Genomic DNA, 92,427 nt, shown 5'->3' on the forward strand with positions numbered 1-92,427 from the left:
CTGTGGGGCTGGTGACTTCAAAAGTTTCTGTATTGGCCCCAGAGTGTAAATCCATGGAACAAACAATCGTTGTCTGTTCGGTTTCTAATTGTAAAATTGCTCGTTTTAAATGACCGTTTTCTTCCACTAATTTTGACTGCACCACGTGGAGCGGTCCTTCCGCTAAATAAACTGCGGTATCAACGACATGTAAAAATAAATCATACATCATAAAACTTGTTTCTCTCGTTGTATTGATGCGGTTCTTTTTAATAAAAATTGTTTGTTTTTCAGGAATATTTTTCAATACTTCCGTATAAGGGGCAAAACGACGATTGAAGCCAACCATCAGGCGCAGATTTTTTGCTGCTGCTAATGCTTGTAATTCTTTGACTTCAGCAAGCTCTTCACTTAAAGGTTTGTCCACAAAGACGTGAATACCAGCCTGTAATAATTGGCGAACAACTGCGCCATGCACTTTTGTGGCTACATGGACAAAACAAGCATCAATCTTTGCTTCAATCAATTCTTCTATGGTCCCAACGGTTTCTGTAAAGCCATACTGATCAGCGATTTTTTGTCGTGTTTCTGGGTTTCTAGTTGCTAATACAAACTCTGCCAAGTGGCGGCATTCACTATAAGTTGGCAAATACGCTTTTTGTGCAATGTTTCCTAAACCAATGACTCCAATTTTCATTCGTTTGTCCTCATTTCTGCTCTTTTTACTATTTTATCATAGACTACTTCTTTCCAAAAATCAGTCATTTTCTCTTTTTCTTTTCAAGTATTTAAAACTTCTTTAAAAAGTATTAGAATAGAAGAAAGCACCAAGCGACCTTTTCTTTGGTTCTGGTTTGCACTGAAACGAGCAAAAGCGTTTCTTATTTGAAAGGAGTTTCAACAATGAAATGTATTTCTTGGAATGTCAACGGCTTACGAGCGGTTGTTAAAAAGAATTTTATGGATGTTTTTAATGAATTAGATGCAGATTTTTTCTGTTTACAAGAAACAAAATTACAAGCTGGGCAAATTGATTTAGAACTTCCTGGCTATCATCAGTATTGGAATTACGCCGAAAAAAAAGGCTATTCTGGCACAGCAATTTTCGCTAAAGAAGAAGCGTTAAGTGTTCGCTATGGCTTAGGTATCGAGGCTCACGATCAAGAAGGCCGCGTGATCACTTTAGAATATCCAGAATTTTTCATGGTCACTTGCTACACACCAAACTCACAAGCTGAACTAAAGCGTTTAGCTTATCGAATGACATGGGAAGATGCGTTTCGTGCCTATTTAAACGAATTAAATCAAGAAAAACCCGTAATTCTTTGCGGTGATTTAAACGTAGCTCATCAAAAGATTGATTTAAAAAATTGGAAAACCAATCAAAAAAATGCGGGATTCACGTCTGAAGAACGGCAAAAATTTACTGAGTTGTTAGACAGTGGCTTCACTGATACATTCCGTTATTTTTATCCAGAAGCTGAAGGCATTTACTCATGGTGGAGTTATCGCTTTAACGCACGAAAAAATAACGCAGGTTGGCGGATTGACTATTTCGTTGTGTCAGAATCCTTGAATGAACGTTTAGTCAGTGCTAAAATCCATACAGATATTCTTGGTAGTGATCATTGTCCAGTGGAAGTTGTACTTGATTTTTAAGTGTTACTCAACGCGTTGAAAGGAGTTTTTTTTAATGAACTTTTACGCTTTTGACTTTGAAACAGCTAGTTATGATAAACATAGTGCCTGTTCCATTGCAATTGTTAAAGTAGAAAATAGTCGGATTGTGGATGAATTTTACACGTTAATCAAACCAGAAACACCTTTTTTCTGGCGAAATACGCAAATTCACGGCATTCATGAATCAGATGTTGTCAATGCGCCCAAATTCCCTGAAGTATGGCAACAAATTCAGCATTGTTTTCAACCAAATCGGTTAGTGGTCGCTCACAATGCAAGTTTCGATTGTAGTGTTTTGGCTGGCTGTTTAGATTACTATGGCTTAGAACAACCTAATTACCTTTCTTTATGTACAGTCAAAACGAGTCGCAAACTGTTTCCTGAATTTCCTAATCATAAATTAAATACCGTTTGTGAAAACCTCAATATCACTTTAAATAATCATCATGATGCTTTAGAAGATAGCCGAGCTTGTGCCGAAATTCTTTTACAGCAAGAACAACGATTTGGGGTTGAACCTTTAAAAAAATTAGTATTGGTGAAATAATCCAGTTCTTGTTTCCAGCGAAGGCGTTATCTCTTTCAGTGGCTAGTTGGCAGGAGATAACGTCTTTTCTTTTACATAACTTTTCCGCTAAAACAAAAATTTTTCAGAAAGGACGCGATGATGTATTCGATTCTTTACTTATTCACAGACTCTCTCAAAAATGCGTGGCGCTCAAAAAACCAATTTAGTACGTTGATTCTTATCTTTATTATTAGTTTTCTGACTTTTTCTGCTCTATTATTGACTTTGTTGTTTTCTCGATGGCTTTCACAAATGATTCTTCTTGATAATTATGCAGTGATTCCTCCCTTGAAAATTTTCAGAGGTTTGGCTGGAATCAGCGCTGGAACACTCTTTTTCTTCCTGATTAGTTATATTTGCCGAACTTTCTTCCTAACTTTTTTAGAGCAAAAAAACGACTTACTGATCTTAGCTCTTTTAGGTACGACAAAATTACAAATTTTAATTAGCTATGCCTTACAACCCCTCTATTATTTGATTTTTGTTTTGCCTTTAGCTGCTTTTCTAGCTAATAAGCTCATTCAACAGTTTATCCATGATTTTTTCAGCGAGGTACCTGGTTTAATGCATATCGATAGCTACATGCAAGATGTCTTTTTACCACTAACAGGAAGCCTGTTGTTCATTTGCTGTTGTGTCTTTTTAATTCTTTTTAGGAAACTCAATCGCCTAATCAAAAGAGGTACTTGACTAACTATGCGAAAAAAGTGAGAAATACATCATCTCGACGTATTTCTCACTTTTTTGAATGACTTAGGTCTTTATTTTTCCGCCTCTTTTAAGCCAAGGCTTCAATAATTTCGGTCATTGTTTTTGAACCAAAAATCATTTGTTCTCCATCAATTAGCATTGCTGGAACGCTCATAATTTTCTTTTCTTTTTTCAACTCTGGAAATAGACTAATGTCCAACATTTCTGCTTCCACATGAGGATTAATTGATGCAATATGTTGGCAAGCCGCCACGACATCGGGACAGAAATGACATGTTAGTGAAACAAAGATTTCTATTTTTCTTTTTGGCAATGCAAGTATGTTCTTTTGCAGACTTGCTTCTAACGGCTGCCCCTCGCTGCCGACATTATAAACCGCCAAAACCAACGAGTTTACTTCATGGCCACTAGGAATACCACTAAATTTAATTCCTGTATAGTTTCCTGCCGTATCTAAGAGCACAACGCTAGGCATTTTTTCAATCCCATACAGCAATTCTTTGGCTGGCTCAGTATCTTTCAAAATCGTTTCTAAAGTAATCTTCTGATCCAGACTTGCAAATTCTGTTAAGAATGACTGAAGTTCCAATGATTTTTCATCACTTGCATCCAAAAACTGAAGCAATGTCACTTTTTTGGTTAGTTTAGCGAAAATACCGCTTAATTGTTGGCGCATACTTTCTGGGAACCACTGATGCTTACCAGTAACTTTCGCTGGCTGTTTTTCTTTTGGTTGCTGACTGTTTGTTTCAGGGGCAGATTGATTAGCTAATCGTTCAGTCATTCGCTTCGTTACAATCGGTTGGCCCGCCTGTGTTTTTTGTTCTGTCACGTAACGTTGCGCATGAGTGGCGGCAATTGCACCGTCTGCAACCGCCGTCACAATTTGACGTAATTCTTTTATTCGTAAATCTCCTGCTGCATAAACTCCTGGAATATTGGTTTCCATATTTTCAGTTGTTGGCACATACCCACGGTCTAAGGCAATTTTCCCTTCAAAAATTTCTGTACTTGGTTTATTTCCAGCAAAAACAAACAGACCAAATGTACTGTCTTTTGGCGCTTCATAAACCGTTTCTTCTCCCGTCTGGTTATTGACAAACACAGCTTTCCGGACAAAATCATCTCCCGTAATTTCTTTCACTTCTGTGTTATAAACAATCTTAATTTTCGGGTGATTTTTGGCCGCCTCCGCAGTTAATTTTGCACATGTAAAATCAGGTTCTCGGATAATCATCGTTACTGATTTACCGTAACGTGTCAAATAAACGGCCTCTTCCGCTGCTGCATAACCGCCACCAATCACAAAAATATCTAGGCCTTGGAAAAACTCCCCATCACAAGTAGAACAATAGGCCACGCCGCGTCCTGTAAATTCACTTTCACCAGGGAAACCAATTTTACGAGCAGAGGCCCCTGTCGCAATCAATACTGCATATGCTTGGTAGGTTTGACTCGCCGATTGAACAGTTTTTATCGTTTGACTAAAATCAACATCAATAATCTCGTCTTTTGTAAAAGCTACACCGAAGTCTTGTGCTTGAATGCGCATTTCTTCCATTAGTTCTGGACCTGTTGTGTGACGAATCGCTGGATAGTTCACAATTTCAGAAGTCGTCGTTACCTGTCCGCCAATTTTGTCTTTTTCAATAATTAAGGTATCCATCATTGCGCGACCTGCATAGATACCTGCAGATAAAGCAGCTGAGCCGCCACCAATAATAATCAAATCGTAGATTTCTTCTGTCACTTGCTTCTCCTCTTTCTTCTGTGTTTCAGAAAAAGAGCTGAACAAAACATTTTCTCTGTTTTATCCAACTCTTTGACCTCTATTTACAAAGCGAATTTAAATTTTACCAACTAAATCTAAGCTTGGTGCAATTGTTTCTTCTCCTGGTTGCCAATTGGCTGGACAAACTTTATCACCATGTTCTGCTACAAATTGAGAAGCTTCTAATTTACGAACAAGTTCTTCAGCATTACGACCAATACCCATGTCGTTGATTTCATAAGATTTGATGTCCCCTTCTGGACTCACAATAAATGAAGCACGGTAAGCCATTCCAGAAGCTTCATCTAAAACGCCAAAGAAACGAGCAAGTTGACCGTTGGGATCGGCTAACATTGGATATTTAATTTTTCCAATCGTTTCTGTAGCGTCAGCCCATGCTTTATGCACATAATGACTATCTTCTGAAACAGAGTAAACCTCACAATTTAATTCCTGTAAATGCGCATAATGCTCTTGCATATCCCCTAATTCCGTAGGACACACGAAAGAAAAATCAGCTGGATAAAAGAAGAAAATACTCCATTTTCCTAAAATATCTTCTTTTGATACTCGTGTAAATTCACCATCGTGATAGGCATCACATTCAAAGTCAAAAAGTTTTTGATTAATTAAATTCATTGTCGTTCCTCCTCTGTTTTTTTACTCTTTAAGGATAACAGTTTATAATTATTCCGTCAATAGAATAATTATAAACAAATGAGGTTTTATTAACGCATAATACTGTCCTATTGAGAATTTTCTGATTATCATTCTCAATTAGAAATAGCGAGATAACTTTTTAAATAACATAAAAAAGAAAGCGAATCATTAAAAGAACTTGCTTTTTAATGATTCGCTTTCTTTTTGTGAAGACATTCTTTAACTATCTAAAATAATCGTTTCTTTCTCTTTGGTAATTAAAATAACTCCATCACCAAGAGGAACTAAAGTAGAAGTTAAATCAGGATGCGCCATGACTACATCTAAAAATTGGTTTAATTTACGATGAATCGCTCGATTTTTTTTCGGTACTTCCTCAGCAGGGTCTAAAATTGTCCCAGCTTGAAATACATCATCCACCATCAAAACGCCGCCAACTGGTAGCAACCGTAAACATTCAGGTAAAAATTCAATGTATTTTGATTTGGCACTATCCATAAAAATAAAGTCATAAGGTCCTTCCAACGTTGGTAGAATCTCAGCTGCTTGTCCTTCTAAAAGAGTGACCTTTTCTTCTAAGTCTAGGCGTTGGTAGGTTTTCTTCGCTTTTTTTATCATTACGTCAAAACGATCAATCGTGGTCACGTGACCATCTTCACCGACAAATTGGGCCATCAAGCTTGAAGAAAAACCAATTGCTGCCCCGATTTCTAAAATATTTTTGGGCTTTAGTTGTCCTAGCAAAAATTGTAGAAAAACTACTGTTTCGTGCGGAATAATCGGCACCCCTGCTTCATTGGCTTCCGCCTCCACTGCACCTAATTCTCCGGGAAGTTTCTTTTGTTTTGTACGCATATACTCAACCAATTCTGGTTTAACGACTGGTCGATGCATCATTTCGTTTCTCATCACTTTCGCTCCTTTTCGTCCCTTTATTATACGAAGTCCTTGTTCCTCTGTAAAGGATTGAAATAGGATTCTTAGTATTTGTTTGAAAATAACATGCACATTCTTAACTTCCTAGCTAAGTGCGGATTACTTCTTGTAAGCACATTTTTTCTTTGTTTCTGCTATTTTTTATTAAGTTTTATTCAGAAAACGTCAAAAAGTAGCCCTCAAGAACATACCTATTGATTTTTTCTCGTTATTTCTTATAAAAATATTTCTACATATGTTAATATTTTCCCTTAAATCACTATTAATTCTTGCTATTTCAAGCCCCAAAACAAGCCTATAACCTTGCCAAAATAAGAAACGTCAAATTTTACTACTTTGTCTGTAAAAATTTGATATCACAAAAGAAAGGAAATCTTGTATACTCTTTACAGATAGTGATTTATAGTGAAGCACATAACCAAATTCCCGGACTTGACTTGGTTCAAGTACATATGCAGGCGAGCTATTTGATAGTTCCCTGATAAAAATCGTTTCGACGATTTTGCACATAGCACTACCTTTCTAAAAGCTAAAAATTATTTTTAGCTAGAAAAAAGACAACCGTTTGAAACGGCTGTCTTTTTTTTTAATAAATTAACCCAAGCAAATCTTCTTTTTCGATATTGCCAAAGTATTTTTTAACGTCAATTTGATCAATGGCTTCTTCTAAAGAAGCTTTATCATATTTCACGCCGGTTAAAATATCTTCAACATCTTTAATTTCACCAAGCCCAAAGAAGTCCCCAAAGATTTTAATTTCTTGAATGGCACCATCCGCCACGTTCATTTTCATTTCAATTGAACCAATTGGAAAACGATGGCGACGTTCTAAGTTAAATGCAGGTGATTTACCATAATTCCAATCCCAATTGCGATAGTATTGCTCTGAAATTTTGTTAATAGCCGCCCAGTCTTGATCAGTTAATTCATACGTTTTAACTTGGTCGATCGAATCTACGCCGAAAATTTTCAAAAGAATTTCTTGGCGGAATTCTTCCGTTGTCATCTCTTGTTTATCTTCAGATAAAAATGGTTTAATGTTTGTTACCCGTGAACGAACAGACTTGATACCTTTAGATTCGATTTTATCTTTCCGTACTTTCAATGTATTTACAACTTCATCAATATCACTATCAAACATTAAGGTTCCATGTGCAAACATGCGGCCGTTGGTAGCGTACATCGCATTTCCTGAAAACTTCATATCATTAATCACTAGGTCATTGCGCCCTTTTAATTCGGCACCTTCAACGCCTAAGTCGTGCAATGCTTGAATAATTGGTTGGGTAACTTTCGCAAAATCACGGAAAGAGTTGCCGTCATCTGGCATAATAAAACTAAAATTCAAATTACCATGATCATGATAAACGGCGCCGCCGCCACTTAAGCGACGAACAACATGAATGCCGTGCTCATCTACATATTCTTTGTTAATTTCTTCAATTGTATTTTGGTTACGGCCAATAATGATTGACGGCTCGTTAATGTAAAATAAAAGAATGGGCTCATCTAAAGGCATTTCTGTTAACAAATATGTTTCAATTGCTAAGTTCACTCGTGGGTCATTATTTTCATTCGGTACAAAAATCACAATCGGTTCTCTCCCTTGGTATAGTTACTTTTTTAAATCTCAACTGTTAAATCTGGTTGGGCTAATGTCACTGGAATTTCCGTTCCAGCATAGTTTTGCGCTTCTTCACGTAGTTGTTCCAATGACCCATGTTGTGGTAAATGGGTCAACATCAATTGTTTGACTTGTGCTGCTTTGGCAATTTCACCCGCTTCTCTTGACGTAAAATGTGCATGATGTCGTTCATTACCTTCAAATAAGTACGTATCCGCTAAGAATAAATCAGCGTCTTTTGCAAAGTCTTCAAAACTTGCTAAGTAACCAGAGTCTCCTGTAAAGACAAAGACTTTGCCAGTCGCTTTTTCAACAATCCGCATCGCGTAACAAGTGACAGGATGAATCGTTTCCATGAAAGTAATTAAAAATGGTCCTACTGCCAACTCTTCTGCTTCAAAATACTCTTTCCCTTCGGAAACGTTAGGAAGCGTTAGTTCTTTGAAATGCATTTGATCTTGTGTATGGCCATATATTGGCAAAATAGGCGTCGGTTCCAGCGTTGGATAAAGCTGACGATAATATTGCAAAACACCTAAATCTGCGATATGGTCATGATGGTAATGCGACAGAATGACAGCATCTAATTTCAATGGATCTAGATAGTTTTCTAAACGCACTAATGTCGTACTGCCTGCATCAATAAGCAAATGAAAGCCTTCAGATTCTAACAAATAGGAACTCGTTCCTTCTCCTTTGTATGGATAAGCACCTAAACAGCCTAAGACAGTCAATTTCATGTGTGGACAACCTCCTTCAATACGATACTTCCATGTTACCATAAAATAACGGAAAAACGAGGTTAAAACGCTTAAATTTTCACAAAAAGACCAAAGAAAAAACCTGAATCCTTTGTCGAGATAACAAAGGATTCAAGCTTCTATTTTATTCTTCGGCTAAACCTTTTTCTTCTAAGGCAGTTTGATAAAAACTAGCTAATGCTACATAGTTATAAGGAATCACCCATAGTAGACCGATACCAATAGCTAAAAAGCCCACAATATACCAACCAATAAAAGAAAATTGTAAACATAAATATTGCCAAAAACGATTTTTCATTAAATATAACGCCTGTTTCAATGCCATCATAATTGGCAGTTCTGGATTATCAAAACGTAGCCACACAGCAAATTGAAAAACGCCACTCACAAATAAACCAATTAAAAAGATCAAGATAGTGGCAACGCCAAATGCTAGGAAAAAGGAAAAATCATTTAAGAAAAAGGCTTGGATTTCCTCTGGTGTAACTGTATTAAACATCAATTTGAAATACAAGGTTGTCCCTGCCCCAAATAAAATTGGTAACAAAAATAACAAACCAATTACACGTTCAAGTACTTTTTGAAGTAGGTTGACCACAAATAGCGGACCATAATATTTTCCTTGAAAAACACTCATTAAAATATTGACCCGCACCTTTTCACCACGCAACACCTTCAAGGCTGCGTAATATAGCGCATAACTTAACGCGAATAAAACAAAAATTTGCAGTAATACTGCGGCAAAACTACTTTGAAAAACTTGATTTTCACCAGAAAATAAATTTTGCACAATCGATGTTAAGAAGCTCTGTAAAACCACTCCTAAGAAAGTTAACCAAGCCATGATCCCCCATTGCCCATCAAGGGCTCTGCGAGCATTGGCACGATGTTGCGAATTTGTTACTAAACTTTTCATTCATTCCATCCTTTCTGAAACTAATAACTAGTCAATTTAGCGACTGTTTCTTTATCTAGACGTTTCACCACTTCTGTGACTAATTTGACTGTGTTGAAATAATCATCTTCATGAATAACTGAGGTATGTGAATGCAGATATCTAACAGGCACCGTGATGGCTAATGATGGAATCCCGTTGCGCGTTAAATGCATGCGACCAGCATCCGTACCTCCCCCTGTAATTACTGTATATTGGAAGGGAATGTTATTTTCTTCCGCCACTTGAATAACAAAATCACGTAATTTTTTATGCGGAATCATTGATGCATCATAAATCAAAATTTGTGGCCCTTCACCTAAAACAGAGTCGGCTTCTTTAGGTGTCATTCCTGGTGTGTCACCAGCTGTTCCTGTGTCTAAAGCAAACGCTATGTCTGGATTCACAAGATGCGTACTTGTTTGCGCACCGCGTAGCCCGACTTCTTCTTGCACATCACTGCCTGCAAATAAAATATTGGGGTGCCCTTCTGTCGCTAAATTTTCTAAAACTTTTAATGAAACGGCCGTACCAATTCGGTTATCCCACGCTTTTGCCAATAAAAATTTTGTATCATTCATGCGACGATAGTCAATATATGGTGTCACCATATCCCCTGGATGAATCCCCCATTCTGCAACTTGTTGATCGCTACTTGCACCAATATCAATAAACATATCTGCAATCTCATAGGGTTTGTTACGAACTTCCGCTGTTAACACATGCGGTGGTTTAGACCCAATGACACCATGGTAAACCTTACCAGTCGTGGTTTTAATCTGAACTTGTTGGGCCAACATCACTTGCCCCCACCAACCGCCAACGGTTTGAAATTTTAAAAAGCCTTTTTCTGTGATTTGGGTAACCATGAAACCGACTTCATCCATATGCCCAGAAATATAGACTTTTGGTCCTTCTTTATCACCAACATTTTTTGCAATAATACTGCCAAGGCCATCATATAAAAATTTATCCGCATACGGTGCTGCATACTTTTTAAATAACGAACGTACTTCGTCTTCATTCCCAGCAATCCCTTTAGCACTTGTTAAATCAATTAACATTTTTTCTTCTTTTGCATCCATAAAAATAACTCCCCTCAAAAACCAATTTTATCCATTATACCACGAACTAAAAAAATACTTACAAAAAATAAATTGAGCAACGTTCTCCACTAAAAGTAAACGAAAAAACAGCCTGCACGCTCGTTATTCAACGGCAGGTACAGGCTATTTTCATTGTTACGAAGCGTTTCTAGTCCGCTTCAGATAATTGGTACTTGATCCATCTTGCCTTCTTAAAATTGAGGTAAGACCAATGGATTTTGTTGTTGCCAATCTGTCTGATAAAAACGATCATCAATTTGATACGCTAACTTTTTAGACGCAGGTTGTTTCATAAATTCATCTACTTGACGATCAACAGCGAGCCAACCACGCCAACCTAAATGAATCGTGTCCGCCATAAAGTAGCGTTCATTACTACATGTTGAGAAGTCAGCAATGTTAGTAAACCCTTGCTCTTGAAGTTGATATTTCAGCTTGCGTGCTACTTGTTGCAACATATCTTGTGACAAGCCCGTATAGTCCGACCAACGTTTGTTAACAGGTGGGATTACAAATAAAACATCGACATTTTTTTCTGCTAACTGTTCTAACGCAGCTTGGAAATCACCATATTCTGGAGAAAAACGGTAATCCCATTTCTTTTGTGAATGAGCTAATTTCGGTAAAACTGGTTTAATCCGTTGGCGATAAAAACCGTTACTAATTTCAAATTTATTATTATTAATGGCTTTTGCCGCAATTTTTCCAGCTAGCTGATCTAATTCATTAAAATTATACGTAGAAGGTAATTGTTTCATATCTTTTTCAACAATTGGTTCTCTGCTAACCATGCCAATTTGGCTAAACAATTCATCTTCACGATTCAAGAAACGGAGATTCATTATAAAATAATCTCGTTGAGAGCGTTGGGGAAGTTGCCCAGCCTGCAGATTTGCCAAAGTTTCCATTAAGACTTTGTCTTTTTGAACAACTGGAAATTTGGTCAAACGTTGTGCTAGATATTGGTCACCGCTGGTTAATTCGGTTAAATTAGCTAACCATTGATAGGTTTGTAATTGTGAATAGTGTGCACCAAAACTATCATTAGGTACACCCTTTTTGACAAACCATTGCGGAGATAAAATAAAGACCGCTTTCTTATTGGCAATCGCATCGCCCATCGAATGAATGACCATTGCTTGGGTTAATGACTGTGTGCCCGCTTCTCCTAGTAAAAACGGTCGGTAGTTCCGTTGATACTTTTCAGAGAGCACACTAGGGTGGAAAGCACTAAATCGACTTAATTCAGAAGAGCCAAAAAAAGGAACATATTTACCAGAAGCCACTGCTTTGTTTTTAATCACATTGCCTTTTAAAACGTTCGGTGCCATTGACGTTGATGCTTCCTTCAACGTTTTTTCGGAAGTTAAATTGATTCTGAACGGTGCAAAAAAGAACACTGCAACCAAGACCGCTGAACAAAGCACTGGACCTAAGATTCTGATTAGTCGTTTTTTTCTAGACATTATTGTAAAGCTTCCACTTGTTGAATGATTTGTTTTGGTGTTCCCCATACTTCACGGTCAAAGTCTGATACAGGAACTTGGATTCCTAATTGTCCTTCAATTTCTACTAATAATTGAACCGTTGCTAAAGAGTCCAATAATCCTTCTTCAAATAATTGAATGTCTTGATTGTTCACAACTTCGTCTGTTCCTGTAATATCTTCTAAAATGTTTAATACTGTTTCTTGAATGTTCATTGTAAATTGCCCCTTTATATTTTTATTTTTGTTTATTTAAACCATAGTTTGTCTAAAAATCCTGAGAAAATCAGGAAGCTGACACAAACCGCTTGGAAAGTTAAAAAGACTGCAAATGCATGTGTAAATTTGTTTGATGGTATCTTGTCTTTATGTTTTTTCTTAAAACGTAGCCAAGCATCTGTTACACAAATTAGTGTTGCATGGTAGAGCCCATAAGCGATGTAGAACCACGTTAATCCATGCCAAATGCCCATGATTAAGAACAACGCAAAGTAACCAATATTAGAAGTCACAATCCGACTCTTAAAGACTTTCTTTTTCATTAAGAAAAACATTAAGCGCATGTAAATGTAATCACGGAACCAAAAAGATAAGGTCATGTGCCAACGATTCCAGAATTCTTTAATATTCCAACTTAGGAACGGTTTGTTAAAGTTCATTGGTGTATCATAGCCCATTAAATAACTTGTGCCAACGGCCAGTAAACTATAGCCTGCGAAATCAAAGAATAGATACAAACTGTAATTATACATATAGCCGACTGTCCACCAAGATAAACCACCTTGTGCCAAGGCCATTTTTTCCACATGTGGTAAAAAGACACCACCAAGATAATGACTGATAATAAACTTATATAAAAATCCTAGAAATAAATAAAAAATTCCTTTTTCTAAAAAGTCTAAATATTTCTCCGCACTCGGCGGGTTTTTCAAATCTTTTTCAAAGCGCCGATAACGATCGATGGGTCCTGAAGAAATAGTCGGGAAAAACAAGAGAAACTGAATGTACCGAAACGGATGATATTCTTTCATTACGCCATCCCGTAAATCCATGACCACTTGGACCGCTTTAAAGGTTAAATAAGAAATCCCTAAAAAGCCAAGTAAGGTTGTTTTGCCTGTCATGAAGGGAGAAACTTTCACCCAAACAAGCGGTAATATAGCTAAAAAGACAGCCAGATAAAAGACCCAACCTGCATTTTTATTTTTTCGATAAGCCGCATAGCCCCACGTTAGTAACGTTTGATAAATAACATATACAATCAGAGCGACTCCTTGTTGCCAAAATTCGCCACCAAAACTGATATATAGAAAGACCAGTGTCACGAGCGTTTGATACCAAGGCCAACGTGTCCCTTTAATGGCTAAAGTTAAAATCATCGGCAACAAGGCCGCAATTAGCAGAACAAAGTAATACGGTGCATTATAGGGAATCATATGAGGAAAATTCATCATGTGGCATTCACCTCATTCATCAACCCTTTCCGATCAATTTTGCCATTACTTGTCAAAGGTAATTGTTCAACATATACAAATTTTTGTGGAATCATATAGTCCATTGTCAACGTGGCTAATTCTTGTTTAATTGCCTTAGTTAATTGAAAATCACTTGAAAATTCATGTGCTTGCGGAACGACATAGGCAATTAATTGTTGGACTTTATTTCCTTGATATTTCGGCACAACGACTGCTTGTTTCACGTAGGAAACATTCGTTAAGTGATGATCCACTTCTTCTAACTCAATGCGGTAGCCATGCAATTTAATTTGAAAATCTAAGCGTCCCTCATACTGCAATAGGTTATCGACTAACTTTCCAGCATCGCCTGTGCGATAAGCTGGTACGCCATCTAATTGGAAAAAAGCTTCAGCTGTTTTCGCAGGATTATTTAGATAGCCTTTGGAAACACTTGGTCCAGCAATGACGATTTCACCAATTTCACCTGCAGGTAATTTTGACATGCCTTCCATAATATAAATTTGCGTATCCTCTTTCACATACCCGATTGGTAAACGTTGGACACTTTTTAAAACTTCTTGAGTGATTTCAATGGCACTAATCGCTACAGTCGCTTCTGTCGGCCCATACGTATTATAAATATGCGCAGTTGGGAAACGAGCGGCTAATTTCTCAGCCGTTGGTTTTGGTAATTCTTCTCCACAGAATAAAAACGTGCACAGTGCTGGTAGATGTTCACCATCGAAGCTTGGTTCCATTAGACACAATTCAATAAAGGACGGTGTTGAAACCCAGACGTCGATTGTTAATTGTGGCAAACGCGTAAATAATTGTTTAAAATCGTTAATGATTTCATTGGGTAACGGAGTTAATGAGCCGCCTAACGCCAATGCGGGATAAATAGACATCACCGATAAATCAAACGAATAAGGTGCCTGTGCTAAAAAGCGGGCCCCTTCTTCTAAACCAAAATCTTGCAACAACCAATTCGTAAAGCTAACTAAATTATCATGGCTGATTTGCACACCCTTTGGTACGCCAGTTGTCCCTGAAGTGAAAATGATATAGTAATTACTTGCTCCTGTGACAGGCGTCAACGCAGGCGCATATCGGGGTGCATGCATCATCATTTCTGTTAATTCTTCCGCCGTAATTACTGGCACTTCGGTGGCTAATTCAGGCCATTCATGCACAGCAATCACTGCGGTTGGTTTGGCTACGTTTAGAATTAGTTCAATGCGTTCTTTTGGTGTATGTGCATCAATGGGGATATAGCTAAAACCAGCTTTCGATGCGCCTAGAAAACTCACAATCATTTCAAAATCTAATTCTCCGTATACGACAATCGCTGACTTGTCCGTTTTCAGCTCAGCTAAATAAGCGGCTAGATTGTCTGACTTTTCTTTTAACTCTCCATACGTAGAGACTTTTTCTTCGGTTAAATAAACAGGACGTTGGGGTTCTTTACGTGCCCATTCATCAATCGTTTGAATCATATTAATTACTTTTTCCATATATAGCCGCCTCCTTAAAACTCGTTATAAATGAAGGTTCCTCCATTGATATTCTTGTAATGATAAAGATAAATTAATGCAATGACAATGAAAGAATAAAATAACGTTTTACCGATGAATTTAAGACTTTCGTTATTGAGAATTTTCTGAAAAGTTGTTTTCATTATCATTCACCTCCTAAGGTTAATCGCTATCCATTATTTTATGCTATATTTCAGCAAAGTCCATTGAAATTTCTTACAATTTAATAAAAAAACTAACAATTTCGTCACTTCTTAAATTTTCATGATTTTCATAAAGGGAACTCTCATAATTTTTTCGCATAAAGAAACTGTAAAAACCGCTTCACAACGGCTTTTACAGTTTTTTAAAAATGGATGTGTCGAATCATCCGCGCATAAATGGCAGACGTTAAAATATAAAAAATTAGATAAACAATTATTAAGATTCCACAAGAAAGATATACTAACAAATATCCTGGACTCTTAATAAATTGGCTTAGCAAATAAATGGCAAAGGTGGTATGCAAAATCCCAATGACCATCGGCGGAAAGAAAATCAAACTATTCTGTCGATAAATTTGCTTAGTTATCGCTTTACTAGAAACACCCATCCGTTTTAAAGTCACGTAATCTTGACGCTCACTTACAGCTGAAAACAGTTGTCGTAACATCAAAATACTGCCCGTAATAAACAACGCTAAAATTGCCACAAACATGGAGACATATAAAGTCAAGCCGTTAATTTTTCGTTCATAGCGTAAAGAGGCGTAGCGATCATTCATATTTAGCCGCCAAGTTTCTGTGACATCATCTTGCGTATTCTTTGCCTCTTCGTTAGGCATTTGTTTGGCAAAACCACTCAACTGCTGGTTATTTTTTTCATACTTATACAAAATTGGCGCTTGCCATTCTGTGGCAATCTGTTTATTTACGGCTTCATAAAGTTTTTCACGGCTTTTCGTGTCAACATTTACGGCGTTAATCTGATACTGAATGGAATTTTTTGTCACTTTCTGATAAAGGGCATCGGAAACGACAATCGTTGGTAAGGAATATTGCAATAAAAAATTGCCTAGATAGTTAGGCAGCACTTGTTGCAGTTGTGCCTTCTCTCCTTCAACAAATTGCAGTTTCGATTCATAACGAGACATACCACTTAAAATATTGGTAAAGCTATCCATATAGATAACACTTTGGTCATTTTTTAAATGTAAATCGTTTAAATAAGGATTAATTTTTTGATAGTTGCGGTAATTTGAGAAGGATAAAACATTAACTGCTTCAATCGTTTCTTGTTCCTCTTGCGCTTGACCAATTCGCAAACTTCGTTCAATTCCAGTAATTTTATAAGAAAGTGTCACTTCATTTTTTATTTTGGTGTCCTTCGCTTCATCGAGAACTTTCTTCAATTTAGGATAGCTTTCCTGTGAAACTAAAAAGTCCACGGGGCCATCACTGTTGACCGTGTGCATACTAATCGTATACACAAAAACCATCACGCCAATCCCACTCAAGGCTGTCGCAATTAACAAGGTCAAACCAGTGAGTGTTTTGCTACTTTTAAATAAGTAGCGTTTGGCATTGCCTAAAGTAATCATGCGTAAATCTTGGTAATACCATTTTTTTCTATGATTAAATAAGCGAATGATAAAATACATGGTATAACGGAAAAATAAATAAGTTCCCACCACACAGAGACCCAAAATGATAAAAGGCGTCAATGTAATAATCATTGGAATCGAGATATCCAATGAATCATTTAATTGTTTATACACAATACCTGTCGCTAAATTCCGAAAATCAAACGCAATAAAATAACCAGCCAGTAAACAAATAGGTCCTAAAATACCTAGAAACTGCCGCCGTTTCGTTAAACGACTATAATTAATTTGACCAATTTTTTCTTGGTGCATAAGCTGCGACAATGGATAACGATAAATCATCCAAATACTTCTTAAGCAGACAATCAAAATCATAAATGCAAAAGCTACACCGGTTTCAATAACGGAACGCCAAGAAATATAGAAGAAACTGGGGACTTCTAAAAACATAACTTTGGCTAAAATCATTGAAAACAACTTGGTGAAAATCACTCCTAAAATAATTCCATTAATTAGTGAAACAAAGCCTAAAACTAAATTTTCTACTAAAAAAATTAGTGAAACTTGGCTCTTTCTCAAGCCAATTAATCGATACAAGCCAATTTCTTGGCTACGTTTTCCTATAAAAAAACGATTTGCTGCCAACATAAAGCCCAAAATAATAATGGTGACTAAGGTACTACCGAGTCCTAAAGATCGCTTAATTTCGATATCACGGCCTGCACCTGCGACAAGAGGCTGGTTGTAAGCAATCGCACGGAAACAATAATAAACGACCGCTGCAAAAGTCATACTAATGTAATAAACCAGATAATTAGGTACATGAGCTTTTAAATTTTTTAATGATAGTTTAAAAATCATTTGCGCGCCCGCCTCCACCAATCGTTGCTTGCATATCTATCACACGATTAAAAAATTCCTTACGTGATCCTTGACGAACAACTTCTGAGAAAATCGCACCGTCTTTAATGAACAAGATGCGATTGCAAAAACTGGCCGTGTACGGGTCATGTGTCACCATCAAAATTGTGGCATCATCATGTAGATTAATTTCAGCTAAATATTTCAACAATTCTGTTGCTGATTTTGAATCCAGCGAGCCAGTTGGTTCATCTGCAAAAATAATTTTAGGGTTCGTAATCAAAGCACGAGCAGCTGCTACTCGTTGTTTTTGTCCCACAGAAATCTCTGGTGGATAAGCAGATAAAAGCTCCTGAATCCCCAAAATCGAAGTCACATGTAACAAACGTTTATCCATTTCTTCTAATGAAACTTTTTCTACAGCTAAAGGCAACAGAATATTGTCCTTCACATTTAACGTATCAATTAGGTTAAACGATTGAAAAATAAACCCCATTTCGTTTCTTCGAAAATCACTTAATTGATTATCTCGCATTTTTAAAATATCTTGTCCGGCGATGCGCACGATTCCTGCGGTTGGCAAAATAATCGAGGATAAGACATTCAACAGTGTCGATTTCCCAGCACCACTGGGACCCATAATCCCCACAAATTCGCCTTCATCAACGGTAAACGAAATATTATCTAATACTTCTGTTTTATTATTTAAACGACCATATGTCTTGCTGACATGGTTTACTTCTACAATTTTTTTCATTTTTCTCGCTCCAACGTTTTGTTATTACTCTTATTTTACCAAGAAAAAATCTGAATGAACATCGTTTTATCTTACAATATCGTTCGGTAGTCAAAGAATAATTGGCATTTCGTGAATAAATCCGCAAACAATTATTATTTAATAATTGTTATTTTTTAGTGTTGCTTTTAGCAATTTGGCAAAAAACTCTTTGCTGTTTTTTAATTTTGACAAAGAATTTTTTTCACGCAAAAAAATTTGCTCAATCCTTTTCTTCATTTGTTTTCATATTTTTTCAAAACAGCACAAGCACAATATATAGTGTTTGTCTAGTGATATTTTACTAAAAGTACGCAATATATCGATTGAATTTAGCCGACCTTTGTATTAGGATAGTTACTAACGAGATATAAGGAGCTGGATAAAATGATGAAGATTACTGATGAAAAAGCCGAGGATGTTAATCTCTCAACAATTAAAGTCGTCAAACGGGATGGTCGTTTAGTGACTTTCGATGATCAAAAAATATACGATGCTTTGATCAAAGCTGAACAAAAAATACATGACCAAGTCACTCCTTTGACACATCAAAAAGTCCAATCGATTGTTGCCGATGTCAATCGAGAAATTGCCGAACGTTTTACCAATAACGTAAAAATTTATGAAATTCAAAATATTGTGGAACATACTCTGCTATCCAACAACGAATATGCCTTAGCCGAAGAATACATTCATTACAGAACCCAACGTGATTTTGAGCGTAGTAAAGCGACTGATATTAATGTATCTATCGGCAAATTAATTAATAAAGATCAGACTGTCGTGAACGAAAATGCCAACAAAGACAGTGACGTTTTTAATACGCAACGTGATCTAACCGCTGGGATTGTTGGAAAATCAATTGGTTTAAAGATGTTGCCTTCACACGTGGCTAATGCCCATCAAAAAGGCGACATTCATTACCACGATTTAGATTATCATCCATATACGCCCATGACAAACTGCTGTTTAATTGATTTTAAAGGCATGCTAAACAATGGCTTTAAAATTGGGAACGCTGATGTCGAATCACCAAAATCAATTCAAACGGCCACTGCACAAATTTCTCAAATTATTGCCAATGTAGCTTCCAGTCAATATGGTGGATGCTCTGCCGATCGGATTGATGAATTATTAGCGCCTTTTGCAGAACGTAATTATGAAAAACATTTAGCAGATGCGCAAGAATGGATTGAAGGAGAAGAACGCCAAAAAGCATTCGCTCGGAAGAAAACGAAAAAAGATATTTTTGATGCCATGCAAAGTCTTGAGTATGAAATTAATACTTTATTTACTTCCAATGGACAAACCCCTTTTACTTCTCTGGGATTTGGTTTAGGTACCAACTGGTTTGAGCGAGAAATTCAACGGGCGATTTTACAAATCCGAATTAATGGTTTAGGGATTGAAAAACGAACAGCTATTTTCCCAAAACTGATTTTCACAATTAAACGCGGCGTCAATGCGCAACCTACTGATCCAAACTACGATATTAAACAACTGGCACTGGAATGCGCAACGAAACGCATGTATCCTGATGTTTTAAACTATGATAAAATCGTTGAACTAACAGGTAGTTTTAAGGTACCAATGGGCTGTCGTTCCTTTTTACAAGGCTGGAAAGACGAACAAGGTGAAGAAGTAAATGTTGGCCGAATGAATTTAGGCGTTGTGACCTTGAACTTACCAAGAATCGCTTTAGAAGCGCAAGGAAGCCAAGAAAAGTTCTGGCAAATTTTAAATGAACGTTTAGCAATCGTTAAAGATGCTTTGGTTTATCGGGTTGAACGTGTTAAAGAAGCTAAACCAGCGAATGCACCGATTTTATACATGTATGGTGCATTTGGAAAACGTTTAGCTACACAGGATGCCGTAGATGAACTGTTTAAAAACAAACGTGCCACGGTTTCACTTGGCTATATTGGCTTGTATGAAGTGGCTTCTGCCTTTTACGGCGGTGCTTGGGAGGACAATCAAGAGGCCAAAAACTTTACACTCAATATTTTAAAAGAACTGAAAAAAAATGCCGACAACTGGGGCAACAAATACGGCTATCATTTTAGTGTCTACTCTACACCGAGCGAAAGCTTGACTGACCGTTTTTGCCGTTTAGATACTGAAAAATTTGGCATCGTCGAAAATATTACAGATAAAGAATATTACACAAATAGTTTCCATTATGATGTACGCAAAAATCCAACGCCTTTTGAAAAACTTGATTTTGAAAAGGATTATCCAAAATACTGTTCTGGTGGTTTTATCCACTACTGTGAATACCCCATGTTACAGCAAAATCCCAAAGCACTTGAAGCTGTCTGGGATTACGCTTATGACAAAGTTGGCTATTTAGGAACCAATACGCCAATTGATCATTGTTATGCCTGTGGTTTTGAAGGGGACTTCCATCCAACTGAACGTGGCTTTGAATGTCCAGAATGTGGCAATCATGATCCTAAGACTTGTGATGTCGTTAAACGGACTTGTGGTTATTTAGGTAACCCGCAAGCTCGCCCAATGGTACATGGTCGTCACAAAGAAATTTCCTCTCGTGTGAAACATTTAAAAAATTAAACTCGATTATTCTATAGAAAGAAGTTTTGCTGATGCGTAATCCGAAACCACAAGAATGGAAAACCGAAGACTACAGCCAAAAAAAGATTGCCGATTACAAAGCGTTCAACTTTGTTGATGGCGAAGGTGTACGCAATAGTTTATATGTGAGTGGCTGTCTCTTTGCTTGTGAAGGTTGTTTTAACAAAGCTGTCCAAAATTTCAATTACGGTACGCCGTTTACAGAATCTTTAATGAATCAAATTATTGAAGATTTGTCCCATGACTATGTCCAAGGTTTGACTCTTTTGGGTGGTGAACCCTTTCTGAATACAGATGTTTGTCTTAGTGTAGTCAAACGTGTGCGGGAAACATTTGGCTCAGCCAAAGATATCTGGTCTTGGTCAGGGTATACCTTTGAAGAACTACTTTTAGAAACGCCTGATAAGCTTGAACTACTCCATTCAATTGACATTTTAGTCGATGGGCGTTTTGAACTGGCAAAACGTAATTTAAATTTACAATTTCGTGGCAGTAGTAATCAACGGATTATTGATGTACCCAAATCACTTGCTGCTGGCAAAGCTGTTATTTGGGAAAAATGTCATGACGCCGAAACGTCTTATGAACAAATCAAAAAATCAATTTAAAAAAGTTAGCCCTTTAGCCATCTCTTGAGGATGTGTCTAAAGGGCTAACTTTTTTCCCATAAAGGTAAAACAATGTTTTCATACGCTAGTGGATCTAAATTCGTTAAAGTAATGCCTAATAAACGGATTCCTTGTTCTAAACCTAAAATATCTTCCCAAATTAAATTCGCTTGATAGAAAAGTTCTTCTTTTTTAGAAATATATTCAGGTAATGTCACACGTTTCGTAATCGTCGTATAGTCAGTATAACGAACTTTCAGGACTACTGTTTTGCCATGTTTTTGCACTCGTTGCAATGCACGCTCAACACCTGCTGCTAATTGTCTCAATTGAGCCGTAACCTGCTCTTCCGTCGTTAAAGGGGTGCCGTAAGTATGTTCCTTGCCTACCGACTTACGATCTCTAGTCACTTGAACTGGCGCATCATGGATACCACGGACTTTACGATACAATGAATAACCCATTTTACCGAATAACCGAATCAACGTCATCTCATCTTGCTTGTATAAATCTGCTCCAGTAAAAATCCCTAGTTCATGCATTTTAGGCACTGTTTTTTTCCCGATTCCGTGGAAATCTTCAATCGGTAATGCTTTCAAAAAATCTTCGGCCTCTTCTGGTAAGACAACCGTCAGGCCCTTTGGTTTCTGAAAATCTGATGCTAACTTGGCTAAAAACTTATTGTAACTAACACCTGCCGAGCAAGTTAACTGCAATTCATGCCAAATATCATATTGAATCATTTTCGCAATTTTAATAGCCGACTTACTGTTGACCTTATTTTCAGTTACATCTAAATACGCTTCGTCAATAGATACTGGTTCAATCACATCTGTATAGCGGCGAAAAATTTCACGGATTTCTTGAGAAATTTCACTATATTTCTGATAATTACCTGGCTTAAAAATGGCACTTGGACATAGTTCATACGCCTTTTGAGCACTCATAGCCGAGTGAATACCGTACTGTCGAGCAATATAATTCGCTGTGGTCACCACTCCTTTGCCCCCAGTATCACTTGGATGGCGCGCAATAACTAACGGATGTCCTACTAGCTCTGGATGATCTCGTTCTTCAACTGAAGCAAAAAACGCATCCATATCTATATGTATAATTTTTCTCGACGTATCTTTTTTTAAGGGAAAACGTAATTCGCTCATCATTTTGATTCGCCTCCTCCCTCCATTATATACGAACGTCCGTTCTTTTTCAAATTGAAACTTCTTTATTTCAACCAGAAAAAGCTGAAAATCCGTGAAGTTATAAACACAGATTTCCAGCTTTTTAATTAAACAACCAATTGTTTTTGTTGATTATAGTAGCCTTTATAGGCAAGATAAGTTGCAATCACTGAACCAATACTTGTTGCTGATAGCAACATAAAAGTCACCATAATCTGATATTTTATCGCATGGACCGGATCAACGCCCGCAAAAATCAAGCCTGACATCATCCCAGGCAAACTAACAATTCCGACAGTTTTGGCAGAATCAATCGTCGGCGCCATCCCGGTTTTCACACTTTGTTGGATGATTGGTAAAGAGGCAAGTTTGATAGTTGCACCTAATGCTAGTTTCTCCATTACCGCTTGCCGTTGGTTTTGAAAAAGAGTATCTAAATTGCGATAGCATAAACCAATTGCCACCATCGAATTGCTGGCAATCATCCCACTGATAGGAATGATTTGAGAAGGAATAAATTTAATAGAACCAGAAAAAATCAAAATACCAATGGTAATTCCTGTACTACAACCAATTGCAATGAAAGAAATCAAAAAGCCCTTTTGTAATTGCTGGCTGCGTTTTTTTGCATTAAAGGCTGCGTTGGAAACAATCACCAAAACCATGATGAGCGTTAAAATCAGGTTATTGACTTGAAAAACATATTTTAATAAATAACCGACTGCGACTAATTGAATGACTGCTCGAATCACACTAATAATAATATCTTTGGTAAAACCTAATTTTTCTTTAGTACTAATAATTAATGCGACCATCACTAGCATGGCTGAAAAAAATAAGGATAAATTATTAACTGCTAAATCCATCTGTCGGCGCCACCTTTCCTGCTACAATACGAATCACTTGCTGTGCTTGCTGAATTTCTTCGGTATCATGCGTGACACGAACCAGCGTGACTCCTTGCTCTTTGTTTAATTGGTTTAACAATTGATTGACAATCTGTTTGCTTTCTTCATCTAATCCCGTTGTAACTTCGTCTAATAATAAAACATCTGGTACAAAAATAATGTTTCGTAGCAAAGCAACCCGTTGTCGCTCACCACCAGAGAGTTCGGCTATTTTCTTTTCAAGATAAGCAGCGGGCAATTTCACTTGTTGGAGTAATGCCACGACTTTTTCCTGATTAAACGCTTCTTGTCTGACGGTAAATGGAAATAATAAATTATCATACACGGTTTCACCAAATAAAGTTGGCTGCTGAAAACAATAAGAAACCTTTTGGCGGTATGTTTCGATTGGCATTGTAGTAATTGGCGCTTCTTGATAAAAAATTTCGCCTTCTGTAGGACTTAATAATGAAGATAAAATTTTTAAAAATGTACTTTTCCCGCTACCTGAAGGACCAACAATTGTTGTATTGCTACCTGTTTCAAATGACAAATCAATATCAGAAAGAATGCTACGACCATTTACTTGATAAGACACGCCTTCTGCTCGCAATAAATTACTCATGTTTCTCTCCTTTTTTAAATGGAATGATATTCTTTATATACTTCTTGTTTTTTTACATTTCTCAATTTGGCCACTTCTTTGATCGCCTCTTTGGAACTCCGTCCCTCTTCCTCCATTAAAACTTGTACATGTTCTTTGAGGGAAATAGCTGGCATTGCTGCTATTGTCTCTTTCTCACCAGTAAATCCGCTAACTAATAAACAACACTCGCCTTTTAGCGTATTTTCTGCTAAATATTCTGTTAGTTCTCCTAAGGTACCTCGTAAATACTCTTCGTGAAGTTTCGTTAATTCTCGACAAATCACAGCAGGGCGTTCTTGACCATAGACTTCAGCAAACGTTGCTACCGTTTTAGCAATCCGATAGGGGGACTCATAAAAAATCTGTGTTGGCCGTTCTTCTTTTAATGCTGATAACACGTCTTTCTGTTCCTTTTTCTTTCTTGGTAAAAAACCATAAAACGTAAATGGCTGTGGTAAAAGACCCGAGGCAATCAAGGCGGTCATTCCTGCCGTAGGTCCTGGCAAGGCAATCACTGCCAGTTCTTCTTCAAGACATGCTGTAACCAATTCATGACCAGGATCACTAATTGAAGGCATACCTGCATCGCTAACTTGGGCAATCGTTTCACCATTCAGCAATCGTGTAATCAGTTGAGGAATTCGCTCTTTGTAATTATGTTCGTGTAAACTAATTTGTGGTGTTGTAATCTCAAAATGATTTAGCAATTTTTGTGTGTTTCTTGTGTCTTCACTAGCAATCACCGTTGCTTCTTTCAATATGTTTAAACAACGAATACTCATATCTTCTAAATTGCCGATCGGTGTTGGGACAAGATACAATTTTCCTTTTGTTGTTTGCTTATCAAAACTTTTCTGTTTTTGCATAGCGCATCCCTCATTTTCCTTTTTCGTTCTATAAATAGATAAAGGTTTGATTTGACAATCGATTGACTGTCAAACCAAACCTTTCCTTTTTATTTGCAGTGTCCACTAGACTTAACGCGTACGTTCCCCATAAATAACATCAAGACAAAAGGCACATTCTTCATCATTTTCACGTCTTGAACCATATAAAATATTGCAGACATGGAAGCCCTCTTCATAAAGTTTTTCCAAATTCATACGTGATTTTGATAGCTCTTGTTTTTCAGTTTCAGTTGTATTTCCTGCTAACTTATTCAGTTCTTGGAGATGCTCCCGTAAGCGTTGGTTTTCGATTTCCAACGTGGTATTTTTTTCTACCAACTCATGGAGTGCTGCTTTAATTTCTCTTAATTGTGTCACGGAACTGTCTAAATCAGTTTCCAACGAATTTAATCCATCATAGAGCGAACGTTTATCCATTTTGATCACCTTTTTCAGCAGCAACTTTCGCAGTAGCTTCTTTGATTTCTTCGTAATCATAATCCGCTGCGATTTCACGACCATGCAGACGAACTTTGACAATCCGACTTAATAGATTCAACCCGACGACTTTACCTTTGCCATCTGGTGTTATTACTTCTTTTCCATAATCTGGTAATTCTTTTTTAGCGGCTTCATATTCGTCGTTTTCGTATTTCAAACAACACATTAAGCGGCCACATAATCCCGAAATTTTGACAGGATTTAAAGATAACCCTTGATCTTTAGCCATTTTGATTGAAACTGGCATAAAATCTCCTAGAAATGTTGAGCAACATAGTTGTCTGCCACAAGGGCCAATGCCACCTAATATTTTCGCTTCATCTCGGACACCAATTTGACGTAACTCAATTCGCGTCCGGAAAATAGCCGCTAAGTCTTTGACTAATTCACGAAAATCAATTCGCCCATCTGCCGTAAAGTAAAAAATCATTTTGCTACGATCGAAGGTATATTCTACTCGCACTAATTTCATTTTTAAGTCATGAGCTCGAATTTTTTCATTGGCAATGCTTTTGGCAGCTTCTGCATCAGCCAAATTTTTTTGTTCTTTTTCTAAATCATTGGCTGTTGCTTTATTTAAAATGGGTTTTAGGTCCTCTGGTAAATCGTCTGAATCGACTGTTTTTTTAGGAATAGCAACAGTAGCTAATTGTTTTGACTGTTGAGATTCAACGAGTACTTTCTCATTATAAATATACTCAGATTTTCCAGGAGCAAAATAATAGATATGACCGGCTTCACGGAAGCGAACTCCTACTACTTCTACCATTTTATTCCTCCTAATCTAGTTCAAGTGAACGTCGCTTCAATCGGTTAAGGAACTTGTGAAACAACTAAGTTCCTACTATATTATGAAACTGAATGCCACTTGGCACTTTTTTCCTTTATGATTTAGGGTGAATCATTTGGATAACTAATTGTTCACAAACATTTTGCCAACTAACATTGGCAGTCCATTTTTGGCGTGCTTTCAAAATTAGCGCCAACCGTTCCGCCTGCTCTTCCGTTACTTTTTTGGCTTGCTGTGTCGCAACACTTTCTTCCAATAATTGACGGTAATAAACCATGAGCAAGTCAAAGCTAAGCGCTTGTTGTTCTTTTTCCTTAAATACTTTGACCATTTTCTTCTGAACGTAGATAAATGCCTGTAAATCATTACTTTTTAGATAATTAAACCATTGCAAAATGATTTCCCTAGCTTCATTAAACCATTCATCTTGAGAGATTTCAACTGCTTTCTCAAAACTATTTGTCAGCTCAGCTAAAAGGGTTGCAGTCTTTTCACCAATCCCCTGTTTGATTAAGCGATCAATTAATGTTTTTTTGACTAATGGTTGAAAATGTAAGGTTTGGCATCGTGATTGAATCGTTGGTAAAATTCGAGAAAGCGAAGTGGTTTCTAAAATAGCTAAAATTTGTCCTTCTGGTTCTTCTAAAAATTTTAAGAGACTATTGGCTGCGCCGGTACTCATTTTATCTGCTTCTTGAATTAAGAAAACTTTTTTAGCAGTCTCGACCCCACTTTTAGAAAACTCCGCTTTTAATTCACGGATTTGGTTCACTTTGATGGTTTGCCCATCTGGCGCAATTCTTAAAACATCTGGATGTTCATTTTCATTAATCCGCACACAATTATGGCATTCGTTACAAGGCTGTTGATTTACTAAATTCGTACAAAAGACATGTTTCGCCATCCATAAGCCAAATTCTTGTTTTCCAGTTCCTGTATCTCCTTCAAAAAGATAAGCATGGGCAAGACGACCATGCTCAAAACTTTTTTGGAGTTGCTTGTACAGCAAAGGTTGCATTTGCTGTAGCTGTTGTGCTTCATTCATCTTAATATTGATGGAATCCTTCAACTGGTAAGACGAAGCAAGTAGCGCCGCCTACTTCAACTTCCACAGGATAAGGAATTTGGCCATCCATTGTGATATCTAAAGTCACAGGTGTTGAAACATATTGTTTTCTTGATTGACATGTTTCTTTAATTAAAGCTAATGTTTCGTCGACACGTTCATCATCAATCCCAATAATAAATGTGCTGTTTCCCGCTTTTAAGAATCCACCTGTTGAGGATAATTTTGTAGCACGAATATTGGCATCAATAAATTCGTTGGCTAATCGGTTACTATCTTTGTCTTGTACAATGGCTAAAATAATCTTCATGGTCTACACCTTCCTATAATTAAAAGTTTTCTGGATAACGTTCAATAATCGCCTGATACGTTGCTTCTACGACAAGTTCTAAACTCATACGTGCATCAATCTTTTTGATACGTTGTGGATTTTCTTCTGCTAATTTCAAATATTCATGACGAACACGTTGATGAAATTCTAATCCTTCTGAATCTAAGCGATCAATTTGCTGTGTTCGATTTTCTTGAATCCGCCGTAAGCCAGTATCTGAGTCAACGTCTAAATAAATTGTAAAATCTGGTGAGACACCTTCTGTCGCAAACGCATTAATTGAAGCAATGGGGGCAATCCCAATTCTACGCCCAGCGCCTTGGTAGGCTAATGAGCTGTCAACAAAACGATCACATAGGACTAAATGACCCGCTTCCAAAGCTGGCAAGATTTTTTCCACTAAATGTTGACGACGAGCAGCTGCGTAAAGTAAAGCTTCTGTTCGCTCATCCATTCTGTCATTTCTTGGATCTAAAATAACTGTTCGAATCTTTTCGGCAATCGGTATGCCGCCTGGTTCTCTTGTGGTGACAATTTTTCGTTTTGACTCTTTAGCTAATCTTTCAGAAACTTCCTTCAAAACACTGGTTTTGCCAGCGCCATCTGGACCTTCAAATGTGATAAAAATACCCTGCACGTGCGAAAACTCCAATCAATTTTTACTTGTATCTATTATACTTCATCTTGCTCTATCAGTCTAATTGAAATCCTTATGTCCTATTTAAAGTGATACATCCGCTGAAAAAAAAAACTGAAAAAGAAGTACGGAAAAGCTTGAACTGCGACATTTTCTCACAGAAACGACCTACTTCGATTTCAACCTCTTTTTCCAACGATGTTTCTTTTAAATTTCTCGACGCCCTTCGACTGCTTTTAGCAAGGTTATTTCGTCTGCATATTCAATATCGCTGCCGACAGACAAGCCGTGTGCCAAACGAGTAACGGTGATTCCAGCTGGTTTAATGAGCCGTGATAAATACATCGCCGTCGCTTCTCCTTCAGTGGTAGCGTTGGTTGCTATAATGACCTCTTTCACTTCATCATCGTGCAATCGTTTGATCAAAGAGGCAATATTAATATCTTCTGGTCCTGTTCCTTCCATCGGTGAAAGCACCCCGTGGAGTACGTGATACAAGCCTTGATATTCACGCATTTTTTCCATTGCCATAACGTCTTTTGGTTCTTCCACTACTAAAATAATACTACGGTCACGATTTTTATCTTGGCAAATTTCACAAGGATCTTCTTCAGTAATATTTCCGCAAATACTACAGAAATGGAGATCTCTCTTGACACTAATTAGCGCTTTTGCAAAAGCATTAGCATCTTCTTCTTTCATATCAATTGTATAAAAAGCAAGCCGTGTCGCTGTTTTTTGACCAATTCCTGGTAATTTCATATAACTTTCAATCAATTTTGCAATCGGTTCTGGATAATTCATGAGGCTTCTACAGTCCTTTCTTAGCAAGGCGTTTCTGTTATTACTGAGCGAGTTATAACAGATTTTGCGTCACTGAATATCTTATCACGCCCTGTCAAAAAAGCAACTGACAATTACTGCTTTCTAATACAAAAACAAGTCGTTAGTTACGAGCACTAAACGACTTGTTTTTGTATTAACCAATCCAGGTTTCGTGTGTATAGGCCATTTCCCAAAAAGCGTATTCCATCTCACTGCTGATAACAAAAGCGGTGATCATAGCTGCTTGTTCTTGTGGTGAACTTTCTTCATATAATTGGTCTAACAGTTGGCGTTCCTCTTGGACGTGTTGGTACGCTTCCTCCCCAGCATAGGTTTCAATCCAACGTTGGTACAGTGGCTCTGGTGAGTGTTGTTTGACTAACTGTGCACCAATTTCTTGATAGAGCCAAGAACAAGGCAACATACTTGCTGCGGCCGTCTTAGGCGTTCCTTCAATAAGTTGGCGATACATATGAGAAACATAGTGATACGCGGTTGGTGCAATCGGTGTCGCTGCAACCTCTTCTTCCGTAATCGCTAGTTCTTCAAAAAAAGTTTCACGAATAGCTAATTCGCCCAACGCGAGATTTTCCGCATTTGTTAAGAGTAATTTTTTCAATCGAGGTTGTTGCGTTTGTGCCGCAATCAAGCGATAAAGTTGACTAAAGTGTTTTAAATAGTAATGATCTTGAATTAAATAGTAGCGAAAAATCGTTGGACTCAAGGTTCCTTCATGTAATTCTGTGATAAAAGGATGCTGAAAACTCCCTTGCCAAGAAGCTTGCGCTTGTTCTTTGGCTTGTTCTGTAAATGTCATAGGTTTCTCCTTTACGTTAGAAAAATAAACAAATTGGTAAAAATGATGATCAAAATAGCAAGCCCCAGACTGACTTTTGCTGACACAAAATGCTCTTTTCGACTTCTGGTGGCTCCTTCTTCATAGCCATGGGCAGACATTGCTTCCGTATATTTATCTCGCCAAGAAACAGCGACGAGCAGTGTTTTAACATAAAGCATCGGCGACCAAAAATGAAACGTTTTGCCACGGAGTAGGCTCGCTTCTTTTAAATCATTAATTTCTCTTTTCACTTCAGGTAAGGCGTGAACCACCACTAAAATTCCATAAACAAAGTTCGGTGCTAGCCCCTTTTGTTCCAATAACAACAATAATTCTTCAAAATCAACGCCTACAGCAAAAGCTAGTCCTAAACCGGCAAAGGCATACGTTCGACTAAACAAAAGCCAGGCTTGTTGACTACTCGTACCATGCAAATAAATAGACCAAAACGTCCCGATTGCTGGTAAAAGTGGCAAGAAAAATAACCAAAGCAGTAAGCGGGATTTTCGCTGGCCTATTAAAAAAATGACACAACCCATAAAAACCGCCAAATTTGCCAAAATTGACTGAGAAAAAGATAATTCAAAGGTCAAAATAAGAATCAAAGAAGCATAAATTGCTGCATCTGTTTGCTTTATTTGCATGTGGTTCCCTCCTGCCAGATAATCAGTTGTTGCTGCAGCAATTCTATTCGGTAATTGCTCACGCCAGAGAGAGGTTCTAGCCGATGCGTGACGATTAGAAAATCTTGTTGCGCACTTTTTTCTTTGATCCATTCAACAAAATAATTGCATGCTCGCTCATCTAATCCAGCAAAAGGTTCATCTAAAAGTAAACAGTCCAAATCTAAGCTCAGCAAACTGATTAATTGCACCATCTTTTTTTGCCCTTCACTTAGTTGAAAAACACTGTGCTCTAGTTTTTCTTTTAAACCTAAAAAAGTTAAGGCTTCCTCTTGTTTTCTTCTTTTTTCTGCTGTCATGTTCTGACCAAACAAAAGCTCTTCTCGTAAAGTCAACGTGACAAACTGACGATTGGCTTGTTGCACCGCTAATGTCATGTGTTGATACAATTTTTTTGAAGCCCGCAAGCGGCGGCCCGCCAAGAACATTTTTCCTTGATATTTTTGTCTCTGAACGATGGCTTTTAATAAGGTGGATTTCCCCGCCCCATTTGGCCCCGTCAACGTGGTAATTCCTTTAAAAAAAAGCGCTTCTTTTTCTTCAAGTAGCACTCGCTTTCCCTGAGACAAACGAAAATTTTTCAATTGGAGCATTGGTTGTTTTACCACAGAAGTTGTAAGCTGAAATGTCTGCGGTTTTGTTTTGATAAACGTCAACGGTTGCTTTTCAAACTGGCCGTTTTTCAACGTGACGACTTGGTCCACAACATCAGCGTAATCGCTGAAATCGTGGTCGCACACCAAAATCGTTTTGCCTGCTTGATGGAGTCTTGCTAAAATTTGAATAAATTGTTTTCGAGAGGTTGGATCAATACTTGCAAAAGGTTCATCTAATAAAAGAATATCTGGGTTCATTGCTAGCAGAACTGTCAACGCCGCTTTTTGTTTTTCACCACCAGATAACGTCGCTAATTCTCGTGTGAATAAGGTTTGAGTCTTAACAAGTTGAAGCGCTGTTTGGATTTTTCGATTCATTTCTTCAGGCGAGATTCCTAGATTTTCTAAAGCAAAAATCAGTTCTCGTTCCAAGGTTTTCATTGTAAATTGTTGACTGGGATTTTGAAACAGCATGCCAATTTTTTGCGCCTTTTCACGAGTTGATAATTGTCGGCGTTCTATTCCTTCAATCAAAATTTCTCCTTGGTAATCAAGCGGAGCAAATCCGGCAATCAATCGTAAGAGCGTTGATTTTCCACTACCACTATCGCCAATTAATAAGGAAAACGTTCCTTGAGGAATTGCTAAATTTGTCTTTTCAAACAATGGTTGTTCTCGTGAAAAGGACACAGCTTTTAATTGGATACTATTCATTTTGCCTTCACAGCTAACCCTTGCGCAGACTGATACATTCGTAAAATAACTTTCGTTAAGAAAATACCAAAGAAACAAATGGAAACGAACCGAACGCTAATTAAAGCAATGTTCATCCCCAGACCGTAATTGCCATAACCAAACTTAAAGTATTCATACACATAACTAAAAATAGTCGTCCCAATCGCACTATAAAATAACGTGAGTGTATCGTACCGTTTGTAGCGTGTCACAAAAAAGCCACTTTCACTACCTAGGCCTTGAATCACACCAGAAATTAATACACTAGGTCCGAAATACGAACCATAAAGCATTTCTGCCAAAGCGGCTAAAACTTCCGCCAAAACAGCACTTCCCGCTCGTGGAATCAGCATCGCTGCAATTGGTGCCACCATGGTCCACATTCCAAATAAAAGCTCATTGGCAAATGGACTCAGTCCTAATGGTAACAGCGCAGCATTCAATAACGCATAGAGGAACCCTGCCCCCATAAAAACACCGCCAAACAAAAAGGCTAAAAAAGCGAGTAAGACGACTTGTTGCAATGACCATTTTTTCAATAAAAAAACTCCTTTCTCTTAACAAAAAGCAAAAGGAGTGACTTAAATAAACCCTGATAAAAGAAAACACACTCATCCTAGGACAGAATGAGTGCGTGAAAAATCAAAGTAAATCGGCATTTCCCTGCGACAGTACTAACTGCATCAGGTTCAATGGGTATCATCTCAGCCATAACAGCACCCCAAATGTTTTTTATTAAAATGTACTTTTACTATAGCATAGAATAATTATAAAAACTAGTCTTGGCACTTTTTTCTTTCATCAAAAGCTGAAGAAATCAAACAATTTTGTAAGATAACTGTTAGGCAAATAAATGGTTGGTTTTTCTGGACTTTGTTATATTGTTCTTTATGAAAGAGAGGCGTTTATACTATGGGTAAAACATTAACTGGCTTTCACTTGAAAGTCATTGGGGTTATTTCAATGGTCTTTGACCATCTATTGCAATTTTTTAGTTTTTTAGGCGTGCCTGGTTGGTTCGGATGGATTGGACGAATTGCTGCACCTATTTTCTTATTTGAAAGTTCTGAAGGCTTCATTCACACAAGCAATCGGCGAAAATACATGTTCCGGTTATTGTTAGGCTTCTGGATTATGGGGATTCTGAACGGCATTTTAAATGCGTATTTTTCAACAGGTGGCTTAATTATCAATAATATTTTTGGGACGTTATTTTTAGGTACGGTCTACATGCAGTCTATGGACTATTTTAAACAAAAACAAATTGGTAAAGGACTTCTTTGGTTTATTGTGCCTTTATTAATCAGTGCTCTACCTCTCGTTGTTTTTAGTTCTCCAGACATATTAAGCAACCCTGCTATCTTAATTGGTTTCCAAATTTTCAATCTGATTGTGCCATCACTAATGATGACAGAAGGTGGGTTTTTATTTGTTCTCTTGGCTGTGGCTTTTTATTTATTCCATGGCAAAAAGTGGTTACAAATTTCAGCACTTGGCGTTGTTGCGTTGATTTCAGCAGCCAGCTATAATTTCCAAGAACTATTCGGGGTGAACCACCAATGGATGATGATTTTAGCAGCGATTCCAATTGTTCTTTATAATGGTGAAAAAGGCCGTGGCATGCGGAATTTCTTTTATATTTTCTATCCAGCTCACATTGCTATTTTTGCAATTATTAGTTTCTTCATGCAACGTTAATTATTTTCTGCTTGACGATTGCCTAAAAACTGTTTACAATGCAACATGTAAACAAATCGTACAGATAACACGCAAGTTGCGTGTCGAGAGAGAGGCGGTTTCTATTCTTATAGAAACTGCTTCTATTTTTTTACGAAAAAATGAAAACTATAGAGGTGATTAAATGGAACAAAAAAACGTACGATTATTCCCTGCCGTTTTAGCGACAGGAATTATGTCTTTTGCTGGCGTATTAATTGAAACAGCAATGAATGTAACCTTTCCGACATTAACAAAGGAATTTGGTGTTTCCACCGGTACCGTGCAGTGGGTGACAACGATTTATTTATTAGTTATTTCTATCATGGTGCCCTTATCCAATTATTTATTAAAAACCTATTCGTTAAGACGCTTATTTATCGTTGCGAATCTTTTCTTTTTGATTGGTTTAGCGATTGATGTCTATTCGCCATCTTTCAGTATCTTGTTATTAGGCCGACTCTTCCAAGGGGCTAGCACTGGGATTGCTTTGCCACTGATGTTTCATATTATTTTGAACTTTACCCCGCTGGAAAAACGAGGAACGATGATGGGGGTAGGCACATTGACCACTTCAATTGCTCCAGCCATTGGTCCAACGTATGGTGGAATCTTAACATCTTCCCTGTCTTGGCACGCCATCTTTTTATTCTTAATTCCTATTTTACTACTTTCTTTGTTTATGGGATTATCTGCTATTCCAGAAATACCTGTTAAAAAAACCACCACTCTTGATTTGGTTAGTTTAATTGGTATTGCCCTGTTATTTAGTGGTTTGTTGATGTTTTTAAGTAAAATTGGCACATTGTTTGGCTGGCTTTCACTTCTGGCAGCCATTATTGGCTTTGTTATTTTTTATAAACGAGCAACGACGGCTGAACAGCCACTAGTTCGTTTGACAATTTTAAAAAATCCCGCCTTTGTTTTATTTTTATGTGGCTTTTTAGTTTGTCAATTCTTATTGTTAGGTATTTCCTTTGTCTTACCAAACTTTGTTCAAATCGTCCTTGGAAAAAATGCGTTTGTAGCTGGGCTAGTCATGCTGCCAGGTGCTACAGTCGGGGCCATTTTGGCACCACTTTCTGGACGAGTGTTGGATCAATACGGCGCTAAAAAACCTATATTATTTGGCTTAAGTTTGGCGACAATCGGTTGGCTAGCTTTAACAATTTTACTAGAGATGCCTGTTTTATTAGGATTCGTCGCTGGACATGTTACCTATATGATTGGTCTAGGTTTTGCATACAGTAATATGATGACGACTGGTATGAGCTTGTTAGAGGAGAAAGATTTTGGCGACGGCAATACGTTATTTAATACACTTCAACAATTTTCTGGCGCTATTGCGACGGCCATTGTAGCGACGATTATTAATATCGCTCAAGACCACGCAGATAATTTTGCTCAGGGGACAACGATGGGCTCCCTCATTTCTCTGATTTTCTTGTTAACCTTATTAGTAATTGTTTTAATTGCTTGCTGGAATTATTTCCGCAAAAAAGCTTAAAAAAAAGCAGCTGGTCAGTTCCATAGTGACCAGCTGTTTTTTTTAGTTTTCTAAAGATAGTTGTTTTTTTATGCTTCTTGCTTCCGAATATAAAGTACGAACAAGACAGCAATTAGCACGATAAAACCACCAAAAATCGGTGTATATGTTACTGATAAATGATCTGTGACCACCCCACCTGTCATTGAGCCGACGGTAATCCCAATATTAAAGGCTGCAATATTAAAAGCTGAGGCCAAAGTGATATCTTCTGGAACATACTTTTCCGCTAATTCTACAACATATAGTTGTAAACCAGGTACATTCATAAAGGCAAATAGGCCCAACATCAAACTTGCTAATAAGCCTAGAAGACTGTTATCCATTAAAACAGTAATGAATAAAAAGACTAAGGACAGAATTAATAAGCTAAACATTTTTACTAACGAATCTAAGGGTTTTTTATTTGCCCAGTGACCACCTACTGTATTGCCAATTGCGACCATTACGCCATAAACAACTAAAATAATCACTACCGCGTTGGCTGAAAAGCCTAAATTTTCCAATAACGGTGACAAGTACGTATATGCAGCAAACGTTCCACCATAACCAAAAGCAGTAATTAGAAAAGAGAAAACGAGGGGTTTGTTCGTAAAAATCCGCGTGATTCCTTTTAAGTCAACCTTCCCTGGTATCGGTAAATTTTTGGGAACTAAAAAATAACTAGCAATCAGTCCCACCAAGCCAATACTGGCTATAAAAAGAAAGGACATATGCCAAGCTGTTTGTTGCCCAATAAACGTCCCTAAAGGTACACCAGTCACTGTTGCAACCGTTAAGCCCGTAAACATAATAGCAATGGCACTGGCTCGACGTGATGGAGGCACAACATCTGCGGCGATGACAGTCGAAACAGACATGAAAATACCATGCGCCAATGCAGAAAGTATCCGCCCTACCAATAAAATAATAAACGTTGGCGCAAATGCAGCAATTAAATTCCCACTAATGAAAAGAAGCATAATCCCCAGCATTAATGAGCGACGATTCCATTTCCCTGTCAAAATTGTTAATAACGGCGCCCCAATCGTCACACCTAAAGCGTACAAAGAAACAGTCAAACCTGCTTGGGAAAGACTAATATGAAAACTTTTAACAATCATTGGTAATAAACCCACACTAATAAATTCTGTTGAACCGATTGCGAAAGCATTGATAGCTAATGCAAAGAGCGTTAAATTTGGTGAAATTTTCTTTTCCATTCTCTTCCTCCTAAAAAACATTTGAATTTCAACAAAAATTACTATATACTAAGATTGAATTTTTGATAAGTACCTACTTTTTTGTATCATAGGTACCTTTTAGTAACTTTTGTTTATTATCAACCTGTTAAGGAGGAATGTTTTTTGGAAACTCGTACATATGCGATTGGTGTCGAAGCAACGATGGATGTTATTGGTGGCAAATGGAAGCCAATTATTCTGTGTAATTTACGGCACGGTGCCATGCGCCCCAGCGATTTAAAACGCGGCATTACTGGCATTAGTCAAAAAATGCTGACACAACAATTACGGGAACTCGAAGAAGACAACATTATCGAGCGAAAAGTTTACAACCAAGTTCCACCAAAAGTCGAATATTATTTAAGCGATTATGGTCAAAGCCTCTCTGCTGTCTTAGATAACTTATGTAATTGGGGAGAATCCCACGTGGCTCATTTGCAAGAACAAGGCCAAGAAATTTATTTAAAATGTGAAGATTAGTGAACAAAACGTTTATAACCTATATCAAAAAAGAGCTTTAAGCTATTTAAGAGCCTGGGGAAAAATCTAAAATGATTTTTCCCCAGGCTCTTCTTATGCTTTAATAACTTGAATATCTTGCGTTAATTGGGCCCAATGATTAGTAGGTCCGTGACCATGTCCAACAGAAATTGCTTGGCTAATGGCCCCTTGTATAAACTGTTTGCCAATCACAATCGCTGCTTCTAACGGCGTGCCTTTTGCTAATTCGGCTGCGATACACGCTGAAAAAGTATCTCCTGTTCCATGAGTATTTTTCGTTACAATTCGTGGTGCACTTAGCCAAAAGCTCGAACCGTCTTCCATTAACACATAATCAGCCGCTTGTTGATTTGTGCTATGTCCGCCTTTCATAATAATATTTTTTGTGCCCAATTGCTGTAATTTTTTTGCTGCGGTCTGCATTTCTTGTTCTGTCTTGATGGTCGTCTCTAGTAAAACTTCCGCTTCTGGTAAATTAGGTGTCACGACCGTTGCTAATGGCAACAGTTGCTCTTTAATCGTTTGAACTGCCTCGGCTTCTAACAAATGATGTCCACCTTTAGCCACCATTACAGGATCGACAATCAACGGACCAAAATCAACTTTCTGCAAATTGCGAACAACAGCTTCGACACGCTCACTATCTGCTAACATCCCCGTTTTCGCTGCCCCAATTTTAAAATCAGCCGCCAGTGATTGAAATTGTGCATCAATAAATGAACTAGGAATCGGTAAGCTATCTTGCACGCCATACGTATTTTGTGCCGTCAATGCAATGACAATATTTAAACCAAATGCCTGCCGCGCTTGAAATGTTTTTAAATCTGCTTGCATGCCAGCTCCCCCACCAGAATCAGAACCAGCAATCGTGACTACTTGTGGTGTCAAATTATATTCGGTCATTTTCTCACCTCCAACATTCGCTCCGTTACACGCATCAACCCTTGAACTTTCTCGGTTATCTGTTCAGCCAGCATAATTTCACTGACCAGTGAAACACCAGCCACTCCCGTTCCCATAAGTTGTTCTATATTTTCTTCTTTGATCCCACCAATCGCCACAACAGGAATCGTGACTGCTGCGGCAATTTCAGAAAGTGTCTGCAAAGAAGTTAACGGACTGTCCTTAGTCGTTGTGGGGAAAATTGCGCCCACGCCTAAATAATCAGCGCCCTCGTTTTCCGCTTCAACTCCTCGTGCCACCGTTTTGGCTGAAACACCTACGATTTTTGTGGACCCAACCAGTTTTCGCACAAGAGCAACCGGTAATTCATCATCCCCTATATGCACACCTGCCGCATCCACTGCCAAGCAAATATCGACACGATCATTAATAATCAACGGAATCTGATACGCATCTGTTACCGCTTTAACTTTCACTGCTAATTCGTAAAAGCGACGTGTTGACACTTCCTTTTCGCGCAGTTGGACCAATGTCACTCCACTGCGACAAGCAGTTTCAATTCGTTTTAAAAATTCAGTATCACTAAAATCATACCGTCCTGTCACCAAATAAACTTTCAATTGCTCTCTCATAGCACTCGTCCTTTCACCGCCTCAAACCAATCCTTCTCCTTCATTAAAAGAGATAACTGATTTAACGTATTTTGGCGAAAATCGGCCAGCCCTTGGCTCTTAGTCTGGGCTTTTTCTCCGCAAAGATTAAAATAGCTCACTGCGGCTACTGCCGCAGTCATTGGCGCGTTGCCTTCACCTAATAAAGCGGCAACTAATGCGCCGACTAAATCGCCCGTGCCAGTGAAACAATCCAACTCAGGCACGCCATTTTGTAAGACAATCACTTGCTCTTGGTTAACCAAAACATCTTGAATCCCTGTTGCTAAAAATACCGTCTGGGGAAACTTTTGTGTTTGTTGACGTAAAGCTTGAATCAGCTCCTCAATTGCTTCTTCACTTTGATCCAAAGGGCTGCCATCCACTCCTCGGCCATGACTCACCAACTGGCAAAAAGTCCGCATTTCTGAAAGATTCCCTTTCACAACGGTTGGCTGATTGTGCACCAGCTTTTCCCCGACTTCATTTCGAATATCACTGGCGCCATAACCGACTAAATCGACTACGGTCGGTTTATTCACTTGCCGAGCATAATCACTAGCTGCTAACAAGCTTTGCTCTCGTTCTTGTGATAAATGGCCTAAATTCAAAACCAAGGCACTGGTTTGCTGAAACAACTGCGGAAATTCCCGGGGATCATCTGCCATAATGGGTTTAGCATCAATATAAAGTAATGCATTCGCCATAGACTCACACGTAATTTCATTCGTAATGCACTGAATTAATGGTGCCGTTGTCAGTGGAAAAATCGTTTCAAACTTAACGCTTGTTTTCATAAAAGTACCCTCCCAAAAATAATTCCTGTGTTTGTTTAAATACCCGAGTTTCTTTCAGTTTTACTAAGACAAGCCAAGCAATCACTGAACCAATCAGTGTGGCACCAATAAATCGTGGTGTATAAATGAACCAATAAAAATTCTGCTTACTGCCAGTAAACCAAACCATTACAGGATAGGACAATAACGAGCCAATGATGCCTGTCCCAAAAATTTCCCCTAGCATCGACCAGCCTAATTTTTGTCCCCATTGATAAAATAAACCAGCAAAAAACGCGCCAAAGACGGCACCTGTTAACGCTAATGGCGGAATACCTAAGAACGTCATACGGATTAAGCCGCAGACAAGTGCCATGAGAGTTCCGTAAAGAGGACCTAATAAAACTCCGGCAATAATGTTCATGACACTGGACATAGGGGCCATTCCCTCAATTCGCATTAACGGCGATAATACAACGTCCATCGCAATCATTAAAGCCAGTAACGTAACTCTGTGGATTCGATTTTTTTCCACGTAAAAAAACTCCTTTCTGCGAGAAGCAAAAGGAGGCGCGACTGAAAAAGACAGAAAAACCCAACCACAAATAAACGTAGTTGGGTGCAATAATCGGTCAAAATTTCAAGACATTTCCCTGCGCCAGTCCTAACTGTTTCAGGTTCCATGGGTATAATCTCAGCTAATAGCACCCCAAATGTTTCTCTTCAATTGGCTTTAGTATAGCATAGTTTTTTGGAAGCGACTACTAAAATTGCCAAAGAGTTTTCCCACAAAAACAGAAAAAACGTCATGCCCAAAAAGTTCGATTTTTTGGGCATGACGTTTTTCATACTCTCGTTTGTCTTATTTTTTAGAATCCTGGCATTCCTTTGGTGTATTTACCTAAAGTTGCTTCGGTTTCTTTTTCAATTTTTACTAACGCATCGTTGACAGCCATAATGACTAAATCTTGTAACATATCAACGTCTTCAGGATCAACCACGTCTTCTTTAATGGTCAAATCTTTCATTGTGCGATCACCAGTAAAGGTCGCTGTCACAAGTTGATTGGTTGCTTCACCGATAAATTCTTTTTCATTTAGCGCTTCTTGCGCTTTAGCCATTTCTTTTTGCATTTTTTGTACTTGTTTCATCATGCCTTGCATGTTGCCCATTCCTCGCATCATAATTCCTCTACTCCTTCGTATTAATCATCTAGTACTTCGACAAGCTCTTCACCAAACATAGCGATTGCTTCATCTACTACTGGATTTTCTTGTGAATGTTCATTTGTTACAGGCGGTTCGTCCGCTAGACGAGCCATTTCATTTTCAGGTTCAGAATGATTCAAACTGCCCTGATTTTGGTTAATAAAACTTTGTCTTAGTTTTGGCCAGCTTTCTCTAGTAATGCAGACCATCTCTGGTGTATAGTCCATCAAACGGCTTAAATTATTATTGAAAGCTAACTGCATCTCTTCATCGTCTGTTGCACGAGCACAAACAATCTCATAGTCAAATGCCACCACGATCCCCTTAGGACTTGCTGCGACAGGTTCACTAGCCTTTAGCATCGCTCGTTGAGTCACAGATAATGTTTGCAGTAAGTCTTCCCAAACATTTTTCACATTCATTAAATGTGTTCTAGTCGCTTCGTTTAAGACTTGATATACGCGTTCTGTGGGTACGCGGAACGAACTTTTTGGCGCTTGTGGTCGTGCTTGTTGACGTGGCGCATCTGCTTCTTTGACAGCTACACCGTGTTTCTTTAATTCAGCCAGTTCTTTCTTCAGTTGCCCGATTTGATTTTGTAAATCTGCTAATTCTGGATTTCCCTCTGCACTACCACCTTGATTAGTTGTTTCTGGCGTGTTGTGTTTATTAGATTGCACCGTTTTAGCTAATTTGACAGTGGCTACTTCCAGATAGATATTCGCATTGTTGGTAAAGCGGATCTCATTTTGTGTGTCACTTAAAATTTGGATTAGTTGATATATTTTTTCAGCAGGTGTTTGTGTAGCTAGTTCCTTAAATGCTTCTGTCAAAGTTCCTGCTTTTTCTGCTAATAACTTCGGTGCTTGCTGATACATCAGCAAATCTCGACAATATAATAACAAATCTTCTAAGAAACGGCGCGCTTCTTTACCTTCGCCTAAAATACTTTCCAAGCCTTCTAATGCTCGTTCAACATCACCGGCGACACAACACTGAATATAATGATCCATCATTTCATAGGTTAGGCTGCCTGTCACTTGCATTGCATCTTCCAGTGTTACTTTTTCATCACTAAATGAAATCGTTTGATCCAAGATACTCAAGGCATCTCGCATCCCACCTTCCGCAGCACGTCCAATCACATAAAGGGCTTGTTCCTCATAATCGAGAGCCATTTCCTGCATGATATGGGCCATATGATCGACGATATCTTGCGTACTAATTCGCTTAAAATCAAAGCGTTGCGTCCGTGAGATAATCGTTAACGGAATCTTGTGTGGTTCAGTCGTTGCTAAGATAAAAATAACATTTTGTGGCGGTTCTTCCAAGGTTTTTAAAAGTGCATTGAACGCGCCTGTTGATAGCATATGAACTTCATCAATAATATAAACTTTGTACTCGGCTTGTGTCGGTGCATACTTTGCTTTATCACGAATATCACGGATTTCTTCCACGCCATTATTACTCGCCGCATCAATTTCAATGACATCATTTAAACGACCTTCCGTAATGGCTACACAGGTTTCACAAACATTACAAGGTTCACCATCTTGACTATGTTTACAGTTAATCGCTTTAGCAAAAATTTTTGCGGCACTGGTTTTACCTGTACCACGAGGGCCAGTAAATAAATAGGCATGAGATGTTTTCTTTTGCACTATCGCATTTTTCAGTGTCTGAGTAATTGCTTTTTGTCCTACTACGTCATCGAAACGTTGTGAACGCCAGACCCGATAAAGTGCTTGATAAGCCATTTTTTACCCTCCCTTATTTTTCATTCTTATCTATTATACGTGATTTTTAGTCATTCGGCATCTTTTTTCTTTTAATGAGTCACTGGCGCAACCATTGCTAAAAAAGCCGCTTTTCCTTCACTTGTTTCTGCAAACGCACTGGCTTCTTTTAATCGCTGTTGATACGCTGAAGCGACAGTTTCAAGTGCCTGCGTTTTCTGGTTGTTCCAAGTCGTTAAACCTTGGACTTCTGCTAACGTTAACGAAGGCTTTGCTTGAGGTCGACTAAAAATTAAGTCCATGACATATAAAAGTTCTTTTCGTCGGGCAACGATTTGTATCTCATCCGTTGGCAGTTTTAGCATTTGCCATTGCTCAAAAATATCATTTGCGGCTTGGGCAACTTCTGACGCATTCGGTCCCTCTAGGCGAAATGTCGCAACTGGCCAATTCACCATTCCTGCGTTGATTAAAGGATAGTTAGCTAACTCAACATATTCTGAAATGCTCGCTTCGGCTAATGGAAATTGTTGCAAACCCGTTTGATAATAGACATGCTCATCTTGTTCAAAGTCAGCATCAATCCCAGCAAAATAATGAGGAAAGACCTCAACAATTTTCAACAATTGCTGAAAAGTCTTAATTGAACGTTTCGCTGCCTGATGTTTTTCAAACGCAATCACACCTTGTTGCTGATATTGTGCCTGTTTTACAAAGGAAAACCCCCAGCTTTCGCCATCTAAGTTCATTCGAATCACTCGATGGTTCGTAGTCGCAGGAAATTGCTGACTTCCCTGGTAGCCTTCTGTTGCCATGCACCATTCACAGCGGGGATAGCTTTGTGCAGAGAGCGTTGCTTTTGGCGCCTCACCGTGGACCTTATTTGCTAAAAAATCACCATAGACTGTTGAAAAAACAACAGGTTCTTCCTGTTCAATGACCGTACCGTTTTTTTGACAAAGTTGGTAAAAATACTCGGTAGCCTCTTGTGGCTCTTTGGCATAATGCTGTGCAAAAAAAGCATTAACCACAGAAGGTGGCGGTGTCAACAAATCCATCAATTGCACCATGAACTGTTCTTTTTGTTGCTCTGTTTTTACAAGTTGGTTGGCACTCGCAATTTGACACAATTGTTCCGCCAAATCAGCGGCGGGTGTTGCCACAGGCCGTATGTCTACTTCGCCTAATTCTTGTTCACCAATCATTGATAATAAACGGTTCTGAAGATATAAGCGATCCAATTCCATCCAACCACCTGCTTGAATAGCAAATGTGGTAAAATCGGCAATCATTTGACTCGTGGTCATCGATTCATTCCTCCTATTACTTTTCTTGATACCCATGTGGATGAGCTTGGTGCCATTGCCAAGCGGTGGCGATAATATCCTTGACCTCAGTTACTTCTGGTTGCCAGCCTAAAACTCGTTTGGCTTTTTCACTAGAAGCAATTAACGTACTAGGATCCCCTGCTCGGCGTGGGGCGATTGTCGCAGGAATTTCTTGACCTGTCACTTCGCGTGCAGCATCTAACATTTCTTTAACAGAATAGCCGTTGTTGCTACCCAGGTTAAAGACGTCACTTTCGCCGCCATTTTTCAAGTATTCTAAAGCCAAAATATGTGCTGCAATCAAGTCTTCAATATAAACATAATCTCGAATGCACGTGCCATCTGGTGTATCATAATCATCCCCAAAAATACTTAGCTCTGCTCGTTGGCCTAATGCCACTTGTAAAATAATTGGCACAATATGCGTTTCTGGCGTGTGATCCTCACCAATTGAGGCATCTTTTTTTGCTCCTGCAACATTAAAATAACGCAAAGCAACATATTTCATTCCATAAGCGTTGTCGCACCATTTCATGATTTTTTCCATCATTAATTTACTTTCCCCATACGGATTTTTAGGATTCGTTGGGGTTTCTTCTGTAATAGGCATTGCTTTTGGTTCGCCATAAGTGGCCGCTGTGGAAGAAAAAACAATGTGTTTCACCCCGAATTCTTGCATGACTTCCAAGGCAATTTGAGTGCCGTGAACATTGTTATTGAAATACATTAACGGTTTCTCCACGGATTCTCCTACTAAAGAATTGGCCGCAAAGTGCAACACCCCTTCAATTGATTCCTTTTCAAAGACACTACGTAAAAAAGCTTTATCACGAATATCGCCTTCATAGAAAGTCGCTTGTTCATGAACTGCTGAACGATGCCCCGTTAATAAATTATCAACAACAACAACGGCATATCCTTTTGAAATTAATTGATCGACGGCATGTGAGCCAATGTAGCCTGCGCCGCCTAATACTAAAATAGACATAAATACGCTCCTTTTACTCCCTAATTTCTTTTTCTATTGTACCATTAAATAAGGTTTACTTCTGAATTATTTCATTTTGTAAACAGGATTTAATTTGGCCATTTCTCCTTATTCATTTTTCCTATAAAAATACAGAAAAGACTTGGTAAATTTTAACAAATCTCTAAATTAGTCGTAGAGTTTATGAAAAATCATTGTAACTATTGGATTTTTTTGCTTTTTTCCGTCATAATAGAAACAAATACAATTTGAAAGAAGGAATGAACGATGAAAAAATTTGTATCAGGTATGTTAGTCGGTACTGCTATCACAGTTGCTGCTTTAGCCGGTGTGGCTACAACTATTAAAAAAACAGTCATTGATCCAATTGAAGAAAAAGAAGATATGATTGAAGAAAACCGTAAAAAAGCGATGCGTAAACGTATTGCACGTTAAAAAATAGCTGTGACGTTGAGATAAAAAATCTAACGGCAAGAAATCAACAGGAACGCTTCTGGCTTGGTTGATTCTCTTAAGCATAACAAGTGGTCATCCATCAAAGCGATGGATGACCACTTGTTATGCTTTCTTTTTTACCAAAGGAGCTGACTATTTTTCTTAACTATTAAAAATAGTGGCAGCAATCCGATCCATATCGCGCATATTCCAAGGATCCACACCCGGACGAGCTGCAGCGGCTGTTAACCAATGAATCCCTTCTGTTGGAATACCACAACTAAAAAGGCCTGTCGCCACCTGTCCATCTTTTGTGATGACTTGATTCGTGGCAGGCACAATCAAGAGTGCACCTGTTTTGACTATTTGACCATCGGCTAATGCCAGTTGATGGAGCGTAGCTAGCTTATCGGCTAACAACTGCCTCGTTAAAGGATTCAAACTTTTTTCATTATTGACTTTAGGAATGCGCGCTTCAATTAAAAAGTGACTATTATACCGATTTTCCGGAAACAAATTAGCATAAGTAATAAATTGACCCGCTTTCATTTCGACACGCATTTCTGGCCCCAGAATCGTGACTAATCCCAGTTCAACTAACGCCTGTAGCTCTTCTGTTCTTTCAACAGAAGGTCCCACTGACAAAAAGGTATTCAACGGGGTAAACCAATGCCACAACCACTTTTGACTCTCGTCATTCGTTAATAACCCCTCATCCAAAACAAAGCGAATCTGATCTCTTAAATCTTTTAAACTGTCTAAAGCAGTGGTCAAAGGACCGCTAAGATTGCCTTTCTCTGCTTCTTGAATATCCCATTTTAAATACTCTAGTAAAAACGAACGAAAACTTTCATGAGTGGTTTTCTTTGTTTCAGGATGTTCTAACGCTTGCCAATCAAACCAATCTTGTTTTTCAAAGTGGGCTAAGCTTTCCGGCGCTCCCTTGGTTTGAATAAACAGCTGTTGAAAGGCCTCTTTAGAAAGATGCGGATATTTTTCTTCGATTAAGCAAGTGTAATACACATATTCCACTTCTTTTTTTAAATACCAAAAAAACTCTGCACCTGTAACCTGTCCTTTTTTACGACATTCAGCTAAATACGTTTCGGTTAAAAAAACAGGCTGATAGGTTTCCCCGTAACCTTTTTGATTAATCCCTCGAGGATGAGAAGGAAAACCGCGACCAGAACCAGCAATAATAATAGGCTCTCTTCCAGAAGGTTCATAACGTAAGCGGCCATTTTGACGAGAAAAAACACCCCCGCGGCCAATCGTCAAGGCAGATAAATAGTCAAAAAATGCCAAACCTAAGCCTTTTAACACAACGGGTTGTTTTGCGGGTATATTGGCAAGTGCCAATAAAGCATCCGCCGCATTTTTAGGAGAAGAATAAAACAAACGATGCTCCTTGGCGTAGTCCGCAAGCTCTTGTTCAACAGTCGTTAATTCATTTTCTTGGTGACCCAAAGCTAAAATTACTTTGTCTGCCGTAAACTCAATGGATTGGGTGTACACATAATAGTTATTCTCTCCTGCCCGCACAGCAGTTACTGGCTCTTTAAAAAACGTCAGCGATGTTTGTTCGTTACACCGCGTGGCTAAATACGTATAAAACCATTTTTGGTACATGCCATAAAAAGCCCTCGAGCAGTGATCATTCGGTCCAAGGCGATGACATTCTTTCAACAACTCAAGATAATTATAGGGTTGTTGCTGTTGAATGTACTGCGCAGCTTCTGCTTGGGTCCATTCATAGAGAGTGGGGCCCTTGACAATTGGTCCTTCGCCACTAAAAGATTCATCTGTAAATAAAGTGACTTGACTAATCACGGTGTTCATTAATAAATAATTAGGTTGCTCTGCTCGCCAAATTTTCCCACCTGGACCGTATGGATCAAACAACGTGAGCTGAACATTTATTTCCGTTTTACGAGCCCATTCAATGACTCGTTCTGCAGCTGATAAGCCTCTGGGTCCAGCACCTACAATTGCAATTTTCATCCAATCACCTACTCTATTTTTCTAATAATTCTTTTAAGACAACCGCTTGATTATGCACTGTATCTTTCGCCCCATAGACCAGCGTGACTACTGGCTGATTTTTTACAATCGTCTGTAACTGCTTAAACGCTGTGGCAGTTGGCTCATGTTTCAATTCTTCTTGGTATTTTTGTTTAAACTCAGGATATTTATTTGCTTCATGATTAAACCATTTCCGTAGCTCTGTACTTGGGGCCACTTCTTTGAGCCATTCATCTAACTTTTCAGATTCCTTGGATTTTCCTCGTGGCCAAATACGGTCAACTAAAACACGGTAGCCATCTTGCTCTGTCGGTGCTTCATATGCTCGCTTGATTTGAATCATCTGCCTTCACCTCTTCTCTTTATTGTAGCTCAAAAAGTGAGGACTGACAAAAAGCAGCATCTCTATTAAACTTTCCTATACAAAAAGAGTTGGTCTCAATGAAGACCAACTCTTTTTGTTATTAACTATTTCTCTTTTTCACTTTCCCAGTCCAGCCATCATAGCCGCCTTTTAAAATATAAATATCAGTATAGCCATTTTTGCGTAATAAATTAGCTGCTCGGATACTTAAAGCTTTCTTCTGATCATAAAGATAAACAGGTTGATCCTTACGAAGAGAACCAATTGTTGTTTTTAACATGCTGTATGGCATGCTGCGCGCCCCTAAAATATGCCCAGCATCAAATGTATCTTTCTCACGAACGTCAATCACTTGTGCTTTACGCATTGTTTCTTTAAATTCTTCTTCCGTCAGCATTTTTGCTGAACGTTTCACCATAATTTTCAAATATAATTCATTGAATACCATCGCTAGTACAATAACTAGCAAAATGCCATTGATTACCCATAAAATACTCATTCTAAAAAGCCCTCTCTATTTCTCTTTTGAAAATTGTAATGCTAGTGAAGCGGCACCAATGACGCCGGCCTCATTACCTAGCTCTGCTAATTTGATTTTTGTACTATTTCGAACTTGCGGGAAGGTAAATTCTTGGAAATATTTTTCGACACGACTACGTAAAAATTCTCCTGCTGCAGAAACACCTCCACCGATAACCACGCTATCTGGATTTAACGTGTTACCTAAGTTTCCTGTGGCTAAGCCTAAATAGAAACAAACACGATCCACAACCATTAAAGCAAAATGATCGCCTTTTTCAGCAAATTCAAAAACATCTTTACTCGAAACATCTTGTCCATCATCAATCGCTTGTTTCAGTTCAGAGTCACCTGCAAACTCTTCTGATAAATGACGTGCAACACGAACGACACCAGTGGCGCTAGAAACAGTTTCTAAACAGCCACGTTTCCCACAGGTACAGTCAAAGCCGTTAGGATCAACCGTCACATGCCCAACTTCACCAGCACAGCCAGCAACACCGTGGAGCAATTCTCCCGCTGCAACAATGCCTCCGCCAACACCTGTTCCTAAAGTAATAAAAATCACGTCGGGATTGTTTTCCCCCGCGCCCTTCCAACGCTCACCTAAAGCGGCAACATTGGCATCATTATCTAATGCAAACGGAATTCCTAAAGCAGATTCGATTTGTTCTTTGACAGGCTGTACAGTCGTCCAGTTTAAATTATAGGCACCTACAACAGTTCCTTTTTCAATGTCGACACTTCCTGGTGTTCCCATACCAATTCCCACAAAATCTTCTTTTTTCATATTATAAAGATCTATACGGTGACGAATACTTTCAATAATTGATGGCACAATATGCTTGCCATCTTCTAAAATATTCGTTTCAATACTCCATTTTTGTTGAACAACGCCATCGGTTGTTAAAATAGCAAATTTGATGGTCGTTCCACCTAAATCAATCCCAATAATCTTCTTATCCATTTAGTCGATTCCTTTCTGCTTCCCTCTAGATTCTTCTATTCGATGCTCTCTTTGCAAAATATGCCGGGCCTGTAAATACGTATCTCGGTCTACCAATTGACCTTCATACAATTTTTTTAATTCAATCATCATTAACTCAATATCATAAATCCGTGCACCGACATAAATATACATCCCAAACTGTTTAAAAAGTTGTTGTACATCATATAACGTTTCCATACGAAAACACTTCCTTATTATACAGGTAAACCGTATTTTTTAAAACCCAATAACAGACAAATTACGACAAGAAAAATAAAAATTAACGTGGCCATAATTCGCTCGTGCTTATTAAATGCTTCTTCACGATTTGGAACAGCAAAAGCCGTCGCGACTAATAGTCCACCGATTAGACCGCCAACATGACCCATCATATCTACAGAGCTACTAAACAAGTTAAATAACAAATTAATCACAATAAACATTGAATAGCGTTGCACCATATACATAATCGCTGGATTGTCTCTAAAATGGCGTCCTAAAATAACAAATGCGCCAAACAAACCAAAAAGCGCTGTACTAGCACCCGCTGAGACACTGTTGGGTGTCCCAAAGGCAAAACTGGCGATATTTCCAGCAATCCCACTCAATAAATAAATGCCCAAATAGCGCCAATGCCCATAAATTGCCTCAACCTGTGCGCCGATATAATAAAGAGTAACCATATTCAAAATAATATGCATAAACCCAATGTGAAGAAACATTGGCGTGATAAACCGCCAGTATTCATGATTTTGAGCTACCAGTGGACGAACCATTGCCCCCCAATTAACTAAGTTTAAAATATTTTCTGATCCTCCAGTTAATTCCAATCCAAGGAAAACAATGATTGAAATACCTAAAAGGGCATACGTAATGAACGGCTGATTTTTTAGCCGTTTCAATTTCATTTCTGTTTGATAATTCATTCCATTCCTCCTATTGTATAAATAATTGTTCGATTGGCTGATCAAACGCTTCTGGTTGCCATTGCTCATGGAGTTGTTCACTAAAAACTAAACTACATGAATGGCCCGAAAAATGTTCCAAATAACGATCATAAAAACCACCGCCGAAGCCTATTCGATAGCCAGCACGATTGAAAACAATCCCTGGCACAATCAATAAATCAATCGCTGTAGCTGTTATTTCTGCCGCTGTTAACGGAGGTTCTTCCACGCCAAATGCACTGGTGTCATAAACCGTCTCTGGAAAGACTTGATAAAAGTGCATTTTGCCTCCTTTAAATGTTCGCGGCACCGCCACTTGCTTGCTCTCTTGCATGGCCCGCTCGAAAATTGGCTGTGTTGATAATTCTAGCGGTAACGACCGAATCATTCCGATTGTTTGTGCTTGTTGCCATTGCTGACTAGCAAACAACTGTTCATAGAGACTTGATTCTTTATGTTGTTTAATTTCTGGATGTTGTTTTAGCCATTCTAGGGCAGTTAAGCCCACTTTTCTCAACTTGTTTTTCTCCATGTACACCTTCAACCCCTTTTCTGTTAAGTTTATAGAAAGTGTTCTTAAAAAACAAGCTGATTCCCCTTTTCTCTTTGAAAAATTCCGTTATTTTTCTAACGTTTTTGACGCTTCTTTAAAAAAGTCAACAACCAAATCCATTGTTTCTCCTTTCACTAAATGCCGCTCACCGATTTCCGTTATAAATTGCGTATTTCTCGCATACGTTTTCCCAGACACTAATTGTTCAAAATCAGCCATGTCTTCATAGGGAATTTTTTCATCTTCCGTTCCATGCCAAAACAGCATCGGTCGTTCTTGTAGTCTTTCTGGCGTTTGTGATAAATCGTATTGATGTACCCAACTTAGCAACAGTGGCAAGTCTTTAGGTACAAAAATAGCAAATTCTTTCGCCCGTTGAATCACTCGCTGAATATAGCGCGCCGGATAGGGTGTTCCCATTAAGCAAGCAGCAGCTTGAATCTCAGGATGTTGGGTCATAAGAGCGCTAGTAGTAATACCGCCCATGGATACACCACCTACGCCAATCCAATTTTCTTTAATCAACCCTAATTTATGAAAATGATGGATAATTACTGGAAATTCAATTAAATTATATTGAATGCTACTCCAAAATGTAATCGAAGGAATCGTGGAAATAGGTCCTGTTTTTCTTTCTCCATGGTTCATGGCATCTGGTAAAATGACCCGAAACCCCTCGTGTGCTAATTTTCTTGCTTGTGTTAAAGATAATTCTTTAGCTGATTGCCAACCATGATAGTAAACAATTAAAGGTAATGCTTCGTTTTTTTGCTCTTCTGTTGTCACTTCTAATGCTGGAATTTTTGCTATGTAGCGATGTCTAATACTGATTTTCATTCATGATTCCTCCATTATAAAATATCTTCTCTTATTTTACCGTTTTTTGATAAAACCTGCTCTTTATATGATTTATCAAAAAAATCACAAAATATGCGAATTCGCATTTTCCTATTTTATTACTTTCCGTTATAATCATTTTATTAAATACAAAGGGGTGTTTTTATGGTTAAAATTGAGGAAAAAGGTAAAGTAACATTTGGACAAGCTTTTAAAGATTATTTTCGTGGATATGTTGATTTTAAAGGTCGGACCACACGTGCTGGTTATTGGTGGATGACATTGGTATTAAGCATTTTAGCACTTATTTTTTATATTGCCATTGTCGGCAAAGCCGTGTCAGCAATTTTAGCAGCTGAATATTTTGAAACCTATGATTTTGGAAACTTATTACCGTTGATGCTTTTTGCACTTGTTTTATGGTTAGCTTTATTATTACCAACGTGGGCAATGTGTGTCCGTCGGTATCGTGATGCTGGGATGACAGGTTGGGGCGTGCTTGTTTTATATCTACTTTCTATTGCCTGTAGCTATACACAAGTTTTCTCTGTTATGTCAACACTGAAATATGATGTTCAAACAGATACTGTGATAACAGGTGGCAGTCCCGTCTTCTTATTTTTCACTCTTGTGATTAGTCTGTTTTTCTTCTTACTAACAGTCTTACCGACAGATAAACTAACAACAACTAGCCAAAATAGCGTCTTACGCTTCTTCTTCCGTTACAAAGAAGTGAAGTAAGGAAAAGTTTTAAGCCTTTCTTTTAAAAGAAGGGCTTTTTTCTTATTTTAAAATCTTTATGATAAAATAAGAACTAGTCTAGCTAAAAAAATGGAAGGAGAAAATATGGCTACTTTTAAACGGATTCTGAATCTAGAAAATTATATTTTTAGTTTTTTTATTTTATTTGTCTTTTACGGCGCAATTAACTCTCCCTATTCGCTGGTAAAAATTCTTTTGGGAAAGCCTAAGCACTTGCTTGTTTTACTTCCTCTATTAATTATTCTATTGTTGATTATTTATAAAAACAAAAAATTTCTTTACACTAAGATTCAAGCGCTCTGGCACTTAATAAAAACCCATGATCGTGTGGTTATTATTGGTAGTTTGATCAGTTTATTTTTACTGCAACTTTTACTCCTGACGCAGATTACTGTGCCGATTGGTTGGGATGTTTTTGACAACTTTCATAGTATTACCACTGAAAATAAGGATTATTCAAAAATCGTACTTTCTTTAAACCCCAATAACGAATTTTTCTTTTTCATGATGTATTACCTGAATAAATTTTTGCGTTTCATTGATATAACAGGGAGCTGGAGCAATACTTGGTTTAGTTGGCAAGTGGTTAATTGCTTGTTTGTTAATAGCAGTTTATTTCTCTTTTATCATGCCTCTAAACGTGTCTTTAATCCATTAACGGCCTTCGTTGCTTATAGTTTATTTTTTCTTTCTTTCGGATTGTCTCCATGGTTACTAACGCCTTATACAGATACGGCCGTCTTATTGTTCATCAACCTAGTTTTTTTTGCATATAGCCTTTTTGACCAAGTTTCCCCTCCCTTCGTAAAATATTGTTTATTACTGTTTATTGGAATTGGCCTAGCTTGGTGTTTTTTAATGAAACCTTCGTCTATTATCTTTTTTATTGCATTTAGTTGTATCAAATTGCTGCAACTTCTTTTAGTAAATCGGAACAAACAGTCTATCGTAAAATTAACCGTGGTTGCTCTCTTTTTACTGACTGGTTTCGCCAGCGCATATTATAGTTTTCAATTTTTTGTGGAAAAACAAACGATTACGGAAATCGATAAAGAACAAGCCAAACCTTGGACACTTTTTGTAATGATGGGTTTGACTGGAACTGGCGGTTACAATGATGCAGATACACAAGCAGTAAATCAGTTGCCTACACAAGAAGCCAAAAAAGCTTATACCATAAAAATGATTCAAGACCGTTTAAAAAATAAAGGATTCTTCGGTTATCTCCGTTTTCTGGCTCAAAAAAATCGTCATAATACTGCCAATGGTGATTTTGACTGGGGTTGGGATGGCGGTGATTTAATCCCAGAAACACCTTCTAAAAATCGTTGGCAAGAACACTTGCGGTCACTGTATTATCCGCAAAATCCCAAAAGTAACTATCTACGAATTTATATGCATTTTTTCTATTTACTCACATTACTAGGTCTATTGTTCAGTATCCCTCTAAAAGATTCAAAAAATAACTACGCGATTTTGAAATTAGCTTTCATTGGAGCTATTCTGTATTTATTGCTCTTTGAAGGCGGCCGCTCTCGCTATCTAATCCAGTTTATGCCGTTTTGGTACTTGTTATCAGCGAGTGGTTGGCTGGGGTTGAGAGAGAAAATCAATGCAAAAACCATCTGTGAATTAGAATAAGTAGTCACTATGTATTATATAAATAGAAAAAAATAGAGCGGATTTACCGCTCTATTTTTTCTAACATATCACTAGGTTCTTTTTTACTACTTTTTAACATCCTGTTCTAGTACCCAAGACATTAATTCTTTTAATAAAAATGCTTTTTTAGATTTGCTTTGTGTGACATTTTTAATTTCCATCACTGTATATGATTTTCCTTTAAGACTACTTGGAATTGTTTCCCCAGTCTGATATGCACTAGCAGTCTCCAATAACATAACTTTATCCCCAATTTTAATATCAGTCGCTTGTGCATCATCTAAAAATGCTTTTTCGTCGATCCAACCAATATTATCCATGTAATAATATGCACCCTTTTTCCCAGTCACTTTTACTTCTTTATTGATATAATCAGCGCTGACACCAAATCTTGTCACCCCTTTAAACCAAGGGAATTGGTCAACACTGAAACCAGCTCTTTTAACAACCATTGTTTTATTGATAGTCTCAACTTCTTCAAACCCTTTAAAGTCTGTCCAGCCTTTTGTTTGAGGACTATATAAGTAACTTCCCATTTGCTGTGTCAAATCAATAACTCTTCCAGCAAAACTATCAATGCCATTGATTTTAATGTAACCTTTCTTTCCCCAAGGTAATGTATCCACAGTATATTTTACATCTTTTTTCACCATAACTCTTTTATTAATCTCTACCATTTCTTCTTCTCCCTCTGGTTTTGTATTTTGATTTGGATTCCATCCAGTATAATAGCGACTTAAGTCAATGAAAGTAACACCCGTTAAACTGTTAAACGTACTCAATGGATGAGTAGTTACTACAGTTCCATTGTTAGGATATACTCCATCTAATCCGCCAAATGTCGAACCAAAATTAGCTTCACCTGTAATTACTGTATTTCCATCAATACCTAGAACGATACCAGTATGTCCAGCACCTTGTGTATAGTAATTGTTATTCCATGGTGTTATTGAAAATAAAGAAAATGCCTTTGGAATGTTACTCTTTACTAATTTTCCTTTATTTGCATTTAACACAAAATCTACCGTTTGATAACCATTCCCGCTTTGTGTTGGCAAAGTTAAATTAGTACAATTCTTTAAGAACCATGTAGTAAATAGAGTACAATTTGAGTGTGATGATGGCGAACCACCATAAGTTCCATAATAGACACCTGGATAAGACGGCAAATTAGTATCTAAATACTTCTGCATAAATGTTTTTGCTTGATTTTTTGTTAAACCTGTTGCCATTGTTGTTCCTCCTATAAGTTATTCCGTGCGTCCACGGCGAACATATGTTCATGAACCTAGTATAGTTGAATTGACCTGTTTCGTTTTGTCAAATTTCGTACCAACCCAGTCGATAAGCAATTTCATGGATAAATTCTGTATCTCGTCGAGCAATTGTAGACTCGCTCAAAAACGTCTCACAAGCAACAAATTCATTCTTTTTATATGGATAACCATTTTTATATTTTACTAAAAAGATATCCTGTACATCCCTTGTAGAATCAGCTAAGATATCTTCTACCGTTTGTAAAAATAATTTATGAAATGCAATTTGACTGATAGTTATTTTTTCAGTTGGTTGCTCTACAGGGTATTCTAAAAAAGGATTACGATTCATTAACATAACATCCTCGTACTCTTGTAATTTTTTTCAACATGTTGATAATCCCATAATAATTGTCGAATATGTTTTTTTATTCCAGCTTTCATTGTACCTCTCCTCTAACCACTTAGTATTTTATTTGTAGAACTTTTACAGATAATAGAAATAGTATGTTCATCCTCCATGTATTCCTTTTATCCATCTACTCTTATTTTTGATCACATTCATTTTCAAAATCTAACTTATTCGTTTCTACCCCTCCTTTTTTTCCCATTTATCAATAACTGTCCACCTCCTAGATTATTTTATATACAAAAATAGACCACTCCTTAAGCGATCTATAATGACAAAACTTATTCTTTTTCTTAGATTTAAGCGATTCTGTTTTTCCACTTAAATATACTTAACTTGATTTAAAAATATTGAACATTCTATTTTTGAAAACTTAGCTATATAAACAAGCATCTATAGTGTTGATAATTCATTTTCAGCGATTCTTTATACTACTAATTTATCATGTTGACTATACTAAAATTTCCCAATAAATTCCCAATATGAAGTTACTTCTACTTATCTTCCAAAAATACAATTTTACTACGTAACTTGTGTTCACTGAATTCATTTGTTTATATCCTACTTTATACTCACCTATACTATCCTTACCTATACTATCCTGTGTAGCCATTTGGTAGCCAAATTAGTAACCAGCTTCTGCCATTTTTAAACTCTTATTTACAAAAAATATAGTCAATGATTCTATTTAAAAATAAAAGGAGCCTAACATTCTTTCAAGAAAGAATGTTAGGCTCCTTTTATTCAGACAATTTCAGCCACTCTTTGCGATTGCAATAGGACATAGTTTTTACAAAGACAAAATGATAAAGCAAACCGTAAGCTAGCCCCAACATATTTAACAAAATTCTTAAGTAAAGACTTGTTTCTAGCCCAAATATCATAGAAGCTGCCATGATAGCACCAACACAATTAAAAATCGTTTTACTTTTATAAGATGTGCATAAGCCTAAACAAAGTCCTCCTAAAATACCAAGTAGGTTCGTTGGTATATAAAATAACAAGATAGCCGATACTAGAGAACCAATAACGACCCCTATTATTCGTTCTTTTGCTCGTTCAGACAATTTAAACGTCTCATACCCAGAAAATAATGACGAACTAGCAAATGTTGCCCACATAAAGCGGTCAATCTGAAGGTGCGTTCCTATAAAAAGTAATAAGCTAATGCCTAAAGCGTAATAACCAAACCAAATATTTCTTTGATTAAAAAAACCATTTTCTGTAACCATCTGTATAAAAGTAATCTCTTGATCCAACTTTTTATGTTTCACATGATAAACAAAAGCTAAAAGTAGATAAGCAAACACTAATACAAAGAAAGTTTGTTCTAATTGCTGAAACGATTGATAGTGAACCGTGCCAACTAAATATAAGTAGGAGAACGTATACAAGCCAGGATTACCCATTTTAGGGTTTTTACCAGTTAAGAAAAACAATGCCAGCAAGCAGATAAAATGAAGACCCCATTGTAAAAATGATACAGAAATCAGTGAAATTAGTGGACTAACACCTAGAATTGTTAACACGATTCCTAAACTAAGCAAGGCCTGTTTTTCCCTGTAGCCATATGAGACGAAACGGATACTCAACAGCAAACAAAATAATACAATTGAAAAAGGCGCTACAGCTTTTCCAAAGAAAAAAGTAATCGTCGACACCCATAAAATCGCAAACGAAACTAATAAGATATCCCTTATTAACAAGGCGCGCCAAAAATATCTCCGCTGTTTTTTAGTGTCCGCTTGATGAATTTTTTGTTTTAAAATAAATGGATCTAACTGCAATAATTGATAAAAAGTCACCTAAAATCATCTCCTAAAAATCGACTCTTCTCAATTCATTATTCCAACTTTTCCTTCTATGAAATCATAAGAAAAGTAGTTGTGACGAACATTTTACTACAACTTTTTTTCTGAATCAATACATGCTTTATTTCTTATTCCAATACCTTTCCCGATACGATTTGCTTACTTCATAAAAAATAAGCCTAGAAAAAATCAAAACGATTAATTCTAGGCTCAAAATTAAATAACTGTTGAACAAAAGCTAGCGCTTTTTTACATAAACTTTTCCAACAGATCCATTTCTTTTTCTAATTCTTTTTCATCATACTTGTCATACTTACCAGCTTCGTGTGCAATTTTTTTAATCTCATGAATGGCTTTTTTTTCAACAATCCATTTCTTCATACTATGTTTTTTTGTATCCTCATCTAGCGAGCTCAACTCTTCTAAACTTGCATCCAATTTGTTCAAAACGTCGGCAATTTTTGCTAATGCTTGCGCTTCTTTTTCTTCATAGTTTGACATAATAGACACCTCTTCTTAAGTATTTTTCTACTTTAAGTGTACGTCTCTGTCGTTTTATTTGCAACTAATAACTCAACTGCTTCTCGGTACGGAGGATAAGGGATTCGAACCCTTGCACGATGTTACTCGCCTAACGGTTTTCGAGACCGTCCCCTTCAGCCAAACTTGGGTAATCCTCCCTCTACATTCCATCTACAAATGAACATGTAATGAATCAATAGATAAAAAGCCTAGACCCTTACACAACAAGGATTCTAGGCTCTGTCTAACTAAATTATTTAGTTTCACGGTGTAAAGTAACTTTTCTTTCACGTGGGCAATATTTTTGTTTTTCTAAACGATCAGGATTGTTACGTTTATTTTTATTTGTTAAGTAGTTACGTTCTTTACAAGAAGTACACTCTAAAGTAATGTTTACGCGCATGTTTTCCCCTCCTACTAATAATTGATCTTTCCAAGAGATTTCTTAGACTTGAATATCATACCATTTTTTTTGTCATTTGACTACCCTTTTGGGCAAATTTGTAAAGTAGTTCTACTTTACAAATTTTATTTTTTGTACATTTCCATATACGCTTCTAAAACTTCTTTGGCAATCGTTTGATTTGGTTTGGAAGATTCATCATTTAAGTGTGGTAAAACAACGCTAATTGCAATTTCAGGATTTTCGTACGGCGCATAAGCCACCAAGTTACTATTAACCGTTGTATGGTTTACTCCATTAGCATCTGTTGCTTGCGTTTCGGCGGTCCCTGTTTTAGCAGCAATCGAAAACTTGTCTGATTTTAAACCACGTGCAGTTGTAAAAGGACTAGTTCCATTTACTACATTATAGAAACCTTGTTGAAGAATTCCTATCTGGTCTTCAGAAATATTCACCTTATTCAAAACTTTTGGTTCAATTTCTTTTAAAATTTTTCCTAAAGCTCCATTTTCATCATTGCCATAGATTCCTTCTACCACATGGGGTTGCACGCGGATACCATTATTTGCGACAGTGGAAACGTACTGTGCTAATTGTAACGCGCTATAGGTATCATATTGCCCAAAAGATAGGTCAAGAAGATTACCGCCTTGTGGCGCAGAAGACGAATCCTTAAAGTCCTTGTTTTGAATTCCTGTTGTTTCTCCTGGTATATCAATTCCAGTTTTCGTTCCCATACCATATTCTGCAAAAGCTTTTCTTAATTCTTTAAAGACAGTGTCATCTCCTACTTCATAAGGGAAAATCATATTGGGATAATAATTCACACCCATCATTTTAAAGACTAATTTCATCATATAAGCATTCGAAGAATATTCTAACGCTTGCTCCGCAGTTAATTGCATGGTTGTTCCGCCAGAAGCATTCCACCAAGAAGCTTTTGGATTACTACCTGCTAGTAAAATAGCTTCATCTGTTAAAACGTCATTGCCTTTAATGACGCCTGTTTCATAACCAGCTGTTAAAGTACCTGCTTTCACAACTGATCCAGGAACTTCAGAATTCAAAATAGGTGCTAAAGGATTAGGTGTGACTTCTCCAGTTGCTAAATCATGATGAAATCCGGACATCGCTAAAATAGCACCTGTTTGAGGGTTCATAGCAACGACATATGCATTTTCTGAGTATGGTCCAATGGTTTTGACTATTTGTGAATAGTTTCGTTGTAAAATTTCATCAACTTTGTTTTGGAAATTTGAATCAATCGTTAATTTTAAGTTGGAGCCTTTTTCCCCTTTGGAAATTGGGGTTTGTGAAACAATCTTTCCGTTATTGTCTAAAACGACTTCTGATTTTGCTTTTTTACCTTGTAGAACGTCTTCATATTGTTTTTCTAAATAGCTAGTTCCAACACGGTCATTTCGTGCATAGCCTTTTTTCAAATATTCATCGACTTCTTCGGCTGGCAATCCTTGTTTTTCAGTTGAAACGGTGCCCAACAGGCTACGTAATGCACCACTTTGAGAATAATCACGCGTCCAATCAGTCCCTGTTGAAACACCAGATATTTCCGCTGTGTGTTCACCAATTGTCGCAATTTCACCTTCTGTTACCCCTTCATTCTTGATGAAGACCGTGTTCATTTGTGACGCTGCATTCATTCGTTTAAAAATCGTTACTGCTTGTAAGGTTCGGTCATCAAACGCAATTTCTTCAGGGGTGACTTTTTCAACTGCTTTGGCATATAATGTGCCTTCGTCCGTAATTTTGTTGCCTTTTTCATCTTCTTTATCTTGATCGGTTAAACGGGCTTGGGCTGCTTTTAAATTTTCAGGATTCGCTAACCAATAATCTTTTTTGTCACGATCCGTTAAGTTTGGATCAACTGGAACGTTAATAAGTTCATTAACTTTATTCGCAATCGGTAAAATATCTTTTCCTTCAATATTTTTTCCTCGTGTGTAAGTGATTGCTAAATTGGCTTTGTTAGAAACCAAGACTTTTCCTTGTGAATCATAAATTTGTCCTCGAGGGGATGGTGTCGTGATTTGTAGTGAAGAATTGGCAGTAATTTTTTTGTTAAACTCTTCTCCTTCAACAATCTGTAAATACCCTAACCGGACAATTAATGAAACAAATAAAGTGAATATCACAAAAAATAATAAGTTCAATCGAAAAGGAATATGTGGCTTTCTACCTCGTTGACTCTTTGCTGCGGCATCTGTTTTTTTTATTTTATCTATAAATGAGTTTTTCTTCATACCTCTAGTCCCTTCACTAAAAAGTTTCGCATTCTCATTGTAACAAAAATTAGTCAAAAAATCAGGATTATTCCTAGCTCTAAGGAAATATTTAATTATTTTGTTGTTGAAAAAAGTCAAAAGGACTTCTGAATTCAGAAGTCCTTTTGACTTTTTCTCTTTTTTTAACGGCTGTAATTGTGAACTTCAGCAGCCATGCTGTCAATGAAAATTGATAAATCTTCGACAGAAGTTTCTTTGCTTCCATAACGACGGACGTTCACCGTTGCATCTTCCATTTCTTTGTCCCCGACCACTAATTGATAAGGTACTTTTTGTGTTTGAGAGGCCCGAATTTTGTAGCCCATTTTTTCGTTACGATCATCGACTTCAACACGTAAGCCTTGTGCTTGTAAACGTTCTTTGATTTCATAAGCATACTCAGAATGCGCTTCTACAGAAACTGGGATAATAGTTGCTTGAATTGGTGCTAACCAAGTAGGGAAAGCGCCTTTGTAAACTTCTGTTAAGTAAGCCACAAATCGTTCCATTGTTGAGACGATACCACGGTGGATAACAACTGGGCGATGTGTATTTTCACCATCTTCGCCAACATAAGTTAAGTCAAAACGTTCTGGTAATAAGAAGTCTAATTGGATGGTTGATAATGTTTCTTCCATTCCTAAAGCTGTTTTTACTTGAACATCTAACTTCGGACCGTAAAAGGCAGCTTCACCTTCTGCTTCAAAGTAATCTAATTCTAATTCATCCATGGCAGCTTTTAACATCGCTTGCGCTTTTTCCCACATCGCATCATCATCAAAATATTTGTCTGTATTATTTGGATCACGATAGCTTAAGCGGAAACGATAATCCGTAATGTTAAAGTCAGCATAGACTGCCACCATTAACTCCAAAGTACGTTTAAATTCGTCTTTAATTTGGTCAGGACGAACAAAAGTATGGCCATCGTTTAAAGTCATTTCACGAACACGTTGTAACCCTGATAATGCGCCAGATTTTTCATAGCGGTGCATCATCCCTAATTCAGCGATTCGAATTGGTAATTCGCGGTAACTATGAATGTCATTTTTATAAACCATCATATGGTGTGGACAGTTCATTGGACGTAATACCAGCATTTCGCCATCGCCCATATCCATTGGTGGGAACATATCTTCATGGTAATGATCCCAGTGACCAGATGTTTTGTATAATTCCACATCTGCCATAATTGGTGTATACACATGTTGGTAACCTAAGCTAATTTCTTTGTCCACAATATAACGTTCAATTGTACGACGAATGGTTGCGCCTTTTGGTAACCAGAAAGGTAACCCTGAACCAACTTCTTGTGAAACCATAAATAAATCTAATTCTTTTCCTAATTTACGGTGGTCACGTTCTTTGGCTTCCTCGCGCATTTTGATAAATTCTTTTAAATCTTTTTTATCGAAAAAGGCAGTGCCGTAAATCCGTTGCATCATATGATTGTCAGAGTTTCCGCGCCAATAAGCACCAGCTACTGAAAGTAATTTAAAGACTTGAATCCGTCCTGTTGAAGGGACGTGAACACCACGACATAAATCAACAAAATCGCCTTGATCATAGACAGTGATGATTTCATCTTCTGGTAAATCTGTAATTAATTCAACTTTGTAAGGATCATCAGCAAATAATTCTAACGCTTCTGCACGTGAGATTTCTTTACGAACGATTGGGTTATTTTCCTTCACAATTTTCATCATTTCGGCTTCAATTGCAGGTAAATCTTCCGCTGTCACAGGGGATTCCCCATTATCTGTATCATAGTAGAATCCAGAATCAATCGCAGGACCTACGCCAAATTTAATGTTAGGGAAAAGACGACGTAAGGCATTAGCCATTAAATGAGCTGACGAATGACGTAAAATTCCTAAAGCATCTTCATGATCAGGCGTCACGATTTCAAGCGAACCATCTTCTACGATAGGACGATCTAAATCGATTAAAACACCATTGAATTTACCAGCTAAAGCTTTTTTGGCTAAACTGTTGCTAATACTTTTAGCAACATCAAATGTTGTAACCCCAGAATCAAACGGTTTGACAGCGCCATCTGGAAAAGTAATGTGAATAGACATAATAAAATTCTCTCCTTTTAATTTTTTTGATTTGAAGCGTTTCATTGTGTTCCTGTTTTTCACAATGAAACGAAACAGCCACCTGTTCCCCTTGTTAAAAAACAAAAAGTCCTAGTATTCTAACGAATACTAGGACGAAAATATCGTGGTTCCACCTAATTTTGAACACAAATAATCTGTGTTCCTCTAGCGTGTTAACGGTGCGACCGCCTTTGTTTCAACAAAGGTTTCGAAAGTGGTCATCCCTTGTGCCAATCTGGAAAATTTTCAGCCAAGATTTTCCTCTCTAATAGATCGCGGGCAAGTTCAGTTGTCTTTCTCATCAATCATTTATGCACTTATTTAACCACTTATTTTCAGAAAAAGCAAGTGATTCAACAGAAATTCTCTGAAAACTTATTTTTTCCATTCGCCGCCTTGTGCATAGCGGTCTTTTTTCAATTCATGGACAATCACATGGATATTCTCTTTTGGTGCACCAGCATTTTTTGACACAGCTTCTGTAATATCTTTGACCATATTAGTTAACTGTTCTTCTGTGCGCCCTTCAATTAATTCTACATGTACAAATGGCATCTTCGTTCCCCCAATTTAAATTGCTTGTTCTGTTTGTATCATAGAGCGGGTTATGACGCTTGTCAATAAAAAATAGCCTATGTTCAGTAAAAGCTAAGATAGCTTTATTGATAAACAATTAATTATTATTTTCTGCTAAGTATTCTTCTAACGTTAGACTCGCTTTTTGAATCTCTAGTGCTGCTTTTTTACCCACATAGCGATAATGCCAAGGTTCATAACTAACACCCGTAATTTCCACTTTGTCTGAAGGATAACGAAGAATAAATCCATATTTATAGGCTTTCTTTGCCAACCAAGCGTAGACTTCTTCGTCAGTAGATCGCTTACTTTGCGCATTTATATCCACTGCTAAACCTACTTCATGTTCACTAGTTCTCGGCACTGCTACCCAACTTTCAGCTGTTTCAATCGCTTCTTGTTCGCTGAATCCTTGATCTTGAAAAGCCTGTACTTTTTCTGCCATAATTTCTTTTTGCTCTTCATTTGTTCGATAACTAGAAGTGACTTCAAGATAGAAGCCTTGTCTTTTGGCATCTTTAAACATCCTGTTCAAAGCTGGATAAATTCGTTTATCCACTGCCTGTTTGTTAGGTAATTTTTTTAATTGGATTTGATAATCTTCAGGAATCTGATGCGTTTGATTTACTAATAATAATTTCCATGATTGATCGCCTTCTTCAGGAGAACTCATTTTTTCCTCTTCCTCTAAACTGAGGGCTTGCTCATTTCCTATTGAAACTATTTTTTTCTCAGCAACTTGTTTAACAGCCATGCTCACAATAAAAAGCCCTAAAATAGCGACACCAATTGTAACTTTAAATTTCATTTTTATTTCTCTCCTCTTTACTTACTTAACAAAATTAGTATAGCAAGCTAGTAAAAAGGAGCCTTCTTTTTTTTCGCAAGAATTTCTAACGATTTTCTTACAAAATCGATAAAGAAATCATAAAGGTAGTTTTTTCATTTTCGCTTTCAGCTGAAAGCACCCCGCCATGCAGCTCCACAATTTTTTTAGCAACCGCTAAACCTAGTCCTGCGCCTCCTCGGTTTGTTTGACGGGCAGTATCTAATCGGAAAAATTGTTCAAAAATTCGGGCTAATTTTTCTGGTGGAACAGTAGGGCCATGATTTGTAAAATAAATATTTACTCGTTGATTTTCATTATCAACTTTAGTGGAAAGAGAGATGGTTGTTCCTGCATAGCTGTAGTTAATGGCATTTTGAACTAAGTTATCAAAAACTCTTTGCATTTTATCGACATCAAGATGAATAGACAAAGCCTCAGTAAAATCTGTTTCAATAGTTAACTGTTTTTGTTTCAACATAGGTAAAAATTCATAACTTACTTGATTTAACATACGATCCAAGCGAACACTCGTTGGTTCTAATTCAATATTCGAGAGATTAAATCGAGCTATTTCAAAAAATTCATTAATCAACTCTTCTAAATGCTCTGCTTTTTCTAATGAAATAGCTAAATATTTTTCTCGTAATTGCGTCGAAATTTCCAGTTCATCATGAAGAAGTGTTAAATAACCAATGACTGATGTTAAAGGCGTTTTTAAATCATGTGCTAAATAAACAATCAAATCATTCTTTCTTTGCTCAGCTTCCTTCGCTTGTTGCTGGCGTAAGTTAACTTCTTGACGGATTTGATTCAACTCTTTGTCAAACTCCATTAAATTTGCTGACAAGGCTATCGGTTCTTCGGAATTCTGATAGAGTTTCCCTGTTGCCTCCAATACTTCTGTTAATTGATTGATGCTTTGCAACCATATCCGAAAAAGAATGATTACTGAACCACCTAGAATTACTAAGCTAATTAAATAAACGTAGTTCTCCTCAATTCCTTTGGCTAAAAGGTAGAGTGGATCTTCCATGCCCCATCTACGTAATCCAAACAAAAAATTACTAAAAAAATACAAGACTGCTGATAACGCCAATATTCCCAAACTAAAAAACAAAAACTTTGTTAGTAGTTGTTTAATCATTCGTTCTTTAAATTGCTGTTTTCCTGTTTTTTTCTTTTCAGTCAATTTTATACCCCACTCCCCAAACAGTTTTAATAAACTTTGGCTTCCTTGGTGGTTCTTTTAATTTTTCCCTTAAACGGCCAATATGTGCCATCACGGTATTTCCATTGTTTTCCAAATATTTTTCACCCCAGATTTCTTCAAACAATATCTCTGCTGGGACTACTTCTCCCTGACGTTCTGCTAAATACCAAAGAATTGAAAATTCTAATGGCGTTAAAAATATATCCTCCCCGTATAGTTTACTTGTATGATGTATTTTATTTATCACCAAACCATGAATATCTATTTCTGTTCTTTCTGTTTCTTGTTGTAGACTCGCCTGTGAATTATATTTACGAAAACGTCTTAGTTGTGTTTTAATACGTGCGACTACTTCCAATGGATTAAATGGCTTTGTAATATAATCATCAGCGCCTAAAGTTAGCCCAGTAATTTTATCAATGTCCTCAATTTTAGCGGTTAAAAGAATAATAGGGAAAAAATATTTTTCCCGTGCTTTTTTAACCATTTGAAAGCCATCAATATCTGGTAACATTACATCAAGTACCGCTAAATCGAACTGATTATTTGCCATTGATTCCAGAGCAGGTTTCCCTCGATAAAATTTTTCTACTTCATAACCGTCACTCGTTAAATATACTTCCAGCAAATCAGCTATTTCTTGTTCATCATCTACTAATAAAATTCTTTCTGCCATGGTTTTGCTCCTTGCTTGTCCATTTATAAATTATCTATTCAACTAAAACAGCACCAAAAAGACTGCTCATTTGCCCTTTTGGTGCTGTAAATAATCATTTATACTTCTTCGCCGTAATCTACAGGTTTATCAAATTCACCTGGTGCATCATCATAGATATGTCCGTAAATAATTACCGGCATTCCGTCATAGGATACGTCAAAGATTTTTGAAACTTCTGTTCCTGGCGTATTGATACAGCCATTACTACCAGCATCGGTTTTAAAGGCTTCTTTATCGCCATACTTATCCAATTTATGGTCGGAGTCATGAATCCCAATTTGTGTGACAACGCCCCCTTGACTTAATAACGGCATCCAATATTTTACTGGCACACTGTATCGAGAACCATCGAGCATTTGACCTTCTAAATTCACATCGGTTGTCCGATATAAAATTGTATGGAATCCTGGTACTGTTGCAGTTCCTTTGTTATATCTGCCAGTAATGACATCTGTGGTGACTATTTTTTTGCCATCAATGAAACAATACATTTTTTGATCTTTTAAATCAATTTCAATGTAATTATTGGCAATTTTACTATTTTCTTTGGTATCACCAACCAACGGAGCAGTGATTGCATTCGTTTGTTCTTGGCTATTCAGCGCGTTTACTAGTAGTTCTTGCGTTTTGGCCCCATCAATCGACCAGCCATAACTTCCGTTGTTTTTAAAACGACGTGTCGTGCCGTGAACATCTGTAAATAAAACTGGTTGATTAGCAGAACCATATGTTGTTTCTAATTGTGTCACCCAAGTAGTTAGTTTTTCTTTGTTGATTGTACCATCATCATTCAGCACGTTTTGAATTTGTGTTTTATCAAAGGCTACTTTTTCACCATTAATATCAACTGTAATTGTTTTATTTAACTTGTTATTGAGCGTTGTCAATGTTGCCTTTAACGTTTGATCCTCTTTTGTAATTTCAGGGGCTTTATAAAAATCTTTGGCGTTGTATTGATAGTTGCCTTTTCCCGCTTCAACATCCGCAATAATCTGCTGGTTTAAGCGCTGTGTGTCCACTACTGTGCCTTGTTCTTCGGGAACAATTTCAAAAATGCCATTGCCTCGACGGATACTCGCATTTTTGCTTGGTTTCCCCTCTGGAAAACTTAAAGTCGCTAATTTAGCTTCTAGTTCTTTTTTGAATGCCTCGTTTAACGGTAGCTTCACCTTGCTACTGTGTAAATGGTCTTTTAAAAATTTTTGATCCAATTGGTATTTTTTAGGAAGTTGAATTTTTTCTTCTTTTGTCCCCGTTTGAACCACAACTTCTTCGGTTTGATTAACTTGCGCTAATTTTTCTTCCGCTGCATTTACATTTAACCAGCCTACAGAAACTCCATTTACTTTTGTAGTTGGTAAAAAGTGACTTTGAAAATAAACATAGCTGCCCCCAGCAACCAGAGCTAGTCCAACCAAAGAAGTAATAATTACTTTCTTTTTATTATTTTTTCCTGATTTTTGACGACGTGTATTACGCATTTGCATTTCTTCTTTTTTCATTTGTTCATCCTTTATATCAATAATTTTAGGTTTATTTCTTAGAGTCTAGGCAACAAACAACTGCGGTGATCTACAATCAAAAAAACTTCCCTTTCTCTCGCAGATTAATTTTTTCAATTATACACTATTTTTATGTTGTTTTCAGCTTATTTTCCTTGTGAATCCTTTAATCTTAAAGAATTTGTATACTCTGTGACTTTTTTTGCTTCTTGTAAATGATACGTAAACTGGGCCATTTTAGCAAAATCCTGAGCGACGACGTCAAAAAAGGCTTGTGTCTTTATTAAGCTGTTCCAACAAGCTTCTTTACTAGAAAAATCCAGCAACGATGCTAATTGATCCATCGTGTCAGGAGTGACATAATTTTTCAGATACTTAAATTGTTTCCCAACAGAAATTGGCTCCGGTTCCTGCCAAGCCGCTTGCCAAGAAAGCAAGCGCAACAGTTCCTGCTGACAATATTCATAGAGATGTGTGACAGCGTAAAATAGTTCATTCCGACAAAGCCCCTTAACTACATACGTACTAACCCACCAAAATTCATTGCAACAATCGTTAAATTGCTGCTGATCCGGAACTGTTACTGTATAATTTTTATCAGATGCTACAGGTAAAGGCGGCAAATTTTCATCTTTGTCTAACAAGATAATTGCTAAAGAATCGCCTTCATGCCAATTGTCTTTTTCTGCGAGAGGACACAACGTTAAATCGATGCGTTGACCATCTTCAAATAACATTAAAAATGTTTCCCGCGTCTTCGGTTCTGTGGGAAATAAGGTCATTTCCTTGGGACGTTGCATAATTAATGGTTGTCCAAATTTTGCTATCCACGTTGCTGTTTCAAAAAACTCAGCACATGGTTCTACAATATAAACAATGTCGAAATCTTGAAAACTATCTTTTGGCGCTTTCACATTCGTGCGAGAACCCACCATTCCCACGGCTCGAATGTGTTCTTCTTGTTTTGCTACATCCATAATAAGTTGAAACATTTCTTCTTCTGTACGCATGCATTCGCTCCCTCTCTTCAAAAGTTTCTATTAAAACATAGATTTTTTTATAAGTCTTTTGTTTTCTATCGCTTTTTCTATGGTACTTCGTATACACTAACATTACAAGGAGGGATGTTTCATGCATTGGTTAAAAATAACAAGTTTATCCATTGTCAGTTTTGGCTTTTGTATTCTTTTGATTTTAGGTCTACTTATTTTTACTGGCAAAAATACGCAACCCACCGATAAACCAGATGCTATTTTAATTTTAGGGGCCCGTGTTTTAGGGACGTCTAAAGAAACCGCACTGCCCAGCCGTGTTTTGCAAGCTCGGTTAGATGTGGCTATCCCCTATATTAAACAACGCCCCGAGACACCCGTTATTGTTAGCGGAGGGCAAGGAGCAGATGAGCCGGCTACGGAAGCCGCGGTTATGAAACAATACTTGCTAAATAAAGGTGTTCCAGAAAAACAGATTCTCTTAGAAAATCGTGCCACACGCACCAAAGAAAATATTGTCAATTCACAAAAACTCCTTTCTTTTAAACGGCTAGTGATTGTTACTAGTGACTTTCACATGTATCGCTCGCAACTTTTAGCCAAGCGAGCAGGCATCTCAAATGTTTCAGGCATCACTGCGGCTTCTTCTTTTCCAAAAGATATCAAAAATTTTGGCCGAGAGCTGCTTTCTTTAGGCTATGCCTTACTCTTTGATTGGTAAAAGAGCGTCCTTCGCAAGACCATTTTGCGAAGGATGCTTTTATATTCTGTGGATTTGCTCACTTTTGTTCTCTTCTTCTTGTGTTTAAATTATAAAAATGATAACATATCTTTGTCAGCGCTTACAAATAATATTTATTTTATAGGAGGAGAAAGTTATGGGGCATCAATTGAGCACTCATTTTTTTAACAAGAAAACAGGGATTATTTCAACTTTTTTAAGTTTGATACTTTTAGTCGGTGGGTTACTGTTTGCACTACCTGCATTTGAAGTACAAGCAGCATCAACTGTTACACCTAAAACAGTCATGTATGTAGAAGTAAATAACCACGATTTTAACAATGTGGGAAAATATACTTTAGCTGGAACCAATCAACCTGCTTTTGATATGGGGATTATTTTTGCAGCCAATATTAATTATGACACGGTCAATAAAAAACCTTACTTATATCTAAATGAACGGGTCCAACAAACTTTAAACGAAGCTGAAACACAAATTCGTCCAGTTCAAGCACGCGGCACTAAAGTCCTATTGTCTATTTTAGGCAACCATGAAGGCGCTGGCTTTGCTAACTTCCCAACTTACGAAAGTGCGGATGCCTTTGCAGCTCAATTAGAACAAGTCGTTAATACGTATCATTTAGATGGTATTGATTTTGATGATGAGTATGCTGAATACGGAAAAAATGGGACGCCTCAACCAAATAATTCTTCGTTCATTTGGTTACTTCAAGCCTTAAGAAATCGCTTAGGCAATGATAAATTAATTACTTTTTATAATATTGGACCAGCGGCTGCGAACTCTTCCGCTAATCCTCAAATGAGTTCTTTAATTGATTATGCTTGGAATCCTTATTATAGTACCTGGAATCCGCCACAAATTGCGGGGATGCCTGCTTCTCGTTTAGGTGCTTCTGCCGTTGAAGTTGGTGTCAATCAAAATCTAGCTGCGCAATATGCTAAACGTACAAAAGCGGAGCAATATGGTATTTATCTAATGTATAACCTCCCAGGAAAAGATTCATCTGCGTATATCTCGGCGGCGACACAAGAACTTTATGGTCGAAAAACGAACTATTCACCAACTGTTCCAACACCTTAATATTATCTCGTGTCTACAAGCGCCAACATGTAAAGAGTTAAAAGCCAGCTTACTACAAGCTGGCTTTTTGGTATCTTGAGCGAATCGTTTTACACAAAAAAAGACCCGCCCTTTGGGTAAGGACGGGAAAGGAGTTAAAAATGAAAAAGTGTTTTGTGTTGTTAAGGTTGTTTGTTGATATGCTTATATCTTACAAACTAAATGTGAAGATTTTGTGATCATTTCATTCTTATTTTGCTACTTTTATAGGAATTAAATAGATTGCCACGAGACTATCTTTAGTTGCCTCGTGCATCCGTTATTCTGACTGCTCCTTGTGGTGATACTCTGAAAAAACCAACAGTCCCAGTCCCTCCATTTGCAGCCATCTGTTTCGATTGGGCTCTAAAAAAGAAGTCATTTCCATTCATACCAAAAAATCCAAGGTTCGTATCATCATTTTCTGCATCAGTCAATGTACTTCTGATACATGCCTCTGCTTGTTCTTGGTTCTCGATGATTTTTGCCTCTTCATTTTGGTCTTGAATTTCCTCTTCAGAAGAACGATAGTAATACTCTTCCGCAGGATAATTTCCACTATCTTGAGTAATTAACAATCGCGGTTTCGTCTTATCCGATTGGTCGCCGTTAGGATTTTCAACACCAATTTTATATAATAATAACGCAGCACCAGTAGGCCCCCACCTAATACTTAAGCTTGTAATTGGTCGCGACTCATCAGTAGGTGAATCCTTCGTAATCATTCCTCCGGTATTTGTACTACCATCAGGATGAATGATCAAACTCTCTCCTTTACCATTTTTCCATGTTCCAACTAAAGTAGTAAAATCGCCAGCATTAATCGCTGTAGTATCTAAATCAGCTACAGTTAGCTGACTATTGTTTCCATCAGCTGTCGGCTCTTCATTTTTCACTGATTCGTTAGACTCGACACTGCTGCTCGCTTGTTCGTTTGTCTTATCAATTGTTTCACTGGTTTTTTCATTCGTCTCTTCAACTTTAGAGGATGCCTCCGTTGAAGCGGTCACTTTCTTTTCTTTTGGTTCCCGACAAGCAGTTAATGATAAAACCGCTAGCCCGACAAAAAACGCTAACATTCCCTTTTTCACGCCTATTCACCCCGTTCAATGATCTATCTTACTAGACTATTGTACTATTAATTCAACTGTTTAGACAAATATTTATGGAACAGACAAAAATTGAACCTGTCATTGAATGCTTTGTGTCACATGGACTTATCAATCAACTTTCTTTTTTCTATGTATTATATGAAAAAAAAAGAGCCTGGGACAAAAATCACTTTGGATTTTTGTCCCAGGCTTAAAAATTGATAAACGGCGGGAACAGAAGCAACTCCTTCGGAAATAAGCCGAAATTCTCCAAAAATTATAGAACAATTTTCGGAAATTCCTTCTTATTTCTCGGAGTTAAACGCTTCTGTCCCGACCTCTTTCTAAATCTTAAAACAAACGAACAAATGGATTATTCAGGTAAATCTACATTATGATGAACTTTTTGAACATCTTCTAAATCTTCTAAAACGTCTAACATTTTTTCAAAGTTCGCCAAATCGTCGCCTTCTAATGTTACTTCGTTTTGTGGAACCATTTCTAACTCAGTAACCGTGAATTCTTCAATGCCTTTTTCTTTTAACGCTTCTTGTGCATGGTGGAAATCTTCTGGTTCTGTGTAAACGATAATTTGACCGTCTTCTTCAACAACATCGCGAACATCAATGTCTTTTTCCATTAAGTATTCTAAAATTTCATCCGCATCGTCACCAGCAAAGCCAATGATACCTGTATTATCAAACATGTAGGAAACAGCACCGCTGACACCCATGTTTCCGCCGTTTTTACCAAATGCGGCCCGCACATCTGCTGCTGTTCGGTTCACGTTGTTTGTTAAAGCATCAACAATGACCATTGAACCATTTGGCCCAAATCCTTCATAGCGTAATTCAGAATATTGTTCATCTGCTGAACCTTTTGCTTTTTCAATAGCGCGATCAATAATATGTTTTGGTACATTGTATGTTTTGGCGCGTTCGATTACAAACCGTAATTTTTGGTTTGCATGAGGATCAGGGTCTCCTGACTTCGCTGCTACGTAAATTTCAATCCCGAATTTTGCATAAACACGGCTATTGTTTGCGTCTTTGGCAGCTTTTTTCTCTTTAATATTTGCCCATTTACGGCCCATATTCTCACTTCGCTTTCTCTGATTTGTTGTTAGTATCTTATCCCTTGTTTATTATACTGGGGAAACTGATTTTTGTTAAGTATTTTTTAGGTATCTGGCGAAAATCGTAAGGGAAACCGACCAAAATTTTGTTCTTTTAAAGAAGAATCTCCCATCTGGTATAGTTGATTGGCGCGAATATCTAACGAAAGCATTGCGCGGTTTTCTTTAGATACTTTGGAAATTACCGGCAATTGAATCTGTGCTTTGGTTTCTTTTAGATAAGCTTGTCCCTTTGGCGTAAATCCTAGCACATGGAGATAACTGTTTTGCCAAACAGTTTCAACTTCTTCTTTGGTCATATTTAACAATATATAAGTTGCTAATCGTTGCAATCTTGTCCAAGTATAACGCTTCGTTTTCATACGTTCCATTAATTCGTGAAAAGAACCTGCTGCTTGGATTTGATCTTTTAGTCGATATTCAAGTCCTTCCGTCATTTGGTAAATGGCTTGTAACTCTTCTAACGAGGATTGAACAATTTTATACTTTAGGAAGGGCCAATAGTTTTCCCATGAAATCATTGTCTGTGTTTGTAAATGTTGTGCGGTTATAGAAGGAACCGTTGGCAGCACTTGCGTTATTTCTTGTTGAAAAACACTTTGCCTAATCGCCGTGGCGCTAGCAACTTTCCCAGAAATCGTTGCATCATGAAAGCCCGCTTGTTTTCTAGCAATTGGGTAGAGCGTCATCGGGGTTGGATACGTGGCATTTTCCTTTGCATAACTCATCCCCAAAATATGATTAGGCGAAGAAAAATCAAACCTGCTTTCAGGATATACTTGACGAAAAACAGCAGTCATTTTTTGTGGATAACTCAATTGTTTGTCTGTCAATGCGTGGAACGTTTGATCAATTAAGGATTGATTTTCTTGGACAAACTGGCCGAAAGCCGCATAATCAATTGCGCTTGTACTATCTGTTCCAAAACATAAGCTCTCACATTGCAACGCCTGCAATAACTTTATACCGCCTTTGGCAAAGTAATCCGCAGACTGTACCGACCAAGCTGTCGGCAATTCAATGACTAAATCCACACCATTTTGCAAAGCTTCTTCTGCTCTGGCCCACTTATCTAGTAAGGCTGGTTCTCCTCTTTGTAAAAAATTTCCACTCATTATAGCAATCACTACTTCAGCTCCGCTTTGTTGGCGAGCTTGTTGGGCATGATAGCGATGTCCATTATGAAAGGGATTATATTCCACGATAATGCCACAGGCTTTCACTCTAGCCACCTCCGTTATAAAAAAATGGACTTATCAGCAAAGAGACAAACGTTTTTAAGCGCTGTCCCAAGCTCATAAGCCAAATCTTATTAATCTCTTTGACAAACAAAGAACCAGCGTTCACTTGTTTCAGTTGGTGCTTCATCTGTAAAGTCTGCATAAACTTTGACGTTCATGAAACCAGCACTTTCTAACATTCGTAAATAGTTATCTAACGAATAGGTTCGTTCTTGATGCAATTCATCATACCGAACAAAGTGCTCATCTGTTTCCTGTTCTTTCACAAAAAATGTTAAGAAATGTTCGATGCTGTGTTCTTTTTCACCAGCGTAACTATCCCATAGAAAAGCAAATTCTTCTGTTTGATAATGATAGCTATATTCTGGAAAAACTGAATCAATTTTGTAAGTAGAATGAACATCAAAAATGAACGTTCCTTCCTCTTCTAACGCTTGATAAACTTCATCGAACACTTGTTGTACTTCTTGGCGATTAGCCATATAGCACAGTGAATCAGAAAAACAAGTGATGGCTTGGTATTGTCCCACTTCAGATAAATCTAGCATATTTCCCTGAACAAATTGAACTGGCACTTCTTCTTCAAAGGCTCGTTCACTAGCAATCATCAACATTTCTTCTGATAAGTCTAAGGCCGTCACATCATAACCACTTTTCGCAAAATCAACTGCTAAAGCGCCTGTACCACAAGCCATTTCAAGAATTTGTTGGGTTCCTTGTGGGAGATGACGATTGGAAAAATCCAACCATTTTTGGTATAGGCTTTCGTCCATCACTTCGTCATAGACGAAAGCAAACGTTTCATAGGCCATTTTAGTCGACCCAAGCGCTTAGATCCACCATTGGGGCATCTGACCATAATTTTTCTAAGTTGTAAAAGGCACGTTCTGAAGATTGGAATACATGGACAATAACATCGCCTAAATCGATTAAAATCCATTTTCCGCCTTCTTTACCTTCCACACGCTTGACTTCTACTTGATTTTTGGCTTCTTGTTCGTTAATTTCATCAACAATCGCATTGATTTGACGTTCACTATTGGCTTGGCAAATTAAAAAATAATCTGCTAATAATGAAATCTCTCTTACGTCTAATGCGACAATTTCTTCTGCTCGTTTTGAATCTGCTGCTTTGACAGCAATTTCTAAAATTTTCTGGCTATCTATGATAGTTCCCTCCTAGTAATTCTTTCTTCTTTTATTTTTGATTAACGACCCATTGATTGTAGGTCTCTAACGTTTTTGGATAAATTTTATGTTCTTGTTCAATCAAATGTAACAAGGTATGTTTCGTTTCATAAGCAACCGCTGCATCTAAGTCAACAAGAGCAATTTCACGGGCTTCTTTCACACCTGGAAAATCACGTCCTGGTTCAATGTAATCTGCGACATAAATAATTTTATCTAGCAAGCTCATCTTAGCAGCCCCAGTTGTATGCACACGAATTGCCTGCAAGATTTCTTCGTCATCAATGGCTAATTCCCGTTGAACAATATCCGCCCCAACTAAGCCATGCCAAATTTCATTGCCATAGTTTAATAAAGCCAAATCAAAACCATCTCGGCGAATAATCAACTCGAATTCATCGTTTGGACGTTCTTTGGCGTAATCATGCGTCAAAGCAGCAATACTGGCTTTCGCTTCATCGGCACCATATTTCGCTGCCAAGGCCACAGCTGTTTCCTCGACTCCTAACACATGGCGAAAGCGACGTTCACTCATTTGCATTTGAACTTTTTGCATTAATAATTCACGTTGTGCAGCATCATAATTTGTTATCCAGCTCATCTTGATACAGTCCCTTCTCTTGAATATAGTTTATCACATTCTCTGGAAGAAGATAGCGTGTTGAGCAACCACTTTTGACTTTTTGTCTAATCAAAGTGGAACTAATCGCCATCTGCGGAACATCGACCCAAATAATTGGATAGGTAGATTCCGTTGGATAATTAGGACGCCGAATGCCAACAAATTGAACTAAATGGAGTAAGTCATCAATCCGATGCCATTTGGGCAAGTATTCCACCATATCTCCACCAATTATAAAATAATAATCAGTATCTGGATTGGCTTCTTTTAAAGTTTTCATCGTATCATACGTGTAACTTTTGCCTTTGCGAATTAATTCAATTGGCTCAATATCTAAGCAGGGATTATCAGACACCGCTAGTTCTAACATTGCTAACCGATGTTCGCTGCTAATTGTTTTCTTTTCTTCTACATGTGGTGGTAAGTACGTAGGCATTAAGTAAACTTTGTCCAAACCTAGTTGATTTTGAACTTGATCGGCCATGACAAGATGTGCTAAATGAACGGGATTAAAATTACCACCTAACAAGCCGACTTGCTTTCTTGTTTGAAAACGTAACGGTTCCTCTTGCAAGAGAACGTCCGCTCCTTGACGCGCTTGTCTTTTTTCTCCCATTGTTCATCCCTCCAATATTAAATCTCTTTGACTGCTGCTGAAATTTTTTGATATTTTTCTTTACTTGATGGCTTGAATAAGACCAACACGCGACCAATAATTTGTACCACATCGCAATGAATGGCTGCTGTTAGTTCTTCTGCAACCTCTTCTGCTACTTCATCTGTATTTTGTAATAACGTAATTTTAATCAATTCACGTTTTTCCAACGCTTCATCAATTTGTGTAATCATTGCGTCATTCAAACCACCTTTGCCTACTTGAAAAATAGGTTGTAAATGGTGTGCCTGACTACGTAAATAACGTTTTTGTTTTCCTCTAAGTTTCAAATTGTTTGCCTTCTCTCTAAAATTTAAATTAATGCTTTTCTACGTAAAACATCGACACCTTTAGGCGCCCAACCAGCGACTACACCAGGTTCTGTGACAGTAATCCAACCTAGACCAGCAAACACAATATCCGTTTTTTCTTTCACGGAAAATTCAAAGCGCACTAATTCAGGAAACTCAGCGACTTCATCGGCACGTGGGGGCTGCAATAAGCCACCAACATGTTTTTCATAAAAAGCATCGGCGGTTGCTGTTTTTGTTCGGTGTAAATTTAAGTCATTGGAAACGTAGGCAATGAAGGAACTTTTAGCACCTTGGACATAATCAAAGCGAGCCAAGCCACCTAAAAACAAGGTTTGTTCAGCATTTAATTGGTAAACTTTCGGTTTGATTTCTTTTTGCGGTGCAATAATTTTCAAGTCTTTTTTACCTAGGTAATGTGCCATTTGATGACGGTGAATAATTCCCGGCGTATCGATTAAGAAGTGGCCATCGTCTAATGGAATTTCAATTTTATCTAGCGTTGTTCCAGGAAATTGTGATGTCGTAATCACATCTTGAACACCCACTGTTTGTTGAATGATTTGATTGATTAATGTTGATTTTCCAACATTGGTCACACCTACGACATAAACGTCTCGGCCTTCACGATATTTTTCGATCGTATCTAATAACTCTTGCATTTCTTGTGGTTTCTTGCCACTTGTCAGTAAAACATCAACAGGGCGTAATCCTGCTTCATGGGCCCGTTCTCTCATCCATTGAACCATTTTAGGTTTTTTTAATGATTTAGGCAAAATATCCACTTTATTGCCAACTAACAACACAGGATTATCTCCGATAAAACGATGTAGTCCTGGAATAAGAGAGCCATTAAAGTCAAAAATATCCACTACGTTCACAATCAGTGCATCTTCTGTTCCTAAACCATTCAATAAACGTAAAAAGTCATCATCTGTTAATTGGACATCTTGAATGTCATTATAATGTCTTAAGCGAAAACAACGTTGGCAATAAACTTCCCCTGTTTCCATTCCTTTTTCGAAAGCTGTTTTTGGTGTATAGCCTAATTCATGAGGATTTTCCGTTTGGATAATCGCACCACAGCCAATACAATGAATTGCCTCTGTCATTCTAATCCGCCTCTCCATGTCATTTCTGGATGTTTTTTTGATAAGTATTTCATAATTTTCCGTTCAAAGAACCGATTGATTCTAGTATTCCAGCCATCTGTATCGACAATCGGTTGAACTAAAACATTGCGTATACCCGCTGCGTTAGCTCCCCGAATATCTGTCATAATCTGATCGCCGACCATTAACATTTCAGATGGCTTCAAGCCTAATTTTTTTTCTGCTAATTTGAAGCCACGTGCGGTTGGTTTCAAGGCACGTGCTACATAATCTAAGTCAAACTTTTCAACAACGCGTTTAATCCGGCTGTCTTTGTTGTTTGAAACAACGAGGACAGTAATTCCTGCATTTTTCATTTCTAATAACCAAGTTTTTAATTCTTCTGTTCCATCGGGATTATTCCAAGCAATTAACGTATTATCTAAGTCAGTTAGTACTGCCTTAATCCCCAGTTTTTTTAATTGTGCGGGGGTAATTTTATAAATCGCATCAATCATCCATGTCGGTTTATATTTTGAAAACATCGTGACTCCTCTCACTGACACTATGTAGTTTCTTCGATTTTAAGAGACTGAAACATAACTAAACAATTATGCTTCAGTCTCTACCTATTGTATTATACTGCATTTTACTGAAAATTTCTATAAAGGACGGTCGTTCCTTGTAAAAGAACAAGTAAAATAAAAGAAAAAATAAAAAAAGCCACCCATCAACCCCTGAAAAGTTCGTTGATGAGTAGTAACTTCTAATATTTGCGAAAACGTTGGTATCTTTTTTCTAGTAACGTTTCCGTATCTAATTTAGCTAATTCAGTTAATTTTGAAATAAACGCTTTTTGTAACATGCGATTAATTTTTGCTTGTTCCAGAGGCTGACCGTTCATAACTTCTGGAATTACTTTATCTACAATAGCTAATTCCTTCAGCTCTGTCGCTGTGATTTTCATCAATTCTGCTGCTTCTTTCGCACGACTGCCATCTTTCCACAAAATAGAGGCGAAACCTTCTGGCGAAAGAACCGCATAAATCGTGTGTTCCAACATCCAAACTTCATCTGCGACTGCTAAAGCTAAAGCACCGCCACTGCCACCCTCACCAATGATGACTGAAATGATTGGCACTTTCAAATCAGACATCTCTAACAGGTTTTGCGCAATGGCTTCCCCTTCTCCCCGCTCTTCGGCACCAATCCCACAATAGGCACCAGCAGTGTTCACAAAGGTAATGACTGGACGATTAAATTTTTCCGCTTGTTTCATTAAACGTAACGCTTTGCGATACCCTTCAGGATTAGGTGAACCAAAATTACGTTCAATATTTTCTGGTAGATTTCGGCCTTTTTGGATACCTATCACTGTAACTGGTTTCCCTTGCAAAGTAGCAACACCACCGACTACAGCTAAATCATCGGCAAAGTAACGATCCCCATGAAATTCTAAAAAGTCCTCAAAAATGGCTTCTATATATTCTAAAGTTGTCAAACGATCTTGGGCTCTTGCCAAGGTAACAACATCATTGGCTGTTTTCTTTTCCATGTTAACGCCACCCTTCCAAAGAATGTAAACGTAACAAGTCGCTCAATCGTTGACGCAAAAGATTTCTTGGCACAATCTGATCTACAAAACCATGTTCTAAAAGAAACTCGGCCTTTTGAAAATCATCTGGCAACTCTTGACGAATCGTTTGTTCAATTACACGGCGGCCAGCAAAACCGATTAAACTCTGAGGCTCTGCCAAAATAATATCGCCATCCATCGCAAAACTTGCTGTAACACCGCCAGTCGTTGGATCAGTCAATACCGTAAGATACAGCAAGCCTGCTTTGTTATGCCGTTGCAAAGCGGCCGAAATTTTCGCCATTTGCATCAATGAAAAAATTCCTTCTTGCATACGGGCACCACCAGATGCAGTGAAAATCACTACTGGTAAATGCTTTTCTGTCGCCCGCTCAAACAAGCGTGTGATTTTTTCACCAACAATCGTTCCCATACTGCCCATGATAAAATTAGCGTCCATGATTCCAATTGCAACAGCTTGTCCTTCAATTGTTGCTTCTCCCGTTAAGACAGCTTCATCTAGCCCAGTTTTTTCTTGCATTTTTTCAATTTTTTCAAGATAACCAGGAAAATTTAGTGGATCTTTTGTCACTAATTCACTGTCCCAATTGTGGAAACTTTTTTCATCAACGGTTATCGCTAATCGTTCCCATGCACCAATCCGAAAACTATAGCCACAATGCGGACAGATTTTTTCTGCACCCATTTCTTTTGTATACAGTGTTCGCTTACAAGAAGGGCATTTTGCCCACATATTATCTGGAACAGAAGGCTTCTTTGATGCATCATTTGCATCAGCACGATTTGGATTAATGCGAATGTAATTTTTCTTTTTAAATAATGCCATTTGCTTACTCCTCGTATTTTAGCGGCAAGAGCTCAGCTCCTTTCAAAAGATCACTGATCTTTCCAAGCAAGAGAGCTCTTGCGGCGTTCTTTCTTTAATGATTGCTTTCTGGCTCCCAATTTGGTAGAAATGTTTCTTGTAAAAAGCTTGTGTCATAGTCACCTGTCAAAACATTGTCATGTGTAATTAAATCTAATTGGAATTCGGCATTCGTAATAATACCTTCTGTTACAATTTCATTTAAAGCCCTTTGCATTTTCATCAAGGCATCAAAACGATTTTCACCATGTACGATGACTTTCGCAATCATTGAATCATAATAAGGTGGAATTGAATACCCTGAATACATAGCGCTGTCTACACGCAAGCCCATTCCACCACTAGGCAACAAGAGATTTTGAATTTTACCTGGTGAAGGAGCAAAATTAAAGGCAGGATTTTCAGCGTTAATTCGGCACTCAATCGCATGCCCAGTCATGATAACATCCTCTTGGGTATAGCCTAAAGGTTCACCTGAAGCAATTTCTAATTGCGCTTTGACTAAATCAATCCCTGTTACCATTTCCGTAACTGGATGTTCGACTTGGATGCGGGTATTCATTTCCATGAAATAAAAGTCGCCAGCTGGATCCATCAAAAATTCAATGGTTCCGGCATTTTCATAATGCACAGCTTGTGCCGCTCGAACGGCCGTTTCGCCTAACATCTGACGCTTTTCTTCAGAAATAGCAATCGATGGTGATTCTTCTAACACTTTTTGATTATTTCTTTGTAGTGAGCAATCACGTTCCCCTAAGTGAATCACATGCCCATATTGATCACCTAAAATTTGCACTTCGATATGACGTGCTGGATAAATAATTTTTTCTAAATACATATCATCATTACCAAATGCGGCTTTGGCTTCTTGCTGCGCTGAAGTAAAGTGTTTCGGTAACTCTTCTTTTGAAAGAACTTTTCGGATTCCTTTTCCGCCACCACCAGCAGCTGCCTTTAACATCACTGGGTAACCAATTTTTTCAGCAATCGTCAACGCTTCTTCGACAGAATCAATGACGCCATCACTCCCAGGAATAACAGGTACCTTGGCTTTTTGCATCAGTTGACGTGCGTTTATTTTATTGCCCATTGCATCAATCGTTTCTGCTTTAGGACCGATAAAAGTAATGTTACATTCTTCGCACATTGAAGCAAATTGACTATTTTCAGATAAGAAACCAAACCCTGGATGAATCGCTTCAGCATTGGTAACAATCGCTGCACTTAAAACAGCTTGAACATTTAAATAAGAATCAGTTGCTTTCGCCGGTCCAATACAAATGGCTTCATCTGCTAACTGTGTGTGTAACGCTTCTTGATCCGCTTCAGAGTAAACAGCAACTGTTTGAACGCCTAATTCGCGACAGGCACGAATAATACGAACAGCGATTTCTCCGCGGTTTGCGATTAATACTTTCGAAAACATTTTTCACCTATCCAATCATAAAGGTTAATTCAGCCTCGGCAACTTTTTTTCCATTAACTTTTGCCACACCTTTACCCATTCCAGCAGAAGCGCGGACTTTTAAAAGTTCAACCTCTAAAATTAATGTGTCGCCTGGTGTTACCTTTTGTCTAAATTTTGCTTTATCTAATCCACCAAAGTATGCCGTTTTCCCTTTGAATTCAGGCATTGAAAGTAATGCCACGGCGCCTGCTTGAGCCAACGATTCAATAATTAAAACTCCTGGCAAAACAGGATTCCCAGGAAAATGACCTTGAAAAACTTGCTCATTAACCGTTACATTCTTTTTCGCTACAACGCGTTCCCCAGGAATGACTTCTTCAACACTATCTAATAATAAAAAGGGATAGCGATGTGGTAAAATTTCTTGAATTTCTGTAATTGTTAATTTCATGTTTTATTCTCCTTTAGCAACTCGGAATAGCGGCTGACCAAATTCAACCACATCTTCATTGTTGACTAACACTTCGGTGATCACGCCGTCAACTGTCGCCGTAATTTCATTCATTAATTTCATCGCTTCAACGATACACACAACGTCACCCGTTTTAACAGTGTCTCCTACTTTGACAAAGTTCTCTTTATCTGGTGCTGGTTGTAAATAAACGATTCCTACAATAGGTGACGTAATTTCTTCTGTCTTTTCATTGGCTGTCGGTGTATTGGTTGGCGTTTCTTCAACGACAGAAACTGTTTCAACAGGCACTGACACACCACTAGCGGCTACTGGTGTTTCTTGTGGTTGCGCCACTGGTTCTACGGCACTTCGTCCAGAAACTGTATTTTTATTCATATATAATTCAAACGAGCCTTCTCGTAAATCAAATTCGGTTAAAGTTGATTGATCAAATTGTGTTAATAGTGCTTTTACTTCTTCTAACTGCATGTTAATCCTCCCAGCGTTTTAAGCAAATAACTGCATTGTGGCCACCAAAGCCTAGCGAGTTACTTAAAGCATAATCAAATTTATGCTCTTTGCTTTCGTTTAAAACAACGTTCACCGTAATTGCTTCATCTTGATTTTCCACATTAATGGTTGGCGGAATAAATTGATGTTGTAAAGCATTTAGGGTAGCAATTCCTTCAATTCCACCAGCGGCGCCTAAGAGATGTCCCGTCATACTCTTTGTACTACTTACATACGCCGTTTTTGCGGCATCACCTAAAGCCAATTCAATTGCTTTAGATTCTGCACTGTCATTAGCTTGTGTGCTTGTTCCATGGGCGTTAATATAGCCAATTTTTTCTGGAGAAATCCCCGCTTCTTCCATTGCTAGTACCATGGCTTTCGCTGCGCCGCTCCCATCTGGTGTTGGCGATGTCATATGATAGGCATCGCAATTAGCACCATAGCCAACCACTTCACCTAAAATAGTTGCGCCTCGTTCTAGAGCATGATCTAATGATTCTAAAATAAAGACACCCGCTCCTTCTCCCATCACAAATCCACTACGTTCTTTATCAAAGGGAATTGAGGCTTTTTCTGGATCAGTCGCCTTTGTTAAAGCGGTCAAGGAAGCAAATCCTGAAATACCGATTTCTGTAATAGGCGCTTCTGCTCCACCAGCAATAATGACATCGGAGTAGCCATGTTTGATATTGCGGAACGCTTCCCCAATTGAATGAGTTGCACTAGCACAAGCCGTCACTGTTGACGTACAAATTCCTTTGGCACCAACACGTAAAGCAATATTTCCCGCCACCATGTTTCCAATCGCCATTGGAATAAATAACGGTGCCACACGTTCAGGTCCTTTGTCGTGCATCCGAATTACTTGATTTTGAATTGTTTCCAAACCACCAATCCCGGAACCCACCATGACGCCAAACCGATCCACATCTAGTTGACTGGTATCCAAGCCACTCATAGCCATTGCTTCTAAGGCCGCATAAATGCCAAATAACGAAAACTTATCCATGCGTTTGCCATCTTTTTTAACAAAATATTTTTCCATTGGAAAGTCTTTCACTTCAGCTGCTAAGGTGACACCTGTTTCACTAACATCAAATTTACTAATCGGTCCGATACCATTTTCCCCTGTTTTCAAACTTTCTAAAAAAGTCTCAGGTTCATTGCCAATCGGCGAGGTGACACCGTAACCGGTAATAACTACTCGATTCATCCTTTTGACTCCTTTCGTTTATCCGTGCATGACTAAGCCGCCATCAACATTCACGACTTGCCCAGTAATATAGGGACTTTTAGCTAAGAATATCGCTGTAGCTGCGACATCTTCGACTTGCCCAAACGTTTGTAAGGGAATTTGCGCATTCATTTGTGTTTTAACTTTTTCCGATAAAACATCCGTCATTTCTGTTTGGATAAACCCTGGTGCAATCGCATTGCAGGTAATACCGCGCGGCGCAACTTCTCGTGCCACCGATTTAGTAAAACCAACGACACCGGCTTTACTCGCAGCGTAGTTTGCTTGACCAACATTTCCCATTAAACCAGAAACGCTAGCCATATTAATAATCCGACCACTTCGTTGTTTCATCATACGTTTAACCGCTTGTTGGGTCATGTTAAAAGTTCCTACCAAGTTAATATCTAAACAGGCATTAAAATCCTCTTTTGTCATTCGTAATAATAATTTATCATTCGTAATCCCAGCGTTATTCACCAGAATATCAATCGAGCCTAATTGGTCAACAGTTGCTTGAATCATCTCACCTGCTGCATCAAAATCGGAAATATCTCCAGAAAGGCCAATACATTTTACCCCAAAGGCTTCAATTTCTTGTCGTTGTTCTGGCGTAATCTCACTCCGACCGTTTAAAACAATATTGGCGCCCTCTTTCGCAAAAGCCAATGCAACTGCTTTGCCAATCCCACGAGTGCTTCCAGTAATAAATACGTTTTTCCCTGTTAATTCCATTTTTTACCTCCCAGTAAGTGCTGTTAACGTTTCTGTTAATGTTGCAACATCTTCCACACGGTGCATTTCAATTGTTTTGTCAATTTTTTTAACAAAACCAGTTAATGTTTTCCCTGGACCAACTTCAATCATCGTTCCCACGTTCATAGCCTTCATCGTTTCGATACTGTCTTCAAAACGTACCGCAGACATGACTTGCTTTTCCAATAACGCTTGAATTGCCTCTTGGGGCATAATTTCGGCAGTCGTATTACTAATGACAGGAATTTGCATCGTTTGAAAGTTCAATTTTGCTAAATCCTGAGCCAACTTTTTTGATGCTGGTTGTAACAGTGCCGTATGGAAAGGGCCACTCACATTTAACGGAATCATTCGCTTCACACCAGCTTCTTTGAGAAGTGTCATCGCTTGATCAACAGCAGCAACCTCACCACCAATCACGATTTGTTGTGGTGTATTATAATTTGCTGGAGCCACAATTCCGAAAGCACTGGCTTCTTGGCAGGCTTTCTCAATTACTTCACGCTCAGCATTCATGACAGCAACCATTTTGCCAGTTCCTTGTGGTGCTGCTTCTGTCATGTACTGACCGCGCTTTTGGACCAAGGCCACTGCTTCTGAAAAACGCAAAGCCCCGCTGGCAACCAAAGCGCTATATTCCCCTAAGCTTAAACCCGCTACGACATCAGGCATTAGTCCTTTTTGTTGCAAAAGACGGTAAAATGCGACACTGACTGTCAAAATAGCAGGTTGCGTATATTCTGTTTCATTTAAACGTTCATTTTCAGTAAAACAAAGTTCTGCCATCTCATAACCTAAGATATGACTTGCTTCATCGAAAGTTTCCCGAACAATCGCTTCTTGGTGATATAATTCTTCACCCATCCCTTGATACTGGGCTCCTTGTCCACTAAATAAAATCGCTGTTTTCATACGACACCTCATTTTTTGTTAAAATTATTCACTTAGCCCCAACGCTGATTCATCTTATGTACAATCGCTTTGCATTCAGACATGAGTGAATCAATGATTTCTTGGGCTGTTTCTTCTTTTTTTATTAACCCGGCAATTTGTCCCGCCATGACGGAACCGTAATCCATATCCCCGTCAACGACAGCTTTGCGCAAAGCGCCTTGACCAATCTTTTCAAACATTTCTAAATCAGGTACTTCTTTTTGAAGTTCTTGCTTTTCTAATTGATTATATTGAGCAGTTAATTTATTTTTTAAAGTACGCACTGGATGGCCAAAATGTTGACAGGTAATTACTGCATCTAAATCACGTGCCTTTAAAACTTTCTGTTTATAGTCTGGATGAACGTTGCATTCTTTTGCAATTAAAAAACGTGTGCCTAACTGGACTGCTTCAGCACCTAACATAAAGGCCGCAGCCATACCACGACCATCACCAATCCCACCTGCTGCAATCACAGGAATTGACATAGCATCAACGATTTGCGGTAAGCCACTCATAGTGGTTAACTTGCCAATATGTCCACCAGCTTCCATTCCTTCAAAAATGACAGCATCGGCACCAATTTTTTCCATTCTTTTTGCTAAAGCAACTGAAGGAACTACTGGGATTACTTTAATGTTATGTTCTTTAAAACGAGCCATGTATTTGGCTGGATTGCCTGCACCTGTCGTTACGACAGGAACCTGTTCTTCACAAACCAAATCGACAATTTCATCGACAAAAGGTGAAAGTAACATAATATTGACACCAAAGGGTTGTTCCGTTAATTCTTTAACTTTTTTAATTTCTTTTTTTACGACTTCTTTTGGGGCATTGCCGCCAGCAATAATCCCTAATCCACCAGCGTTTGACACGGCACTTGCTAATGAAGCATCGGCTACCCAAGCCATACCGCCTTGAAAAATGGGATAATTGATTCCAAGCAACTCACATAACTGTTGATTCATTGATTTTATACGTCCTTTAGTTCTAAGATAAGTACACTTCATTCAAGTAAAAAAGGATTTTTCCGGCTTATTTACTTGTTTTTTTAGGGACTGGGTCATTTAGCAATTAAATGTCCCAGCCCCCTATTTTCATGTATTAGTTTGCTTGTTGTTTTTCTACATATGTTACTAAATCTTGAACGGTTTGGATGCCATCTTCTGTTTCGATTTTCACATCAAATTCATCTTCGATTTCGTTAATGATTTGGAATAAATCTAAGCTATCCGCGTCTAATTCTTCTTGAATGTTTGTAGTTAATTGTACCTCTTCAGCATCTTTTCCTAATTCTTCTACGATAATTGCTTGAATTTTTTCAAATACCATGTGTATATTCCTCCAAAATAGTCATTTTCTTCATTTATATGTGAACAGTTTTTTACAGCGTTAGGAGCAGTGAGCCCCATGTTAAGCCGCCGCCAAATCCTGTTAGCACCACGCGTTGTTGGGAACCTAAAATTAAGGTCCCATTTTCAACTGCTTCATCCAACAAGATGGGAATGCTAGCAGCTGAGGTATTGCCATATTTATCCATATTCGTTAAAAACTTCTCGCGGGAAATCTTCGTCTTACGTGCAATTTTATCGATAATGCGCACATTTGCTTGATGTAGTAGAAGATAATCCACGGTTTCGTCCGTCACGAGTGATAAAATATTTTGTGAAACATCTTTAATCGCAAAATCAAAAATACTACGTCCTTCCATCTGTAGCGTCTTACTAGCCTGCTCATGCCCCTGATAAAAAGGACTTTCGTTGATCGTGTAGCCTGAAGTTAAAGCCGCCCACCGTTGTCCATCTGCTTGTAATTTTTCATTTAGAAAATGCGGTGTCTCAGCCGCTTCAATCAAGACGCCGGCAGCCCCATCACCGAAAAGCACCGCTGTGGAGCGATCGGTCCAATCCAACATTTTGGAAAATGTTTCGCCACCAATTACTAGACCTGTATGATAACGACCACTTAAGACTAGTTTTTCTGCCATGCTTAAGGCATAGACAAAACCAGAACACGCTGCACTGATGTCAAAAGCAAAGGCCTCAGTGGCGCCAATTGCGCCTTGCACTTGGCAAGCAACAGAAGGCATATTGAAATCTGGTGTCACTGTTGCAACTAAAATAAAGTCAATCTCACTTGCTTGCTTTCCAGATTTTTCCAATAACTGTTTTGCGACTTGATGACATAAATCAGACGTATTTTCTTGCGTAACGATGCGACGTTCACTAATGCCTGTTCGCGAATGTATCCATTCATCAGAGGTATCCATCATTTCACTCAGTTGCTGATTCGTGACACAATTCTCTGGAACATAACGGCTTGTACAACTAATTCGTGCATAATTCTTCATGGGGATCCTCACTTTTTATTTGTATTCTTGCAAGAAATCATGAAGATTTTTTAGTGCTCTTAACAGCGCTTGTTCTTCTTCTTGCTCCATGCCTTTCAAAATGTTTTTAACCATTTCACGATGAAAATGCTGATGGACTCTAAAAAGTAATTTTCCTTTTTTAGTTAAGCCAAGCTTTACTACACGTCGATCATCTTCACTACGCAAACGTTCAACATAGCCTTTTTTAACTAAGTTGTTAATCGCTACAGTAAGTGTTCCGACGGTAATTGACAGTTCCTTGGCTACTTCTGAAGACGTTTTTTTCTTGTACATACCAATTGCTTCGATTGTGTGCATCTCCGTAATGGATAAATCATTAAATTGTGATTTTTTCAATTCAGATTCTTCAATCGTTAAGATGTCATTAAAGACACTGACTAAGTAATCGTTGACTGTTTCTAAATTAGGTTCCATTCTGTGCACCATCCATATACTTTGATTATCAAAACATTTGATGTTCAAACTATATCGTAAATAAGCAAAGAATGCAAGAGAATTTTCTATATTTTTAATGAAATATTCTTCAAATATTTCAAAAAAGGCGCATTTTCAAGGGACGAGGCTTTTAAAAAAAGGATCAATTACTTTGATACCCAAACTATTTTCACAGAAAAAGGAAAGAAGTGCAACTAAAAAGCATCACTGGCACTCCCCTGATTGAGAAGTGCCAGTGATTTTTGTTATATAATTCTTAAACTCCCACTAAGCTATTGCTACAACTTGACTGGATAATACGAGAAGAGAGTGAACCAGAAGCTTTGGTGCTTCTACTCCACTCCCTTATTAAAATGTAGGACGATTAATTATTGAATTAAGTCGTAAATTTCCATTGCTACAATATCGATGTTATCGAATTGATAGCTTTGGTGCGTATCAGATTCTGTTAATTCAAATGTTTCTGTTGATTTATCAAAACTTACAATACATTTCTCTACGCCTTCACGTTCAAAGCGGCGTACTTGTACTTCATTATCTGCTGCTTCGATCATTGCTTCCAGTCTCTTAATAATCGCCACAAGTTGTGAATGTTTCATCAGTGGGCCTCCTTTTGCAAACTAGTTCTGTACCATTGTAACAAAACATTGCCTAACTTGCATGATTTTTCGTCATTTTTTTTGATTTTTTTGTTGTTCTTTAATTTTTATTCGTTGGTTGCTTGCCATCTGTCCACCAAAGCTTAATTAAGGCCTGTGTGCCATCATTTTCAAACCCTTTATCTGCAAGGCTTTCATATAATTCTGTCGCTTTTTGCGTCGCTGGCAATGGAAGGTCAAGTTTTTTTGCTTCATCTAACGCAATCTTTAAATCTTTGATAAAATGTTTAACAAAAAAGCCTGGCGTATAATCTTCTTTTAAAATACGCGGACCATAATTACTTAATGACCAGTTCGCAGCACTACCACCACCGACTGTTTCCAGAACTTTTTCTAAAGTTAATCCTGTCGCATTTGCATAAACGAGCATTTCAGTCAACCCGGTCATTGTGCCTGCAATCATTAACTGATTCGCCATCTTAGTGTGTTGCCCTTTTCCAGCTGAGCCGTGTAGCATAAACGTTTTACCAAATGTTTTGAAAATTGGTAAGACGGTCTCATAACTTTCTTGATCGCCACCAACCATAATTGTTAAAGTACCATTTTTAGCACCTAAGTCACCACCAGAAACTGGCGCATCCAACGCATGAGCACCCACTTCTGCTGCTTTTTTGGCAATCTTTTCAGCCAAGGTCGGCGTACTTGTGGTTAAATCTACTACTATTTTACCTGTAAGATCTGCTTGAAAAATCCCTGTTTCATTAAAATACACGCCTTCAACATCTGAAGGAAAGCCAACCATTGTAAAAATGATATCACTCGCTTCCGCAATTGCTTTTGGCGTATCATACCAAACTGCTCCTTCAGCAACTAAATCATCTGTTTTACTTTTTGTTCGATTGTAAACATTGACAGATAAATTGTTTTTCATCATGTTACGAATAATTGATTTCCCCATGACACCCGTTCCAATAAAGCCGATTTTAGACATAGTAGCTTCCTCCGTTCTTAAAATAAAAACTTTCCTCCTTCAGTATAAACGAAGGAGGAAAGTTTTGCAGTTTATTTTCTTAAAGATGTAAATTTTACTTTAATTTTTTTTATTGAGTCCGCATTTTCTTTTTCCATTTGAAGTTGATCAAAGTAAATCAATGTATCTTGATAAAATTCAATCATTTTGTTGCCAAAGTTTGTAGAAGAAATTTCAAATAATTTTTCATCTAAAATAGTTTGGTCCATTTTAATATTTGCTTGTATATAGTCAATCAATGTTGGGGCAAAATCACTGTCTGTCTTAAAAGTTTTGCCTAAGCTTTCATGATCAAATAAATTATTTAAATAGGCGTTCCCTTCTGCAACACATTGAACGCCAGCGGCCATCGCTTCTGTATAAGTTAAGCCTTGTGTTTCCGACGTTGAGGCGCTGACAAAATAGTCAGCAGCTTTATAATAAATCGCGACTTCTTCATTTGGCACTTCACCCGTAAATTGAACGTATTCACTGACTTCTAGTTCTTCTGCTAATTCTTTTAAATCCTCTAGATAGGGACCATTTCCAACTATTACTAAACGAGTTTGTGGTAATTTTTCAATAATTTGTGGTAATCCTTGCATAATTGCTTGAATATTTTTTTCATAAGAAATTCGACTTAACGATAACAACATAATCTGTTGCTCTTCAATACCTAGTTGTTGACGCATTCCAGCGATCATTTCCTCAGTAATATCGGGACGTAAAAACTTATCAATTTCGATCCCTGTTGGAATAATTCTCATTGGTGCAGTCACTCCATAATCCCGTAATTTTTCAATTACACGTTCACTGGGACAAACAACACCTGTCGTATGATTTGTAAACACTCTTGAAAAGAATTTAACATGTGATGGACGGACAACTTTTCCTTTAGCAATATAATGTAAGTAATCTTCATACATCGTATGATACGTATGGATGACAGGAATTTTCATTTTTTTCCCAACCATTTTCCCTAAAATACCCGCACCAAATTCAGTATGTGTATGAATTAAATCTAATTCCAATTCTTTGGCAATTAAATAGGCATACCACATACCGCGAACCACTACTCGGCGATCTTTAAAAGATACGAATGGCACACTAGGCATTCGTATGACATCTTCTTCAAAATCAGTCGCGTTAGGATCGGTTGTCGTAAAAATATACACTTCATGGCCGTGCTTTTCTAATTCATCTTTTAAGGTCTTAATAGAAGTCGCTACCCCACTCACTTGCGGGAAATACGTATCAGTAAAAAAACCAATTTTCACTCTCATTACCTCCATTTCATCTAACAATAACTGCCTTCAATATTTGTTAAGATAAGACTGTTTCGTAGACTTCTTTTAACTCGTAACCAATTTGCTTGATACTTCTTTGCTCTGCTACTTGATAGCCTGCTTCTCTAGTGCTAGGTATTTTCCCTTCTAATAAGCCTTCAATATATTTTTTAAATTCTTCAATAGAATGACCCATATAACAATTTTCATTAGCTACTAGCCAGCCTTGATAAACTGGAATATCACGCACTAAAACTTGTTGCTGACTAGCTAACGCTTCTAAAACAACAATTCCTTCCGTTTCTTCACGAGAAGGGAAAAAGAAGAGATTCGCTGCCGCATAGGCCCCTTCGATGACATCTCCTTTAATATAACCTGGGAAAATAACATTTTCTGGATGATCTTCTTTAACTAATTGTCGGATATTTTTTGGGATAGAATACATTGGTGTATCACCAAACCAAATAAATTGATACTCTGGTAACTGTCGCGCAACTTCAATAAAATCAGTGATTCCTTTGCGTTCAAAAAATAATCCCACACAAATAATTACTTTTTTCTCTTCATCTATTTTAAAATATTCTCGGAATTTTTGTTCCTTTTCTTCTGAAGGATAAAAGCGTGATAAATCAATACCATTTGAGATAGCCGAAATAGGCACTTTAATGCCATATCCTTCTAGCAATGTTTTAGAATACGGTGTTGGTGTAATTAAATGATCCGCTTTGGAATACAAACTGATAAGATATTTTTTTACTAATGGTGCCAGTTGATTAGACCCAATAAAGGAATTACGAAAATCTTCTTCTGTCGAATGGGCATGATAAATAACTTTTTTTCCTAGTTTGCGTGCTTTTCTGACCATACGATGGCTATTTACGCCATATGTATTAATATGCAATATATCATAGTCACTACAATCAGCATCTAATGTATATTCTATTCCAACTTCAGAGAGCGCTCGTTTCTGGTGATCTAATGCTCGACCAATGCCTGATTTAGCTAAGATTTTCTCACCTTCAAAATATAACAATATTTTCAAACCCGCTCCTCCTTTTCTGCTTTACTAACTATAATAAACACATTATACCATAGCTAAAATTTGATGTATTCATTCTTCGGTAGGATCCTTTTAATCTTATAAATGTTTTTAAAGTCCCTTCTTCAAGCTTATCAAAAAATAGTGAATAAAACAAAAAAAGCAAAAACCAAGTTGGTTTTTGCTTTTGCTCAACTCCGGCAGTAGGACTCGAACCTACGACATCA

At 37.7% G+C, this 92,427-nt stretch carries 98 protein-coding genes, 2 tRNA genes and 2 riboswitches (2 of these 102 cut by a window edge); of the genes, 13 read left to right on the top strand and 87 right to left on the bottom strand.

What is annotated here, in order from left to right:
• Window positions 1–676, bottom strand: partial view of a Gfo/Idh/MocA family protein gene (locus IGK86_RS11770; protein WP_002359452.1) — the 5' portion only. The gene continues 239 nt to the left of window position 1, outside the view; the window shows 676 of its 915 coding nt (coding positions 1–676); the start codon lies at window positions 674–676; the stop codon falls past the left edge of the window.
• A gap of 206 nt (window positions 677–882) precedes the next feature.
• Between IGK86_RS11770 and IGK86_RS11775 the strand changes: the two genes are divergently transcribed.
• From IGK86_RS11775 to IGK86_RS11785, 3 genes are all read left to right on the top strand, one after another.
• A complete protein-coding gene (locus IGK86_RS11775) occupies window positions 883–1,638 on the top strand; it encodes an exodeoxyribonuclease III (RefSeq protein WP_010824848.1) in 756 nt (251 codons plus the stop codon).
• 34 nt (window positions 1,639–1,672) lie between these two features.
• Complete coding sequence (locus IGK86_RS11780; RefSeq protein ID WP_002356400.1) at window positions 1,673–2,206, top strand: 3'-5' exonuclease; 534 nt, start codon at window positions 1,673–1,675, stop codon at window positions 2,204–2,206.
• A 120-nt stretch (window positions 2,207–2,326) separates the two neighbouring features.
• Window positions 2,327–2,917 carry a hypothetical protein gene (locus IGK86_RS11785; protein ID WP_016616648.1) on the top strand — a complete coding sequence of 197 codons (591 nt, stop codon included), beginning with the start codon at window positions 2,327–2,329 and terminating at the stop codon, window positions 2,915–2,917.
• Between the two features lie 88 nt (window positions 2,918–3,005).
• Here IGK86_RS11785 and IGK86_RS11790 read toward each other — a convergent pair whose 3' ends face one another.
• The 14 genes from IGK86_RS11790 to IGK86_RS11855 form a co-directional block, all read right to left on the bottom strand.
• A complete protein-coding gene (locus IGK86_RS11790; RefSeq protein WP_438742516.1) occupies window positions 3,006–4,688 on the bottom strand; it encodes an FAD-dependent oxidoreductase in 1,683 nt (560 codons plus the stop codon).
• Between the two features lie 96 nt (window positions 4,689–4,784).
• Window positions 4,785–5,348, bottom strand: coding sequence for an alkyl hydroperoxide reductase subunit C (ahpC, locus tag IGK86_RS11795; RefSeq protein WP_016616650.1), 564 nt, complete (start codon window positions 5,346–5,348; stop codon window positions 4,785–4,787).
• Between the two features lie 240 nt (window positions 5,349–5,588).
• Complete coding sequence (locus IGK86_RS11800; protein WP_002381418.1) at window positions 5,589–6,278, bottom strand: O-methyltransferase; 690 nt, start codon at window positions 6,276–6,278, stop codon at window positions 5,589–5,591.
• Between the two features lie 613 nt (window positions 6,279–6,891).
• A complete protein-coding gene (locus IGK86_RS11805; protein ID WP_002356394.1) occupies window positions 6,892–7,896 on the bottom strand; it encodes a lipoate--protein ligase in 1,005 nt (334 codons plus the stop codon).
• A gap of 32 nt (window positions 7,897–7,928) precedes the next feature.
• On the bottom strand, window positions 7,929–8,669 hold the full coding sequence (locus IGK86_RS11810; RefSeq protein WP_002356393.1) for an MBL fold metallo-hydrolase: 741 nt from the start codon (window positions 8,667–8,669) through the stop codon (window positions 7,929–7,931).
• Window positions 8,670–8,814: 145 nt separating this feature from the next.
• Complete coding sequence (locus IGK86_RS11815; protein WP_002365061.1) at window positions 8,815–9,606, bottom strand: DUF975 family protein; 792 nt, start codon at window positions 9,604–9,606, stop codon at window positions 8,815–8,817.
• Window positions 9,607–9,626: 20 nt separating this feature from the next.
• Window positions 9,627–10,709: a M42 family metallopeptidase gene (locus IGK86_RS11820; RefSeq protein WP_002367214.1), complete on the bottom strand. Its 1,083-nt coding sequence runs from the start codon at window positions 10,707–10,709 to the stop codon at window positions 9,627–9,629.
• A gap of 212 nt (window positions 10,710–10,921) precedes the next feature.
• Window positions 10,922–12,196, bottom strand: a complete 1,275-nt coding sequence (dltD, locus tag IGK86_RS11825; protein WP_010707183.1) for a D-alanyl-lipoteichoic acid biosynthesis protein DltD — start codon at window positions 12,194–12,196, stop codon at window positions 10,922–10,924.
• Entirely contained in the window at window positions 12,196–12,432 is a 237-nt protein-coding gene (gene dltC, locus IGK86_RS11830) for a D-alanine--poly(phosphoribitol) ligase subunit DltC (protein ID WP_002356389.1), read from the bottom strand. The genes dltD and dltC overlap by 1 nt, the downstream gene beginning before the upstream one ends.
• Window positions 12,433–12,464: 32 nt before the next feature.
• Entirely contained in the window at window positions 12,465–13,670 is a 1,206-nt protein-coding gene (gene dltB, locus IGK86_RS11835; RefSeq protein ID WP_002382500.1) for a D-alanyl-lipoteichoic acid biosynthesis protein DltB, read from the bottom strand.
• On the bottom strand, window positions 13,667–15,187 hold the full coding sequence (gene dltA, locus IGK86_RS11840; protein WP_016616651.1) for a D-alanine--poly(phosphoribitol) ligase subunit DltA: 1,521 nt from the start codon (window positions 15,185–15,187) through the stop codon (window positions 13,667–13,669). Before dltA ends, dltB begins: the two co-directional genes overlap by 4 nt.
• A gap of 14 nt (window positions 15,188–15,201) precedes the next feature.
• Complete coding sequence (locus tag IGK86_RS11845) at window positions 15,202–15,351, bottom strand: teichoic acid D-Ala incorporation-associated protein DltX (protein WP_002356384.1); 150 nt, start codon at window positions 15,349–15,351, stop codon at window positions 15,202–15,204.
• 203 nt (window positions 15,352–15,554) lie between these two features.
• Entirely contained in the window at window positions 15,555–17,651 is a 2,097-nt protein-coding gene (locus tag IGK86_RS11850; protein WP_002392853.1) for an ABC transporter permease, read from the bottom strand.
• Complete coding sequence (locus IGK86_RS11855; protein ID WP_002356382.1) at window positions 17,641–18,408, bottom strand: ABC transporter ATP-binding protein; 768 nt, start codon at window positions 18,406–18,408, stop codon at window positions 17,641–17,643. The genes IGK86_RS11850 and IGK86_RS11855 overlap by 11 nt, the downstream gene beginning before the upstream one ends.
• A gap of 405 nt (window positions 18,409–18,813) precedes the next feature.
• On the opposite strand from IGK86_RS11855, the gene nrdD reads away from it, so the two are divergent.
• Both nrdD and nrdG read left to right on the top strand, forming a co-directional pair.
• The gene (gene nrdD, locus IGK86_RS11860) at window positions 18,814–20,997 is read left to right on the top strand and encodes an anaerobic ribonucleoside-triphosphate reductase (protein ID WP_016616652.1); all 2,184 of its coding nucleotides are present in this window, start codon (window positions 18,814–18,816) and stop codon (window positions 20,995–20,997) included.
• 32 nt (window positions 20,998–21,029) lie between these two features.
• Window positions 21,030–21,626: an anaerobic ribonucleoside-triphosphate reductase activating protein gene (gene nrdG / locus IGK86_RS11865; RefSeq protein WP_002356379.1), complete on the top strand. Its 597-nt coding sequence runs from the start codon at window positions 21,030–21,032 to the stop codon at window positions 21,624–21,626.
• Window positions 21,627–21,670: 44 nt separating this feature from the next.
• Here nrdG and dinB read toward each other — a convergent pair whose 3' ends face one another.
• The 14 genes from dinB to IGK86_RS11935 all read right to left on the bottom strand — a co-directional run bounded on the left by dinB (window position 21,671) and on the right by IGK86_RS11935 (window position 32,768).
• Window positions 21,671–22,786, bottom strand: a complete 1,116-nt coding sequence (gene dinB, locus IGK86_RS11870) for a DNA polymerase IV (RefSeq protein ID WP_023894966.1) — start codon at window positions 22,784–22,786, stop codon at window positions 21,671–21,673.
• A gap of 128 nt (window positions 22,787–22,914) precedes the next feature.
• Window positions 22,915–23,673 carry an ABC transporter permease gene (locus IGK86_RS11875; RefSeq protein ID WP_010713130.1) on the bottom strand — a complete coding sequence of 253 codons (759 nt, stop codon included), beginning with the start codon at window positions 23,671–23,673 and terminating at the stop codon, window positions 22,915–22,917.
• Window positions 23,657–24,319 (bottom strand): ABC transporter ATP-binding protein, encoded by a 663-nt coding sequence (locus IGK86_RS11880; protein ID WP_002356375.1) that lies wholly within the window; start codon window positions 24,317–24,319, stop codon window positions 23,657–23,659. Before IGK86_RS11880 ends, IGK86_RS11875 begins: the two co-directional genes overlap by 17 nt.
• A 14-nt stretch (window positions 24,320–24,333) precedes the next feature.
• Window positions 24,334–25,206 (bottom strand): 16S rRNA (cytidine(1402)-2'-O)-methyltransferase, encoded by an 873-nt coding sequence (rsmI, locus tag IGK86_RS11885; RefSeq protein WP_002359438.1) that lies wholly within the window; start codon window positions 25,204–25,206, stop codon window positions 24,334–24,336.
• A gap of 111 nt (window positions 25,207–25,317) precedes the next feature.
• On the bottom strand, window positions 25,318–25,665 hold the full coding sequence (locus IGK86_RS11890) for a DNA replication initiation control protein YabA (protein WP_002356372.1): 348 nt from the start codon (window positions 25,663–25,665) through the stop codon (window positions 25,318–25,320).
• Window positions 25,658–26,497 (bottom strand): PSP1 domain-containing protein, encoded by an 840-nt coding sequence (locus IGK86_RS11895; RefSeq protein ID WP_002356371.1) that lies wholly within the window; start codon window positions 26,495–26,497, stop codon window positions 25,658–25,660. Before IGK86_RS11895 ends, IGK86_RS11890 begins: the two co-directional genes overlap by 8 nt.
• A gap of 115 nt (window positions 26,498–26,612) precedes the next feature.
• Entirely contained in the window at window positions 26,613–27,563 is a 951-nt protein-coding gene (gene holB / locus IGK86_RS11900) for a DNA polymerase III subunit delta' (RefSeq protein WP_002384059.1), read from the bottom strand.
• Between the two features lies 1 nt (window position 27,564).
• Window positions 27,565–27,894 carry a cyclic-di-AMP receptor gene (locus IGK86_RS11905; RefSeq protein WP_002356367.1) on the bottom strand — a complete coding sequence of 110 codons (330 nt, stop codon included), beginning with the start codon at window positions 27,892–27,894 and terminating at the stop codon, window positions 27,565–27,567.
• A 19-nt stretch (window positions 27,895–27,913) separates the two neighbouring features.
• Window positions 27,914–28,552: a dTMP kinase gene (tmk, locus tag IGK86_RS11910; RefSeq protein WP_002356366.1), complete on the bottom strand. Its 639-nt coding sequence runs from the start codon at window positions 28,550–28,552 to the stop codon at window positions 27,914–27,916.
• A 207-nt stretch (window positions 28,553–28,759) separates the two neighbouring features.
• On the bottom strand, window positions 28,760–29,356 hold the full coding sequence (gene recR, locus IGK86_RS11915) for a recombination mediator RecR (RefSeq protein WP_002356363.1): 597 nt from the start codon (window positions 29,354–29,356) through the stop codon (window positions 28,760–28,762).
• Window positions 29,357–29,531: 175 nt separating this feature from the next.
• A complete protein-coding gene (tenA, locus tag IGK86_RS11920; RefSeq protein ID WP_002362330.1) occupies window positions 29,532–30,194 on the bottom strand; it encodes a thiaminase II in 663 nt (220 codons plus the stop codon).
• Window positions 30,195–30,205: 11 nt separating this feature from the next.
• Window positions 30,206–30,859 (bottom strand): CbiQ family ECF transporter T component, encoded by a 654-nt coding sequence (locus tag IGK86_RS11925; RefSeq protein WP_010713128.1) that lies wholly within the window; start codon window positions 30,857–30,859, stop codon window positions 30,206–30,208.
• Window positions 30,850–32,208 (bottom strand): ABC transporter ATP-binding protein, encoded by a 1,359-nt coding sequence (locus IGK86_RS11930; RefSeq protein ID WP_104877068.1) that lies wholly within the window; start codon window positions 32,206–32,208, stop codon window positions 30,850–30,852. The genes IGK86_RS11925 and IGK86_RS11930 overlap by 10 nt, the downstream gene beginning before the upstream one ends.
• Complete coding sequence (locus IGK86_RS11935; RefSeq protein WP_002359429.1) at window positions 32,205–32,768, bottom strand: ECF transporter S component; 564 nt, start codon at window positions 32,766–32,768, stop codon at window positions 32,205–32,207. Before IGK86_RS11935 ends, IGK86_RS11930 begins: the two co-directional genes overlap by 4 nt.
• Window positions 32,769–32,872: 104 nt before the next feature.
• Window positions 32,873–32,963, bottom strand: a riboswitch (TPP riboswitch).
• Window positions 32,964–33,141: 178 nt separating this feature from the next.
• On the opposite strand from IGK86_RS11935, the gene IGK86_RS11940 reads away from it, so the two are divergent.
• Both IGK86_RS11940 and IGK86_RS11945 read left to right on the top strand, forming a co-directional pair.
• On the top strand, window positions 33,142–33,927 hold the full coding sequence (locus IGK86_RS11940) for a TraX family protein (protein WP_002374038.1): 786 nt from the start codon (window positions 33,142–33,144) through the stop codon (window positions 33,925–33,927).
• Between the two features lie 163 nt (window positions 33,928–34,090).
• A complete protein-coding gene (locus tag IGK86_RS11945; RefSeq protein WP_016616052.1) occupies window positions 34,091–35,452 on the top strand; it encodes an MFS transporter in 1,362 nt (453 codons plus the stop codon).
• A 68-nt stretch (window positions 35,453–35,520) separates the two neighbouring features.
• Here the strand turns inward: IGK86_RS11945 and IGK86_RS11950 are convergent, their stop codons facing one another.
• On the bottom strand, window positions 35,521–36,693 hold the full coding sequence (locus IGK86_RS11950) for an MFS transporter (protein ID WP_002382489.1): 1,173 nt from the start codon (window positions 36,691–36,693) through the stop codon (window positions 35,521–35,523).
• Between the two features lie 144 nt (window positions 36,694–36,837).
• Here IGK86_RS11950 and IGK86_RS11955 point away from each other — a divergent pair, with 144 nt between their 5' ends.
• Complete coding sequence (locus IGK86_RS11955) at window positions 36,838–37,194, top strand: winged helix-turn-helix transcriptional regulator (protein WP_002356348.1); 357 nt, start codon at window positions 36,838–36,840, stop codon at window positions 37,192–37,194.
• 93 nt (window positions 37,195–37,287) lie between these two features.
• Here IGK86_RS11955 and thiD read toward each other — a convergent pair whose 3' ends face one another.
• The 8 genes from thiD to galE form a co-directional block, all read right to left on the bottom strand.
• Entirely contained in the window at window positions 37,288–38,118 is an 831-nt protein-coding gene (gene thiD / locus IGK86_RS11960; protein ID WP_002362487.1) for a bifunctional hydroxymethylpyrimidine kinase/phosphomethylpyrimidine kinase, read from the bottom strand.
• Complete coding sequence (thiE, locus tag IGK86_RS11965; protein ID WP_002365071.1) at window positions 38,115–38,750, bottom strand: thiamine phosphate synthase; 636 nt, start codon at window positions 38,748–38,750, stop codon at window positions 38,115–38,117. The genes thiD and thiE overlap by 4 nt, the downstream gene beginning before the upstream one ends.
• The gene (locus IGK86_RS11970; RefSeq protein ID WP_002376476.1) at window positions 38,747–39,565 is read right to left on the bottom strand and encodes a hydroxyethylthiazole kinase; all 819 of its coding nucleotides are present in this window, start codon (window positions 39,563–39,565) and stop codon (window positions 38,747–38,749) included. Before IGK86_RS11970 ends, thiE begins: the two co-directional genes overlap by 4 nt.
• Window positions 39,549–40,037 carry an energy coupling factor transporter S component ThiW gene (gene thiW, locus IGK86_RS11975; protein ID WP_002356342.1) on the bottom strand — a complete coding sequence of 163 codons (489 nt, stop codon included), beginning with the start codon at window positions 40,035–40,037 and terminating at the stop codon, window positions 39,549–39,551. The genes IGK86_RS11970 and thiW overlap by 17 nt, the downstream gene beginning before the upstream one ends.
• A 140-nt stretch (window positions 40,038–40,177) precedes the next feature.
• Window positions 40,178–40,266: riboswitch (TPP riboswitch) on the bottom strand.
• 147 nt (window positions 40,267–40,413) lie between these two features.
• The gene (locus tag IGK86_RS11980) at window positions 40,414–40,728 is read right to left on the bottom strand and encodes a YbaB/EbfC family nucleoid-associated protein (protein ID WP_002382484.1); all 315 of its coding nucleotides are present in this window, start codon (window positions 40,726–40,728) and stop codon (window positions 40,414–40,416) included.
• Window positions 40,729–40,748: 20 nt separating this feature from the next.
• Window positions 40,749–42,509: a DNA polymerase III subunit gamma/tau gene (gene dnaX, locus IGK86_RS11985; RefSeq protein ID WP_016616656.1), complete on the bottom strand. Its 1,761-nt coding sequence runs from the start codon at window positions 42,507–42,509 to the stop codon at window positions 40,749–40,751.
• A gap of 71 nt (window positions 42,510–42,580) precedes the next feature.
• Window positions 42,581–43,831, bottom strand: a complete 1,251-nt coding sequence (locus tag IGK86_RS11990; RefSeq protein ID WP_016616657.1) for a UDP-glucose--hexose-1-phosphate uridylyltransferase — start codon at window positions 43,829–43,831, stop codon at window positions 42,581–42,583.
• Window positions 43,812–44,804, bottom strand: a complete 993-nt coding sequence (gene galE / locus IGK86_RS11995; protein WP_002388439.1) for a UDP-glucose 4-epimerase GalE — start codon at window positions 44,802–44,804, stop codon at window positions 43,812–43,814. Before galE ends, IGK86_RS11990 begins: the two co-directional genes overlap by 20 nt.
• A gap of 267 nt (window positions 44,805–45,071) precedes the next feature.
• On the opposite strand from galE, the gene IGK86_RS12000 reads away from it, so the two are divergent.
• Complete coding sequence (locus IGK86_RS12000; RefSeq protein ID WP_002356337.1) at window positions 45,072–45,239, top strand: DUF3042 family protein; 168 nt, start codon at window positions 45,072–45,074, stop codon at window positions 45,237–45,239.
• 162 nt (window positions 45,240–45,401) lie between these two features.
• Here the strand turns inward: IGK86_RS12000 and IGK86_RS12005 are convergent, their stop codons facing one another.
• From IGK86_RS12005 to IGK86_RS12040, 8 genes are all read right to left on the bottom strand, one after another.
• The gene (locus IGK86_RS12005) at window positions 45,402–47,240 is read right to left on the bottom strand and encodes an FAD/NAD(P)-binding protein (RefSeq protein ID WP_016617166.1); all 1,839 of its coding nucleotides are present in this window, start codon (window positions 47,238–47,240) and stop codon (window positions 45,402–45,404) included.
• A gap of 13 nt (window positions 47,241–47,253) precedes the next feature.
• Window positions 47,254–47,604, bottom strand: coding sequence for a DUF488 domain-containing protein (locus IGK86_RS12010; protein ID WP_002359411.1), 351 nt, complete (start codon window positions 47,602–47,604; stop codon window positions 47,254–47,256).
• A 121-nt stretch (window positions 47,605–47,725) separates the two neighbouring features.
• Window positions 47,726–48,124 carry a rhodanese-like domain-containing protein gene (locus tag IGK86_RS12015; protein ID WP_002356334.1) on the bottom strand — a complete coding sequence of 133 codons (399 nt, stop codon included), beginning with the start codon at window positions 48,122–48,124 and terminating at the stop codon, window positions 47,726–47,728.
• 15 nt (window positions 48,125–48,139) lie between these two features.
• Complete coding sequence (locus IGK86_RS12020) at window positions 48,140–49,111, bottom strand: ROK family glucokinase (protein WP_002356333.1); 972 nt, start codon at window positions 49,109–49,111, stop codon at window positions 48,140–48,142.
• On the bottom strand, window positions 49,112–49,330 hold the full coding sequence (locus IGK86_RS12025) for a YqgQ family protein (protein ID WP_002356332.1): 219 nt from the start codon (window positions 49,328–49,330) through the stop codon (window positions 49,112–49,114).
• Between the two features lie 17 nt (window positions 49,331–49,347).
• Window positions 49,348–50,058 carry a rhomboid family intramembrane serine protease gene (locus IGK86_RS12030; protein ID WP_002362481.1) on the bottom strand — a complete coding sequence of 237 codons (711 nt, stop codon included), beginning with the start codon at window positions 50,056–50,058 and terminating at the stop codon, window positions 49,348–49,350.
• Between the two features lie 10 nt (window positions 50,059–50,068).
• Window positions 50,069–50,611 carry a 5-formyltetrahydrofolate cyclo-ligase gene (locus IGK86_RS12035; RefSeq protein ID WP_002384041.1) on the bottom strand — a complete coding sequence of 181 codons (543 nt, stop codon included), beginning with the start codon at window positions 50,609–50,611 and terminating at the stop codon, window positions 50,069–50,071.
• Between the two features lie 87 nt (window positions 50,612–50,698).
• On the bottom strand, window positions 50,699–51,469 hold the full coding sequence (locus tag IGK86_RS12040) for an alpha/beta fold hydrolase (RefSeq protein ID WP_002356329.1): 771 nt from the start codon (window positions 51,467–51,469) through the stop codon (window positions 50,699–50,701).
• A 165-nt stretch (window positions 51,470–51,634) separates the two neighbouring features.
• On the opposite strand from IGK86_RS12040, the gene IGK86_RS12045 reads away from it, so the two are divergent.
• Window positions 51,635–52,210, top strand: coding sequence for a DUF805 domain-containing protein (locus IGK86_RS12045; protein WP_002356327.1), 576 nt, complete (start codon window positions 51,635–51,637; stop codon window positions 52,208–52,210).
• A gap of 90 nt (window positions 52,211–52,300) precedes the next feature.
• Complete coding sequence (locus IGK86_RS12050; RefSeq protein WP_181042488.1) at window positions 52,301–53,872, top strand: hypothetical protein; 1,572 nt, start codon at window positions 52,301–52,303, stop codon at window positions 53,870–53,872.
• A gap of 86 nt (window positions 53,873–53,958) precedes the next feature.
• On the opposite strand, the gene IGK86_RS12055 is transcribed toward IGK86_RS12050, so the two are convergent.
• From IGK86_RS12055 to IGK86_RS12120, 14 genes are all read right to left on the bottom strand, one after another.
• On the bottom strand, window positions 53,959–55,125 hold the full coding sequence (locus IGK86_RS12055) for a CHAP domain-containing protein (RefSeq protein WP_002410105.1): 1,167 nt from the start codon (window positions 55,123–55,125) through the stop codon (window positions 53,959–53,961).
• An 88-nt stretch (window positions 55,126–55,213) separates the two neighbouring features.
• A complete protein-coding gene (locus tag IGK86_RS12060; RefSeq protein ID WP_085407157.1) occupies window positions 55,214–55,501 on the bottom strand; it encodes a transcriptional regulator in 288 nt (95 codons plus the stop codon).
• Between the two features lie 797 nt (window positions 55,502–56,298).
• On the bottom strand, window positions 56,299–57,363 hold the full coding sequence (locus tag IGK86_RS12065; RefSeq protein WP_002387217.1) for an FUSC family protein: 1,065 nt from the start codon (window positions 57,361–57,363) through the stop codon (window positions 56,299–56,301).
• Window positions 57,364–57,618: 255 nt separating this feature from the next.
• A complete protein-coding gene (locus IGK86_RS12070) occupies window positions 57,619–57,870 on the bottom strand; it encodes a hypothetical protein (RefSeq protein ID WP_002403006.1) in 252 nt (83 codons plus the stop codon).
• Window positions 57,871–57,959: 89 nt separating this feature from the next.
• A tRNA-Ser gene (locus tag IGK86_RS12075) sits at window positions 57,960–58,049 on the bottom strand.
• A 95-nt stretch (window positions 58,050–58,144) separates the two neighbouring features.
• A complete protein-coding gene (rpmG, locus tag IGK86_RS12080; RefSeq protein ID WP_002356321.1) occupies window positions 58,145–58,294 on the bottom strand; it encodes a 50S ribosomal protein L33 in 150 nt (49 codons plus the stop codon).
• 125 nt (window positions 58,295–58,419) lie between these two features.
• Window positions 58,420–60,555: a peptidoglycan D,D-transpeptidase FtsI family protein gene (locus IGK86_RS12085; RefSeq protein ID WP_002359399.1), complete on the bottom strand. Its 2,136-nt coding sequence runs from the start codon at window positions 60,553–60,555 to the stop codon at window positions 58,420–58,422.
• A 164-nt stretch (window positions 60,556–60,719) separates the two neighbouring features.
• Window positions 60,720–62,657 (bottom strand): threonine--tRNA ligase, encoded by a 1,938-nt coding sequence (thrS, locus tag IGK86_RS12090; RefSeq protein ID WP_002359397.1) that lies wholly within the window; start codon window positions 62,655–62,657, stop codon window positions 60,720–60,722.
• A 396-nt stretch (window positions 62,658–63,053) separates the two neighbouring features.
• Window positions 63,054–63,233, bottom strand: coding sequence for a 2-hydroxymuconate tautomerase (locus tag IGK86_RS12095; RefSeq protein ID WP_002380845.1), 180 nt, complete (start codon window positions 63,231–63,233; stop codon window positions 63,054–63,056).
• Between the two features lie 118 nt (window positions 63,234–63,351).
• The gene (locus IGK86_RS12100) at window positions 63,352–64,062 is read right to left on the bottom strand and encodes a M15 family metallopeptidase (protein WP_016617171.1); all 711 of its coding nucleotides are present in this window, start codon (window positions 64,060–64,062) and stop codon (window positions 63,352–63,354) included.
• Between the two features lie 97 nt (window positions 64,063–64,159).
• A complete protein-coding gene (locus IGK86_RS12105) occupies window positions 64,160–65,272 on the bottom strand; it encodes a sensor histidine kinase (RefSeq protein ID WP_002365141.1) in 1,113 nt (370 codons plus the stop codon).
• A complete protein-coding gene (vanR, locus tag IGK86_RS12110; RefSeq protein ID WP_010713120.1) occupies window positions 65,265–65,969 on the bottom strand; it encodes a VanR-ABDEGLN family response regulator transcription factor in 705 nt (234 codons plus the stop codon). Before vanR ends, IGK86_RS12105 begins: the two co-directional genes overlap by 8 nt.
• A gap of 98 nt (window positions 65,970–66,067) precedes the next feature.
• The gene (locus tag IGK86_RS12115) at window positions 66,068–67,513 is read right to left on the bottom strand and encodes a L,D-transpeptidase family protein (protein WP_010823942.1); all 1,446 of its coding nucleotides are present in this window, start codon (window positions 67,511–67,513) and stop codon (window positions 66,068–66,070) included.
• 146 nt (window positions 67,514–67,659) lie between these two features.
• Window positions 67,660–68,523 (bottom strand): aminoglycoside 6-adenylyltransferase, encoded by an 864-nt coding sequence (locus tag IGK86_RS12120; protein WP_010713119.1) that lies wholly within the window; start codon window positions 68,521–68,523, stop codon window positions 67,660–67,662.
• 121 nt (window positions 68,524–68,644) lie between these two features.
• Here IGK86_RS12120 and IGK86_RS12125 point away from each other — a divergent pair, with 121 nt between their 5' ends.
• Together IGK86_RS12125 and IGK86_RS12130 are read left to right on the top strand one after the other, a co-directional pair.
• A complete protein-coding gene (locus IGK86_RS12125) occupies window positions 68,645–69,226 on the top strand; it encodes a YdcF family protein (RefSeq protein WP_016617173.1) in 582 nt (193 codons plus the stop codon).
• Window positions 69,227–69,383: 157 nt separating this feature from the next.
• Window positions 69,384–70,328, top strand: a complete 945-nt coding sequence (locus IGK86_RS12130; protein ID WP_002382461.1) for an endo-beta-N-acetylglucosaminidase — start codon at window positions 69,384–69,386, stop codon at window positions 70,326–70,328.
• Between the two features lie 278 nt (window positions 70,329–70,606).
• Here the strand turns inward: IGK86_RS12130 and IGK86_RS12135 are convergent, their stop codons facing one another.
• The 27 genes from IGK86_RS12135 to IGK86_RS12265 form a co-directional block, all read right to left on the bottom strand.
• Window positions 70,607–71,437 (bottom strand): DUF6287 domain-containing protein, encoded by an 831-nt coding sequence (locus IGK86_RS12135; RefSeq protein WP_002370564.1) that lies wholly within the window; start codon window positions 71,435–71,437, stop codon window positions 70,607–70,609.
• A 373-nt stretch (window positions 71,438–71,810) separates the two neighbouring features.
• A complete protein-coding gene (locus tag IGK86_RS12140) occupies window positions 71,811–72,530 on the bottom strand; it encodes a YebC/PmpR family DNA-binding transcriptional regulator (protein ID WP_002356305.1) in 720 nt (239 codons plus the stop codon).
• A gap of 86 nt (window positions 72,531–72,616) precedes the next feature.
• A complete protein-coding gene (locus IGK86_RS12145; RefSeq protein ID WP_002362361.1) occupies window positions 72,617–73,804 on the bottom strand; it encodes a nucleotidyltransferase in 1,188 nt (395 codons plus the stop codon).
• 80 nt (window positions 73,805–73,884) lie between these two features.
• Window positions 73,885–74,625: a class I SAM-dependent DNA methyltransferase gene (locus IGK86_RS12150; protein ID WP_002356302.1), complete on the bottom strand. Its 741-nt coding sequence runs from the start codon at window positions 74,623–74,625 to the stop codon at window positions 73,885–73,887.
• A gap of 1 nt (window position 74,626) precedes the next feature.
• Window positions 74,627–74,965 carry a ribosome silencing factor gene (rsfS, locus tag IGK86_RS12155; protein WP_033072556.1) on the bottom strand — a complete coding sequence of 113 codons (339 nt, stop codon included), beginning with the start codon at window positions 74,963–74,965 and terminating at the stop codon, window positions 74,627–74,629.
• Window positions 74,966–75,011: 46 nt separating this feature from the next.
• Window positions 75,012–75,602: a bis(5'-nucleosyl)-tetraphosphatase (symmetrical) YqeK gene (gene yqeK, locus IGK86_RS12160; RefSeq protein ID WP_002356300.1), complete on the bottom strand. Its 591-nt coding sequence runs from the start codon at window positions 75,600–75,602 to the stop codon at window positions 75,012–75,014.
• Window positions 75,580–76,239, bottom strand: coding sequence for a nicotinate-nucleotide adenylyltransferase (locus IGK86_RS12165; protein ID WP_016617175.1), 660 nt, complete (start codon window positions 76,237–76,239; stop codon window positions 75,580–75,582). Before IGK86_RS12165 ends, yqeK begins: the two co-directional genes overlap by 23 nt.
• Before the next feature lie 17 nt (window positions 76,240–76,256).
• On the bottom strand, window positions 76,257–76,568 hold the full coding sequence (yhbY, locus tag IGK86_RS12170; protein ID WP_002356298.1) for a ribosome assembly RNA-binding protein YhbY: 312 nt from the start codon (window positions 76,566–76,568) through the stop codon (window positions 76,257–76,259).
• A gap of 23 nt (window positions 76,569–76,591) precedes the next feature.
• On the bottom strand, window positions 76,592–77,701 hold the full coding sequence (gene yqeH, locus IGK86_RS12175) for a ribosome biogenesis GTPase YqeH (protein WP_002381381.1): 1,110 nt from the start codon (window positions 77,699–77,701) through the stop codon (window positions 76,592–76,594).
• Window positions 77,698–78,225, bottom strand: coding sequence for a YqeG family HAD IIIA-type phosphatase (locus tag IGK86_RS12180; RefSeq protein WP_002356296.1), 528 nt, complete (start codon window positions 78,223–78,225; stop codon window positions 77,698–77,700). The genes yqeH and IGK86_RS12180 overlap by 4 nt, the downstream gene beginning before the upstream one ends.
• A gap of 221 nt (window positions 78,226–78,446) precedes the next feature.
• On the bottom strand, window positions 78,447–79,235 hold the full coding sequence (locus IGK86_RS12185) for an acetyl-CoA carboxylase carboxyl transferase subunit alpha (protein ID WP_002367302.1): 789 nt from the start codon (window positions 79,233–79,235) through the stop codon (window positions 78,447–78,449).
• A 1-nt stretch (window position 79,236) separates the two neighbouring features.
• The gene (gene accD / locus IGK86_RS12190; protein ID WP_002356293.1) at window positions 79,237–80,103 is read right to left on the bottom strand and encodes an acetyl-CoA carboxylase, carboxyltransferase subunit beta; all 867 of its coding nucleotides are present in this window, start codon (window positions 80,101–80,103) and stop codon (window positions 79,237–79,239) included.
• A 94-nt stretch (window positions 80,104–80,197) separates the two neighbouring features.
• Window positions 80,198–81,568: an acetyl-CoA carboxylase biotin carboxylase subunit gene (locus IGK86_RS12195; protein ID WP_016617176.1), complete on the bottom strand. Its 1,371-nt coding sequence runs from the start codon at window positions 81,566–81,568 to the stop codon at window positions 80,198–80,200.
• A gap of 7 nt (window positions 81,569–81,575) precedes the next feature.
• Entirely contained in the window at window positions 81,576–82,001 is a 426-nt protein-coding gene (fabZ, locus tag IGK86_RS12200; RefSeq protein WP_002356286.1) for a 3-hydroxyacyl-ACP dehydratase FabZ, read from the bottom strand.
• A 3-nt stretch (window positions 82,002–82,004) separates the two neighbouring features.
• Window positions 82,005–82,493, bottom strand: a complete 489-nt coding sequence (gene accB / locus IGK86_RS12205) for an acetyl-CoA carboxylase biotin carboxyl carrier protein (RefSeq protein ID WP_002397489.1) — start codon at window positions 82,491–82,493, stop codon at window positions 82,005–82,007.
• Window position 82,494: 1 nt separating this feature from the next.
• Window positions 82,495–83,730: a beta-ketoacyl-ACP synthase II gene (gene fabF, locus IGK86_RS12210; protein ID WP_010776117.1), complete on the bottom strand. Its 1,236-nt coding sequence runs from the start codon at window positions 83,728–83,730 to the stop codon at window positions 82,495–82,497.
• 18 nt (window positions 83,731–83,748) lie between these two features.
• A complete protein-coding gene (gene fabG / locus IGK86_RS12215) occupies window positions 83,749–84,486 on the bottom strand; it encodes a 3-oxoacyl-[acyl-carrier-protein] reductase (RefSeq protein ID WP_002356283.1) in 738 nt (245 codons plus the stop codon).
• Window positions 84,487–84,489: 3 nt separating this feature from the next.
• Entirely contained in the window at window positions 84,490–85,419 is a 930-nt protein-coding gene (fabD, locus tag IGK86_RS12220; protein WP_016617178.1) for an ACP S-malonyltransferase, read from the bottom strand.
• Between the two features lie 32 nt (window positions 85,420–85,451).
• Window positions 85,452–86,408, bottom strand: a complete 957-nt coding sequence (fabK, locus tag IGK86_RS12225; protein ID WP_025193940.1) for an enoyl-[acyl-carrier-protein] reductase FabK — start codon at window positions 86,406–86,408, stop codon at window positions 85,452–85,454.
• 136 nt (window positions 86,409–86,544) lie between these two features.
• The gene (locus IGK86_RS12230; RefSeq protein WP_002356278.1) at window positions 86,545–86,772 is read right to left on the bottom strand and encodes an acyl carrier protein; all 228 of its coding nucleotides are present in this window, start codon (window positions 86,770–86,772) and stop codon (window positions 86,545–86,547) included.
• 52 nt (window positions 86,773–86,824) lie between these two features.
• Window positions 86,825–87,790, bottom strand: a complete 966-nt coding sequence (locus tag IGK86_RS12235; RefSeq protein ID WP_016617180.1) for a beta-ketoacyl-ACP synthase III — start codon at window positions 87,788–87,790, stop codon at window positions 86,825–86,827.
• Window positions 87,791–87,805: 15 nt separating this feature from the next.
• The gene (gene fabT / locus IGK86_RS12240; protein ID WP_002362455.1) at window positions 87,806–88,246 is read right to left on the bottom strand and encodes a fatty acid biosynthesis transcriptional regulator FabT; all 441 of its coding nucleotides are present in this window, start codon (window positions 88,244–88,246) and stop codon (window positions 87,806–87,808) included.
• Window positions 88,247–88,635: 389 nt separating this feature from the next.
• Window positions 88,636–88,866 (bottom strand): YkuJ family protein, encoded by a 231-nt coding sequence (locus IGK86_RS12245; protein WP_002379802.1) that lies wholly within the window; start codon window positions 88,864–88,866, stop codon window positions 88,636–88,638.
• A gap of 100 nt (window positions 88,867–88,966) precedes the next feature.
• A complete protein-coding gene (locus IGK86_RS12250) occupies window positions 88,967–89,857 on the bottom strand; it encodes an NAD(P)-dependent oxidoreductase (protein WP_002359377.1) in 891 nt (296 codons plus the stop codon).
• A 71-nt stretch (window positions 89,858–89,928) separates the two neighbouring features.
• The gene (gene bgsB, locus IGK86_RS12255; protein WP_025193941.1) at window positions 89,929–91,152 is read right to left on the bottom strand and encodes a cell wall glycolipid biosynthesis glucosyltransferase BgsB; all 1,224 of its coding nucleotides are present in this window, start codon (window positions 91,150–91,152) and stop codon (window positions 89,929–89,931) included.
• A 46-nt stretch (window positions 91,153–91,198) separates the two neighbouring features.
• Window positions 91,199–92,203 (bottom strand): cell wall glycolipid biosynthesis glucosyltransferase BgsA, encoded by a 1,005-nt coding sequence (bgsA, locus tag IGK86_RS12260; protein WP_002359375.1) that lies wholly within the window; start codon window positions 92,201–92,203, stop codon window positions 91,199–91,201.
• A 192-nt stretch (window positions 92,204–92,395) separates the two neighbouring features.
• Window positions 92,396–92,427, bottom strand: a tRNA-Asn gene (locus IGK86_RS12265) (it continues 42 nt past the right edge of the window).

The organism is Enterococcus sp. DIV1206, from assembly GCF_051712485.1.
Lineage (GTDB): Bacteria > Bacillota > Bacilli > Lactobacillales > Enterococcaceae > Enterococcus > Enterococcus faecalis.

Coding starts and splice junctions, on each gene's coding strand:
- IGK86_RS12085 (WP_002359399.1), bottom strand. CDS start 60,555: ATGAAGAAAAACTCATTTATAGATAAAATAAAAAAAACAGATGCCGCA.
- IGK86_RS11945 (WP_016616052.1), top strand. CDS start 34,091: ATGGAACAAAAAAACGTACGATTATTCCCTGCCGTTTTAGCGACAGGA.
- accD (WP_002356293.1), bottom strand. CDS start 80,103: ATGGCATTATTTAAAAAGAAAAATTACATTCGCATTAATCCAAATCGT.
- ahpC (WP_016616650.1), bottom strand. CDS start 5,348: ATGAATTTAATTAATCAAAAACTTTTTGACTTTGAATGTGATGCCTAT.
- IGK86_RS11990 (WP_016616657.1), bottom strand. CDS start 43,831: ATGGGTATCAAGAAAAGTAATAGGAGGAATGAATCGATGACCACGAGT.
- fabT (WP_002362455.1), bottom strand. CDS start 88,246: ATGGAACCTAATTTAGAAACAGTCAACGATTACTTAGTCAGTGTCTTT.
- fabK (WP_025193940.1), bottom strand. CDS start 86,408: ATGAATCAACAGTTATGTGAGTTGCTTGGAATCAATTATCCCATTTTT.
- tenA (WP_002362330.1), bottom strand. CDS start 30,194: ATGACATTTACAGAACAAGCCAAAGAACAAGCGCAAGCTTCTTGGCAA.
- IGK86_RS11930 (WP_104877068.1), bottom strand. CDS start 32,208: ATGAATAGTATCCAATTAAAAGCTGTGTCCTTTTCACGAGAACAACCA.
- IGK86_RS11970 (WP_002376476.1), bottom strand. CDS start 39,565: ATGAAAACAAGCGTTAAGTTTGAAACGATTTTTCCACTGACAACGGCA.
- IGK86_RS12030 (WP_002362481.1), bottom strand. CDS start 50,058: ATGAATTATCAAACAGAAATGAAATTGAAACGGCTAAAAAATCAGCCG.
- thiD (WP_002362487.1), bottom strand. CDS start 38,118: ATGACCGAATATAATTTGACACCACAAGTAGTCACGATTGCTGGTTCT.
- accB (WP_002397489.1), bottom strand. CDS start 82,493: ATGCAGTTAGAAGAAGTAAAAGCACTATTAACACAATTTGATCAATCA.
- IGK86_RS12195 (WP_016617176.1), bottom strand. CDS start 81,568: ATGTTTTCGAAAGTATTAATCGCAAACCGCGGAGAAATCGCTGTTCGT.
- IGK86_RS12235 (WP_016617180.1), bottom strand. CDS start 87,790: ATGAAGAATTATGCACGAATTAGTTGTACAAGCCGTTATGTTCCAGAG.
- IGK86_RS11775 (WP_010824848.1), top strand. CDS start 883: ATGAAATGTATTTCTTGGAATGTCAACGGCTTACGAGCGGTTGTTAAA.
- dltA (WP_016616651.1), bottom strand. CDS start 15,187: ATGGAAAAAGTAATTAATATGATTCAAACGATTGATGAATGGGCACGT.
- IGK86_RS11875 (WP_010713130.1), bottom strand. CDS start 23,673: ATGGATTTAGCAGTTAATAATTTATCCTTATTTTTTTCAGCCATGCTA.
- recR (WP_002356363.1), bottom strand. CDS start 29,356: ATGAATTATCCAGAACCGATTGCAAAATTGATTGAAAGTTATATGAAA.
- IGK86_RS11890 (WP_002356372.1), bottom strand. CDS start 25,665: ATGGATAAACGTTCGCTCTATGATGGATTAAATTCGTTGGAAACTGAT.
- IGK86_RS12245 (WP_002379802.1), bottom strand. CDS start 88,866: ATGAAACATTCACAACTTGTGGCGATTATTAAGAGACTGGAAGCAATG.
- IGK86_RS12100 (WP_016617171.1), bottom strand. CDS start 64,062: ATGAAATTTAAAGTTACAATTGGTGTCGCTATTTTAGGGCTTTTTATT.
- IGK86_RS12185 (WP_002367302.1), bottom strand. CDS start 79,235: ATGGAAAAGAAAACAGCCAATGATGTTGTTACCTTGGCAAGAGCCCAA.
- IGK86_RS12120 (WP_010713119.1), bottom strand. CDS start 68,523: ATGCGTACAGAAGAAGAAATGTTTCAACTTATTATGGATGTAGCAAAA.
- IGK86_RS12230 (WP_002356278.1), bottom strand. CDS start 86,772: ATGGTATTTGAAAAAATTCAAGCAATTATCGTAGAAGAATTAGGAAAA.
- fabG (WP_002356283.1), bottom strand. CDS start 84,486: ATGGAATTAACAGGGAAAAACGTATTTATTACTGGAAGCACTCGTGGG.
- IGK86_RS12130 (WP_002382461.1), top strand. CDS start 69,384: ATGGGGCATCAATTGAGCACTCATTTTTTTAACAAGAAAACAGGGATT.
- IGK86_RS11820 (WP_002367214.1), bottom strand. CDS start 10,709: ATGGATGCAAAAGAAGAAAAAATGTTAATTGATTTAACAAGTGCTAAA.
- IGK86_RS11905 (WP_002356367.1), bottom strand. CDS start 27,894: ATGAAGATTATTTTAGCCATTGTACAAGACAAAGATAGTAACCGATTA.
- dnaX (WP_016616656.1), bottom strand. CDS start 42,509: ATGGCTTATCAAGCACTTTATCGGGTCTGGCGTTCACAACGTTTCGAT.
- IGK86_RS12040 (WP_002356329.1), bottom strand. CDS start 51,469: ATGAAAATCAGTATTAGACATCGCTACATAGCAAAAATTCCAGCATTA.
- IGK86_RS11850 (WP_002392853.1), bottom strand. CDS start 17,651: ATGATTTTTAAACTATCATTAAAAAATTTAAAAGCTCATGTACCTAAT.
- thrS (WP_002359397.1), bottom strand. CDS start 62,657: ATGTCTATTCACATTACTTTTCCAGATGGCGCTGTCAAACCGTTTGAT.
- IGK86_RS11880 (WP_002356375.1), bottom strand. CDS start 24,319: ATGAGTAATTTATTGCGAGCAGAAGGCGTGTCTTATCAAGTAAATGGT.
- IGK86_RS11780 (WP_002356400.1), top strand. CDS start 1,673: ATGAACTTTTACGCTTTTGACTTTGAAACAGCTAGTTATGATAAACAT.
- IGK86_RS11950 (WP_002382489.1), bottom strand. CDS start 36,693: ATGGAAAAGAAAATTTCACCAAATTTAACGCTCTTTGCATTAGCTATC.
- IGK86_RS12015 (WP_002356334.1), bottom strand. CDS start 48,124: ATGAGTATTTTATGGGTAATCAATGGCATTTTGCTAGTTATTGTACTA.
- IGK86_RS11845 (WP_002356384.1), bottom strand. CDS start 15,351: ATGAAAACAACTTTTCAGAAAATTCTCAATAACGAAAGTCTTAAATTC.
- dltC (WP_002356389.1), bottom strand. CDS start 12,432: ATGAACATTCAAGAAACAGTATTAAACATTTTAGAAGATATTACAGGA.
- IGK86_RS12095 (WP_002380845.1), bottom strand. CDS start 63,233: ATGCCATTTGTACATGTAGAATTAATTGAAGGGCGCACAGAAGAACAG.
- IGK86_RS11925 (WP_010713128.1), bottom strand. CDS start 30,859: ATGCAAATAAAGCAAACAGATGCAGCAATTTATGCTTCTTTGATTCTT.
- IGK86_RS12150 (WP_002356302.1), bottom strand. CDS start 74,625: ATGGCCTATGAAACGTTTGCTTTCGTCTATGACGAAGTGATGGACGAA.
- IGK86_RS11855 (WP_002356382.1), bottom strand. CDS start 18,408: ATGAAAAAAATTGTAGAAGTAAACCATGTCAGCAAGACATATGGTCGT.
- IGK86_RS12020 (WP_002356333.1), bottom strand. CDS start 49,111: ATGGATAAGAAGATTATTGGGATTGATTTAGGTGGAACGACCATCAAA.
- nrdD (WP_016616652.1), top strand. CDS start 18,814: ATGATGAAGATTACTGATGAAAAAGCCGAGGATGTTAATCTCTCAACA.
- IGK86_RS12055 (WP_002410105.1), bottom strand. CDS start 55,125: ATGGCAACAGGTTTAACAAAAAATCAAGCAAAAACATTTATGCAGAAG.
- yqeK (WP_002356300.1), bottom strand. CDS start 75,602: ATGAGCTGGATAACAAATTATGATGCTGCACAACGTGAATTATTAATG.
- IGK86_RS12005 (WP_016617166.1), bottom strand. CDS start 47,240: ATGAAAATTGCAATTGTAGGTGCTGGACCCAGAGGCTTATCAGCTGCA.
- IGK86_RS12045 (WP_002356327.1), top strand. CDS start 51,635: ATGGTTAAAATTGAGGAAAAAGGTAAAGTAACATTTGGACAAGCTTTT.
- IGK86_RS12180 (WP_002356296.1), bottom strand. CDS start 78,225: ATGTTTTCAAAATATAAACCGACATGGATGATTGATGCGATTTATAAA.
- nrdG (WP_002356379.1), top strand. CDS start 21,030: ATGCGTAATCCGAAACCACAAGAATGGAAAACCGAAGACTACAGCCAA.
- IGK86_RS12050 (WP_181042488.1), top strand. CDS start 52,301: ATGGAAGGAGAAAATATGGCTACTTTTAAACGGATTCTGAATCTAGAA.
- galE (WP_002388439.1), bottom strand. CDS start 44,804: ATGTCTATTTTAGTATTAGGCGGCGCAGGCTACATTGGCTCACATGCC.
- thiE (WP_002365071.1), bottom strand. CDS start 38,750: ATGAGAGAGCAATTGAAAGTTTATTTGGTGACAGGACGGTATGATTTT.
- IGK86_RS11980 (WP_002382484.1), bottom strand. CDS start 40,728: ATGATGCGAGGAATGGGCAACATGCAAGGCATGATGAAACAAGTACAA.
- IGK86_RS11815 (WP_002365061.1), bottom strand. CDS start 9,606: ATGAAAAGTTTAGTAACAAATTCGCAACATCGTGCCAATGCTCGCAGA.
- IGK86_RS12070 (WP_002403006.1), bottom strand. CDS start 57,870: ATGTCAAACTATGAAGAAAAAGAAGCGCAAGCATTAGCAAAAATTGCC.
- fabZ (WP_002356286.1), bottom strand. CDS start 82,001: ATGAAATTAACAATTACAGAAATTCAAGAAATTTTACCACATCGCTAT.
- IGK86_RS12115 (WP_010823942.1), bottom strand. CDS start 67,513: ATGAAAAAAGAAGAAATGCAAATGCGTAATACACGTCGTCAAAAATCA.
- fabF (WP_010776117.1), bottom strand. CDS start 83,730: ATGAATCGAGTAGTTATTACCGGTTACGGTGTCACCTCGCCGATTGGC.
- IGK86_RS12125 (WP_016617173.1), top strand. CDS start 68,645: ATGCATTGGTTAAAAATAACAAGTTTATCCATTGTCAGTTTTGGCTTT.
- dinB (WP_023894966.1), bottom strand. CDS start 22,786: ATGAGCGAATTACGTTTTCCCTTAAAAAAAGATACGTCGAGAAAAATT.
- IGK86_RS12025 (WP_002356332.1), bottom strand. CDS start 49,330: ATGGAAACGTTATATGATGTACAACAACTTTTTAAACAGTTTGGGATG.
- IGK86_RS12000 (WP_002356337.1), top strand. CDS start 45,072: ATGAAAAAATTTGTATCAGGTATGTTAGTCGGTACTGCTATCACAGTT.
- IGK86_RS12140 (WP_002356305.1), bottom strand. CDS start 72,530: ATGGGCCGTAAATGGGCAAATATTAAAGAGAAAAAAGCTGCCAAAGAC.
- thiW (WP_002356342.1), bottom strand. CDS start 40,037: ATGATTGCGATGGACGTTGTATTATCGCCGTTAATGCGAATTGAGGGA.
- IGK86_RS11800 (WP_002381418.1), bottom strand. CDS start 6,278: ATGAGAAACGAAATGATGCATCGACCAGTCGTTAAACCAGAATTGGTT.
- IGK86_RS12060 (WP_085407157.1), bottom strand. CDS start 55,501: ATGAATCGTAATCCTTTTTTAGAATACCCTGTAGAGCAACCAACTGAA.
- dltD (WP_010707183.1), bottom strand. CDS start 12,196: ATGTCTAGAAAAAAACGACTAATCAGAATCTTAGGTCCAGTGCTTTGT.
- holB (WP_002384059.1), bottom strand. CDS start 27,563: ATGAATGAAGCACAACAGCTACAGCAAATGCAACCTTTGCTGTACAAG.
- IGK86_RS12165 (WP_016617175.1), bottom strand. CDS start 76,239: ATGGGAGAAAAAAGACAAGCGCGTCAAGGAGCGGACGTTCTCTTGCAA.
- IGK86_RS11785 (WP_016616648.1), top strand. CDS start 2,327: ATGTATTCGATTCTTTACTTATTCACAGACTCTCTCAAAAATGCGTGG.
- dltB (WP_002382500.1), bottom strand. CDS start 13,670: ATGATGAATTTTCCTCATATGATTCCCTATAATGCACCGTATTACTTT.
- yqeH (WP_002381381.1), bottom strand. CDS start 77,701: ATGACAGAGGCAATTCATTGTATTGGCTGTGGTGCGATTATCCAAACG.
- rpmG (WP_002356321.1), bottom strand. CDS start 58,294: ATGCGCGTAAACATTACTTTAGAGTGTACTTCTTGTAAAGAACGTAAC.
- fabD (WP_016617178.1), bottom strand. CDS start 85,419: ATGAAAACAGCGATTTTATTTAGTGGACAAGGAGCCCAGTATCAAGGG.
- rsmI (WP_002359438.1), bottom strand. CDS start 25,206: ATGCAAAAACAGAAAAGTTTTGATAAGCAAACAACAAAAGGAAAATTG.
- IGK86_RS12250 (WP_002359377.1), bottom strand. CDS start 89,857: ATGTCTAAAATCGGCTTTATTGGAACGGGTGTCATGGGGAAATCAATT.
- IGK86_RS12035 (WP_002384041.1), bottom strand. CDS start 50,611: ATGGAGAAAAACAAGTTGAGAAAAGTGGGCTTAACTGCCCTAGAATGG.
- IGK86_RS11895 (WP_002356371.1), bottom strand. CDS start 26,497: ATGGTAGAAGTAGTAGGAGTTCGCTTCCGTGAAGCCGGTCATATCTAT.
- IGK86_RS11940 (WP_002374038.1), top strand. CDS start 33,142: ATGGGTAAAACATTAACTGGCTTTCACTTGAAAGTCATTGGGGTTATT.
- vanR (WP_010713120.1), bottom strand. CDS start 65,969: ATGGCAGAAAGAATTTTATTAGTAGATGATGAACAAGAAATAGCTGAT.
- IGK86_RS11810 (WP_002356393.1), bottom strand. CDS start 8,669: ATGAAATTGACTGTCTTAGGCTGTTTAGGTGCTTATCCATACAAAGGA.
- IGK86_RS12010 (WP_002359411.1), bottom strand. CDS start 47,604: ATGATTCAAATCAAGCGAGCATATGAAGCACCGACAGAGCAAGATGGC.